This is a genomic window from Nocardioides sp. GXQ0305 (assembly GCF_050880345.1).
In the GTDB taxonomy this organism is placed as follows: Bacteria; Actinomycetota; Actinomycetes; order Propionibacteriales; family Nocardioidaceae; genus Nocardioides.
On record NZ_JBNYXG010000001.1, the window covers coordinates 278515 to 390961 of the forward strand.

The window sequence follows — 112447 nt, forward strand, 5'->3', positions numbered from 1 at the left end:
CCTGCTCGCGGAGCGCGGCTTCGACCCGGTCCTCGGTGCCCGCCCGCTCCGGCGGACGGTGCAGCGCGAGATCGAGGACGTCCTCGCCGAGAAGATGCTGTACGGCGAGGTCGGACCCGGTCAGATCGTGCTGGTCGACGTCGACGGCGAGGGACCCGACGCGGGCTTCTCGTTCCACGGCCAGAAGATGGGTGACCTGCCCGACCTGCCGCCGTTCGAGACCGCTGACGTCGACGCCGGGGCGTCCGGCGAGACGCCCGCCGACGGGCCGGACGACACCGACAGCGGGTCCGACGTGCCCAAGTCGGGCGGGTCCGACGAGTAGGACCTAGGGGAGCTCGAAGCCGTCGCCGGCGGGCACCAGCAGCCCGTCGGCGATCAGGCTCTCGAGGCAGCGCTCCCGCTGGACCGGCTCGTCCCACGCCTGCTCCAGCCGGCGGCGCGGTACCGCTCCCTCGGCGTCGCGGACGACCCCGAGGAGCCGGCCCCGGCACTGCCGGTCGGTGCCGGCCCAGGCCTGGCCGCGCCGCGGCGGACCGTCGTACGCCGGGTGGCCGGCCGCCCGCCAGGCGCACCGGGTCGCCAACGGGCAGGCCCCGCAGCGGGGCCGCTGGGCGGTGCACACGAGCGCGCCGAGCTCCATCACGGCGACCGACCAGGTCGCCGCGTCCGAGGCGTCCTCGGGGAGCAACGCCGCGGCTCGTTCCCGCTCGCTGCGGCTGACCGAGGCGGGCGGGTGCTCCACCCCGTCGAGGACCCGTGCGTGGACCCGGCGGACGTTGGTGTCGAGCACCGGGTGCCGCCGCCGGTGCGCGAACACCGCGACCGCGGACGCGGTGTAGTCGCCGACGCCCGGCAGCGCCAGCAGGTCCGCGTGGTCGGCCGGCACCTCGCCGCCGTGACGCTCCACGATGACCACGGCTGCGGCGTGCAGCCGGAGCGCGCGCCGCGGGTAGCCCAGGCGGTCCCACATCCGCACCGCCTCGCCGGCAGGCTCGGTCGCGAGGTCGACGGGACGCGGCCAGCGCTCCAGCCAGCGCTCGTGCACGGGCAGCACCCGCGCGACCGGCGTCTGCTGGAGCATGAACTCGCTGACCATGACCGACCACGGGGTCGCCGACGGCGAGCGCCACGGCAGGTCGCGCGCGTGCTCGTCGTACCACCGAAGCAGCGGTGCGTGCAGGTCGTCCATCGGTGACGATCGTAGGAGCGTCCGGGCGTGGCACCACCGTCCGGGCGCCCGCGCTCTCTAGCGTGGCCCTCATGACCGCGCTGACCCGCGGACCACTGCCCGCCCGCGTCTACTGGCGCCGCCGGCTGGTGCTCGTCCTCGTCGTGCTCGGGCTGGTCGTCGGTGCGGCACGGCTGATGGGGCTCGGCGCCGATGCTCCCCAGGCGGACCCGCCCCGGGCGACGCAGGTCGCCGCCGACCCCTCCGACGAGACCGACCAGCCCACCGTCACCGCGGACGACACCCCCAGCGAGACCCGGACGGCGGAGCCCGCGCCGCGCCAGGAGAAGCAGGAGAAGAACCAGCAGCGCGACCCCGAGCCGGTGCTCGCGGAGCCCGAGGGCGTCTGTGCCGACCGCGACGTGGCCGTCACGCCGACGGCGCGTGCGCCGGTGGCCGGCGGCCCGGTGACCTTCACCCTCGAGCTGCGCTCCATCACCAGCCCCGCCTGCACCTGGCAGGTGTCGCCGTCGACGGTGACGGTGAAGCTCACCTCGGGCGACGACGACATCTGGAGCAGCCAGGACTGCCCACGGGCGATCCCGACCGAGGACGTCGTCCTCCGCAGCACGGTCGGCACCGAGGTCGAGGTGACCTGGTCAGGTCGCCGGTCCGACGACGAGTGCTCGACGCTGACCGACTGGGCGCTGCCGGGCTGGTACTACATCGACGCGGCGGCGCTCGCCGGTGAGCCGTCCGACCTGCACTTCGAGCTGGAGAAGCCCGAGCCCGAGGTGGTCACGAAGAAGGCGAAGCCGCAGAAGAAGCAGGACGACGAGCAGCAGCGCGACGCGGGCGGGCAGGCGGAGGGACGACAGGGCGACCAGCGCGGGCAGCGGGACCGCGCGGACGGCTGAGGCTCACACGTATCGCTCGAGGATCGTCGACTCGGCCAGCCGGGACAGGCCCTCCCGGACGCTGCGTGCCCGCAGCTCGCCGACGCCGTCGACGCCCTGCAGGTCCTCGACGCCGGCGGAGAGCAGCTTCTGGAGGGTCCCGAAGTGCTCGACCATCCGGTCGACGACGCTGGGTGGGAGCCGCGGCACCTTGGCCAGCAGCCGGTAGCCGCGAGGGGCGACGGCGCCGTCGAGGTGCTCGCCGCTGCCGAGCCCGAGCGCGCGGGCCGCGGCGCCGGGGTCGACCAGCTCGGTGGGGGAGAGCGCCTCGAGCCGGGCCAGGCACTCCTCGGGGGTCCGGGCCCGCCGCCCGGTGGGCAGGTAGTCGCGGATGACCAGCTCGCGCTCGGCGTCGACGCCGGTGACCAGCTCCTCGAGCTGCAGCGAGAGCAGCCGGCCGTCGGTGCCGAGCTCGAGGACGTAGTCCTCGATCTCGCGGGCGATCCGGGTGACCATCTCGAGGCGCTGGGCGACGACGGCGACGTCGCGCACGGTGACCAGGTCCTCGATCTCGAGGGCCGACAGGGTGCTCGACACCTCGTCGAGGCGCAGCTTGTAGCGCTCGAGCGTCGCCAGCGCCTGGTTGGCGCGCGACAGGATCTGCCCGGAGTCCTCCAGGACGTGGCGGGTCTCGCCGACGTAGGCGGCGATGATCTGCATCGACTGCGACACCGAGATGACGGGGCACCCGGTCTGCCGGGCCGCCCGGTCGGCGGTCCGGTGTCGTGTGCCGGTCTCCTCCGAGGGGATGGTGTGGTCGGGCATCAGGTGGACGGCGGCGCGGATGATCCGGGTGACGTCGCGGTCGATGATGATGGCGCCGTCCATCTTGGCGAGCTCGCGCAGGCCGGTGGCGGTGAACGGGACGTCGAGGCTGAACCCGCCCGTGCAGATCGACTCGACGGTCTTGTCGTTGCCGAGCACGATCAGGCCGCCGGTGCGCCCGCGCAGGATCCGCTCGAGCCCGTCCCGCAGCGGGGTGCCGGGTGCGATGGTGGCCAGCGTAGCGCGCAGCCGCAGCTGCTCATCGGTGCGGTCCGTGGCGACCACGCCTGCCTCCCCTCGAGATGGCCCCGCTCCGCGGCGGGGGCGCCGTCAGTGTAGGAGATCACGGCCCGTCACGCGGGCGTCGACGCTGATCAGGCGCGGGTCAGGGACAGCATCCGGAGCGCCGAGGCGACGTCGGGGACCTCCAGGACTCGCATCCCGTCGACGCGCCGGTCGGCCTGGCCGGACCCGCCGTGCCCGCCGGGAACGACGGCGACCGAGAAGCCCAGCCGGGCGGCCTCGGCGATCCGCTGGGGGAGGTCGCGGACCCGGCGCAGCTCGCCCGCGAGTCCCAGCTCTCCCATCGCGACCACCCCGCGCGGTGCGGGCTGGCCGGTGGAGGCCGAGGCCAGCGCGACCGCCAGCGCCAGGTCGGTCGCCGGCTCCATCAGCCGGGCCCCACCGACGGTCGAGGCGAAGACGTCCTTCTGCTGGAGGTGGATGCCGCAGTGCTGGTGGAGCACCGCCAGCACCATCGCGGTGCGGGAGGAGTCGAGCCCGCTCGTCGTACGGCGCGGGCGCTCGGCGGCGGTGTGGGTCACCAGGGCCTGGACCTCGGCGAGGAGCGGGCGGCGGCCCTCCATGGTGACCGCGACGCAGGTGCCGGGGACCTGCTGGTGGTGCTGCTCGACGAACAGGCCGGTGGGGTCGGTGACCGCCGTGATCCCCTCGGCGGAGAGGTCGAAGCAGCCGACCTCGTCGACCGGGCCGAAGCGGTTCTTCATCGCCCGCACCATCCGGAACCGGGAGTTGCGGTCGCCCTCGAAGTGGAGCACCACGTCGACGACGTGCTCGAGCACGCGCGGACCGGCGATCGAGCCGTCCTTGGTGACGTGGCCGACGATGACGAGGGTGACGTTGCGGGTCTTGGCCACCCGGATCAGCGCGGCCGCGACCTCCTTGACCTGCGTCACCCCGCCCGGCACCCCGTCGGTGCCGGAGGCGGCGATGGTCTGGATCGAGTCGACGACCAGCAGCTCGGGGCGGACCTCCTCGATGTGGGTGAGCACCGCCCCGAGGTCGGTCTCGGCGGCCAGCATCAGCTGGTCGTGGATCCCGCCGGTCCGGTCGGCCCGCAGCCGCACCTGGGACGCCGACTCCTCGCCCGTGACGTAGAGGGTGCGGCGCTGGTAGCGCGCCGTCTGCGCCGCCACCTCGAGCAGCAGCGTGCTCTTGCCGACGCCGGGCTCGCCGGCCAGCAGGATCGCGGCACCGGGCACCAGGCCACCGCCCAGCACCCGGTCGAGCTCGGGGACCCCGCTGGAGCGGAACGCCGACTCCTCGACCGGCACCTCGCCGATCGGCACCGCGGGCCGGGTCACGGGTGCGGCCGCCGTACGGCCCGAGGGGACGGCCGCTGCCTCCGCGACCGACCCCCAGGCCTGGCACTCCCCGCACCGGCCCACCCACTTCGCGGTCTCCCAGCCGCACTCGCTGCAGCGGTAGGCGGGGCGGGCGGGACGGGTGGAGCTCCTCGGCATGAGGCTGACGCTAGGCCACGCCGCCGACAGTCCGCGGGGCGACACGACCAGCGGTCCTCCCCGGGAGGTATCGTGCCGGTTGGAACGATCAAGAGGGGGGCCACGATGTCGCGGATCTCGGGTCAGGCGCCGACCCTGCCGCCGACCCTCGCCGACGTGGCGGAGCTCGCGGGGGTGTCGCGGCAGACGGTGTCGAACGCCGTCAACAACCCGGACCTCCTGCGGCCCGACACGCTGCAGCGGGTCCAGGGGGCCATCGACCAGCTCGGCTACTCGCCGAACCGGGCCGCGCGCAACCTCCGGACCCGCACCAGCCACCTGATCGGGCTCCGGTTCACGCCCGTGCAGGAAGGCACGGCCAACGCGACGATGGACCGGTTCGTCCACTCGCTGGTGGAGACCTCGAGCGCGGCCGGCTACCACGTGCTGCTCTTCCCCGGGGACACCCAGGACCCCACCGCCGGGTACGACGCGCTGCTCCGCTCGACCGCCGTCGACGCCTTCGTCGCCACCGACACCTATCTCGGCAACCCGCAGGCCGCGTGGCTGCGGTCCCGGCGGGCGCCGTTCGTCGCCTTCGGCCGGCCCTGGGACAACCCGGACGCCGGGCACCCGTGGGTGGACGTCGACGGGGCCGCCGGCGCCGAGCTGGCCACCCAGCACCTGCTCGACCGCGGGCACGAGCGGATCGCCTGGATCGGCTGGCGCAAGGAGCAGGTGATCGGCGAGGACCGGCGCAGCGGCTGGACCCGCGCGATGCGCTCGCGCGGGCTGGCGACCACCGGGCTCGCCTCGCGCTCCGACGACACCGTCGGCAGCGGTCGCGAGGCGTCGGCGGTGCTCCTCGACGAGGCGGCGCCGACGGGGTTCGTGTGCGCCTCCGACACCCTGGCGCTCGGCGTGATGCACACCCTCGCCGACCGCGGCCTGGTCGCCGGCCGCGACGTGGCGGTCGTCGGCTTCGACGACTCCCAGGTCGCGCAGGTGGTCCCGCCCGGGCTCACCTCGGTCCGCCAGCCCCTCGAGGAGGTCGCCGTCGAGATCGTCCGCGCCCTCGAGGGCCTGCTCGGCCACCCTCCCGAGCGCGCCGGCGGCGTCCTGCTCGCCCCCGAGCTCGTGGTGCGCGGCTCGAGCTGAGGGTCTTGCGGGGTCGGCAGGCGGGTGTCGGTTTCCCCGCCTGAGCGGGGAAACCGGAGCCTGGCGCGGGAAGTTTCGCCCGCCAACCGCCAGTTTCCCCGCCTGAGCGGGGAAACCTGCACCCCGCGTTCAGAACCCGCGCCACCACAGGTTGACGGCGTAGTCGACCGTGGTGCCGGGGTGGGAGGCGAGGGCGTCCTCGGCGACGGGGGCGGGGAGCTCGATGCGGACGACGGCCTCGAGGTCGCCGCGGGACCCGAACTCCCAGCGGACGTCGAGCGGCTGGCGGGTCCAGCCACGGGAGGACCAGAAGGTCTCGACGGCGACCGGGTCGACCTCGGGGAAGCCGCGGGCGAACCAGCGGCCGAACGTCGACCGGGTCGGGTCGTTGTCGACCACGAACGCCGTCCCGCCCCGGCGTACGACGCGGTCGAGCTCGGCCAGCCCGGGCTCGCTGCCCGGGCCGAAGAAGTAGGCCCAGCGGGCATGGACCACGTCGACCGAGGCGTCGGCGACGGGGAGCGCCTGGGCCAGCCCCTCCCGGACCTCGACGTGCGGGAGCCGCTGCGTACGCCGACGCGCGAGCGCGGCCAGCGAGCCGTGCGGCTCGACGCCGATCACGGCGCTCGCCGTGGACGCGAACCGCGGCAGGTGGAAGCCCGTGCCGCAGCCGATGTCCAGGACCGTCCGACCGGCCCACGACGCCACCCCGGCCATGGCCGCCTCGATCACGCCGTGCGGGTCGACCGCCCGGTTCTCGATCTCGTACGTCGCGGTGTGGTGCCAGATGTTGGGGCTCGGCCGGGCCCCGGAGCGGACGCTCAGATCCGGACCAGCCCGGACGGCGTCTGGACCGCCGCGGCGACGATGCCGGGAGTGCCGTTGGGGGCGACCCACTCCACCTTGACGTCCTCGAGCGGCGCCTCGACGGTCTCGCCGAGCCACTGGGAGACCCGCTGTGGGTCGCCGGCGATCTCGAGCGACACCAGGGCGTAGTCACCGGTCGCGCCGGTGCTGGGGTGCAGCTCGTCGGGGCTCTCCCACTGCACGAAGAACGGCAGCTGCGGGTCGGAGATCAGGCCGTTGATGCCGATCTGCTTCCATCGCAGCTCGGTGCCGTCGGGCCTCTTGCGGTTGCCGTTGGCCGACTCGCGACCCAGCCGGTGCTCGACCTCGGCGATGTCGTCGACGGCCACCACCCAGCCGAGCCAGCCGCCCCCGAGCAGCGAGCGGGCGCGCACGGCCTGGCCGAAGGGCGCCTTGTCGGAGGCCGGGTGGTCGAGAACCTCGACGATCTCCAGGTAGGTCCCGCCGTTGAGCGGCAGGATCATGTTGCGCGTCCCGAAACGCGGGTGAACTCCGCCGTCGAGAAAGTCCGTGCCGAGCAGTCCCCCGATGCGCTGGGCAGTGCTGGCAAGGCCATCCGGTCCGGCTGCGAAAGAGAGATGGTCCAAGCGCATGCGGATCATTGTCGGCTTCCCGCGAACCGGCCCCGACAGCGGGGTCGACTTCTCTCGACGTCGAGCCAACACGACGGCTCCGACGCCGCCCGGTCAGTGCGGGTCGGCGGGGTGCAGCGCGAGCGCCGACCGGGAGCGCAGGTGCGCCTCGCAGTGCTCGGCCAGGGCGTCGTACGCCGGCTCGCCCATCAGCTCCACCAGCTCGGCGGCGCTGGTCACGTAGAGCGGCTCGACCGCCACGTGCGCCTCGGTGTTGCCCGAGCAGTACCAGTCGAGGTCGTGCCCGCCGGGACCCCAGCCGCGGCGGTCGTACTCGGTGATCGTGACCTCGGTGTACGACGTCTCGTCCGGCCGCTCGACGGTCCGGAAGGTGCGCCGGATGGGGAGCTGCCAGCAGACGTCGGGCTTGGTCTCGAGCGGCTCCCGGCCCTGGGCGAGCGCGAGCCCGTGCAACGCGCAGCCGGCACCGGTGGGGAAGTCGTCGCGGTTGTGGAAGATGCACGCCGACTGCCCGTCGTGCTCGACCACCTGTGTCTTGGCCTCGCCGTCCTCGTCGTGGCCGACCCAGTCGCCACGCCTGACCCGACGTCCGGGGTGGAACTGCCACTGCTCGGGGGTCAGCTCCTTGACGTGGGAGGCGACCCGCTTCAGGTCGTCGTTGTCGGAGAAGTGGGCGCCCAGAGTGCAGCACCCGGTGTCCGGTGAGGAGGCGTAGATCCCCGGGCAGCCCTGCCCGAAGATGCACATGTAGCTGGACGTGAGCCAGGTCAGGTCGCAGCGGAACACCTGGTCGTCGTCGGCGGGATCGACGAGCTCGACCCAGGCGCGGGGGAAGACGAGGTCGACTTCGGGCACCGGACAACTCTACGTGGGCGGTAGATTCCGACGCATGCGCCTGGGTGTGCTCGACATCGGCTCCAACACCGGCCACCTGCTGGTGGTCGACGCCTCGGTGGGTGCCGCGCCGCTCCCCGCGTCCTCGTTCAAGGAGCCGTTGCGGCTGGCGGAGCACCTCGACGACGGCGGTGCGGTGACCCCGGCCGGGATCGACGCGCTGGCCGGCTTCGTCGCCAACGCCCTGGAGGTGGCCGAGGACAAGGGGTGCGAGGACATGCTCCCGTTCGCCACCTCGGCGGTGCGCGACGCCACCAACTCCGACGAGGTGCTCCGCGCCGTCGAGGACCGGACCGGCGTGGCCATCGGGGTGCTCCCGGGCGAGGACGAGGCGCGGCTGACCTTCCTCGCCGTACGCCGGTGGTTCGGGTGGTCCTCGGGCCGGCTGGCGGTGTTCGACATCGGGGGCGGGTCGCTCGAGATCGCCGCGGGGAGCAACGAGTGGCCCGACATCGCCTGGTCGATGCCGCTGGGTGCCGCCCGGCTGGCGCGCGAGCACCTCGCCGGCGACCGCAGCGACGCCACCATCCGCGCGCTGCGCAAGAAGATCCGTGCCGACATCGCCCGCGACGCCGGCGACCTGCTCCGTTCGGGGGCGCCGGACCATCCGGTCGCGACGTCCAAGACGTTCCGGTCGCTGGCGCGGATCTGCGGCGCGGCGCCGTCCGACGACGGACCGCGCGTGGCGCGGAGCCTGCCCGCCGACGTGCTGTCCGACCGGCTGCCCAAGCTCGCGGAGATGTCCGACGAGGAGCTGGGCGACCTGCCCGGCGTCTCGCCGAGCCGGACCCACCAGATCCTCCCGGGCGCCCTGGTGGCGCTGGCGGTGATGGACATCTTCGACCTCCCGGCGCTCGAGATCTGCCCCTGGGCGCTGCGCGAGGGCGTGATCCTCGAACGCATCGACGCGATCCGCCGGTCGAACGGTGACTGAGGCGAGCCGTCCCCCGGGGCGCAGGATCGGGCTCTCGACCGCGTCGGTGTACCCGGAGTCGACCGCCCACGGGTTCGCGTACGCCGCGAGCCTGGGCTACGACGCGGTCGAGGTGATGGTCGGGATCGACGCGCTCTCCCAGCAGGTGGCTGCGGTCGCCCAGCTCGCCGATCACCACGCGATCCCCGTGTGCGCGGTGCACGCGCCCTGCCTGCTGTTCACCCAGCGGGTCTGGGGCACCGAGCCGTGGGGCAAGCTGGAGCGGTCGGCCGAGATGGCACAGGCGGTCGGTGCCGAGGTGGTCGTGGTGCACCCGCCGTTCCGCTGGCAGAAGGAGTACGCCGCCGGCTTCGTCAACGGCATCGCCGCCCTCGAGGCGTCGACCGGCATCGCGTTCGCGGTCGAGAACATGTACCCGTGGCGGGCCTCGTCGCGCCGCGGCATGGAGATGTACCTGCCCGGCTGGGACCCGTCGCAGGAGTCCTACGCCCACACCACCATCGACCTCTCACACGCCGCGATCGCCCGCTCCGACGTGGTCGAGATGGCGGTGCGGATGGGGTCGCGGCTGCGCCACGTCCACCTGACCGACGGCAGCGGGTCGGCCAAGGACGAGCACCTCGTGCCGGGCCGCGGGGTCATGGGGGCCGCTGAGTTCCTGCGTCACGTCGCCGACTCGGGGTTCGGCGGCGACGTCGTGCTGGAGATCAACACCCGCAAGGCCACCTCGCGGGAGCAGCGCGAGGCCGACCTGCGCGAGTCGCTGGAGTTCGCGCGCGCCCACTTCGCGGTCGGGACGCGTTCGTGAGCGCCTCCACCAGCTCCCCACGCGGCCGGCGGCCCGGGTCGCCCGACACCCGGGCCGCGATCCTCGACGCGGCCCGGGCGCGCTTCGCGGAGGGCGGGTTCCGGGCGACGACGATCCGGGCGGTGGCGGCCGATGCGGGGGTCGACGCCGCCCTCGTCCACCACTACTTCGGCACCAAGGACGACCTGTTCCTCGCCTCGCTCGCCCTGCCCGTCGACCCCCGCGCGCTGCTGGTGCCCGCGGTGACCGCGGGCGGCCCGGAGGGAGCGGCGGAACGGCTGCTGACGACGTTCCTCGGGGTGTGGGACGACCCGGAGCTCCAGCCGGCCCTGCTGACGATGGTGCGTGGACTCATGGACCCGGCCGCCACCCGGCTGGTGAGCGAGGGCTTCCTGCCCGTCGTGCTCGGGCCGGTGGGGCAGGCGCTCGGCATCGACCGTCCCGAGCACCGGATGCCGATCGTGGCCAGCCAGGTGCTCGGCGTGATCCTGCTGCGCTACCTGGTGCGGGTCGAGCCGTTGGCGTCGATGCCGGCCGAGCAGGTCGTGGCGACGTACGCCCCCACGATCCAGCGCTACCTCGTCGACCCCTTGCCGTGACGGGGCCCCGTGTGCATAATTCAACACATGATGAAAAACGCGATCGAGGTGTCCGACCTGGTCGTCGTGCGCTCGGGCCGGGAGGTGCTCCACGGCCTGGACGTGACGATCCCGCCGGGCCAGGTGACGGGGCTGCTCGGCCCCAGCGGCTGTGGCAAGTCCACGCTGATGCGCTCCATCGTCGGCGTCCAGCGCACCCGCTCCGGCGGCGTGACCGTGCTCGGGGAGCCGGCCGGGAGTCGGGTGCTGCGTGACCGGGTGGCCTACCAGACCCAGGCCGCCAGCGTGTACGACGACCTGACGGTCACGGAGAACCTGCGCTTCTTCGCCCGGGTGCTCGGCGTCGACCGGGCCGAGGTCGACCGCGCGATCGACGCGGTCGACCTCCGGGAGCACCGCGACCAGGTGGTCGGCAACATGTCCGGTGGCCAGCGCAGCCGGGCGAACCTCGCGGTGGCCCTGCTCGGCGAGGCCGAGGTGCTGGTGCTCGACGAGCCCACGGTCGGCCTCGACCCGGTGCTGCGGGAGGAGCTCTGGATCCTCTTCCACCGGATCGCCGACGCCGGCACCGCCGTGCTGGTGAGCAGCCACGTGATGGACGAGGCGGAGCGCTGCGACCGGCTGCTGCTGATGCGGGAGGGCCGGGTCATCGCCGACGGCACGCCGCAGGAGATCCGGGAGAAGGCCGGCGTCGACGACATCGAGGAGGCCTTCCTCGCGATCGTCAGGGGTGCCGCATGATTCACCCCATTCGAAGGGAGAGCTTCGTTCCGCACGTCTGTCTCGAGAAGGGACCCCGAAAATGAGTCCCCGCATCACCCTCGCCGTGACCGTCCGGGTCCTCAACCAGCTGCGGCGCGACCACCGCACGATGGGCATGCTGCTCGTGGTGCCGGCGCTGCTGCTCACCCTGCTGTGGTGGATGTTCGAGGAGATGCCCGGCGACTTCTTCGACGCGTTCGGGCCCGCGCTGCTCGCGCTCTTCCCGTTCATCATCATGTTCCTCGTCACCAGCGTCACCACGCTGCGCGAGCGCAGCAGCGGCACCCTGGAACGGCTGCTCAGCATGCCGATGGGCAAGCTCGACTTCCTGCTCGGCTACGCGCTCGCCTTCGGCCTGGTCGCCGCGCTCCAGAGCGGCATCGCGGTCGCCGTGTGCGTCGGCCTGCTGGGGCTCGACGTCCAGGGACCGGTGTGGCTGCTGACCGTGGTCGCGGTCGGCGACGCCCTGCTCGGCTCCACGCTCGGGCTGTTCGTCAGCGCCTTCGCGCAGACCGAGTTCCAGGCCGTGCAGTTCATGCCGGCGATCGTGCTGCCGCAGATCCTGCTGTGCGGGCTGTTCGTGCCCCGCGAGTCGCTCCCCGACGTGCTCGAGGCGATCAGCGACGTGCTGCCGCTGTCCTACGCCGTCGACGCGATGCAGGAGCTCACCGCGTCGACCGACCCCGCGGTCTGGGGCGACCTGGGGATCGTCATGGCGTTCGTGCTGGGCGCGCTGGTGCTCGGCGCGGCCACCCTCCGCCGGCGTACGGCCTGAGCGGGCCGGTCGATAGCCCCTGTGTTTCGACGCGCCGTCGCGACCTCGCAGGCTCGGTCGCGGGCTTGCTCAACCCGCCTCCCCACGCCGGGCACTCCTGCGTCGTGCCCGGCTAGCCTCGGCGAATGACCAAGAGCGACACCGAGGTCGCCGTCGCGGCTGCCCGGGCCGGCGCCGCTGTCGCCGCCTCGTCGTGGCGCACGCCGCTGGTGCGCCACGGCAAGGGCGGCATCGACTTCGCCACCGACGCCGACCTGGCCTCCGAGCGGGCGGTGCGCGAGGTGCTGCGGGAGCAGCGGCCCCACGACGCCGTCACCGGGGAGGAGTACGGCGCCGACGGGACCGCGGAGCGCACCTGGCTGGTCGACCCGATCTGCGGCACCCTCAACTACGCCGCCGGCACTCCGCTGTTCGCGGTCAACGTCGCCCTGCGCGAGGGTGACCGGGTGCGGGTCGCCGCCGTCGCCGAGCCGACCGGCGATGCGGTGTTCGTGACCGACGGCGACCGGGCGTGGCGCGACGGCAGCCCGGACCTCGAGCTCGCACCCGACCCGGCCAACCGGCTGGTGGAGGTCGACGTGGGGGTGGGCGCCGCGCGGTCGTGGGCGCTGGTCGGGGCCCCCGGCTTCCAGGAGCGCTACGCCCCGCGGGTGGTCTCGACGTCGCTCGGCCTGGCCTGGGTGGCGGTCGGCCGGTTCGCCGCCTACGTCGCGGAGGAGGACGTGAGCGACAGCGTCCACTACGCCGCCGGCCTCGCCCTGTGCCGGGGCGCGGGCTGCGTCGTCACCGACCTCGACGGCGGCGACGTGACGTCCGGCCGCGGCCTGCTGGCGGCGGCGGACGCGGCCACCCACCTCGACCTGCTGGGCCTGCTCGCCGGCGACTGACCACGAGGCCGGTGGTCGTCGTAGCCTTGGCCGCATGCCCCTGCTCCGCCAACCGCTCCTCCTCCTCGCGCGCAGCCGGCACGTCAAGGAGCTCGTCAGCACCATGCCGGTCTCGTCCGGGATCGTGCACAGCTACGTGCCCGGCGAGACCACGGCGTCCGCGGTCGACGCCAGCGCCGCGCTGGTCGACGACGGGCTGCAGGTCACCCTCGACTTTCTCGGCGAGGACACCGTCGACGCCGAGCACGCCGACGCCACCGTGGCGGCGTACGTCGAGCTGCTGGGGGAGCTGGCCCGACGCGGCCTGTCCCGCCGGGCCGAGGTGTCGGTGAAGCTGTCGGCGGTGGGCCAGGCGCTCCCGAGCAACGGCCACAAGATCGCGCTCGAGAACGCCCGCACCGTCTGCCGGGCCGCCCGCAACGCCGGCACCACGGTCACCCTCGACATGGAGGACCACACCACCACCGACTCGACGCTGGCGATCCTGCGCGAGCTGCGGCAGGACTTCCCCGAGACCGGCGCGGTGCTGCAGTCGGCCCTCCACCGGACCGAGGCCGACTGCCGGGCGCTCGCCCACGAGGGGTCGCGGGTGCGGCTGTGCAAGGGCGCCTACCTCGAGCCCGAGGAGGTGGCCTTCCAGGACCGCACCGACATCGACCGGTCCTACGTGCGGTGCCTCAAGGTGCTGCTGGCCGGGCAGGGCTACCCGATGATCGCGACCCACGACCCCCGGATGATCCAGATCGCGGGCACCCTGGCGAGCCGGTACGGCCGGCAGCGCGGGACCTACGAGTTCCAGATGCTCTACGGCATCCGCCCGCTGGAGCAGCAGCGGCTGGCCGAGTCGGGCGAGACGGTGCGGGTCTACCTGCCCTACGGGACCGAGTGGTACGGCTACCTCATGAGACGTCTCGCTGAGCGGCCGGCCAACCTGTCATTCTTCCTGAAGTCGCTGGTGTCGAAGAGCTAGGAAGGGGAGGCGAGCCCAGTGTCGACGAGGACCGAGGAGCGCCAGACCGCCATCCTGGGCGCCGGGGTGATGGGGGAGACCCTGCTCTCCGGGCTGGTCCGCGCCGGCCGGCGGGTCGACGACCTGCTGGTGGGCGAGAAGCGGCCCGACCGCGCGCGCGAGCTCGAGGAGCGGTACGGCGTCGCCGTGGTGTCCAACATCGACGCCGCCCGCAAGGCCGACACCGTCGCCGTGGTCGTCAAGCCGCAGGACATGGGTGACCTGCTCACCGAGATCGGCCCCGAGCTGCGCGCCGGCCAGCTCCTGGTCTCGCTCGCGGCCGGCATCACGACGTCGTTCATCGAGTCACGGGTGCCGGAGGGCGTCGCCGTCGTCCGGGTGATGCCCAACACCCCGGCCCTGGTCGACGAGGGGATGGCCGCGATCTCGCCGGGCCGGTTCTGCGACGACGAGCACCTCGCGGAGGCCGAGGCGCTGATGAGCTCGGTCGGCAAGGTGGTGCGGGTCCCCGAGCGCCAACAGGACGCCGTCACCGCGATCTCGGGGTCGGGTCCGGCCTACATCTACTTCGTCGTCGAGTCGATGATCGAGGCCGGCGTCCACCTCGGCCTCCCGCGCGCGACGGCCCACGAGCTGGTGCTGCAGACCGTCGTCGGGTCGGCCGCGATGATCCGCGAGACCGGGTCGCACCCCGTCGTCCTGCGCGAGCAGGTCACCTCGCCCGGCGGCACCACCGCCGCCGCGCTGCGCGAGCTCGAGATCCACAAGGTGCGGGCTGCGTTCCTCGCGGCCATCGAGGCCGCCCGCGACCGGTCGCGCGCACTCGCCGAGGGCTCCTGAACCACTCCTTCCGGCGCGCACGCAACCTCGTCCGCGTGTCGCGCGTGTCTGGGTCATGAAGGCGACGCAGAGTCGCGACCGACGTGAGCCCATGACCTCCGAGAGGACGACGAATGCCCTCCGACCGGCAGGACTTCACCGAGTTCTACTCGGCCACCTGGGGCAGGACGGTGTCCTGCGCGTACGCCGTGACCGGTGACCTGACGGCTGCGGAGGACGCCGCCCAGGACGCGTACGCGCGTGCCTGGCCCCGGTGGACGAAGCTGCGCACCTACGACGACGCGGGGGCCTGGGTGCGCCAGGTCGCCACCCGGCAGGCGATCAGCCGGTGGCGCAGGTCCCGCACCGCGGTCCGGCACCTGCTCCGTCAGCGCCCGCCCGAGCCGGTCGACCCTCCTGACGAGAGCTCGGTGCTGCTGGCGCGCGCCCTGCAGCAGCTGCCGGAGGCCCAGCGGCGCGCGCTGGTCCTGCACCACCTGGTCGGGCTGCCGGTCGCCGAGGTCGCGCGGCTCGAGGGCTGCCCCGAAGGCACCCTCAAGGCCCGGCTCTCCCGCGGCCGGGCGGCCCTCGCCGCGGTGCTCGGCCCCGAGGACAGGGAGCCCACACCCTCCGGAACCGACGAGGAGCGCAGCCGTGCCTGAGACCTTCGACCTCCAGGACCGCTTCGACGAGCTCGCACGCGACGTCGCCCGCGCCGCCGGGCCCGGCGACGCGACCGTCCCGGTGCGTCGCGCGCGGCGGCGGCGGGGGGTGGCCGGTGCTGTGGCGATGGCCGTGGCGGTGACCGTCGGCGTCGCGGCGCTCCAGGTCGTCGGGGACGAGCGTGACGCAGGCGTCGTCGACAGCCTCGGCCAGAGCTCCGGTCAGGAGCGGCGCGAACGGTTGCTCGCCCTGCTGCCGCCGGACAGCAACCAGGTGAACGTCGTGGACGTCGTCGGATTCACCGGCCGGCCCGGGTTGGACTACGTCCGGCCCGGAGACCGCCCCCTGTTCGGCTACCTGATCGCCTCGTTCATCAAGGTCCAGCGTGGTCCCTTCGGGCGGCTGCTGATCCCGCACCTGGTCACCTACGCCGGGAACGGGTCCACCAACGCCTACCTGGTCGATCGGCGACCTGACGAGATCGTCGACCGGCTCCTCCAGGCCGGGTGGGTGACCCGGGGCGACATCATGGTGCCGGGACCGCGCGTCTCGGAGGTCACCGCCTCGCTCGGCAACTACGTCAGGATCACCGACGAGGCCGGACAGGCACTGGTCCTGATCGCCCACGACCGCGGCGACCTCCCCGACCCGGGGAGCTCCTCGGAGCCTGGTCCTGTCGCGGCCCGGCTGGTCGACCTCGGCGGAGCAGTCGGGTACTCGATCGACCTCAACGCGAGCTGTGCCGCAGAGGCGGTCTCGCTCTCCTCCACCTCGCGGGGCTCGGCCCTGCTCACCCCGCCCGAAGGGGTCGCGCCCGGTGCCGTCGGGGTCGACACCCTCGAGGTCCCCGACGCCTTCTCCTCCATCGACACGGTCACCCCCGCCGGCGACGCGGTCCGGTTGGAGGTCACCGTTCCCGACGCCGAAGGTCCGCTGCGGTACCTCCGCCGGCTCGGGCTGCCGGGCACGGAGTTCTGCTGACCAGGGCCTACAACCCCACCGCCGACCGGGCGGCGGCCAGGACTGGCGCGGTGACCTCGCGGCAGCGCTCGGCGCCGGCGTCGTAGACCGAGGAGACGTACGTCGGGTCGGCCGCGAGCTCGGCGTAGCGGACCTGCAGCGGCTCCAGCACCGCGACCACCGCGTCGGTGACCGCGGCCTTGAGGCCGCCGTAGGTCGAGAGGCCGTCGGCCGAGCCGCCGCAGGCGACCAGCACGTCGAGCAGGTTGGTGACGCCCGGCTTGGCCGCCCGGTCGGCCCGGACCGCGTCCGGGCCGGTGTCGGAGTCGGTCACCGCCCGCGCCACCTTGCGACGTACGACGTCGGGCGGGTCGAGCAGCAGCACCGACCCAGCCCCCTCGACCGACTTGCTCATCTTGCGGGTCGGGTCGGCCAGGTCCATCACCCGGGCCCCGGCGGCCGGCGTCACGATCCGGGGCACCGTGAACACCTCGCCGTAGTTCCGGTTGAAGCGGATCGCCAGGTCACGGGTGAGCTCGACGTGCTGCCGCTGGTCGTCGCCGACGGGCACCTCGCCGGGGCGGTAGAGCAGGATGTCGGCGGCCATCAGCACGGGATAGGTGAAGAGCGACACCCGGGTCGCGTCACGACCACGGCCCTTCTCCTTGTACTGGACCATCCGGTTCAGCTCGCCGGTGCGGGCGGTGCACTCGAGAAGGTGGGCGAGTCCGGTGTGGGCCGGCACGTCGCTCTGGCGGAAGAGCGTGCTGCGGTCCAGTCCTGCCGCCAGCAGCAGGGTCGCCATCTCCCGGGTGCGGTCCCGGAGCCGGGACGGCTCGTGCGGGGTGGTCATCGCGTGCAGGTCCGAGATCCCGTAGTACGCGTCGTGCTGTCGCTCGGCCATCGGGCGCAGCGCGCCGAGCAGGTTGCCGAGGGTGAGCCGGCCCGACGGGGTGAGCAGGGAGAGGGTGGTCATCGGTGCGCTCCTGGTGGGAGGGGCGGCCGACGGGCGCACGAGAACGGCCGCCCGGAGGCGGCCGTGGTCGAAGAGGGTGTGCTCGAGCAGGGATCCGCCGTCAGGCGGGCCACCAGCAGGACGGAGTCGGCGTCGGCACGAGCCCAGTCTGGCACACCGCCGGGCGACGTCGTCCCGGCAGCGCACGGCGGTAGCGTGACCGCATGGTGCAGTGCCCCGGGCCGGCGACGGCGGTCTTCGACCCCAGCCTCACCGGCTACGACTTCGGTCCCGGACACCCCATGTCGCCGGTCCGCGTCGACCTGACCTTCCGGCTCGCCGAGGCGCTCGGCCTCCTCGACGGCCGGTTGCAGGTCGTCGGCGCGCCCGCCGCGACCGACGAGCAGCTGCTCACCGTCCACGACCAGGAGCTGGTCGACGCGGTGGTCCGGGCCGGCACCGACGGTCACCACGACGAGCGCCACGGCCTCGGCAGCGACGACAACCCCGTGTTCCGCGACATGCACGCCGCCACGGCCCGGGTGGTGGGCGCGACGATCGCCGCCTGCGACCGGGTGTGGCGCGGCGAGAGCCTCCACAGCGCGAACATCGCCGGCGGCCTGCACCACGGCATGCCCACCCGGGTCAGCGGGTTCTGCGTCTACAACGACGTCGCGGTGGGGATCCGGCACCTGCTCGACCAGGGCGCCACCAAGGTCGCGTACGTCGACGTCGACGTCCACCACGGCGACGGCGTCGAGCGGATCTTCTGGGACGACCCGCGGGTGCTCACCGTGTCGCTCCACGAGACCGGCCAGATGCTGTTCCCGGGGACCGGCTTCCCCCAGGACTCCGGCGGACCGGACGCGAAGGGGTCGGCCGTCAACGTCGCGCTTCCCCCGGGCACCTCCGACGCCGGGTGGCTCCGGGCCTTCCACGCCGTGGTGCCGCCGCTGCTGCGCGAGTGGGGCCCCGACGTCCTGGTCACCCAGCACGGCTGCGACTCCCACATCGAGGACCCGCTGGCCCACCTGATGCTGACCGTCGACGGCCAGCGCGCCGGCTACCTCGCCCTGCACGACCTGGCCCACGAGGTGTGCGACGGGCGCTGGGTGGCCACCGGGGGCGGTGGCTACTCCCTCGTCGACGTCGTCCCGCGGGCCTGGACCCACCTGCTCGCGATCGTGGGGGGCGAGCCGCTGGACCCGGGCACACCCACGCCCGAGGCGTGGCGTGAGCACGTCCGCACGGCCCTCGGGGCGACGCCGCCCACCCGGCTCACCGACGGACGTACGCCGGCGTACCGCGACTGGTCGGAGGGCTTCGACCCGGAGACGTGGCTCGACCGCGCGATCAACGCGACCCGCGCCGAGGTGTTCCCGTACCACGGGCTGGACCCCCTGCCCTGAGCTCCGCGGACGCTCCGATCGAGGGTCGCGACCGGCGAACCGGCAAGTCGACACGCCGGATCACATCAGTTTCATTGGTGAATTGCTTCCCCATCCATCACACAGGCCCTATCCTTCCCAAGCAGCGAGCACGTTGTGCGCATCGGCGGGGAAGCCGATGGCGTGCCGCCCAAGAAAGCCGGTGCACGATGGTGAACACATCCGGGGACCACGCGGACCCCAAGTTCCTGACCGTGGCTGAGGTCGCGGCGATGATGCGCGTCTCGAAGATGACCGTCTACCGGCTCGTGCACAGCGGCGAGCTGCCGGCGGTCCGGGTCGGTCGCTCGTTCCGGGTCACCGAGGACGACGTCGACGAGTACCTCCGCAAGAGCTTCTACAGCGCAGGCTGACACCGGCTGGCCGGGCGCCCACCGCCCGGGTGTTTCCCACGGTGGGCGCGGTTTCAGCGACCTCGGGTCAGGCCGATAGGCTGACAACCTCCCCCGCCCGTCGGCGGGACGTCAGCACGTGAAAGGTCTACCTGTGGGTTCTGTCATCAAGAAGCGGCGCAAGCGCATGGCGAAGAAGAAGCACCGCAAGCTGCTCAAGAAGACGCGCGTCCAGCGCCGCAAGCTCGGCAAGTAGGCCCGGCGCCACCCACGGCACCCATGGGCCACCCCGATCACGGCAGCACCGTCCTGGTCACGGGGGTCTCCCGCGACCTCGGTCAGCGCTGCGCCCGCACGCTCGCCGCGACCCCGGGCGTGGCACGGGTGATCGGGGTCGACGTGGTGCCGCCCCGCGGCGACCTGGGCGAGGTCTCCTTCGTCCGCGCCGACATCCGCAACCCGGTCATCGCCAAGGTGATCGCCAAGGAGGACGTCGACACCGTCGTCCACATGAGCGTCATCTCGACCCCCGGGTCGGCCGGCAGCCGCGCCACGATGAAGGAGCTCAACGTCATCGGGACGATGCAGCTCCTGGCCGCCGCCCAGAGCGCGCCCCGGTTGCAGCGGCTCGTGGTCAAGTCCACCACCACCGTCTACGGCGCCAGCAGCCGTGATCCCGCCATGTTCACCGAGGACATGGAGCCCCGCCGGCAGCCGCGGTCCGGCTACGCGAAGGACGTCGCCGAGATCGAGGGCTACGTCCGCGGCTTCGCCCGCCGCCGTCCCGACGTCACGGTCACCCAGCTGCGCTGCGCCAACGTGATCGGTCCGCGGGTCCAGAGCCCGATCACCTCCTACTTCCGGCTCCCGGTCCTGCCGACCGTGGTCGGGCACGACCCTCGCCTGCAGTTCCTCCACGAGGACGACCTGCTGGGCGTGGTGCGCCACGCCACGCTCCGGGGGCCCCACGGGACGTTCAACGTCGCAGGCGACGGGATCGTGATGCTGTCCCAGGCCGTACGCCGGCTGCAGCGTCCCCGGGTGCCGCTCCCCGCAGGCGCCGTCGGCAACCTCGGCTCGGTGCTCCGACAGGCCCGGGTCGCGGAGTTCTCGCCCGAGCAGCTGGGCCTGCTGACCTTCGGTCGCGGCGTCGACACCACCCGGATGCGCGAGGTGCTCGGGTTCCACCCGCGCTACACCACCGCCGAGGCGTTCGCCGACTTTGCGTCCTCGTTGACCCCCACGGGTGGGCACACGGTGCGGCTCATCGACCGGGCCACCCGGCTGGTGGAGAGCCGGCCCGCCGCCCTGGAGCCGACGGGAGCAGACCGTGGGTGACGCCGAGATCATCCCCATCGGCACCCGCGGCCGCCCCGGCCGCGGCAGCGGCACCGACCGCCCGTCCTCCGCCGCGCGGGGGCTGGCACCGGGTGCCCGGCCCCGACCCGCCCCGGACCAGGACCAGGACCAGGACGAGCGCCCCCCGGAGCCCGGCCCGGGCGACGGGTCGGCCGCCCCGCCGCCGGAGCCCGCCGCCGAACCGCCGGCAGCCCCCGCGACCACGCGTGAGCGGTCGCCGCTCGGCGGCGTGTCCACCACCGAGTGGCTGGCTGCCTTCCAGCACGCCGCCCGCGAGCTCTTCGGCGACGACTGGGAGCCCCAGCTGGCGCGCTTCCTGGCCTTCCTGCGGCGCCGGATCACCGGTGACTACGTCGTCGACGACTACGGCTTCGACCCCGAGGTCACCGAGCGGTTCCTGATGACCGCGCTGCGCCCGATCGCCCAGCGGTGGTTCCGGATCGAGCTGCGCGGCGCCGACAACATCCCCGACGAGGGTGGCGCACTCGTGGTGTCCAACCACTCGGGCACGGTCCCGATGGACGGGCTGATGACCATGCTCACCGTCCACGACGCCACCGGCCGCCACCTGCGGCCGCTCGGCGCCGACCTGGTCTTCGAGCTGCCGGTCGTGGGGTCGCTCGCCCGGCGCAGCGGGGCGACCCTCGCCTGCCAGGAGGACGCCGAGCGGATGCTCGCCGGCGGCGAGCTCGTCGGCGTCTGGCCGGAGGGGTTCAAGGGGATCGGCAAGCCCTACTCGGAGCGCTACAAGCTGCAGCGCTTCGGCCGCGGGGGCTTCGTCTCCGCCGCCCTCCGCACCGGCGTGCCGATCGTGCCGTTGGCCGTGGTCGGCGCCGAGGAGATCTACCCGCTCATCGGCAACGTCCCGGCGCTCGCCCGGCTGCTGGGGGCGCCGTACGTGCCGATCACGCCGTTCTTCCCTTGGCTGGGCCCGCTCGGGCTGGTGCCCCTGCCGTCGAAGTGGCTGCTCGAGCTCGGTGAGCCGATCCGCACCGACGAATACGAGGCCGGTGCCGCCGACGACCCGATGCTGGTCTTCAACGTCACCGACCAGGTGCGGGAGACGATCCAGCAGACGCTCTACCGGCTGCTGATGCAGCGGGAGTCGGTGTTCCGGGGGCGCCCGCGGCCGGAGTGAGCCGCCGCGGCTCAGTTGCCGCCGAGCAGCGAGTCGCCGAGCTCGTCGACGGTGTCCTCGAGCTGCTGGGTGGTGTCGTCGAGGGTGTCCTTGGTGCCCTTGACCGCACCCTTCACGCCCTTCACGGTGTCCTTGACCGTGTCGCCCGCGCCGCCGTTGGACGCCGTCGGGCCGTCGCCGGTCAGGCCGTCGGTCAGGTCGTCCAGCGGGTTGGTGGTGCCGTCGCCGGACCCGGCTGACCCGTCACCGGAGCCGTCGTCCGAGCCCAGGAGCGAGCCGGTGAGGGACCCGTCGCCCGTTCGTCCGTCGCCGTCGTCCCCACGCCGCCCGTCCCGGCCCTCACCTCCGGACTCCCCGGCCTCGACCGTGGCGCCCGGGATCACCACGACCGGAGCCTCGGAGGTGGCCGACGAGAGCAGCACGGGCGGGATCTGGTCGACCCCGGCACCACCACAGCTGGGGCAGGCCTGCCGGGCACGGGCGTCGATCTCGCTGACCACCTCGACCGCGGCGAGCAGCTCGTCGCGAGCCGAGGCCGGGACCTGGTCCTCGAGGGACAGCAGCGTGGCCATGCTGTCCCCGGTGAAGTCGCGCAGGTCGCGGACCAGGTCGCGGTCACCGGTCTCGGCGTACTCGTCGAGGATGATCCCGGCTGCCTGGTCCGCGTGGGTGCCGAAGTCGACGAAGTTGGACGAGACGGCGACCTCCTGGTCGGCCAGGTCGCCCTCGCGACCGAGCTCCTCGACCTCGCTCAGCCGGCTGGTCGCGCTGTCGAGCAGCGTGCGCCCCTGGGCGTCGGGGCTGGAGGCGACACCGGTCTCGGCGTCCTCGATCGCCCGCTTGAGCGGGTAGAGCATCTCGCCGGGAAGGGCGCTCTGGGCGGCGACCGCCATCGAGGTGCCGGCCCCGACCAGCGCGATGCCGCCGATGGCGACGGCGATCCGCCGGTCGCGGCGCGGGTTGCGGGCCGGCAGGGTCAGCCGGTCGTCGCCTGCGGGCACCAGCAGGGTGTCGGCCGCCGTCATCAGCTCGTCGCGGAGCGAGGTCACGAACTCCGGGCGCGGCTCGGCGTCGGGAACGGCGCGGAGCGACTCGACGATCGCGAGGAACTCCTGGAGGTGGTCGTCACGAGGCGCCCCGCCGGTGGGGGTCTCGACCAAGGAGTGGAACTCCTCGGCGCGTCGTCGTGACGCGAACACCGACGTCATCGGCGGGATCCTGTCTCTTCGCTCGGCTGCACGGGCGTCACGGGCGGCTCACCCTGCGACACCCGACCCAACGACCCGTCGACGGGGGAGGTTACGGGCTGGTTCCGCGTGGCACCGGGGAAGTCGGGGGAGAGTCGCATCAGCCTCGCACCCCCTCGGGGAGCAGCTTGGCGAGGTTGCGCACGCCGCGGAGCTGGAGCTGCTTCACGGCCCCGTCGGACCGCTCGAGCACGGCCGCGGTCTCGGCGATGCTCATGCCCTGCAGGAACCGCATCACCAGGCAGTCGCGCTGCTCGTCCGGGAGCCGGGTCAGGGCCTCCATCAGCGCCTCGTTGGTGAGCGACGCCAGCACCGCGTTCTCGGGACCCTCGGTGCTGTCGTCGTGGGCGCCCATGTCCTCGGTCGTGACCTCGAGGCGGGTGCGTCCTGCCTTGAAGTGGTCGGTGCACAGGTTGCGGGCGATGGTCATCAGCCACGCGCCGAAGTCCTTGCCCTGCCACCGGAAGCCGTTCATCGACCGCAGGGCGCGGAAGAACGTCTCGGACGTGAGGTCCTCGGCGAGCTGGGTGGAGCGGGTCCGGTAGAAGAGGAACCGGTAGACCGCCCCCTGGTAGTGGTCGTAGAGGAGCCCGAAGGCCTCCTTGTCGCCGGTGCGCGCGAGGTCGACGAGCGCGATCAGCCGGCTGCGATCGGCCTCGTCCTCCTCGGAGGAGGCGGCCAGGTCGGAGTCGTCGTACCCCCCGCTCCCGCGACCCGGACCGGAGGACACCGCGGCCTCGCTGAGCAGCCACCCGCCCACGGAGCCGGGGCTGGTGGACGACGACGGCACGGTCGCCCCAGCCACGGCCGGCCGGGCCTGCTCGATGAGCACGGACGCGACAGCGGCGCGCAGGGCGTCCAGCCCACGCGCACGGTCCCTCCGAGCCCAGCTCCAGTCGATGACGACCCCTCCCGATCGGCTCTCCCCCTGAGCCATCTTCATGCTAGGGAAGCCGCAACGCAGGGGGAACCCTTCGGTAACAAAAGGTGGCCCAGACCACAAACGGGCCACAACAGGCGTCAGCGCCTCCGGCGCGGTGCCCGATCAGCGCCTCCGGCGCGGTGCCCGATCAGCGCCTCCGGCGCGGTGCCCGATCAGCGCCTCCGGCGCAGGGCGACCCCCGCCGCGACCGCACCGGTCACCGCACCGGCCGCGGCGCCGACGACCAGCCCGGTCCGGGCAGCCTTGCGCCCGGTCCGGTAGTCCCGGATCCGCCAGCCGTGCGCCCGGGCGTGGCTCCGCAGCTTGTGGTCGGGGTTGATCGCGCACGGATCGCCGACCAGGGAGAGCATCGGCAGGTCGTTCCAGGAGTCGGAGTACGCCGAGCAGCGGGTGAGGTCGAGGCCCTCCCGGGCGGCGAGGGCCTTGATCGCCTCACCCTTGCCCGCGCCGTGCAGCAGGTCGCCGACGAGCCGGCCGGTGTAGACGCCGTCGACGTGCTCGGCGACCGTCCCCATGGCGCCGGTGAGGCCGAGCCGCCTGGCGATGATCTGCGCGATCTCGACGGGCGCCGCCGTGACCAGCCACACCCGCTGGCCCTGGTCGAGGTGGAGCTGCGCCAGCGCCCGGGTGCCGGGCCAGATCCGGTGGGCCATGGCCTCGTCGAAGATCGCCTCGCCGAGCTCCTCGAGCTCGGCGACCGTGTGCCCGGCGATGAACCCGAGGGCCGAGTTGCGCGCGTCGGCGACGTGCTGGGGGTCCTCGACGCCGACCACCCGGAAGTAGGCCTGCTTCCACGCCGCGCCGAGGATCTCCTTGGTCGTGAAGAACTGGCGGCGGTGCAGGCCACGCGCCAGGTGGAAGATGCTGGCGCCCTGCATCACGGTGTTGTCGACGTCGAAGAACGCCGCGGCGGACTGGTCGGCCGGGGTGGAGAGGGCCGTCTCGACCTCGGCAGCCGCCGCGGCGGCCTCGCCCGCGAGGACGGAGCGCTGCTGGAGGTCGGGCGCGCGCCGCTGCCGGTCGGGCGTCATGGGAGGGATCCTAGGAGACGCCCTCACGGCCTGTCGGTTCCCTGCTTCCAAGCCCCGCGCGTGTGCGAGGATCGCGGCCATGCCTGAGCTGCCCGACGTCGCCCGGCTGGTGTCGAGCGCGGCCGCGGAACGGCCCGACGCCGTAGCGCTGGTGGCGGCGGGCGAGCGCCTGACCTGGGCGGGTCTGGAGGACGAGGTGGCCCGGTTGGCCACGGGACTCGGTCGCGTCGGGGTCGTGGCCGGACAGCGGGTGCTGATCGCGCTCGGCAACCGGCCCGAGCTCGTGACGACGTACCTCGGTGTGCTCCGCGCCCAGGCGGTCGCGGTGCCGGTCAACCCGGCCTCCACGTCCGGCGAGCTGGCGCGGATGCTGGCCGACAGTGGTGCCCGGCTGGCCGTCGCCGACGCGACGACGCTCCCCGCCGTCCGTGCGGCGACGGACACGGTGGCGCAGGCGCGCGCCGGCCACTCGACCGAGCTCGACGACGACCTGGTCCGGCGCTCGGTGCCCGGCCGGGTGGTCGTCGTCGGCGAGGAGCCGGGGCCCGGCGAGCTGGGTCTCGCCGACCTGCGCGCCGACGACACGCAGCCCGTGCCCGCGCTGCCCGACCCGGACAAGCTGGCCGCGCTGCTCTACACCAGCGGCACCTCGGGCCGGCCCCGGGCGGCGATGCTGACCCACCGGGCGCTGTCCGCCAACCTCGAGCAGGTCGCGGCCGTGGAGCCGCCGATGATGCACGCCGACGACGTGGTCCTCGGCGTGCTGCCGCTGTTCCACGTCTACGGGCTCAACGCGGTGCTCGGTGGCGTGCTCCGCCACGGGTGCACGCTGGTGCTCGCGGAGCGGTTCGACCCGCAGCAGACCCTGGACCTCGTCGAGGACGAGGGTTGCACCGTGCTCCCGCTGGCCCCGGCCGTGTTCGCCCACTGGCGCGAGGAGCCGCGACTGCGGGAGCGGCTCGCCCCGGTCCGCCTGGTGCTGTCGGGCTCCGCGCCGCTCGCCGCCGACACGATCGACGACTTCACCGCCCGCACCGGCATCCCGCTCCACCAGGGGTACGGACTGACGGAGGCCGCCCCGGTCGTGACCAGCACCCTGTGCTCGGAGCGGCTGCAGCCGGGCTCGGTGGGGGCCGCCCTGCCGGGGATCGAGATCCGGCTGGTCGACACCGGCGGGGTGGCGCCCGAGGTCGAGGACGCCGGGGAGATCGAGGTCCGCGGACCGAACCTGTTCAGCGGCTACTGGCCCGACGGCAGCGGCGGCCCCGACGCCGACGGCTGGTGGGCGACCGGCGACGTCGGCTTCCTCGACGACAGCGGCGACCTGTTCCTGGTCGACCGGGTCAAGGAGCTCGTGGTCGTGTCCGGGTTCAACGTCTACCCCGTGGAGGTCGAGGAGGTCCTCGCCGAGGTCGACGGCGTCGCCGAGGTCGCGGTCATCGGCGTCCCCGACGAGCTCACGGGGGAGGCGGTGGTGGCGTACGTCCGCGCGCCCGGTGCCGACCCTGCGCTGATCGCCGACGCCGTGCGCGAGCGGTGCGTCGAGCGGCTGGCCCGGTTCAAGCAGCCGAGCCGGATCGAGGTCGTCGACGAGCTGCCGCTCACCGTCACCGGCAAGGTGCAGAAGGGTCGGCTGCGCGGGCTGGAGCGGCGCCGCGTCCTGGGGCTTCTCGAATGAGCGCCCGGGTCACCCTCTACACCCGGCAGGGCTGCCACCTGTGCGAGGCCGCGCGGGAGGTGGTCGCGCGCGTCTGCGACGACCTCGGCGAGACCTTCGACGAGGTCGACGTCGACGGCGACGAGGGGCTGCGGGAGCGGTTCACCGACGAGGTGCCGGTGACCTTCGTCGACGGCCGGCAGCACGACTTCTGGCGGGTGGACGAGCGGCGGCTGAGATCGGCCCTGGGCGGCTGACCTGCCCCGGTGGGTGTGCGAAACCTCACCTGTGCTAGCCGAGGCCTCCGCTCGATTTGTTCCCTCGTTCACAAACTCCTACTGTGAACGACGCCGCCGGGTCCTTCCCGGGTTCCCGAGGCCCGAATCCCAGCGGCTGGAAAGCGGAGCACGTTGACCGCCAGGACGTCCACCGAGACCGCCCGGGACATCCCCGAGGCCACCGTCGCACGTCTCCCCGTCTACCTGCGGGCCCTGGTCACGCTCGCCGACTCCGGCACCACCACCTGCTCCAGCGAGGAGCTCGCCCGGGCCGCCGGCGTCAACAGCGCCAAGCTCCGCAAGGACCTCTCCTACCTCGGCAGCTACGGGACCCGGGGTGTCGGCTACGACGTCGACTACCTGCGCTACCAGATCGCCCGCGAGATCGGGGTGACCCAGGACTGGCCCGTGGTCATCGTCGGCATCGGCAACCTCGGTCACGCCCTGGCCAACTTCTCCGGGTTCCGCAGCCGCGGCTTCCGGGTGGTCGCGCTGCTCGACGCCGACCCCGCCCGGCAGGGCGAGCTGGTCGCCGGCGTCGATGTACGCCCGTTCGACGAGCTCGACGAGATCGTCGGCGAGCAGAGCGTGGCCATCGGCGTGATCGCCACGCCGGCCGTCGCCGCGCAGGCCGTCGCCGACCGGATGGTCACCGCCGGCATCACCAGCATCCTCAACTTCGCGCCGACCGTGATCGAGGTCCCCGAGGGCGTCGACGTCCGCAAGGTCGACCTCTCGATCGAGCTGCAGATCCTCGCCTACCACGAGCAGCGCAAGTCCGGCGTCCACGTCGCACCCGACGCGCGGGAGCAGGTGTCGTGAGCGTCCTCGTGGTGGGCATCTCCCACAACTCCGCCCCCGTCCCGCTCCTGGAGCGGGTCGCCCTGGACGCCGACGGCGTCGGCAAGCTGATCACCGACGCCCAGGCCTGCCCCACCGTGTCCGAGACCGCGGTCATCGCCACCTGCAACCGGCTCGAGGTGTACGCCGAGGTCGACCGGTTCCACGGCAGCGTCGAGGAGCTGTCGCGGCTGCTCGTCGAGCGTGCCGGCGAGACGACCGAGTCGATGCTGCCGCACCTCTACGTCCACTACGAGGACGGAGCGGTGTCCCATCTCTTCCACGTGGCCGCCGGGCTGGACTCGATGGCCCTCGGTGAGGGCCAGATCCTGGGCCAGACCCGCGACGCGCTGCGCAGCGGCCAGGAGCAGGGCAGCGTCGGGCCGGCCCTCAACGTGCTGTTCCAGCAGGCGCTGCGCGTCGGCAAGCGGGCGAGGGCCGAGACCGGCATCGACCGGGCCGCCCCCACGCTGGTGTCCGCCGCCGTCGAGCGGGTGCTGCCCGAGGGCGTGGCCGGCCGCACGGTCGTCGTGCTGGGCGCGGGGGCGATGGCCTCCCTCGCCACCGCGACCGTGGCGCGCGCCGGCGCCGATGACGTGGTCGTGGTCAACCGGACGCCCGACAAGGCGGCACGCGTGGCCGCCGAGCACGGTGCCCGGTCCGCACCGCTGGAGCGGCTCGAGGCCGAGCTGGCCGGCGCCGACCTGCTGGTGACCTGCACCGGCGCCGCCGGCGTGCTGGTCGCCGCGGCCCAGCTGCACTCGGCGCGTCCCGACAACCGGCCCCTGGCCGTGGCCGACCTGGCCCTGCCCCACGACGTGGAGCCGGCCGCGGGCGAGCTGCCCGGCGTCCGGCTGATCGGGCTCGCCGACCTGGCCGACGAACTGCGCGAGACCGAGGCCGGCCGCGAGGTGGCCGACGTCCGCAGGATCGTCGGCGAGGAGATCACCGCCTTCCTCGCGGCCCGGCGCCGCGCCAGCGTCACGCCCACCGTGGTGGCGCTCCGCTCGATGGCGACCGACGTGGTCGAGGCCGAGATGGCGCGGCTGGTGGCCCGCCGCCCCGACCTCGACGACGAGGCCCGCGAGCAGGTCCTCCACACGCTCCGTCGGGTCGCCGACAAGCTGCTGCACCAGCCGACCGTGCGGGTCAAGGAGCTGGCCAACGAGACCGGCGCGGTCTCCTACGCCACCGCCCTCGCCGAGCTCTTCGCGCTCGACCCCGACGCGGTCGACGCGGTCACCCGGCCGTCGGGGGAGGCGGTCCAGTGACCACGCACCTGCGCCTCGGCACCCGAGCCTCCGCGCTCGCGACCGCCCAGTCCGCCGCCGTCGCCGACCTGCTGCGCCAGCGGCTCGGTCGCGACGTCGAGCTGGTCGAGATCACCACCGAGGGCGACACCAGCAGTGCCCCCCTGGCCCAGATCGGTGGCACCGGCGTGTTCGTGAGCGCGCTGCGCGAGGCGCTGCTCGACGGCCGGATCGACCTCGCCGTGCACTCGCTCAAGGACCTCCCGACCGCGCCGCCCGACGGCATCACGCTCGCGGCGGTCCCGCCGCGCGAGGACCCGCGCGACGTCGTCGTCGCCCGCGACGGCCTCACCCTGGGCGAGCTCCCGAACGGCTCCCGGATCGGGACCGGCTCACCGCGACGGGTGTCCCAGCTGCACGCGCTCGGGCTGGGGCTCGACGTGACCGACGTCCGCGGCAACGTCGACACCCGGATCGGCAAGGTCCGCACGGGGGAGTACGACGCCGTCGTGCTCGCTCGCGCCGGACTGGCCCGGCTGGCGCGGCTCGACGACGCCACCGAGGTGCTCGACCCGCTGCAGATGCTCCCGGCCCCCGGGCAGGGCGCGCTGGCGGTCGAGTGCTGCTCCGACGACCTCGGGCTCGCGGCCGACCTGGCCGCCCTCGAGGACTCCTCCTCGCGCGCGGCGGTCGACGCCGAGCGCGCCGTGCTCGCCACCCTCGAGGGTGGCTGCTCGGCCCCGATCGGGGCCCTCGCCGAGGTGGTCGAGGGCGACGACGGGGACGAGCTGTGGCTCAGGGCGGTCGCCCTGTCCCACGACGGGACCCTCTCGGTGCGGATGTCCGCGTCGGGGGACCCGGCCGACGCCGCCGGCGTCGGCACCCGCCTCGCCGGCGAGATGCTCGCCGACGGCGCGGCTGAACTCACCGCAGCACCGATGAAGAGGCGACACGCATGACGCGAGGCAAGACCACGTCCACGTCCACGTCCCCGACCGCAACCACCACCGGGTGGGTCTCGTTCGTGGGGAGCGGACCCGGAGACCCCGACCTGCTCACGGTCCGCGCCGTCGACCTGCTCCGGCAGGCCGAGGTCATCGTGACCGAGGTGCCCGAGCACGAGCCGATGGTGCGCTCGCTCCTCGGGCTGCCCCCGGTCGACCCGGGAACAGCGGAGGAGGACCCAGCACCCGAGGGCCCGCGGTTCGTCGACGGCGGCTTCGGCGAGGACGGCCAGCCGCTGACCCACGCCGCCCGCGGCAAGGTCGTCGTCCGGCACGCCAAGAAGCACCGGGTGGTGCGGCTGATGGTCGGCGACCCGTTCCTGTACGCCTCCGGTCCCGAGGAGGCGCAGGCCTGCGTCAAGGCGGGTGTCGGCTTCGAGATCGTCCCCGGCGTGTCCAGCGTCAGCGCGGTCCCGGCGTACGCCGGCATCCCGCTCACCACCAAGCAGAACCGCGACGTGACCGTGATCCGGTGCGGCGGCACCGCCGACTGCAAGCGCCTCGACTGGAGCCGCTACGCCGACGACCGGACCCTGGTGCTGCTCTCGGCGGTCGGCTCGATCGCCGAGATCGCCGAGGCCCTGGTCGCCGCCGGGCGGCCCGCCGAGACGCCGGTGTCGATGACCCGGGTCGGCACCACGACCGAGCAGTCCACGATCTGCTCGACCCTGGCCGACATCGCTGCCGACGCCCGCGCGGCCCGGATGGAGCCGCCCGCGGTGACGGTCGTGGGTGACGTGGTCGACCTGCGCGAGACGCTGTCGTGGTTCGAGACCAAGCCGCTGTTCGGCTGGCGGGTGCTGGTGCCCCGCACCAAGGAGCAGGCCGGCTCGCTGACCGCCCGCCTGCGCGGCTACGGCGCGGTGCCCGAGGAGGTCCCGACCATCTCGGTCGAGCCGCCCCGCAACCCGCAGCAGATGGACAAGGCCGTCCGTGGGCTCGTCGAGGGCCGCTACGAGTGGATCGCCTTCACCTCGGTGAACGCCGTCAAGGCGGTGCGCGAGAAGTTCGAGGAGTACGGCCTGGACGCCCGGGCCTTCTCGGGCCTCAAGATCGCCGCCGTGGGCGACAAGACCGCGCAGGCGATCGCTGCCTGGGGCCTGCGGGCCGACCTGGTGCCCTCGGGCGAGCAGTCGGCTGCCGGCCTGTTGGCCGACTGGCCGCCGTACGACGACGTGCTCGACCCCATCAACCGGGTCTTCCTGCCGCGGGCCGACATCGCCACCGAGAACCTGGTCGCCGGCCTGATCGACCTGGGCTGGGAGTGCGACGACGTGACGGCGTACCGCACGGTGCGCGCCACGCCGCCGCCCGCGCCGACGCGGGACGCGATCAAGACCGGCAGGTTCGACGCCGTGGTCTTCACCTCCTCCTCCACGGTGCGCAACCTGGTCGGCATCGCCGGCAAGCCGCACCCGTCGACGGTGATCGCCGTGATCGGGCCCGCGACCGCCAAGACCGCCGAGGAGCACGGCCTGCGGGTCGACGTGCTGGCGCCCAAGCCGGACGTCGAGCTGCTGGTCGACGCGCTGGCCGACTTCGGGGCCGCGCGGCGGGCAGCCCTGGTGGAGGCCGGCCAGCCGGTGACCAGGCCGTCGGAGCGCAAGCCCTCCGGCCGTCGCGCCCGGGCGAAGTGACCCGGTCATGACCGAGGGTCCGCTCGAGCCCGTCAGCCGGCCGCTGGTCCGGCCGCGGCGGCTGCGGACCACGCCGGCGCTGCGCCGGATGGTCGCCGAGACGGCCGTCCGGCCCGGCCAGCTGGTGCTGCCGGTGTTCGTGCGCGAGGGGCTCGACGAGCCTCGGCCGATCGCCTCCATGCCCGGTGTCGTGCAGCACACCCGCGACTCGCTGCTCAAGGCGGTCAGCGAGGCGGCCGAGCTCGGGCTCGGCGGGGTGATGCTGTTCGGGATCCCCGCCACCAAGGACGCCGTGGGCTCGGGGGCGCTCGACCCGGCCGGCGTGCTCAACCTGGCGATCACCGACGTGGTGGCCGAGGTGGGCGACGCGCTCACCGTCATGAGCGACCTCTGCCTCGACGAGTTCACCGACCACGGCCACTGCGGCCTGCTCGACGCGGACGGCCGGGTCGACAACGACAGGACGCTCGAGGCGTACGCCGAGATGGCCCGCGCCCACGCCCATGCCGGCGTCGACATGGTCGGTCCCAGCGGGATGATGGACGGCCAGGTGCGGGTGGTGCGTGAGGCGTTGGACGCCTCCGAGCACACCGACGTGTCGATCCTCGCCTACTCCGCGAAGTACGCCTCGGCGTTCTTCGGCCCGTTCCGCGAGGCGGTGGACTCCAGCCTCCAGGGCGATCGCCGGACCTACCAGCAGGACCCCGCCAACGGGCGGGAGGGCGTGCGCGAGGCGCTGCTCGACGTGGCCGAGGGCGCCGACGTGGTCATGGTGAAGCCGGCGCTGGCCTACCTCGACGTGGTGCGTGCGGTGCGCGAGGCGGTCGACGTCCCGGTGGCGGCGTACAACATCTCCGGTGAGTACGCCATGGTCGAGGCCGCGGCCGCGCAGGGCTGGATCGACCGCGAGGCCGCCATCCTCGAGGCGCTCACCTCGATCCGCCGTGCGGGCGCCGACGTGATCCTGACCTACTGGGCCGCCGAGGCCGCCCGGCTGCTGCGCTGAGCCCCGCCGGGGACGGTGCGCGGCGCCCCGGTCACTGCGGGAAGCCGCGTGCCGCCATGCAGGCGTTGTAGAGCTCGAGCTGCTCCGGCGGCAGGCCGGCCGGGTCGGCGTCGGCAGCGGCCCCCGCCTCGACCAGGCACTCCTGGCTCGCGAGCTCCTCGTCGGTGGGAGTCGGGCTGGGCTCCTGGCTGGGCTCCTGGCTGGGCTGCTCGCTGGGCTCGCCGCTGGGTTCCCCGCTCGGCTCCTGGCTGGGCTCGCCACTGGGCTCGCCGCTGGGTTCCCCGCTCGGTTCCTGGGCGGGCTCCTCGGTCGGCTGCTCGCTCGGCTGCCCGGTGGGCGTCCCGGTGCCACCGTCGGTGTCGGGCACCGGGGTCTCGCCGGCGTCGTCGTCGCCGGGGACCGGCGCGGGCTGTTCGCCCCCGGCGACCTCGTCGATGTCCGCGTCGCGGTCGTCGACGTCGGCGACCTCGGCGTGGAGGCGGTCACCGGGACGGCCGATCCTCGTCCGGAGGGCCGCCTTCTCGAGGTCCGGGCTGACCGACCACGTCGACGCGCCGGAGCCCGTACCCGCGTAGGCCGTGCCGTTGGGGACGCTGGTGAAGTCGCCTTCGAGGTAGGCGTCCATGAAGGAGAGGACGAGGTCGACGTAGTCGTGGGAGTGGTTGTAGCGGTAGATCGCGGCGCGGCGTCCGGGGTCGGTGGAGAGGTCGTCGTTGCCGGAGCAGAGGTAGACGGCGCTGGCGAGGGCGGCGTCGTCGATGTCCTGGGGGTTGCGCTTGCCGTCGTTGTCGCCGTCGACGCCGACGACCGACCAGGTGGAGGGGATGAACTGCATGGGTCCGACCGCGCGGTCCCAGCGGGCGTCGTCGTCGTACTGGCCGGCGTCGGTGTCGCGGATGACGGAGGTGTTGTTGCTGCCGTCGAGGGCGATGCCGTAGATGCCGGGGGTGGCCAGGCCCTGGTCGTCGAGGGTGTTGCCGTTGACGCGGCCGTGGTCGGACTCGACGCGGCCGATGGCGGCGATCAGCTGCCAGGAGATGTCGCAGGTCTTGTCGGCGGCGTTGATGACGGTCTCGGCGCGCTGGTAGGCGGAGAGGGCGGCGTCGGGGATGCCGGAGGCCGAGGCGGAGGCCACGGCGCCGTCGTCGAGGCGCTTGCGGGTGCCGGGGGCGACCACGCCGGGGCGGGACAGGCTGGCCGGCGCCTCGATCGCCTCCGTCGGCACCTCGGGCATCGGGGCAGCCGTGTCGGTGAGGGCGTTCGAGGTGGGAGCGGAGGCACCTTCCCACGGGGCACTCGCGACCAGCAGGAGCATGGTCGCCGGAAACATCACGATCGGGTGCCGACCGGGCATTCGTCGTGTCATCGCGCTGGTGGTGCCCCCGTGTCGCCCGTGCTTTCTCCCTCCGAGAGGGCTTACCGTCGGCAGGCTACCTGCGATGCGGGCCGATGGCCACGGATCCGTCCGAACTCACCCCATCGGGGGGACGTCGTCAGTCGAGCAGGTTTGTGATGCAGACGGCCAATTCGTCGATCGGAGTGAGCGGGAGGTCCTCGATGCCCTGTGCGGCGCACTCCGCCGCCGCCTGGGCCTCGGTCAGCGGTTGGTCGACCGGGCCGCTCCCGCCGCCGCCGCCTCCGCCGCCGCCTCCGCCGCCGGGCAGATCGGGAAGGCTGGGGAGACCGCCACCGCCGCCTCCGCCACCGTCACCGCCGCCGGAGGGCGGGGGCGTGACGGTGCCACCGTCGTCGCCGCTGTCGTCGCCGTCCCCGCCGCCGACCGTGGTGCCGCCGCCGCCGTCCCCGCCGTCACCGGCGGGCGAGCCCCCGCGGGGCCCCTGCTGGTCGTCCTTCTCCGGCCGGACCGGCTCGGGGGACGGCACGAAGTAGCCGGAGGAGCTGGTGCCGTTGGGGACGCTGGTGAAGTCGCCTTCGAGGTAGGCGTCCATGAAGGAGAGGACGAGGTCGACGTAGTCGTGGGAGTGGTTGTAGCGGTAGATCGCGGCGCGGCGTCCGGGGTCGGTGGAGAGGTCGTCGTTGCCGGAGCAGAGGTAGACGGCGCTGGCGAGGGCGGCGTCGTCGATGTCCTGGGGGTTGCGCTTGCCGTCGTTGTCGCCGTCGACGCCGACGACCGACCAGGTGGAGGGGATGAACTGCATGGGTCCGACCGCGCGGTCCCAGCGGGCGTCGTCGTCGTACTGGCCGGCGTCGGTGTCGCGGATGACGGAGGTGTTGTTGCTGCCGTCGAGGGCGATGCCGTAGATGCCGGGGGTGGCCAGGCCCTGGTCGTCGAGGGTGTTGCCGTTGACGCGGCCGTGGTCGGACTCGACGCGGCCGATGGCGGCGATCAGCTGCCAGGAGATGTCGCAGGTCTTGTCGGCGGCGTTGATGACGGTCTCGGCGCGCTGGTAGGCGGAGAGGGCGGCGTCGGGGATGCCGGAGGCCGAGGCGGAGGCCACGGCGCCGTCGTCGAGGCGCTTGCGGGTGCCGGGGGCGACCACGCCGGGGCGGGACAGGCTGGCCGGCGCCTCGATCGCCTCCGTCGGGACAGCGGTGCCGTCGGGGAGGGAGGACGCCGGGGTCTGGTCGGCGGACGCGCTGGTCGGGCCGACCCCGACCAGGGACGCGGTCACCGCCGTCGAGAGCAGCGCCAGCGGCACGAGTGCCGTGGCTCTCTGGAATCGAGATGCAGCCATCTGGTGGTCTCTCCCTCGCCTCAGCCGTCCCGCGCACCCTCCAGCACGAGGACTCAGGGATCAACGAGTGCTGGCCTGCGAGGTTACGCGGGGGTAGCCGCTGTGACCAAGGTCGCACACGGGAGCCCCGTCCGGGCGGGTTCAGGTGGACTCGGGGACAATGGCCGGGTGTCCGGCCCCACCCACCGATCCGAGGACCTGTTCCGGCGTGCCCGAGCGGTCACGCCCGGCGGCGTCAACTCACCCGTCCGCGCCTTCAACGCCGTCGGCGGGACCCCACGCTTCATCCGCTCCGCACGCGGGGCGTGGCTCACCGACGTCGACGGCCGCGACTACGTCGACCTGATCTGCTCGTGGGGGCCGATGCTGCTCGGCCACGCCCACCCCGAGGTGCAGGCCGCGGTCGCCGAGGCGGCCGCGCGCGGCACGTCGTACGGCGCCCCGACCGAGCAGGAGGTGGAGCTGGCCGAGGAGATCGTGGCGCGCACGCCCGTGGACACGGTCCGGCTCGTGTCGTCGGGCACCGAGGCGACCATGTCGGCGATCCGGCTGGCCCGCGGCTTCACCGGCCGCGACGTGGTCGTGAAGTTCGCCGGCTGCTACCACGGCCACGTCGACGCCCTGCTGGCCCAGGCGGGCTCCGGGCTCGCCACCCTGGCTGTGCCCGGCACCCCCGGAGTGCCCGAGTCGGCCACCGCGCTGACGATCGTGCTGCCCTACCACGACCGCGAGGCGGTCACCGCGGCGTTCGCGGAGCACGGCGACCGGATCGCCTGCCTGGTCACCGAGGCGGCGCCCGGCAACATGGGCGTGATCGCCCCCGAGCCGGGCTTCAACGAGTTCCTGGCCCGCACCTGCGCCGACCACGGCGCGCTCTTCGTGTCCGACGAGGTCATGACGGGGTTCCGGGCCAGCCGGACCGGCCAGTGGGGCCTCGACGGCGCGGTGGAGGGCTGGCGCCCCGACCTGATGACCTTCGGGAAGGTGATGGGTGGCGGGTTCCCCGCGGCGGCCTTCGGCGGGCGCGCCGACGTGATGGCCCGGCTCGCACCCGAGGGGCCCGTCTACCAGGCCGGGACGCTCTCCGGGAACCCGGTCGCGGCCACCGCGGGGCTGACCACGCTCCGGCTGGCCGACGACGGCGTCTACGAGCACCTCGACAAGATGGGCGAGACGATCAGGACGGCCGCCCACGAGGCGTTGACAGCGGCCGGGGTGCCCCACGTCGTCCAGTCGACCGGCACCATGTTCTCCGTGTTCTTCACCGACCGGCCGGTGCGCGACTTCGCGGGCGCCTCGCGCCAGGACACCGCGGGCTTCGCGGCGTTCTTCCACGCGATGCTCGACCGCGGCGTCCACCTCCCGCCGTCGGCGTACGAGGCCTGGTTCCTCTCGGCGGCCCACGACGACCGCGCCGTCGCGACGGTCGTCGACGCCCTGCCCGACGCGGCCCGGGCCGCCGCCGAGGCAGGTCGCGCATGAGCGACGACACGATCGTCCACCTGATGCGCCACGGGGAGGTCCACAACCCCGACGGCGTCCTCTACGGCCGGATGCCCGGCTTCCACCTCTCGCCGCTCGGCGTCCAGATGGCGCAGAAGGTGGCCGACACGGTGGGCGACCGCGACATCACCCACGTCGTCGCCTCGCCTCTGGAGCGGGCACAGGAGACGGCACGGCCGCTGGCGAGTGCCCGCAGCCTCGACGTCGAGGTCGACGACCGGGTCATCGAGTCGACCAACGTCTTCCAGGGAGAGGGGTTCGGCCAGGGTGCGCGGACCCTCCTGAAGCCCACCGCCTGGCGCCACCTCTGGAACCCGTTCCAGCCCTCCTGGGGGGAGCCCTACTCCCTCATCGTCGACCGGATGATGGCCGCGGTCCACGACGCGCGCGACGCCGCCCGGGGCCACGAGGCGGTCGTCGTCTCCCACCAGCTGCCGATCTGGGTCACCCGGCTGTACGCCGAGCAGCGATCGTTCCTCCACCACCCCCGCCGTCGGCAGTGCACGCTGTGCTCGCTCACCAGCCTCCACTACGAGGGCGACGAGCTGCGCCGGGTCACCTACTCCGAGCCGGCCGGTGACCTGATCCCGGCCCGGGCGCGGCAGGACCCCTTCTCGGCCGGTGGCTCCGCCGAGGAGCCGACCGCCTGACCATGCGCCACCCGATCCTGCTGCTCGTGTCCTGCGTGCTCGCCCTGGCCGGCTGCACGTCGCTGGACAGCACCGGCGACAAGGGCTTCGTGACCGGCGACGGCCAGGTGACCAGGCTGGCTGTCGCCGACCGCGACGGTCCGATCGACTACGAGGGCGAGGACCTCGAGGGCGAGGCGCTCGCGCTCGGCGACTACCGCGGGAAGCCGCTGGTGGTCGTGGTCTGGGGGTCGTGGTGTGCCCCGTGCAGGGAGGAGGCCCCCGACGTGGTGGCCGCCGCCGAGGAGCTCGACGGCGAGGCAGAGGTGGTGGGGCTCAACATCCGCGACCCCTCGACCGCGCAGGCGCAGGCGTTCGTCCGGTCCTTCGACGTCCCGTACCGGTCGTTCTACTCGCCCGACGGCAAGGCGATGCTGCCGTTCGGCGGGGTGCTCACCCCGAACTCGATCCCCAGCTTCGTGGTGCTCGACGCGGAGGGCCGGGTCGCCGCCAGCATCATCGGGCCGCTGCCCTCGACCGACACCCTGGTCGAGCTGACCCGCGACGTCGCCGGCGGGACGACCGATGGCTGACTGGTTCTCCTCCACGGCGGCTTCCGGCTCGCTGGCCCTCGCGATCCCGGTCGCCCTGGTCGCCGGGCTGGTGTCGTTCTTCTCCCCGTGCGTCATCCCGTTGCTGCCGGGCTACCTGTCCTACGCGACCGGGCTCTCCGGGGCGGACCTCGAGGACGCCCGCCGCGGCCGGATGCTGCTGGGGTCGGTGCTGTTCGTGCTGGGCTTCTCCACGGTGTTCGTGGCGCTCGGGACCCTCTCGGGGGCGCTCGGCGCGTGGCTGGTGACCTGGCAGCGCGAGATCACCCTCGTGATGGGCGTGCTGACGATCGTCCTGGGGCTGGTCTTCGCCGGGGTGGTGCCGTGGCTGCAGCGTGACTGGCGGGTCCACGCCGTCCCGGCGGTCGGCCTGGCCGCCGCCCCGCTGCTCGGGCTGCTGTTCGGCCTGGGCTGGACGCCGTGCATCGGGCCCACGCTGGCCGTCATCACCACGCTGTCGATCAACGAGGCGACGGCCGGTCGCGGTGCCCTGCTGTCCGCCTGCTACGCGCTCGGGCTGGGGCTGCCGTTCGTCGTCGCGGGGCTGGCCTACCGCCGTGCGCTCGGCGCCTTCGGGTGGGTACGCCGGCACCAGCAGTGGGTGGCCCGGCTCGGTGGCCTGATGCTGGTCGCCGTCGGCGTGCTCCTGGTCACCGGCTGGTGGGCCGAGCTGGTCACCTGGATCCAGCTGCGCCTCGTCAGCAGCTTCGAGACGAGCGTGTGATGGCCACCGACACCGACACCGAGCAGCGGCCCGTCGAGGGCCGCCGTTCCGGCGAGCTCACCTTCCGCGAGCTGCTGCGCTGGTCGTGGCGGCAGCTCACCTCGATGCGCACCGCGCTGGTGCTGCTGCTCCTGCTCGCGCTGGCCGCGATCCCGGGCTCGATCATCCCGCAGCAGGGCGTCGACTCGATCCGGACCGCCCGCTGGCAGGAGGACCACCCGAAGCTGACCCCGGTCTACGAGCGGCTCGGCCTGTTCGACGTCTACTCCTCGCCGTGGTTCGCCGCGATCTACCTCCTGCTGATGGTGTCCCTGGTCGGCTGCTTCGTCCCGCGGATCGCGGTCTACCTGAAGGCGCTGCGGGCCCGGCCACCGGTGACGCCGCACCGCCTGGACCGGTTGCCGGCGTACGCGACGTACACCACCGCCGAGGAGCCGGACGCCGTCCTGGCGCGCGCGAGGAGGGTGCTGCGCCGGCACCGGGTCGACACCCACGACGACTCGCTGGCCGCCGAGCGTGGCTACCTGCGGGAGGCCGGCAACCTGCTGTTCCACGTGTCGGTGCTGGTGGTGCTGGTCGGGTTCGCGGTCGGCAGCCTCCTCGGCTACCGCGGCGGGGTGATCCTCGTCGTCGGGAACGGGATGTCCAACAACCTCACCCAGTACGACGACTTCGACCCCGGCAGCCTGTTCACCCCCGACCAGCTCGACCCGTTCTACCTCGACGTCGACGACTTCGACGTCGAGTGGCTCCTCGAGGGGAACGCCCGCGGCCAGGCGCGCGCCTTCGTGTCGCACGTGACCTACCAGGAGGGGTCGGGCGAGCCGGAGGAGTACGACCTGCGGGTCAACCACCCGCTCGGCATCGGCGACACCGAGGTGTTCCTCATCGGCCACGGCTACGCGCCGGTGATCACCATCCGCGACGGCAACGGCGACGTCGCCTACAGCGGGCCGACGGTCTTCCTCCCCGAGGACCAGTCCTTCCAGTCGATCGGCGTGGTGAAGGCGCCCGACGCCCGGCCGACGCAGGTCGGCCTGGAGGGGTGGTTCTACCCGACGTACGCCTTCACCCGGGAGACCGGTCCGTTCTCGGTGCTCGGGCGGGCCGACAACCCGGCGATCTCGATGCTCGTCTACGCCGGGGACCTCGGCATGGACGACGCGTCGCCGCAGTCGGTCTACGCCCTCGACAAGTCGCGGGCCGACCTGGTCACCAAGGACGACGGGCAGCCGTTCCGCGTCGACCTGCCCGTGGGCGAGCAGGTGAAGCTGCCCGACGGCCTCGGCACCGTGAGCTTCGACGGCGTCGAGCGCTGGAACAAGATCCAGATCAGCCAGACGCCCGGCAAGTGGGTGGCGCTGTCCGGGGTGGTGCTCGCGCTGATCGGTCTGCTGGGGTCGCTGTTCATCCGGCCGCGGCGGGTGTGGGTTCGTGCCCGTCGCGGGGCGGAGGGCACACTGGTCGAGGTGGCCGTCCTCGACCGGTCGGCCGGCGCCGACGTGGACGCCGTGCTGGACGAGCTGGTGACCGCCCTGAGGGCCGACGAGAAGGAGCCGACGTGACCGACGCCGCGTGGGAAGCGCTGAGCAACCAGGCGGTCGCCGCAGCCGGGGTCGTCTACTTCCTGGCGATGATGTCCCACCTCGTCGAGCACGCGGCCGCGCGCCGGATCCTCGAGCCGGCGTCCGCGACCGCTGGCACCGACGATGCCGAGGGCGGCGTGGCGGTCGCGGTCGGCGACGCTCCCGACGTACGGCGCCGGCGCGACCTGTTCGGCCGCCTCGGCTACCTGCTCACGCTGATCGGCGCCGGGGTCCAGCTGCTCGCGCTGGTGGCCCGCGGTCTCGCGGCCGACCCGAACCGGGTGCCGTGGGGCAACATGTACGAGTTCACCCTGGCCGGCACCTTCGTCGTGGTCGTGATCTACCTCGTGCTCCACCGCCGGCTCGCGCTCGGCTGGATGGCGCCCATCGTCGTCGGGGTCGTGCTCAGCCTGCTGATGGTCGCGGTGATCTGGCTCTACGCCCCGATCGCCCCGCTCACCGAGGCGCTGTACTCGCCGTGGCTGGTGATCCACGTGGTGTCGGCGATCATCGCCACCGGAGCCTTCACCATCGGCGGGATCGCCTCGGTGCTGTTCCTCGTGAAGGACCGGCGCAGTGACCGCGCCGAGACCGGCTACCTCGCCCGGGTGCCCGGCACCGCCGAGCTGGACCGGCTGTCCTACCGGATGCACGCCTTCGGCTTCCCGGTGTGGACGTTCGCGGTGCTCATCACCGGCCCGATCTGGGCCCACCAGGCGTGGAGCAGCTACTGGAACTGGGACCCCAAGGAGGTCTGGGCGTTCATCACCTGGGTGGTCTACGCGGCCTACCTGCACGCGCGGGCGACCGCGGGCTGGCGCGGACGCAACGCGGCGATGCTGGCGCTGGTGGGGCTGGCGACGCTGTGGTTCAACTTCATCGGGATCAACTTCTTCTCCTCGACCAGCCAGCACTCCTACGCCGCGCCGGAGTCGACCGCGACGTCGGGGTCAGCGCTTGTCGTCCCCGAGGCCGCGCAGGAAGTCGGGGTCGTCGTCGGGGCCGCGGGGCCGTCGCTTCGGGGGTGAGCCCGGCGAGGTGAGTCCGCGCCGCTCGATGACCCGCACGGTGAGGTAGATCGCCAGCGCGACGAGAGCCACGAGCAGGAGCACCTTCACCTCCTCAGGATAGGCCGCCGGTGGTGACTGCACGGGAGATCCCTACGCTGGGCTCGTGAAGGAGTTCTGGGTCTACACCGGGCTGCGGGCCCTGCTGTTCGTGGCGACCTTCGCGCTGGTGGTCGGGGTGTGGCTGCTGTTGGCCGACGAGGTGCCGCTGCTGTGGGTGATCGTGATCGCGTTCGCGGTCTCGGGGGTGGCGTCGTACTTCCTGCTGCACCGGTCCCGCGAGGCGTTCGCCCTCAAGGTGCAGGGGCGCGCAGAGCAGGCGTCGACGGCCTTCGAGGAACGTCGGTCGCGGGAGGACGTGGACGACGACGCTTCCTAGCGCTTGCGGCGCTCGATCTGGCGCTGGATGCGTGCCTCGTCCTGCCCGGTGATCTTGGCGATCAGGGAGACGCGGTTCTTCCAGGCCAGGTAGCCGCCGACGACGAGCACGAGCAGGATCAGCCAGGTCATGCTGCCAGCGTACGTCGGCGTCAGAAGCCCAGGATGTTGTACGGCTCGTCGGGAAGGTCGGCCATCGCGGCGAGCCGCTCCACGGCACCGGGGTCGCCGATCACGCGACCGGACGCCCGGAGCGTGCCGACACTGACCCCGCCGAGCGACAGCGAGCCGAGGGTCTCGGCGTCGATCGTGACGTCGGGGTCGGTGTCGGTGCGGGCGACCGTCGCCGCGCCGCCGCACGTGGAGATCGCGTAGCTGCCGGTGGCGTGGCCCTGCGGGTCCTCGACCGCGAGCACCACCTCGCCGTCGGCCGTCCACGGCCGGGCCATGAGCGTGCGCGGCACGTCGAGGACCCGCACCCAGAGGAACTCGTAGCGGCCGGTGTACCTGACCGCGTTGAAGTCGCGCAGCGCCCACGGCAGCGGGTCGGCCGGCGGGAAGTCGCCGTACTCGACGTGGTTGACCAGGTCGATGCTGCCGACGAAGTCCCAGAGCGCCAGCCCGGCCGCGGCGTCGTCGGCCAGGTGGAGCAGCACCTTGGCCTTGCGCTTGTCGCCGTCGCGGCCTTCGGGCCGCCACACGACGACGCCGTCGACGGTCTCCTCGGCCGTGAGGTGGACCGCCGCGCGCAGCTTCTTGTCGGGCCCGCTGGCGAAGAAATTCCAGCGCCCGGTGAACAGCGGCTCGTAGAACTGGGGGGTCCCCACCGAGCCCCGGCTGGTGTGGTGGAAGCGGTCGAGCAGGTCGCGGGTCACGGGCCAGGTCCCGGCCGGGTCGACCTGCTCGACGCGGCCGGGGTCGGTGAAGTCGCGCAGCCCGAACCGGGGGCCGGTGTCCAGCTCGATCTCCTGGCCGAACGTGGCCACGCCGAAGCCGAACCGGCCGTAGATCGTCGCCTCCGAGGCGGTCAGCGCCACGAGCGGCAGGTCGTGGGTGACCGCGTCGGACAGGCAGCCCTCCATCAGCCGGCGCACCAGCCCGCGCCGGCGGTGGGCGGGGCTGGTGGTGACGTCGGTGATCATCCGGAGAGGGAGCAGCTCGCGGCCGACGTTCAGCGTCTTGTCGAACCAGGCCGTCGTGGCCACCGGTACCGGCCCGGCGCCGTACGCCCCCTCGGGCAGCCACACGCCCCGGCAGACGACGTCGTCGGTGGTGACGTGCTCGAGCCACATCCCCTCGAACTCGTCGTCGGGCTGCTCGTGGTTGAAGCCGCGGCGGAGGGCCTGCAGCCAGCCACGGCGCTGCTCCCGCGCGGCCTCGGAGTCGTCGGCGAAGTCGAGGGCGTCGAACCGGTAGTCCACGAGGGGCCACCGTAGTGGGCGACCGGACGACGTCGCACGGGGCAGGGTCGGTGGCGACCTGCCAGCGGACCATCACGGTACGGGCGGCCAGGCCGCCGCGTTCGTCGGGCGCCAGCGGCTCGGGGTGCGAGCCGGGTCCGGAGCACGACGCCGTCCGGCCCTCAAGTCATGCAGTCCGACGTGACGTCCGGGCGACCTCGAGGTGACGGTTGGTCGACGGGGACCGCGTGTCAGCCCACGAGGAGCGGCGCGGCGACCAGCACCGCCCACGCGAGCTCGGCCGCGCCGGTCTGCTGGAGCGCGGGCACCAGCGACGGCCCAGTGGCGCCGGACATGACGGCGCGGACGGCCGGGAAGGCAAGTCCGAGAAAGCCGAGGCCGAGCAACGCCCACCAGGTGGTGACGACCGCGACCGCGACCACCGCGGCCGCGGCCGCCACGACGAGCAGCAGGTAGAGGGCACGGGTGCGGTCCTCGCCGAGGCGCACGGCCAGCGTGCGTTTGCCGGCGACGGTGTCGGTGGGCACGTCGCGCAGGTTGTTGACCACCAGCAGCGCGCAGGCGAGGGCGCCGATGCCGACGGCGGCGTAGAGGGCGGCCTCCTCGAACGTCCCGGTCTGGACGTAGGTGGTGCCGACGACCGCGACCAGGCCGAAGAACACGAACACCATCACCTCACCCAGCCCGAGGTAGCCGTAGGGCCGGTCGCCCCCGGTGTAGAACCACGCGGCCAGGACGCACGCCGCGCCCACCGCGACCAGCCACCACGCCGAGGTCGCGGCCAGCACCAGCCCGGCCAGCGCCGCCACCCCGAACGCCGCGAACGCCGCGCGCTTGACCGCTGCCGGCTCGGCGACCCCCGACCCGACCAGCCGCATCGGACCGACCCGGTCTTCGTCGGTGCCGCGGACGCCGTCGGAGTAGTCGTTGGCGTAGTTGACCCCGACCTGCAGGGCGAGACTGACCACGAGCGCGAGCAGCGCCTTCCACCACACCGCCCCGCCGACGTACGCGGCGACTCCGGTGCCTGCCAGCACCGGCGCGACCGCCGCCGGCAGGGTGCGCGGGCGCGCGCCGGCGATCCAGTCGGAGGTGGTGGGCACGGGTGGGATTCAAGCAGGTGCGCCACCGTGCCGCGCCGGCGCCACCGTACCCGCAGGGACGTGGCCGAAGACGCCGTCGAGCGTGCCGATCGCCCCGCCGTCACGTGGTCGGCGGGGTCCGGGGCGGCGTCATCGTCGGCGGGGCGGGTCGGCGCCGGGCTCGGGGAGTGCCTCGGTGCCGGTGTGGTCGCGCAGGTAGTGGTGGCCCTGGGGTGATCGCCACACGGCGACCCCGGGCTCGGGCATGACGTAGCTCCAGCCGCCGTGGGTCTTCAGCCGGTGGTGGTGGACGCAGAGGGCGGCGAGGTTGGGGGACTCGGTCTTCCCGCCGGCGTCGGGGTCTGCGTGGTCGTAGGGCACCACGTGGTCGACCTGGCAGCGGCGCGCGGGGCGGCTGCACCAGGGGAAGAGGCAGGTCCGGTCGCGCTGGACGACCTGTTCGCGGAGCTCCTCGCCGGGCTCGTAGCCCGGAGCGGACAGATGGGCGGCGAGGTCGAGGACCGGTCGGACCACGACCTGGGTGTGGGTGTGGGCGCACCACTCCTTGACCTGGTCGAGCAGCACCTGCCGTTGCCCCTCCTCGAGCCGGGCGAGCGGGTCGAAGGTGACGGTGCCCGTGTCGGCCACGACGCTCGCTGCGAGGTGGACGTGGAGGTCGAGCCGGCGGGCCGCGGGCAGCCGGCCGCCCGCGGTGGCACCGCCGAGGTCGAGCGCGAGCTGCCGGCGGACCAGGTCGCCGAGGGCCTCGGCCCGCCGCGCGTCGAGCGAGGCGTCGGAACCCAGCGCCTGCAGTGACTCCGCCCCCCTCCGCACGGCGTGGTCGAGGTCGAGGGCGTCGGCGAGGTCGAGCTCGGCCTCGAGCAGGACGGTGCCGGCATAGGCGACGTCCTGATCGTGGATGGTGACGTGGCGGGTGTCGGGCACCGAGGGAGCCGGGTCGTCGGGGTGCTCCGCGAGGACTGGCCGGGTGGTACGGGCGATGGCCTCGGCCACCAGCCGGTCGACGACCGCGGGGCCGGTGCGGTGGGCGAACGGCGCCACCATCCGGTCGACGTACGCCGCTGCCTCGGGGGTCAGGTCGGCGTGGATGGTCGTCTCGGCCACCCGGCGGGCCCGCCACGCAGGCAGGTCACCGGCGTGGACCCGGCGCCACAGGCGCGGGAGCCGGTGGCGCAGCTCGAGGGCGTGGCCGATGAGCCGCTTGGCGGCGGTGGTCGAGGTGCCGAGCGCGGCGCCGAGCTCGGCGGCACAGAACTCGGCGACCAGCGGGCAGCCGTCTCCCGCGACCTGGTCCTCGGCCTCGAAGCCGCGGACCCAGAAGGTCGCCGCGTCGTGGATCGACTCCGGCGGGTGGAGGTCGGCCCACTCGGCCGCCGCCCCCAGCAGCCGCGCCTCCGCGGCGTCAGCCGCCGCCCGCTCCGCCCGCACCGTCGCCAGCACCGAGGCCGGCGTGGCACCCGGCTCGACGGTGGCGAGGTCTTCGATCATGTGTTCGATCCTAGGCGTGACCACTGACACCGGCACCCGCGATCCGCGGCGCTGTGGATGACCGTGCAGCCGAGGGATGCGTCATGAGCGGTTGGCCGTCCGCGCCCGGGTGGCCAGCCAGAGGTCGCGCCGGCACGTGCAATCGTCGACCACGCACACGTCCATGACGCGGTGGGAGATGGCGTCGTGGTGACAGTCAGGGCACGTGCTGTCCATGTCGTCAGTCTGCCTCAAGCTCGCGGATCGACTGGCCGTGTGCGAGCGAGCCGCACTGTCAGCGGCTGAAAGCGCGATTTTGCCTACGCCGAATGGTAAGAACCTCAGGTGCGGAACACCGACGAGGTCGCTGCCCTCGCCGCCGTGGACGACCTGGCAACTGCCTGCGCCAACGTCCTCGGGGAGTGTCTGGTGTCCGCGATCGTTCACGGGTCCCTGACGCAAGACGACTTCCGGGCTGGGAAGAGTGATCTTGACCTGCTCCTCGTTGTGGAGCGTGCATTGACGCGCGACCAGGCGGACGGGCTCATCACGGTTGTTCAGTCAACCGACCTCGGGCCAGCGGCTGGGGTCGATCTGCTGGTTGTGACACGGCACGCGGCGGCGGTCCGGTCTGCACAGGCCCCCGCACGGGAGCTACTGGTGGGGCGCTGGCTGAGTCCAGACGACGAGATGGAGGTAGAAAGGGCCGACGAGCACGCGTCGGACAATTGGCCGGAACTCTCGGAGGCCCGAGCGAACGGGCGCTCTCTCATCGGGCCCGAGCCGCAAGAGGTGATTGGCCAGGTGCCCCCCGAACGGGTGCGCGCAAACAGTCTCGGTCATCTTCGGCGATGGCTTGGACTCATCGGCGACACCCGAAATGCGGTCTTCATGGTGGTCACTGCATGCAGGATGTGGCGATTCGCGTTGATGGGTGACCACGTCTCCAAGACCGCTGCCGCACGCTGGGCGCTGGAACACGATCCGGCACTCACCGCGGTCGAATCCGCGCTCTCGGCACTCACCACATCCCAAGTCGTGACGATCGCTCCCGCCGAGGTCGAGAGCGTCTTGCTGCGTGTGCTGAGAGACCTTGATAGCGGAACCGGGTCTAAGTGACGCCCGCTAGCTCATCGGCATGACAGCGCCCCGGATCATGGTCACCAGGTGACTCGCATCCGGGGCACAGTGGCTTCCGGACACCGTGCACGCACCCGGTCAGAACATCCCGCTGTCGTTCGCGGAGGTCTGGGGGAGGCCGCTCGAAGTACTCGACGAAGGCGTCCTTGCCGACGGCGACGTGCGGGTTGTGCTGCCGTTAGTCGGCCCCGGCATACCTCTCGATCGTCTCGCGCGGCCGGCACTGGTTGAACACGAGGTCGTAGAACGCCTGCACGGTCTGCTTGTTCCGCTCGAGGTCCGCACCCACGTCATCGCCCCTCTCGTGCCGGTGGCCGATCACTAGTCTGCCGTCATGGACGTCGAGCCACTGTCCCTCGACCCCGACGAGACCGGCCTCGCCGACCTGCGGCGGCGGATCGCCGACACCCGCCTCCCCGAGCCGGCGCCCGGGGAGCCGTGGGAACAGGGCACCGACCTCGAGGCGCTGCGGGCGCTCCTGGACGACTGGTCGGCGTTCTCCTGGCCCCCGCCGGACGTCGCCGACCTCGCCCACTACCGCGCGGACGTGGACGGCCTCGGGGTCCACTTCGTCCACGTGCGGCGCGGCGGCGCACCGCTGATCCTCACCCACGGCTGGCCCAGCACCTTCTCCGAGATGCTGCCGCTGGTGCCGCTGCTCGACGGCTTCGACCTGGTGATCCCGTCGCTGCCCCGCTACGGCTTCTCCGACGCGCCGACCGGTGTGCACACGACGCGCGACACCGCCCGGCTGTGGCACCGCCTGATGCAGGGCCTCGGCTACGAGACGTACGGCGCGCACGGCACCGACTTCGGCGCCGCGGTGTCGACGTTCATGGCGATCCAGGAGCCGGACCGGATGACCGGGCTCCACCTGAGCAACCTCGACACCACACCCCACCTCGGAGGTCGGCCGCTGAGTGAGGCCGAGCGCCGCTACCAGCGCGACGTCGCGGCCTGGGATGCGGTCGAGCGCGGCTACAGCGCCATCCAGTCGACGCGGCCGCAGACCGTCGCCTACGGGCTCACCGACTCGCCGGCAGGTCTCGCGGCCTGGCTCGCCGAGAAGTGGGTGCGGTGGTCCGACTCGGGCGGCGACCTCGCGCGCGTCCCGCGGCACGTCCTGCTGACCGTGCTGACGACGTACTGGCTGACCGGCACCATCGGGTCGTCGATGCGCGACTACCTCGACAACCGGTGGTCGAACCGACCCATCGGCCCCGAGGAGTACGCCGCCGTCCCGACGGCCCTCGCCGTCTTCGACCACATGCACGCCTACGAGGGCACGCCGCCCCGCGAGTGGGCCGAGCGGCTGTGCGACCTGCGCCGCTACACGCCGATGCCCCGAGGCGGGCACTTCGCCGCTGCGGAGGAGCCGCTGCTGGTGGCCGACGACCTCCGGTCGTTCTTCACCGAGCTCGCCGGATAGCGTCCGGTCCATGGAGCCCCTCCGCCTCACCGGCCCGCCGCCGGCGGTCGTGACCGCGCTCCGGGGCTGGCTGGAGGCGACCGAGGCGCCGCCGCTGGTGGTGGAGACGTCGGGATCGACGGGCGCGCCGAAGCAGGTGCTGCTGTCGCGCCACGCGGTCCTGGCGAGCGTCGCCGCGACCGAGCGGAGGCTCGGCGGCCGGGGCCGCTGGGCCCTCGTGCTGCCGCCGACGTACGTCGCGGGGATCCAGGTCGTGGTCCGGTCGCTGGTGGCGGGGCACGAGCCGGTGCTCGGCGGGTTCGACGGCGCGGCGTACGCCTCCCTGGTCCCGACCCAGCTGCACCGGCTGCTCGACGCCGCAGCTGACACCGCCGCCCTCGCCGAGCTCGAGGCGGTGCTGCTCGGCGGCGGCCCGATCGACCCCGTGCTGCGGGCTCGGGCCGAGGCCGCGGGGATCCGGGTGGTGGCCACCTACGGCTCGGCGGAGACCGCGGGCGGCTGCGTGTACGACGGGTACGCGCTCGACGGGGTCGCGCTGGCCCTCGGGGAGGGCGGCCGGATCAGGATCGCGGGACCCACCCTCTTCGACGGGTACGCCGACGCCCCGGCCGCCACCAGCGAGGTCCTGGTCGACGGCTGGTTCCTCACCTCCGACGCCGGTCGGCTCGACGAGGACGGTCGGCTGCACGTGCTCGGCCGGGTCGACGACGTCGTGGTCAGCGGCGGCGTGAACGTGCCGACCCCGGCCGTGGCCGCGCGGCTGCGGGAGCACCCGGCCGTGAGCGATGCCGCCGTCGTCGGTGTCCCCGACGAGGAGTGGGGGCACCGGGTGGTGGCGTTCGTGGTCGGCGGCCTCGACGTCGCGGCGGCCCGCGACTGGGTGGCCGAGCTCCACCCGCGGTCCTGGGCGCCGCGCGAGGTGGTGGCCGTCGACGCGCTGCCGCTGCTGAGCAACGGCAAGGTCGACCGGATGTCGTTGCGGGCCAGGGCCTCGGCGGTCGAGCCGTGAGGCGCCGCCCCGCTGACCGGGAGTCCCGATGAGGGTGTGGTCGGTGCCGATGACCACCCGCTTCCGCGGCATCACCGTGCGTGAGGGCGTGCTCGTGGAGGGCGAGGCCGGGTGGGGTGAGTGGAGCCCGTTCGTCGAGTACCCGCCCGAGGTCGCCGAGCCGTGGCTGCGCTGCGCCGAGGAGGCCGCGGCCGGTGACTGGCCCGCGCCGGTCCGTGACCGCGTGCCGGTCAACGTCACCGTCCCCGCGGTCGACCCGCCGACGGCTCACCGGATCGTCCGCGAGGGCGGCTGCCGGACCGCCAAGGTCAAGGTCGCCGAGCCCGGCCAGGTGCTCGCGGACGACGAGGCCCGGCTCGAGGCGGTGCGCGACGCGCTCGGCCCCGCGGGCCTGGTGCGGGTCGACGCCAACGGCGGCTGGGACGTCGACACCGCGGTCCCCGCCATCGCCGCACTCGAGCGCGCCTCCGGAGGCCTGGAGTACGTCGAGCAGCCGTGCCCCACCGTCGAGGAGCTCGCGACGGTGCGCCGACGCGTCGGTGTCCGGATCGCGGCGGACGAGTCGATCCGCCGTGCCGCCGACCCCTACCTGGTGCGCGACCTCGGCGCCGCCGACGTCGCCGTCCTCAAGGTGCAGCCGCTGGGCGGCGTCCGCGCGTGCCTGCGAATCGCCGACGACATCGGGCTCCCGGTGGTGGTCTCCTCGGCGCTGGAGACCAGCGTCGGGATCGCGGCGGGTGTCGCCCTCGCCGCCGCCCTCCCCGAACTGCCGCACGCCTGCGGCCTCGCCACGGTCCGGTTGCTCGCCGACGACGTCGCCACCGAGCCGCTGCTCCCGGTCGACGGCTCGCTCCCCGTCCGTACGCCGAGCGTCGACCCCTCGGCCCTCGACCGCCTCGCCGCACCGCCGGACCGGGTGGCCGCGTGGGAGGCCCGGCTGGCCGAGGTCCGGGCACTGCGGCAGGATCACCGGTCGTGACGACCGACGCGACCAGCCTCGCCCGCGGCGTCGTCGCCGCCCTCGTCGAGGCGGGAGTGCGGGAGCTGGTGCTGGCTCCCGGCTCGCGCAACGCACCGCTGGCGTTCGCGGCCCACGACGCCGCCGGGGCCGGGCTGCTCCGGCTGCACACCCGGGTGGACGAGCGCACGGCCGGGTTCCTCGCGCTGGGCCTGGCCCGCAACCGTGGCGCGGCCGCCGTCGTCTGCACCTCCGGCACCGCGGTCGCCAACCTGCACCCCGCCGTCCTCGAGGCCGCGCACGCGGGCATCCCGCTCGTCGCCGTCACCGCCGACCGGCCGGCCCGGCTGCGGGGCACCGGCGCCAACCAGACGACCGACCAGGTCGGCGTCTTCGGTCCGCTGGTCACGACCGCCGACCTGGCCGACCTGCCCGTGCCCCTCTTGCTGGGGTTCGGCCCCGCCCACCTCAACGTGCAGCTCGACGAACCGCTGGTCCCGGCCGACCGCTGGCACCCGGACGTCGTCCCTGGCGACCCGCCGCAGCCGATGCGGCCCGCCGTCCACGAGACCGTCGCACTCGGTCCGCGCACGGTCGTGGTCGCCGGCGACGACGCGGGGCCGCCCGCGCGTGTGCTGGCCGAGGAGGCCGGCTGGCCGCTGCTTGCCGAGCCCAGCAGCGGCTCCCGCACCGGCACCCATCCGATCCGCTCATATCGGCTGCTGCTCGACGGCGACCTCGGGCAGCGGGTCGAGCGGGTCGTGGTGTTCGGCCACCCGACCCTCTCGCGGCCGGTCGGCCGGCTGCTCGGCCGCGACGACGTGACGGTCCTCGACGCCGGCACCTCGGGCGTGTGGCACGACCGGCCGTTCCCGGTCGCCGACCGGTTCTCCTCGGGACGGCCCACCGTCGAGGCGTCCGACGACCCGGCCTGGCTCGAGGCGTGGCGCGCCGCCGACGCCTCCGTGTCACGCCAGCTCGACCGGCTGCTCGCGGACGAGCCCGACCTGACCCCGCACGAGGTCGCGGGCGCGGTCAGCCGGGCCCTGCCGCCCCGGGGGCTGCTGGTCGTGGGTGCCTCCAGCCCGATCCGCGACCTCGACCTGATGGTGGCGCCGTACGCCGTGGGCGACCGCCGCAAGGTGCTCGCCAACCGCGGGCTCTCCGGCATCGACGGCACGGTCTCCACCGCGATCGGCGCCGCCCTCGGCCGTCCGCGCACCAGCCGCTCGTTCGCCCTCGTGGGTGACGTGACCTTCCTGCACGACGCGAACGGACTGGTCCTGGGACCCGACGAGGCGCGTCCCGACCTGACGATCGTCGTCGTCAACGACGACGGCGGCTCGATCTTCGCCACGCTCGAGCAGGGCGGCGCGGCGTACGCCGACCGCTACGACGCCCTCTTCGGCACCCCCCACGGCGTGGACCTGGCGGCGCTCTGCGCCGCGACCCGCACCCCGCACTGGCGGGTCGGGAGCCTGCCCGAGCTGGAGCAGGCACTGGCCTCGCCCAACGGCGGCATCGAGGTGGTGGAGGTCCCGGTCAGGCGCGACAACCGCCGCGACCTCGACGAGCGGATCCGGGCGCTGCGGCCCTAGTCGAACGAGACGACCAGCCTCGCCACGCGGCCTGCGCCGTCGAACCGCAACCGCAACGAGCCGGTGCCCCCGCTGTCGGCCCAGCGAAAGGGAGCGACCGCCTCGTCGCCGTCGGCCGTCACCGGACCGGTGAGCACCAGCGGCTCGGCCGGTGGGTCGGCGGCGTACGCCGCGGCGATGGCCGGACGGCCCGCGAACGGGCCGGCGGGCACCCCCACGAAGACCATCTCGGCGTCCTCGGCGAAACGCTGCGCGAAGCCGTCCCAGTCGCCCGCGGCGACCGCCTCGCCGAACGCGGCGACGTGGCGCGCCACCCGCTCGCTGCCCACCATGTGTGGAGTCTGGGAGCGGGCTTCCCCGCACCGGCAGAATGATCCCCGTGGACATCGCGATCCTCCTGGTCGCGCTCGCCGCGGTGGTCCTCGCCGGGACCGCGGTGGCGGAGCGGATCGGGTTCCCGCCGCCCCTGCTGATGGTCGGGGTCGGCGTAGCGGCCTCGATGCTGCCGTTCGTGCCGACCATCGAGCTCAGCGCGGAGGTGGCGCTGTTCGGGCTCCTGCCCCCGCTGCTCTACGCGGCCGCCCTGCAGACCTCGCTGGTCGACTTCGCGGCCAACCGCCGGCCGATCCTCCTGCTGTCGGTGGGCCTGGTGCTCTTCACCACCGCCGGCGTCGCCGCCGTGGTGCACGCGCTGCTCGCCGAGCTGGGCTGGCCGCTGGCCTTCGCCATCGGTGCGGTCGTGGCGCCGCCCGACGCGGTGGCGGCGACGGCGATCAGCCGGCGGATCGGGCTCCCCCGACGGCTGGTCACCATCCTCGAAGGGGAGTCCCTGCTCAACGACGCCACCGCGCTGGTCTCGTTGCGCACGGCGATCGCGGCCGCGGGCACCACCGTCGCGGCGGTCAGCGCCGCCGAGATCGCCGGCGACTTCGTGGTCGCGGCGGTCGGCGGAGCAGCGGTCGGCGTGCTCGCGTTCCTGCTCGTCGCGCGGGTGCGGCGCCGGGTCACCGACCCCGTCCTCGACACCGGGATCTCGATGGTCGTCCCGTTCGCCTCGTACGTCGCCGCGGAGCTGATCCACGCCTCCGGGGTCATCGGCGTCGTGGTGGCGGGGCTGCTGCTCGGGCACAAGGCGCCGGTCCTCCAGACCGCCCCGTCGCGGCTGGCCGAACGCACCAACTGGCGCACCATCGCGTTCGTCCTGGAGAGCGCGGTCTTCCTGCTGATCGGCCTGCAGGCGGAGTGGATCCTGGCGGGCATCGCCAAGAGCGAGGTCGCGCCGGGGATGGTGGCGCTGCTGTGCTTCGGCACCCTGCTCGCCGTCATCGTGCTGCGGATGGTGTGGGTACTCGTGACCAGCCAGCTGCTGGGGCGGCGGTCGCAGCAGCGGCTGTCGCTGGCACAGACGGTGATCGTCGGCTGGGCGGGCATGCGGGGCGTGGTCACGCTCGCCGCTGCGTTCGTCATCCCGGAGAGCGCGGCCCACCGCGAGATCCTGCTGCTCGTCGCCTTCACCGTCGTCGCCGGCACGTTACTGCTCCAGGGGCTCACCCTCCCGTGGCTGGCGCGCCGGCTGCGCGTCCCCTCGCCGGACCCGGCCGAGGACGCGCTGGCGCGGGCGACCCTGCTCCAGCAGGCCTCGAAGGCGGGCTTCAAGGCGCTCAAGCAGGCCGAGTACGACGACATCCACGGCGTGGTCGAGGCCGTCAAGCGCCGGGTGGAGCAGCGGAACTTCGCCGCGTGGGAACAGCTCGGGCCCAACCAGGAGGACGAGACGCCGAGCGAGCAGTACACCCGGCTGCGGCGGCTGATGATCGACGCCGAGCGCGACCGGGTGCTGCAGGTCCGCAGCGAGGGTGCCGTCGCCTCCGACGTGGTGGCCGAGGTGCTGGTCATGCTCGACGTCGAGGAGTCGATGCTGGACGCGGCGTCGCGGTCGCGGGAGGAGCTCCGCTCCGCGCTCGTCGGCGAGCACAGCCGCCGCGCCGACGAGTGCCCCGACCTGGAGGCGCACCCGCGGGTGGTGGTGGCCGAGGGTGCCGAGTGCCCCGACTGCCTCGCCGAGGGCCTGCGGTGGGTCCACTTGCGGCAGTGCCTGTCGTGCGGGCGGATCGGGTGCTGCGACTCCTCACCCGGCCGGCACGCGACCAAGCACTTCCGGGAGGAGACCCACCCGGTCGTGCAGTCCGCCGAGGTCGGCGAGACGTGGCGCTGGTGCTTCGTCCACCACCTCACCGCCTGAGGCGGTCGGCTCAGCCCAGCTCGGTGATCGAGGCGGCGCCGAACGGCGAGTCGGAGTCGGAGCCTTGCGACCCCTCCTGCACGAACGAGGCATCCACCTCGTGCTCCTCCAGCTCACCGGCCGCGATCTGCTCCGCCCAGTGGCAGGCCACCCGGTGACCCGGGGTCACGCCGGGGAGCTCGACGACGCGCAGCTCGGGTCGCTCGTCGTCGCACCGGGTCGGCTGCCGCCACGGGCAGCGGGTGTGGAACCGGCAGCCGCTGGGTGGGTTCGACGGCGAGGGCAGGTCACCGGTCAGCAGGATCTGCTCCCGGCGGTCCTCGACGGCGGGGTCGGGCACGGGCACCGCCGACATCAGCGCCCGGGTGTAGGGGTGCAGTGGCGTCTCGTAGAGCTCACCGGCCTCCGACTCCTCGACCAGCCCACCGAGGTACATCACGCCGATGCGGTCGCTGATGTGGCGGACCACGGCCAGGTCGTGGGCGACGACGAGGAAGGTGAGGCCGAACTCGTCCTGCAGCTCCTCGAGCAGGTTGATCACCTGGGCCTGCACCGACACGTCGAGCGCGCTGACCGGTTCGTCGGCCACGATCAGCTTCGGGTTCACCGACAGCGCCCGGGCGATGCCGATGCGCTGCCGCTGGCCGCCCGAGAACTCGTGGGGGTACTTCGTCAGCGCCGCCGGCGGCAGCCCGACCGCGCTCAACAGCTCCTTGAGCCGGGCCGAGGTCGTCGCCTGGTCCTGGTCGAGACCGTGGGCCCGCATCCCCTCGACGAGCAACGACTCCACCGACTGCCGGGGGTCGAGGCTGGACATCGGGTCCTGGAAGACCATCTGCATGTCCTGCCGCTTCCGGCGCAGCACCTCGCCCTTCAGGCTCGCGACGTCGACGCCGTCGATGAGCACGGTGCCCTCGGTCGGCGTCTCGAGGTGCAGCAGCGCGCGACCGAGCGTCGACTTGCCGCAGCCGGACTCGCCGACCAGGCCGTAGGTCTCGCCGCGGCGGATCTGCAGGTCGACGCCGTCGACGGCGTAGACGTGGCCCACCGTCTTGTCGAACACCACGCCCCGCCTGATCGGGAAGTGGACCTTGAGCCCCCGGACCTCGACGAGGACGTCGTCGTCGACCGGCGCGTCCCGCTCCACGGTCTCCTGCTCGGTCACGTCGTCACCTCCACCGGGTTGTGGCACCGCAGGCCGCGGCCGCCGTGCTCGATCTCCCACCGGGGGGTCTCCTCGGTGCAGGCGTCGACGCGGTGGGGGCAGCGCGGCGCGAATGCACACGCCGAGTGCCACGGCAGGTTGTCGGACACCGAGCCCGGGATCGGGGTCAGCTTCTCGCCCCGCGGGGCGTCGAGCCGCGGGATCGAGTGCAGCAGGCCCGCCGTGTAGGGGTGCCTCGGCTGGGAGAAGAGGGTGTGCCGGTCGCCGCGCTCGACGATGCGGCCCGCGTAGAGCACGTTGACCTCGTCGCAGAGGCCCGCCACCACGCCGAGGTCGTGGGTGATCATGATCAGGGCGGTGTCGGTGTCCTCGACCAGGTCCTTGAGCAGCGCCAGGATCTGGGCCTGGATCGTCACGTCGAGCGCGGTCGTGGGCTCGTCGGCGATCAGCAGTCGCGGGGCGCAGGCGAGCGCCATCGCGATCAGCGCACGCTGGCGCATCCCGCCGCTGAGCTGGTGGGGGTAGTTCTTGAGCCGCGCGTCGGGGTCGGGGATGCCGACCCGGTCCAGCAGGTCGCGTGCCTCGGGCATCGCGTCCTTGCGCTTCATGCCGCGGTGCCGCTCCATCACCTCGGTGACCTGGATCCCGATCGGGACGACCGGGTTCAGCGACGAGAGCGGGTCCTGGAAGATCATGGCGATGTCGCGACCGCGTCGGTCCCGCATCTCCTGCCGCGACAGGCCCAAGAGGTCGACACCCTCGTACGTCGCCGTGCCCTCGACCTGGTTGCCGCGCTCGGGGAGCAGGCCCATGATCGCCAGCGAGGTGACCGACTTGCCGCAGCCGGACTCGCCGACCAGGCCGACGGTCTGACCGGCCCGGACGTCGAAGGAGACCCCGTCGACGGCGGTGAACGGCTTCTCGCCGTGCCGGGTGAAGGTCACCCGCAGGTCCGCCACCGACAGCAGCGGGCCGTGTCCCTGTGCGGGGGACGGGTGGGTGGTGGTGGGCATGGTGGTCATCTGGTCACCTCCGGGCCTTCGGGTCCAGGGCCTCGCGCAGCGACTCGCCCATCAGCGTGAAGCCGAGCGCGACCACGATGATGCAGACCGCCGGGTAGACGGCCAGGTGGGGGAACGAGTTGAAGAACTCCTGCGACTTCCCGAGCATCTGGCCCCACTCCGGCTGCCGGTCGTCGGGGTTGCCGAGCCCGAGGAACGACAGGGCGGCGGCGTCGATGATCGCCACGGCGAGCACGAGGGTCGCCTGCACGATGACCGGGCCCAGCGAGTTGGGCAGCATGTGCCGGAAGACGATCGCCCGTTGCTTCACGCCCAGGGCTCGCGCGGCGAGGACGTGGTCGCTCGCGCGTTGGCCGAGCATCGAGCCGCGGAGCAGTCGGGCGAAGATCGGCACCTGGACCGTCGCGATGGCGATGATCAGCGTGAGCTGACTGGGCCGGGCCGCCAGGGCAGCGATCGTGAACGCCAGCAGGATCCCGGGGATCGACAGCATCACGTCGACGATCCGCATCACCAGTGAGTCGACCCAGCCTCCGAAGGTGCCGGCGAGGATGCCGAGCACCAGCCCGCCCAGCAGTCCGAGCAGGGTGGCGAAGACACCCACGATCAGCGTCTGCCGGCTGCCCACGAGCAGCCGGGAGAGCAGGTCGCGCCCTCGGTCGTCGCCGCCGAGGGGAAAACCGGGCTCGGGACCCGGGACCGGGTTGGACTGCGCACGCACCTTGTCGAGCAGCGGGGCAGCCGCAGGGTCGTGGGGTGCGATCCAGGGCGAGATGATCGCCAGCACGACGAAGCTGACGGTGATGAACAGCCCGATGAGGAAGATCGGGTTGCGGCGCAGCCGGCGCCAGGCGCTGGCGATCAGCGACACCCCCGGGGTGTCGTCGAAGGAGTGCGCGGCCAGCTCGTCGATGCGGGCCCTGCGGCGGTCGGCGTACGAGACGGGACCGGGCTGGTCGGTCATGCGGTCACCTCGTCCTGATCCGGGGGTCGATCACGGCGTACAGGATGTCCACGATCAGGTTGACCAGCACGAAGATGCCGGCGGCGGCCAGGATCAGCACCTGCAGGACGGCATAGTCCTTGTCCCTGAACGACTCGTAGAGGGCCAGTCCGATCCCGGGGTAGGAGAAGACCGTCTCGGTGAGCGTGGCTCCTGCGAGCAGGGCGCCGACCGAGAGGCCGACCACCGTGACCACCGGGAGCATCGCGTTGCGCAGCACGTGGCGGCCCCGGATGACCTTGGCGCTGAGGCCCTTGGCCTCCGCCGTGCGGACGAAGTCGGCGTCGAGGGTGTCGAGCACCGACGCGCGGGTGATCCGGAAGATGATCGCGAACGGGATGGTCGAGAGGGCCAGGGCCGGCATGAGCAGGTGCAGGAGGGCGTCCCACGAGGCGTCCCACTCGCGCGTGAGGATGCCGTCGAGGACGAAGAAGTTGGTGACGCGCGTCGCGTCGAGGCTGGCGTCCTGCCGTCCGGAGACCGGCAGCACGTGCCACTGCACGGCGAAGAAGTACTTGAGCAGGAACGCGGTGAAGAACACGGGGACGGCCACACCGACCAGCGAGAACACCACGGCACCGCTGTCCAGGAGCGAGCCACGCCGACGGGCGGCGAAGTAGCCGAGCGGGATGGCCAGCGAGACCGCGATCAGCATGGCGAGGAACGCGAGCTCGATGGTCGCCGGCAGCCGCACCAGGAACACGTCGAAGGCGTCCGCGCCGGGCAGCACCGCGGTCGAGGCTCCGAACTCACCCTGGGCCGCGCGGCTGACGAAGCGCCAGTACTGCACGTAGATCGGCTGGTCGAGACCGAGGGCCGCCTCGAGGGCCGCCCTCCGCGACGGTGTCGCGCGCTCCCCGAGGATCGCCGAGACCGTGCCGCCCGGCAGCGATCGGAGCCACACGAAGAGCAGGATGGACAGCGCCACCAGCACCAGGGCCATCTGCAACAGCCGGCGCACGATGAACTGGACCATGCGAAACGAACTCCTGTGGACAGTGGTGAGGGGGGTCACCCGTGGCGGGTGGCCCCCCTCAGCCGCTCAGTGGTCGGTCAGCGACAGTACTGGACTACTGGCCGCCGACACTGACCGTGTCGAACTCCTCCGCCGTCAGCGGGCTCGGGATGACGCCCTCCACGTCCGGACCGACCACCAGGGCCGGCGGGGAGTGGCTGATCGGCACGCCCGGCATGTACTCCTCCATGATCTGGGCGTTGACCTCCTCGAACGCCGCCGCGCGCTCGTCCTCGTCGACGATCTCGTCGGCTGCCTGGAGGTCGTCGGCCAGCTGCTTGCCCCAGGGGTAGGCGCTGGTGCCGAAGTCGTTCTCCTTCAGGTTGCCGAAGAAGGTGCCGATGAAGTTGTGCGCGGAGTCGTAGTCACCCGTCCAGCCCAGCAGGTAGGCGTCGTACTTGCCCGCCGTCACGTTGTCGAGGTAGCCGCCGTTCCAGGAGGCAGTCTCGACCTCGACCGTGATGCCCACGTCCTCGAGGTTGGTGCGGATGGCCTCGTAGAGCTCCTGCGGGTTCGGCATGTACGGCCGGCTGACCTCGGTCGGGTACGCGAAGGTGAGGGTCAGGTTCTCCTCGCCGGCGTCGGCCAGCAGCTGCTTGGCCTTGTCGGGGTCGTACGGGGTCGCCTGCAGGTCGGCGTTGTAGCCGCCCACCGTCGACGGCATGAACTGCGTCGCGACCTCGGCACCCTCGGGCAGCTGGGTCTGCACGAGCTGCTCGCGGTCGATGGCGTACTGGAGCGCCTCGCGCACCTCGTCCTTCTTCAGGGCCGGGTTGTTGGTCGGGTTCAGGCCGAAGTAGAAGATGTTGAACGGGTCGCGGATCTCGACCTGGTTGCCGGCGTCCTCGAGACCCTGCCAGTCGGTCGGGCTCGGCAGGTCGTAGCCGTCGATGCTGCCGGCCTCGAGCTCCTGGCGGCGGGTGCTCTCGTCGGGGATCACCCGGAAGACCAGCTCGCTGGACTTGGGGGCGTCGCCCCAGTAGTCGTCGTAGGCCTCGAGCGTGATGCTGCCGTTGGCCTCGTCGTACTCGACGAACTGGTAGGGCCCGGTGCCGACGGGGTTGTTGGCGTACTCCGGGAACTCGAAGCCCTCACCCGCGGTCTGGATGCCGTTGGCGTCGCCCTCCTCCATCGCCGTCGGCGACTGCATCGCCAGCGAGGACAGGGTGAGCATGGTCGGGAAGCCGGCGGTGGCGCGGGTGATGTTCACGACCACCTCGTAGTCGCCCGTCGCCTCGCAGCTCTCGAAGAGGGAGCTCTCGGGGTCGTTGGAGAAGCCGCCCATGACGTAGCCCCAGTACTCGGCCGCGACCTGTCCGGCCTTGTTCTGCTCGAACATCCGGTCGAAGTTGGCGCACACGGCCTCGGCGTTGAACTCCGTGCCGTCGTGGAAGGTCACGTCGTCGCGGAGCTGGAAGGTCCACTCGGTGCCGTCCTCGTTGGACTCCCACTCGGTGGCCAGCTCGGGCACGACCTCGGCGCTTCCGGGCTCGATGCCGAGCAGGCCCTGGAACATCTGCCGGGTGACCCGGAAGGTCTCGCCGTCGGTGGCGTAGAGCGGGTCGAACATCTCGGGAGCGCCCGCGGCTCCGAAGGTGAACGTGCCACCGCCGCCGGAGCTCTCACCGTCACCGTCGCCGCGCTCGGACTCGGCGCAGGAAGTCGCGGCCAGGGCGAGTGCGCCCACCACGGCCACCGACGCCATCTTCTTGATGGTTCTCATCAATGCAACCTCTTCGTCGGTCGTGGCCCGCCCTGTCGGCGGGCCCTTCGGCCCATGCGGCGTGACCCACGTCCCGCCCGGGCGTCCCGCGCACCCTAGCCCCCGATGCGCCGGGGTGGAACAGGCAAGCCCCTTGGTGCGCCAAGCCGTTACAACCCCGTGACCCGACGGCGACGGCGACTACGTTGGGGGCATGCGGCTGACCAAGTTCGGACACTCCTGCGTGCGGCTCGAGCACCACGGCGCCGTGCTCGTGATCGACCCGGGGGCGTGGACCGGACGCGAGGCGGTCGACGGTGCGACGGCCGTGCTGGTCACGCACGAGCACCCCGACCACTACCACCCCGACCACCTGCTGGCCACCGACGCCCCGGTGCTCACCATCGAGGCGGTCGCCGCCCGGATCCGCGAGGACGCCCCGGCGGTGGCGGAGCGGCTCCGGGTCGTCGTGCCGGGGGAGGACGTCGACGCCGGGCTCCCCGTGACGGTGGTCGGCGAGCGGCACGCGGTCATCCACCCCGACCTGCCGCGCTTCGACAACTCCGGCTACCTGGTGACCGCCGGTGACACGCGCGTCTTCCACCCCGGCGACGCGCTCACCGGGCCGGGTGTGCCCGTCGACGTGCTGTGCGCCCCCGTGTGCGCGCCCTGGATGAGGGCCGCCGAGGGCGTCGACTTCGCCCGTGAGGTGGGCGCGCCGCGCAACCTCGCCATCCACGACAAGGTGTACTCCGAGGCCGGGCTGAGGATCGTGGACGGCCACTTCGGCCTGCTCCTCGGCGACGACCAGGACTACGTCCGGCTCGCCGAGGGCGCCGACCTGTGATCGTCGTACCCCACATCCGTGTCGTGGATCGTCCGTTCCGACAGCGCCGATGCCGGGTACGACGGAGACCGGGTCAGGGGCCGGCGAGGGCGTCGCGGACGGGGACGAACTTCGCCTGCGACTCGGCCAGCTCGGCCTCCGGGTCGGAGTCGGCGACGATCCCGCAACCGGCGAACAGGCGCACCGTGTCCCCCCGCAGCTCGGCGGAGCGGAGGGCGATGCCCCACTCTCCGTCGCCGCCGGCGTCGATCCACCCGACCGGCCCGGCGTAGCGGCCACGGTCCATGCCCTCGACCTCGGAGATCAGCTCGCGCGCCGTGTCGGTCGGCGTACCGCCGACCGCGGCGGAGGGGTGCAGGGCCGCGGCCAGCTGCAGGGACGAGACGGTGGCCGCGTCGTGGACCACCCCCGCCAGGTCGGTGGCCAGGTGCATCACGTTGGGGAGGTGGAGGACGAACGGCGCCTCCGGGACGTTCATCGACGAGCAGTGGGGGTCGAGCGAGTCGGCGACCGAGCGGACGGCGTACTCGTGCTCCTCGAGGTCCTTCGACGACCGGGCCAGGGTCGCGGCCAGGGTCAGGTCGCGGTCGTCGTCGCCCGTCCGGCGGATGGTGCCCGCGAGGACGCGAGAGGTGACCAGCCCGCGCTCGCGCCGGACCAGCAGCTCGGGGGTGGCGCCGAAGAGACCGTCGACGTGGAAGGTCCAGCAGGTCGGGTAGCCCTCGGTGAGCCGGCGCAGCGGCCAGCGGACGTCGAGCGGCTCGACGGGGGAGGCCACGAGGTCGCGCGCGAGCACGACCTTCTCCAGCTCGCCGGCGTTGATCCGCTCGACCGCGTCGGCGACCACCGCCATCCACTGCTCTCCGTTGAGGGCGCCGTCGCCGAACAGGACCTCGCCCGGAGCCCGTGGTGGCTCGGTCGGTGTGATCGCGGCCCTCCGGTCGAGCAGGTCCAGCCCGCCGCGGGAGGCGGTCGTCAGCCAGGTGTGGCCGCCGCGGTGGCCGACGACCACCTCGGGGACGGTCAGCACCGAGTCGCCCGGGTCGTCGGCGAAGCCGAAGCTGCCGAAGGCGACCAGGCCCGTGCCGGGCTCGCGCACGTCGTCGCGGACGACCGCGCGGGCCGAGGTCTCGCGCCACCACAGGTCGGCGTCGTCGAACCGGTCGGGGCCGCGGGCGTGGAGCCGGGCGGCGACCCCCCAGCCCACGAGTCCCTCGCTGCGGCGCAGCCAGGTCACCGACTCCTCGCCGGCCGCGGGAGCGGGCAGCAGGTCGAGCAGGGAGCTACGGGCGTCGAGGTCGAGCCGGACCGTGCGGACGACCAGGGGGGCGGCCTGCTCGTCGGGGGTGGCGCTGGTCGTCACGGGGGGAGCCTACGCGGGTGACCGGGCCCACATGAGGCAGGCTCCGGCCCCGCTGCTGCGGGACCGGAGCCTGTCGGTGTCGCGGATCAGCCGTTGAAGCTCGGCTGGCTCTGCGGGTTGAACGCGTCGCGGTAGCGGTACCGCTCCGCCTTCGTGACCGCCTTGTCGGTGATCCTCAGGACGTCCAGGCCCTTCTGGATGTCGTTGGAGTAGACGTGGCCGTTGTAGTAGTACGCCGACCACGAGCCACCGAGGATCAGCTCGTCGGAGGACAGCTCGCCCCGGTCGAACCAGGCCAGCTCACGCGGCTTGCTGGAGTTGGTGAAGTCGAAGACCGAGATGCCGCCCTGGTACCAGGCCTGCACCATGATGTCCTTGCCCTTCACCGGGATCAGCGAGCCGTTGTGGGCCACGCAGTTCTCGTTGTTGGACTGGACCCGGTCGATCTTGTAGTAGCTGGCGAACTTCAGCCGGTCGCGCTTCGTGACGTCGTAGATGCCGTTGGCGCCCCGGGTGTCGCCGACCTCCTCGTTGCAGGTCGGTGCTCCGCCGCCACCGAGCTCGTCGGTGAAGACCACCTTGGTGCCCTTGTTGTTGAACGTGGCCGAGTGCCAGAACGCGAAGTTCTCGGTGTCGCGCACCGACTCGATCACCTCCGGCTGGGTCCGGTCGGAGATGTCCATCAGGACTCCGTCGCCCATGCAGGCCCCGGCCGCGATGTCCTTCTTCGGGTAGGCGGTGATGTCGTGGCAGCCGCTGGTGGTCGACGAGCCGTTGCCGCCCGGGTTGCCGCCCTCGGGGAAGACGACGGCCTCGTCGGCGAGGCTGGACGCAGCCGGGTTCGCCACCGGCACCCTCACGACGCTGATGATGTCGTGGGGCGGCTGGCAGTCGGGGTAGGCCGTGTTCGGGGAGTACGACGAGACGTAGACGTAGAGGTTCCGACCGCGCTGGTCGGGCGCCAGCGTGTGGGTGTGCGAGCCGCACTTGGTCTCGACGGCGGCGACGTACTCGGGACTGGTCGGGTCGGAGATGTCGAACACCTTGATGCCCTCCCACGAGTCCTCCATGGTGGCCGACTGCGAGGTGCTGGCGCAGCTGTCGTCGCTGCGGCTGGAGTCGGTGCTGAGGACCAGCAGGTCGCGGTAGACCGACACGTCGTTCTGCGAGCCCGGGCAGAGCACCTGGGCGACCTGCTTCGGCTGGGACGGCTTGCTGATGTCGTAGACCGTGAAGCCGTTGTAGTTGCCGCCGTAGGCGTACTTGCCCTGGAAGGCGAGGTCGCTGCTGAAGGAGTTGACGTCGGCGAACGCGCCGTTCTTGGGGATGTTGGCGATCAGCCCCATGTCCTCGCTGGCCATCTCGCCCGCCTCGAGCTCCGGCTCGGGCTCCGCGGCCTGGAGCCGCTCCTCCTGCCGCTCGGTGAGGCAGCCCTGCGCGAAGCGGTCACCCGCCCGGGCGAGCTCACGCTCCTCCGGCCCGCACGTGGGGTCACGCTTCTCGGAGACGGGACGCGGGGAGCCGTGGCCCTCGTGGGCCTGGGACGGGCTCATGGCGGAGAGGCCGGTGAGGGCCAGGCAGCTGGCAGCGATGACGCCGATGATCCGGGATTGCCGAGACATTGGGGGGCACCTTCCGAGATAGGGGTGCCGCTGATCCTACGTAGAGTGGGCCACCTCACACCACCCCCAGATCCCATGTCCCGGGAGGATCTCGTGCCCCTCACCCCCCGTCGGTCGGCTGTCGTGGCGGCGACCGCCGTCCTGCTGCTCGCCCCCGGATGCTCCGCCGACGAGCCGGCCGAGCGCGACGACTCCGAGGCCCAGAGCGAGATCCTCCAGCCGGGACGACCGGGGGAGGGCAACGAGACCCTCGGCCCGGACGCCTCTGTCGAGGCCGCGCCGACCGTCGAGGCCGACGTCCGGTTCATGCAGATGATGGTGCCCCACCACGCGCAGGCGCTGGAGATGACCGACCTCGCCGAGACCCGGGCCAGCGACGACCAGGTCGTCGCGCTCGCCCGCAGGATCGAGGGGGCGCAGGGCCCGGAGATCACGGCCATGACCGGGTGGCTGCAGGCCCGCGGGGTGTCGGTGCCCGACGACCACTCCCACCACGGTGACCACTCCGGCGCTCGCGGCGGCGAGACCCACGCCGAGCGGATGCCCGGGATGCTGAGCGAGGGGCAGATGGACCGGCTCGCGGCGGCCCGGGGGCCCGCGTTCGACCGCCTCTTCCTGGCGGGGATGATCCAGCACCACCAGGGCGCCGTCGACATGGCCGACGACGAGATGACGGACGGCTCGGACATCCTCGCCCTCGAGCTGGCCGCCGACATCGCGACCGGACAGCAGGCGGAGATCCAACGGATGGTCGCCATCCGCCGGCAGCTCTGAGGATCAGCTCCAGTAGACGACCACGGGCGTGCCGATGTCGATCTGGTCGAAGAGCCACGCCATGCCCTCGTAGTCGCGCACGTTCACGCACCCGTGGCTGGCGCCGCTGTAGCCGACGGCCGCGAAGTCCGGCGAGTAGTGCACGGCCTGCCCGCCGGAGAAGAACATCGCGAACGGCATCGAGGTGTCGTAGAGGGTCGACACGTGGTCGCGGGACTTGGCGAAGACCGAGAACACGCCCTCCCGCGTCGGCAGCTCGTCGGAGCCGAAGCGCACGTCGTAGGTCGCCTTCACCTTCCCGTCGACCACCCACCGCAGCGAGTTCGACGACTTGTCGATGCAGAGCACGCTGCCCTGCTTGCACCGCGGGTCCAGCGCCCCCAGCTTCGGCTCGATGTTGTGCATGGCCTCGTAGGTCGGCGCGTAGGTCATGCCGTGGAGGCGGTCGAGCGTGCGCCGGTCGACCTCGCCGGTCACCGGGATCTCGCGCTTGCGCTGGAAGCCGCGGACCGCCTCGACGGTCGCCGCGTCGTAGCTGCCGGTCACGTCGCCGAACAGCCACGCGATCGACACCAGCCGGGCCTGGAGGTCGCGGACGTCGCCGCCGGAGTCACCGCGTTCGAGGATCGCCGGGCCGGGGTGCAGGACGTTGAAGAGCTGGTCGTGCGTCGGTTCCTCGGTCATCCGTCCCAGACGGCGCCAGGTCTGCTGGTCGACCACACCGGAGGCCTCGAGCCCGCGCTTCTCCTGGAAGCCGCGGACGGCGATCCGCGTGCCGGGCCCGTAGACGGCGGTGGTCAGCTCGGGGAACCAGGCGAGCTGGAACAACCGGGACTGCAGCTCGCGGACCTTCACGCCCCGGTCCCCGGGCTCGAGCACCGGGCCCTGCGGCTCGGGCCGGGCGTCGCGCGCAGGGAGCGGCTCGTCCCGGTCGGCCTCGAGCTCGTCGGCGTCCGGGGTGCGGTCCTGCTGGCGCAGCTGGGCGGTCTCCGGCTCGTCGGCGGCCCGCCAGGACGGCTGGATCGAGAGCACGCCGGTGCCGTACGCCGCGGCGCCGGCCAGCCCGACGACGAGCAGGGTGACCAGCAGCGTCCTGAGCACGCGCATCGTGTTCCTCCGGGGAAGGTGAGGTTCGTCCAGTGTCTGCGAGGAGGACGCCCGAGCCCGGGATTTGGTTGCACCCCCGCGTGGCCGTCGGCGCGTCGCGGGTCCCCTAGGCTCCCCTCGTGGTCCGCGCAGCCCTCGACAAGCAGCCCGCCGACGTACGGCGCATGTTCGACGCGGTCGCGCGCCGCTACGACCTGACCAACGACGTGCTCTCCCTCGGGCAGGACCGTCGCTGGCGCGGGCAGGTCGTCGCTGCGGTCGACCCGCGCCCGGGCGACGTCGTCCTCGACCTGGCCGCCGGCACCGGCACCTCGAGCCAGCCTTTCGCCGACCGCGGCGCGACCGTGGTCCCGTGTGACTTCTCCCTCGGGATGCTGCAGGTGGGCAAGCAGGCGCGGCCCGACCTGCCGTTCACCGCCGGGGACGGCACCCGGTTGCCGTTCGCCGACGACACCTTCGACGCGGTGACCATCTCCTTCGGGCTCCGCAACATCGTGGATCCGCGGGCCGGGCTGGTCGAGATGCGTCGGGTCACCCGACCCGGTGGCCGGCTGGTGGTCTGCGAGTTCAGCCACCCCACCCTCCCGGCGTTCCGCACGATCTACCTGGAGTACCTGATGCGGGCGCTGCCGGCGATCGCCCGCACGGTCTCGTCCTCACCCGACGCCTACGTCTACCTCGCCGAGTCGATCCGGGCCTGGCCCGACCAGCGGGGCCTCGCCGACCTGGTCGCGGAGGCCGGGTGGACCGACCCGGAGTGGCGTGACCTGTCCGGCGGGATCGTCGCCCTCCACCGGGCCCGCGCACCTCAATAACGCAAGCCCTGCGTGCGCTAAATCAGCAGGTCAGCGGCGGTTTCCGGCCCCCGACCCCCCGGGGTGCACTCCCCGCCCCCGAGTCCTAGACTGACGGGCGCCACGGGTTGTGAAGAGGTTCACAAAGTCACAATCCACGTACGCCGGCGAGGGAAGGAACGCACCGATGGAGCTCTACACGCCGGTCCTGGCGTTGGGTCTCCTCGCGGCGGGATTCGCGGTCTTCTCCGTGGTCATCAGTGCCGTCGTGGGTCCCAAGCGCTACAACCGGGCCAAGCTGGACTCCTACGAGTGCGGCATCGAGCCGACGCCGCAGCCGCTCGGCGGTGGCCGTTTCCCGATCAAGTACTTCATCACGGCGATGCTCTTCATCGTCTTCGACATCGAGATCATCTTCCTCTACCCCTGGGCCGTCCACTTCGACGCGATGCGGCTCTTCGGCCTCGTGGAGATGGTGCTCTTCATCGTCACCGTGTTCGTCGCCTACGCCTATGTCTGGCGCAGGGGCGGCCTCGACTGGGACTGAGACTGACATGGGAATCGAAGAGAAGCTCCCGAGCGGCGTCCTGCTCACCACCGTGGAGGGCGTCGCCGGCTACATGCGCAAGGCCAGCTTCTGGCCCGCCACGTTCGGCCTCGCGTGCTGCGCCATCGAGATGATGACGTCGGGCGGCCCGAAGTACGACCTGGCGCGGTTCGGCATGGAGGTCTTCCGCGCCAGCCCCCGGCAGGCCGACCTGATGATCGTGGCCGGCCGGGTCAGCCAGAAGATGGCGCCGGTGCTGCGTCAGATCTACGACCAGATGGCCGAGCCCAAGTGGGTGCTCGCGATGGGTGTCTGCGCCAGCAGTGGCGGCATGTTCAACAACTACGCGATCGTCCAGGGCGTCGACCACGTCGTCCCCGTCGACATGTACCTCCCCGGCTGCCCGCCCCGGCCCGAGATGCTGATCGACGCGATCCTCAAGCTGCACGACCAGGTCCAGCACGCCAAGCTCGGCTCGAACCGCAAGGCCCAGATCGAGGAGCTCGAGACCGAGGCGCTCAGCGCCCTCCCGACCTCGGACATGAAGGGACTTCTCCGGTGACCGAGGAGCAGAACCAGCGCACCAACGTCCCCGCGCAGGAGGGCGAGGTCCGCGCCACCGGCGAGCGGCGCGGCATGTTCGGCGTCTCCGGCAGCGGCGACACCAGCGGGTACGGCGGCCTGGTGCAGCCCATCGTCTACCCCGGCGCCGCGCAGCGTCCCTACGGCGGGTGGTTCGACGAGGTCGCCGACGCCCTCGAGGCCAGGCTCGGCGACGCGGGCCTCGACCGCGCGGTCGAGCAGGTCGTGGTCCACCGCGGCGAGATCACCTTCCACGTGCGGCGCGAGGACCTGGTGGAGGTCGCGCGGCTGCTGCGCGACGACGAGCGGCTGCGCTTCGAGTTCTGCTCCGGGGTGAGCGGGGTCCACTACCCCGCCGACCGGGACCGTGAGCTGCACGCCGTCTACCACCTGCTCTCGATGACCCACAACCGCCGGGTCCGGCTCGAGGTCTCGGTGCCCGACGCCGATCCGCACGTCCCGAGCCTGGTGGGCGTCTACCCGACCAACGACTGGCACGAGCGCGAGACCTACGACATGTTCGGCATCGTCTTCCACGGCCACCCCGCGCTCACCCGGATCCTGATGCCCGACGACTGGCCGGACCATCCCCAGCGCAAGGATTACCCCCTCGGCGGCATCCCCGTGGAGTACAAGGGCGGGACCATCCCCCCGCCCGACGAGCGGAGGGCCTACAACTAGCGATGACGACCGAACAGGACTTCTACGCCCAGCCGAACGAGACCAGCCAGGGCCGGGTCTTCACCGTCACCGGCCAGGACTGGGACTCCCTCAGCGAGTCGATCGGCGACGTCCCCGAGGAACGGGTCGTCGTCAACATGGGCCCCCAGCACCCCTCGACCCACGGCGTGCTGCGGCTGATCCTCGAGCTGGAGGGCGAGACGGTCACCGAGGCCCGTTGCGGAATCGGCTACCTGCACACCGGCATCGAGAAGAACATGGAGTACCGCTCCTGGGTGCAGGGCACCACCTTCTGCACCCGGATGGACTACCTGTCGCCGTTCTACAACGAGGCGACGTACGCCCTCGGCGTGGAAAGACTCCTGGGCATCGAGGACGGGCCGGACGGGGTCCCCGAGAAGGCCCAGGTCATGCGGGTCCTGCTCATGGAGCTGAACCGGATCTCCTCCCACCTGGTCGCGATCGCGACGGGAGGCATGGAGATCGGCGCGCTGACGGTGATGACGATCGGGTTCCGCGAGCGGGAGCTGGTCCTCGACCTGTTCGAGCTGATCACCGGACTGCGGATGAACCACGCCTTCATCCGACCCGGTGGCGTCGCGCAGGACCTGCCGCCGGGAGCCCTCGACGAGATCCGCGACTTCGTGAAGCTGATGAAGAAGCGGCTCCCCGAGTACGCCTCGCTCTGCAACGCCAACCCGATCTTCAAGGCCCGGCTCGAGGGGGTCGGCCACCTCGACCTCGCCGGCTGCCTGGCGCTCGGGCTCTCGGGTCCGCCCCTGCGCTCCACCGGGTACCCGTGGGACCTCCGCAAGACCCAGCCCTACAGCGGCTACGAGGACTACGACTTCGAGGTCCAGACCTGGGACACCGCCGACTCCTACGGCCGGTTCCGGGTGCGGCTCGCCGAGATGTGGGAGTCGCTGCGGATCGTCGAGCAGGCCACCGACCGGCTGGCCGGGCTCGAGGGTGCGCCCGTCATGGTCGCTGACAAGAAGATCGCCTGGCCGAGCCAGCTGGCCATCGGCAGTGACGGCATGGGCAACAGCCTCGACCACATCCGCCACATCATGGGCGAGTCGATGGAGGCGCTGATCCACCACTTCAAGCTCGTGACCGAGGGCTTCCGGGTCCCCGCCGGGCAGGCCTACGTCCCCGTCGAGTCGCCCCGCGGCGAGCTCGGCGCCCACGTGGTGTCCGACGGCGGGACCCGCCCGTTCCGCGCGCACTTCCGCGACCCGTCGTTCACCAACCTGCAGGCGACCAGCGTGATGAGCGAAGGAGGCCAGGTGGCCGACGTCATCGTCGCGATCGCCTCGATCGACCCCGTGATGGGAGGCGTCGACAGGTGAGCGCAGCGAACGTCGGGCGGAGCACCGCCGGGATCGACGACAAGACCTGGACCGAGCTCGAGGAGATCGCGGCCCGCTACCCGGAGAAGCGCTCCGGGCTGCTGCCGATGCTGCACCTCGTGCAGTCGGTCGAGGGCCGGGTGACGCCGGAGGGGATCGAGGCCTGCGCCGACATCCTCGGCATCTCCGCGGCCGACGTCAGCGGAGTCGCGACCTTCTACACGATGTACAAGCGGCGGTCGGTGGGCGACTACCACGTCGGGGTCTGCACCAACACGCTGTGCGCGGTGATGGGCGGCGACGCCATCCTGGCCCGCCTCCGTGACCACCTCGGCGTGGGCAACGACGAGACCGCGGAGAAGCGGGACGGCGACGCCGCCACGGTGAGCCTCGAGCACGTCGAGTGCAACGCCGCGTGCGACTACGCACCGGTGATGATGGTCAACTGGGAGTTCATGGACAACATGACCCCCGAGTCCGCCGTCCAGCTCGTCGACGACCTGCGGGCGGGCCAGGAGGTCCACTCCACCCGTGGGCCACGGCTCTGCACGTGGCGGGAGGCCGAGCGGGTGCTCGCCGGCTACCCCGACGACCTCGCCGACGAGGGGCCGGCCGCCGGACCCGCCAGCCTGGTCGGGCTCCGCATCGCCCGCGAGCGCGGCTGGACCGCGCCGTCTGCCGAGGCGAGGAGCGGTGGCCACGACGTACCCGCCGAGCCCGGGCAGGAGCAGCAGGCTGCGGCCGAGGCCGGTAGCAAGGACTCCGAGTCCGCGGTCGTCGAGCAGCACAGCGACTCCGACGAGACCGCAGCCGAGAAGGAGGAAGGCCAGTGACCCTCACCCCCGTCCTCACCGACAACTGGGGCGACGAGCGCAGCTGGACGCTGCGCGCGTACGAGGAGCGCGGTGGCTACGGCGCGCTGAAGAAGGCGCTGGGCCAGGACCCCGCTGCGATCGTCGAGCAGGTCAAGGACTCCGGCCTCCGCGGACGAGGTGGCGCCGGGTTCCCGACGGGCATGAAGTGGGGGTTCATCCCGCAGGACAACCCCAACCCGAAGTACCTCGTGGTCAATGCCGACGAGTCCGAGCCGGGGACCTGCAAGGACATCCCGCTGATGATGGCCAACCCCCACGTGCTCGTCGAGGGCGTCGCCATCTCCTCGTACGCCATCCGCGCCCACACCGCCTTCATCTACATCCGTGGCGAGGTGCTCCACGTGATCCGCCGGGTGCAGCGGGCCGTCGAGGAGGCCTACCGCGCCGGCCACCTCGGCACGAACATCCACGGCTCCGGCTACGACCTCGACGTCATCGTCCACGCCGGTGCCGGCGCCTACATCTGTGGCGAGGAGACGGCGCTGCTCGAGGGCCTCGAGGGCCGCCGCGGCCAGCCGCGGCTGCGTCCGCCGTTCCCGGCGGTGGCCGGCCTCTACGCCAGCCCGACCGTGATCAACAACGTCGAGTCCATCGCCTCGGTGCCGTCCATCGTCGAGCACGGTGCTGAGTGGTTCGCGTCGATGGGGACCGAGAAGTCCAAGGGCTACGGCATCTTCTCGCTGTCGGGCCACGTGACGAACCCCGGCCAGTTCGAGGCGCCGCTCGGCATCACCCTGCGCGAGCTGATCGACCTCGCCGGCGGCATCCGTGCGGGCCACGAGCTGAAGTTCTGGACCCCGGGCGGCTCCAGCACGCCGCTGCTGACCGACGAGCACCTCGACGTGCCGCTCGACTTCGAGGCGGTCGGCGCGGCCGGCTCGATGCTCGGCACGCGTGCCCTGCAGATCTTCGACGAGACCACCTGCGTGGTCCGGGCGGTGCTGCGCTGGACCGAGTTCTACAAGCACGAGTCGTGCGGCAAGTGCACCCCGTGCCGTGAGGGCACGTGGTGGCTGGTGCAGGTGCTGTCCCGGCTCGAGCAGGGTCAGGGCGACGAGTCGGACCTCGACCTGCTGCTCGACCAGTGCGACAACATCCTGGGCCGGTCCTTCTGCGCGCTGGCCGACGGTGCCGTCTCGCCGATCTCCAGCTCCATCGAGTACTTCCGCGACGAGTACCTCGCCCACCTGACCGAGGGCGGCTGCCCGTTCGACCCGGCCGCCTCCACCGTGTTCGCCCCTGCCACCGCCGGAGCCAGCGCATGACGACCACCCCGGAGAAGCAGCAGCAGACCCTTCGAGACGGCGCTGACGCGCCTCCTCAGGACACCGCCGACCTGGTCAGCCTCACGATCGACGGCGTCCAGGTCAGCGTGCCGAAGGACACCCTGGTGATCCGCGCGGCCGAGCAGATCGGCACCCAGATCCCTCGGTTCTGCGACCACCCGCTGCTCGCGCCCGTCGGCGCCTGCCGGCAGTGCCTGGTCGAGGTCCCCGACGCCGGCAACGGCCGAGGCTTCCCCAAGCCGCAGGCGTCGTGCACGCTGCCCGTCGCCGAGGGCATGGTGGTCAACACCCAGGTCACCAGCGAGGTCGCCGACAAGGCCCAGCAGGGGATCATGGAGTTCCTGCTGGTCAACCACCCGCTCGACTGCCCGGTCTGCGACAAGGGCGGCGAGTGTCCGCTGCAGAACCAGGCGATGACCAACGGCCGCGGCGAGAGCCGGTTCGAGGGCGTCAAGCGGACCTTCCCGAAGCCGATCAACATCTCTGCGCAGGTGCTGCTCGACCGCGAGCGCTGCGTGCTCTGCGCGCGGTGCACCCGGTTCTCAGAGCAGATCGCCGGTGACCCCTTCATCGCCCTCGTCGAGCGCGGCGCGCTGCAGCAGGTCGGCATCTACGAGAAGGAGCCGTTCGAGTCCTACTTCTCGGGCAACACGATCCAGATCTGCCCGGTCGGGGCCCTCACCAGCGCCGACTACCGCTTCCGCTCCCGCCCCTTCGACCTGGTGTCGAGCCCGTCGGTCGCCGAGCACGACGCGTGCGGCGCCGCGATCCGCGTCGACCACCGCCGCGGCAAGGTGATGCGCCGACTGGCCGGCAACGACCCCGAGGTCAACGAGGAGTGGATCACCGACAAGGACCGGTTCGCGTTCCGCTACGCGCAGTCCGGCGACCGGATCACCTACCCCATGATCCGCGAGGACGGTGAGCTGCGGCCCGCCTCGTGGACCGAGGCGTTCGCCGTCGCCGCCCGGGGTCTCGCCGACGCGGGCGAGGTCGGCGTCCTGCCCGGTGGCCGGCTCACGGCCGAGGACGCCTACGCCTACGCCAAGTTCGCGCGGGTCGCGCTGGGGACCAACGACGTCGACTTCCGGGCGCGACCGCTCTCGGCCGAGGAGGCCGACTTCCTGGCCGCGGAGGTGGCGCTGAGCGGGTCGGTGTCGTACGCCGACCTCGAGGCGGCGCCGACGGTGGTGCTGGCTGGCCTCGACCCCGAGGACGAGGCCGGCACGATCTTCCTGCGGCTCCGCAAGGCCTCGCGGGGCCCGCGGCGTACCCGCGTGGTGGCCCTGGCCCCCTTCACCTCGCGCGGCCTGCGCAAGATGGAGGCCACGCTGGTGCCCACCCGGCCCGGCGACGAGGCCTCCGGCCTCGCCGACCTGCTCGGCCACGCCGACCACGGCATCGACCAGCACGCCGTGATCCTGGTGGGCGAGCGCCTCGCGACGGTCCCCGGTGCGCTGTCCGCGGCCGTCGACCTCGCCCGCAAGAGCGGGGCCCGCCTGGCCTGGGTGCCGCGTCGCGCCGGCGACCGTGGCGCCGTGGAGGCGGGCTGCCTCCCCGGCCTGCTGCCCGGTGGACGCCCGTGGGCCGATCCGGCGGCACGCGTCGACGCCGCCACCACCTGGGGTGTCGACTCGCTCCCCGAGGCTGCCGGCCGCGACGCCGACGCGATCGTCCGCGCCCTCGGTGCGGGCGAGCTCGGCGGACTGGTGATCGGCGGGGTCGACCCCGACGACACGGCCGACCCCGGCGCCACCCGCAAGGCGGTCGTGGCGGCACGCTTCGTCGTCGCGCTCGACCTGCGCGAGACCGAGGTGACCCGGGCGGCCGACGTCGTGTTCCCGGTCGCCGCCGCCGTCGAGAAGGGCGGCACCTTCGTCACCTGGGAGGGTCGTCCCCGCCCGTTCGACCCGGTGCTCACCGACACCAACGCGCTGCCCGACCTCCGGGTGCTGGCCGGGATCGCCGAGGAGCTCGGTCGCCCGCTGGGCTTCCGGACCGTCGCCGAGGTGCGCTCGGAGATGACCGAGATGGGGCCCTGGGACGGCGCGCGGGCCGACATGGTCGCCGTTCCGGCCGGGTCCGCACCCGACGGCGTCGCCCTGGCCACCTGGAAGCAGATGCTCGACAACGGCCGCATGCAGGACGGCGAGCGGCACCTGCGGGCCACCGCCCGAGCCGCGGTGGCCCGGCTCTCGCCCTCGCACGCCGAGCAGTACGGCGCCGCCGTGACCGTCACCGGTGACCGCGGGTCGGTCACGCTGCCCGTCGAGGTGGTCGCCGACATGGCCGACGACACCGTGTGGCTGCCCGCCAACTCCTCCGGCCGGGGGCTCCTGGCCGCACTCGCCTCGCCGGGGACCCCGGTCACCCTTTCTGGAGGCACGCTGTGACGACATCGATGGTCCCGGTGGCCGCCGACGACCTGTCCGCGTTCGGGCAGGACCCGTGGTGGCTGGTGCTGGTCAAGGCGGTCCTGATCTTCGTGGTCCTGGTGCTGCTCACCCTGTTCAACATCTGGTGGGAGCGGCGCGTGGTGGCCCGGATGCAGCACCGCATCGGCCCCAACGTCCACGGTCCGTTCGGCCTGCTCCAGTCGCTGGCCGACGGCGTCAAGCTCGCCCTCAAGGAGGACATCGTCCCCAAGGCCGCCGACAAGGTGGTCTACATCCTCGCGCCCGTGATCATCGTGATCCCGGCCTTCCTGACCTTCTCCGTGGTCCCCATGGGCCCGGTGGTCGACGTCCCGTTCTCCGACCTCCAGACCCCGCTGCAGCTCACCGACATGCCGGTGGCGGTGCTGTTCGTGCTGGCGATCGCCTCGATCGGCATCTACGGGATCGTGCTCGGTGGCTGGTCCAGCGGCTCGACGTACTCGCTGCTCGGCGGGCTGCGCTCCAGCGCGCAGATGATCTCCTACGAGGTCGCGATGGGCCTCTCGCTCGTCGCGGTCTTCCTGTACGCCGGCTCGATGTCGACCTCGCAGATCGTGGCCGCCCAGGACCAGCTCTGGTACGGGCTGATCCTCGCGCCGTCGTTCGTGATCTTCGTGATCTCCATGGTCGGCGAGACCAACCGGGCGCCGTTCGACCTCCCGGAGGCCGAGGGCGAGCTGGTCGGTGGGTTCCACACCGAGTACTCCAGCCTCAAGTTCGCACTGTTCTTCCTCGCCGAGTACGTCAGCATGGCCACCGTCTCGGCGATGGCCACCACGCTCTTCCTCGGGGGCTGGGCGGCGCCGTTCTGGATCGACGAGATCTGGCCGGGCGCGAACCAGGGCTACTGGCCGCTGCTGTGGTTCTTCGGCAAGGTGCTGTTCTTCATCTTCCTGTTCATCTGGCTGCGCGGCTCCCTGCCGCGGCTGCGCTACGACCAGTTCATGGCCCTCGGCTGGAAGCTGCTCATCCCGATCTCGCTCGGCTGGATCATCGCCGTGGCGACGGTGCGCTCGGTGCTGCTCGAGGGTGGCCTCGACCGTCAGTACTTCCTGATCGGCGTCGGGGTCCTCGCGGCCGTGTTCCTCGTCCTGATGTTCTTCGGGAGCGACGAGGTCAAGGGCAGCGCCGAGGGAGAGGCGTCCGCCGACGCGTTCGCCGGCGGCTACCCCGTGCCTCCGATGCCGTCCGGCGGCCCGGTCCGCGGGAACGCCCAGCCGCTCACCTTCGAGTCCGGCTCCTCCGTCCACCGGTCCACGCACGAAAGGGGCACCGATGGCTGACCAGGGCTCCCCCCCGAACTCCGGGCAGTCCCGCTCCCTCAAGGAGCAGTTCTGGGACCCCGTCGCGGGGTTCGGCGTCACCTTCCGCACGATGTTCAAGAAGGTCGTCACCGAGCAGTACCCGTTCGAGAAGAACCCCACCGCTCCGCGGTTCCACGGGCGGCACCAGCTCAACCGCTGGCCCGACGGCCTGGAGAAGTGCATCGGGTGCGAGCTGTGCGCCTGGGCGTGCCCGGCCGACGCGATCTACGTCGAGGGCGCGTCCAACGACGAGTCCGAGGGCGGCGAGGGGCGCTTCTCGCCCGGTGAGCGCTACGGCCGCGTCTACCAGATCAACTACCTGCGCTGCATCCTCTGCGGGCTGTGCATCGAGGCGTGCCCGACCCGGGCGCTCACGATGACCAACGAGTACGAGCTGGCCGACACCACCCGCGCCGACCTGATCTACGAGAAGTCCGACCTGCTCGCCCCGCTGCTGCCCGGCATGGAGCAGCCGCCGCACCCGATGATGCTCGGCGACGACGAGGGCGACTACTACCGGGGCACGTTCCAGGCCGCGGCCGGTGAGGAGTCCTCGCCATGACCTTCTGGATCCTCGCGCCCGTCATGGTCGCCGCTGCCCTCGGCATCCTGTTCGTCCGCAAGGCGGTGCACGCCGCGCTGCTGCTCGCGGTGGTGATGATCTCGCTGGCGGTGCTGTACGCCGTCCTCGAGGCGCCGTTCCTGTTCGCGGTGCAGATCATCGTCTACACCGGCGCGATCCTGATGCTGTTCCTGTTCGTGCTGATGCTGGTCGGCGTGGATGCGTCGGACTCCGTCGTCGAGACCATCAGGGGGCAGCGGCTGCTCGCCGCTGCCGCCGGCCTCCTGCTCGGCGTGCTGCTGGTCACCGGCATCTCCCAGGCCGCGCTGGGGTCGGCCGTCGGTCTGGCCGAGGCGAATGCCGACGGCAACATCCAGGGCATCGCGAACATCCTGTTCTCCAAGTGGGTGCTCGCCTTCGAGGTGACCAGCGCGCTGCTGATCACCGCGGCCGTCGGTGCCATGGTGCTGGCCCACCGTGAGCGACTGGCTCCGAAGGAGGGGCAGGCGGCCCTCGCCGCCCGCCGGATCCGTGACTTCGGGGAGCGGGGCTCCCACCCGGGCCCGCTGCCGCCGCCCGGTGTGTTCGCCCGCAGCAACGCCGTCGACACCGCCGCGCTGCTGCCCGACGGCACCCCGGCCGAGTCGTCGGTGTCCCGGGTGCTGGCGGCCCGCGGCACCGTCCGGTCGGCTCGTGCTGACGCGGTCGACGACGTCGTACGCCAGGTCGAGGGGCCGCCCTCGGCGCCCCGCTACGCCGACCGCTCCGACGCACCGGAGGAGGGTGAGCCGCAGTGACCGACTACATCGTCCTCTCGGCGATCCTGTTCACCATCGGGTGCGTCGGCGTCCTCGTCCGGCGCAACGCAATCGTGGTCTTCATGTGCGTGGAGCTCATGCTCAACGCCTGCAACCTGAGCCTCGTCGCGTTCTCCCGGCAGCACGGCAACCTCGACGGCCAGATCGCCGCCTTCTTCGTGATGGTGGTGGCCGCGGCCGAGGTCGTGGTCGGGCTGGCCATCATCATGACCATCTTCCGTACCCGTCGCTCGGCCTCGGTCGACGACGCGAGCCTGCTGAAGTACTGAGGACCCCCACGTGATCCACACGCTCATCCAGACCGCCGAGGGCGGCCACTCCGTGCCGGTGGTCGACCCAGGACCCGCCGACGGCGTGTTCGCGCTGCTGTGGCTGGTGATCGCGCTGCCGCTGCTCGGAGCCGCAATCCTGCTGATCGGCGGCCGGCTCACCGACCGGTGGGGGCACCTGCTCGGCTGCGCGCTCCCGATCGGCTCGTTCGTGCTCAGCGTCGCGCTGTTCGTCGCCCTCCTGGGCCGCGAGGAGGGCGAGCGCCAGGTCAGCCAGCACCTGTTCACCTGGTTCGAGGCGGGTGACTTCACCGTCGGCATGGACCTGCTCTACGACCCGCTCGCGGCTCTGTTCCTGCTCCTGATCACCGGCGTCGGCTCCCTGATCCACGTCTACTCCGTCGGCTACATGGAGCACGACCCGCGGCGACGCCGCTTCTTCGGCTACCTCAACCTGTTCGTCGCGGCGATGTTGATGCTGGTGCTCGCGGCCAACTACCTCGGGCTGTTCCTCGGCTGGGAGGGCGTGGGCCTGGCGTCGTACCTCCTCATCGGCTTCTGGCAGCACAAGCCGTCGGCCGCGGCCGCCGCCAAGAAGGCGTTCGTCATCAACCGGGTCGGTGACGTCGGGCTGTCCCTGGCCATCGCCCTCATGTTCGTCACCTTCGGCACCACCGACTTCAGCACGATCAGCGCCGTCGCCGGCGAGGCCTCCGAGGCGACGCTCACCGCCCTCGGGCTGCTGCTCCTGCTGGCCGCCTGCGGCAAGTCGGCCCAGGTGCCGCTCCAGGCGTGGCTGCTCGACGCGATGGAAGGCCCCACCCCGGTGTCGGCGCTGATCCACGCCGCGACCATGGTCACCGCCGGCGTCTACCTGATCACCCGCTCCAACTTCATCTTCGACCTCACCCCCACGGCCCAGACCGCCGTGGTGGTCGTGGCGACGGTGACCCTCCTGTGGGGGGCCGTGATCGGGTGCGCCAAGGACGACATCAAGAAGGCGCTCGCCGGGTCGACGATGAGCCAGATCGGCTACATGATGCTCGGCGCCGGCCTCGGGCCCGCGGGCTACGCGTTCGCGATCTTCCACCTGCTGACCCACGGCTTCTTCAAGGCCAACATGTTCCTCGGCGCCGGCTCGGTCATGCACGGCATGAACGACGACGTCGACATGCGCCACTACGGCGCCCTCTCGAAGGCGATGCCGGTCACCTACCTCACCTTCGCTATGGGCTACCTCGCGATCATCGGGTTCCCCGGCTTCTCCGGCTTCTGGTCCAAGGACAAGATCATCGAGACGGCGCTCGCCGAGAACCTGCTGGTCGGCACCTGCGCGCTCATCGGTGCCGGCATCACCGGCTTCTACATGACCCGGCTGATGCTGATGACCTTCTTCACCGAGAAGCGGTGGGAGCCCGGCGTCGAGCCGCACGAGTCGCCGCGGGTGATGACGGTCCCGCTGATCGTGCTCGCCGCGCTGTCGGTGGTCGGCGGCGTGCTCCTGTTCAACGACTGGATCGTCGACTTCCTCGCCCCCGTGGTCGGTACGGCGGAGGAGCACCACCTCGCCGTACCCCCGATCGTGATCACCCTGCTCATCACGGCGGTCGTGGCGGTCGGGGTGGCCGTGGCCTGGTTCCTGATCGGCAAGCGCGAGGTGCCGCGCGAGGCGCCGACGGAGGTGTCGTTCGTGACGCGGGCCGCGCGGGCCGACGTCTACGGCGACGCCATCAACGACGGGCTGGTGGTCAACCCGAGCCGCCACCTCGTCCACGGGCTCACCACCATGGACCGCGTCGGAGTCGACGGCGCGGTGATGGGCGGCTCGGCCGCCGTGGGCGGACTCGCCGGCGCGCTCCGCAAGGTGCAGAACGGCTTCGTCCGCTCCTACGCGCTCTCCCTCCTGGCCGGCGTGCTGCTGGTCGTCGCGACCCTGATGGCGGTGAACCTCGCGTGAACACCTTCCCCTGGCTCACCCTCCTGGTCGTGGTGCCGCTCGTCGGCGCCCTGGTGGTGCCGTTCGTGCCCCGCCGCGCTGCGCTCCCGCAGCAGGTCGGCCTCGGCTTCGCGGTGGTCACCCTCCTCGCCGCGGCCGTGATGGCGTCGGGCTACGACGTCGACGGAGGCGTGCAGTTCACCGAGGAGCACGAGTGGATCGCCGCGCTGGGGGTCCACTACGCCCTCGGCGTCGACGGCCTCGGCCTGCTGATGGTGCTGCTCACCGTCGTGCTGGTGCCGATCGTGATCGTCGCGTCCTGGAACGACCTTCGAGACGGCTCGTCCCTCGCCTCCTCAGGTACCGAAAGCGCCCATGGGGGCGCGGGTCGCTTCGTCGCGTGGACCCTGCTGCTCGAGGCGTTCTCGGTCGCCGTCTTCGCCGCCACCGACGTGTTCCTCTTCTACATCGTCTTCGAGGCGACGCTGATCCCGGCGTACTTCCTGATCGGCGGGTTCGGGCGCGAGGGCCGCAGCCGCGCCGCGGTGAAGTTCCTGATCTACCAGCTCGCCGGCGGTCTGATCATGCTCGCGTCGGTCATCGGCTTCTACGTCGTCTCCGCTCGCGCCGGGTCGCCCACCTACCTGGTGTCCGACCTCGCGGCGCTCGACATCGACCCGGTCACCCAGCGGTACCTGTTCCTCGGCTTCTTCATCGCGTTCGCGATCAAGGCCCCGATGTTCCCGGTGCACACCTGGCTGGCCGACACCACCGAGAAGGCCACCACCGGAACGTCGGTGCTGCTGGTCTGCATCCTCGACAAGATCGGGACCTACGGCATGCTCCGGTTCTGCCTCGAGCTGCTGCCCGACGCCTCGCGGTGGGCCACGCCGGTCGTCGTCGTCCTCGCCCTGATCTCCATCGTGTACGGCGCACTCGTGGCGATCGGCCAGGACGACGTGCTCCGGCTGATCGGCCTCACCTCGCTCAGCCACTTCGGCCTGATCGTGCTCGGCATCTTCGTGCTGACCGACCAGGGCGGGACCGGGGCGATCCTCTACATGGTCAACCACGGCATCGCGACCGCCGCCCTGTTCCTCATCGCCGGCATGCTGATCCGCCGCCGCGGGACCACGCTGATCAGCCAGATGAGCGGCGTCGAGAGGACCCAGCCGGTGCTGGCGGGCACGTTCCTGGTCGCAGGCCTGGCGGCGTGCGGCCTCCCGGGCCTGTCGCCGTTCGTGTCGGAGATGCTGGTCATCATCTCGGCCTTCGACTACGCGTGGTGGGCCGGCGCGGTCGCCGTGTCCGCCATCGTGCTGGCGGCGGTCTACATCCTGTGGATGTACCAGCGCACGATGACCGGGCCGGGGCGCCCCGACGTCGAGCCCGTCGTCGCCGCCGACCTCGACCGGCGCGAGCTGGGCGTGGTGGCCCCGCTGCTGGCGGCGCTGCTGCTGTTCGGCTTCTACCCGATGCCGGTGCTCGACGTGATCAACCCGACCGTCGACTCGACCCTCGCGGAGGTGGGCGTGACGCCCGACGGACCGACCGTGCCGACCACCGGGGAGGAGGGCCACTGATGGAGTTCACCAAGCCTGCTGTCGAGTACGCCCAGCTGTGGCCGCTCTTCGTCGTCTTCGGCGCCGCGTGCGTCGGCATCGTGCTGGAGGCCTTCCTCCCGCGCGCCAGCCGCTACCTCGCCCAGACCGTGCTGGCCCTCGTGTCGCTCCTCGTCGCGCTCGTCGGCACCGTGATGGTCGGCCGCGACCTGAGCCCGCTGGGTGACGGTGTGGCCCGCGGCAACCTGGCCATGGAGGGCACCCTCGCGCTCGACGGCCCCACGGTCTTCCTGTGGGGCATCGTGCTGGTCTTCGCGATCGGCGGCGTGCTGCTGTTCGCGGAGCGCCGGCTCGAGGGCGGGGTGTCGGCGTTCGCCGGCCAGGCCGCGGCGCTTCCCGGCACCGAGGCCGAGCGGCAGGCCTCGACGTCCGGCCTCGACCACACCGAGGTCTTCCCGCTGATGATGTTCGCCGTCGGCGGCATGATGCTGTTCCCGGCGTCCAACGACCTGCTGACGATGTTCGTGGCGCTCGAGGTGCTCTCGCTCCCGCTGTACCTGCTCTGCGGCCTGGCCCGCCGGCGCCGGCTGCTCAGCCAGGAGGCCGCGCTCAAGTACTTCCTGCTCGGCGCCTTCTCCTCCGGGTTCTTCCTCTACGGCGCCGCGCTGGTCTACGGCTTCGCCGGCACCATGGAGTTCGGCGGGATCAACGAGGCAGTTCGCAACGACCTCGGCAACCGCACCCTGCTGCTGGTCGGCATGGGGATGCTCGCGGTGGGGCTGTTCTTCAAGATCGGCGCCGCGCCGTTCCAGGCGTGGACCCCGGACGTCTACCAGGGTGCGCCGACCGCCGTCACGGCGTTCATGGCGGCGGGCACCAAGGTGGCGGCGTTCGGCGCGCTGCTGCGGCTGTTCTACGTCGCCTTCGGTGCCGACCGCTGGACCTGGCAGCCGATGATGTGGGTCGTCGCGATCCTCACCATGGTCGTCGGGGCGGTGCTCGCGATCGCGCAGACCGACGTGAAGCGGATGCTGGCCTACTCGGCGGTGGCGCACACGGGGTTCCTGCTGACCGGCGTGCTGGGCGCGCAGAGCGTCGCCGAGCTCGCCGACACCCAGATCAGCTCCACCCAGGCCGTGCTGTTCTACCTCGTCACCTACGGCTTCGCGACCATGGGCGCGTTCGCGATCGTCACCCTGGTGCGCGACGCCGGTGGCGAGCAGACCCACCTCGCGCGCTGGGCGGGCCTCGGCCGGGAGTCCCCGATCGTCGCCGGCGTGTTCGCGTTCTTCCTGCTGGCGATGGCCGGGATCCCGCTGACGTCCGGCTTCGTGGGCAAGTGGGCGGTCTTCGCGGCCGCGCTGTCGGCGGGTGCCTACCCGGTCGTGATCGTGGCGGTGCTGACCAGCATCGTGGCGGCGTTCTTCTACGTCCGGGTGATCCGGCTGATGTACTTCACCGAGCCCTCGGGCGACGGGCCCAGCGTGGCGACGCCCTCCGTGCTCACCGCCGCCACCATCGGCGTCGGAGTCATCGTCACGTTCGGCCTGGGCGTGCTGCCCGGTCCGGTGCTCGACCTCGCCGGGATGGCGGGGGAGTTCATCAGGTGACCATGAGTCCGTCCTCCGCGGGGCTCGCGCTGCCGGTCGCCGACCAGGCGCTCGCCGACCGCCTCGAGCGGCGCATGCTCCTGGTGGAGGAGGCGCTCGCCGGGCACGTCGTGAGCCGGACGCCGTACGTCACGGAGGCGGCCTCGCACCTGCTGGCGGCGGGCGGCAAGCGGTTCCGGCCGCTGCTCGTGCTGCTCGCGGCCGAGGCGGGCGACGCGCCCGACGCGCCGGAGGTCGTCGACGCCGCGTGCGTCGTCGAGCTCACCCACGTGGGCTCGCTCTACCACGACGACGTCATGGACGAGGCCGCGCTGCGGCGCGGGGCCGACTCGGCCAACGCCCGCTGGGACAACCATGTCGCGATCCTCACCGGCGACTTCCTGTTCGCGAAGTCCTCGGAGCTGACGGCCGGCCTCGGTCCGGACGCCGTCCGGATCCAGGCGGAGACCTTCGCGCGGCTGGTCGAGGGGCAGATCCTGGAGACGGTGCCGCCGGGTCCGGGCGAGGACCCGCTCGTCCACTACCTCGACGTGGTCGCCGGCAAGACCGGCTCGCTGATCGCCACGGCGGCGCGGTACGGCGCCCGCTTCGGCGGTGCCTCCCGCGAGGTCGAGGAGGCGCTGACCCGCTACGGCGAGATCGTCGGCTGCGCCTTCCAGCTCAGCGACGACATCCTCGACATCGCCTCCGAGAGCGGCGAGTCCGGCAAGACGCCCGGCACCGACCTGCGTGAGGGGGTGCCGACGCTGCCGGTGCTCATGGCCCGGGCGGCCGCCGACCCGGGCGACGCGCGGCTGCTCGAGCTGCTCGACTCCGACCTCACCGACGACGCCCACCACGCCGAGGCGCTGACGCTGCTCCGCGCGCACCCCGCCCTCGAGGAGGCCCGCCGCTACGTCGTCGCCCGCGCCCACGAGGCCAAGGGACTGCTCGCCGTCCTGCCCCCCGGCCCCGTCCGCGAGGCGCTCGAGGCCTTCGCCGAGGCCGTCGCCACCCGCACCGCCTGAGCGCGGGCACCTCGGTACTCCAGTGACGAATGGCCCTCCCTCACGGCGCAGCTGGGGCCACTTGTCACTGGAGTAGCCGATCTCCGAGGCGTCAGAGGGCCACGGCCTCCGCGGCGAGCCGCAGCTGCCGGCGCCGGTGGTGGGCCGCGTCGACGGTGAACACCACCAGGGCGATCCAGACCAGCACGAAACCGATCCACCGGCTGGCCGGCATGGCCTCCTGGTACAGCCACACGCCGATCAGGAACTGCAGGATCGGGGCGATGTACTGCAGCAGCCCGATGGTGACCATCGACACCCGGATCGCGGCGGCGCCGAAGCAGAGCAGCGGGATGACCGTGACCACGCCGGCCGTGGTGAGCAGCCAGGCGTGCGCCGCGCCGTGCTGCCCGAACTCACCGGTGCCCTGCCACGCCAGCCACCCGATGTACGCCGCCGCGAACGGGCCGATGAACAGCGTCTCGACGGTGAGGCTCTCGACGGCGTCGACGCCGGCCTGCTTCTTGGCCAGTCCGTACGTCGCGAACGAGAACGCGAGCAGCAACGCCACCCACGGCGGCCGGCCGTAGTCGACGGTCAGCACCACCACGGCGATGCTCGCCAGCCCGACCGCCACCCACTGGGGACGGCGCAGCCGCTCGCCGAGGATCAGCACGCCCATCAGCACCGTGACGAGGGGATTGATGAAGTAGCCGAGCGAGGTCTCCACGACCCGGCCGTTGTTGACGCCCCAGATGTAGCCGAACCAGTTGAGGCTGATGACCGCGGACGCGCCGAGCAGCAGCCAGCGGGTGCGGGGATCGGCGAGGACGGCCCGCACCGCAGCGGTGCGCCGCAGCACGACCACGACGATCGAGACGGTGACCAGCGACCAGAGCACGCGGTGAGCGAGGATCTCCAGCGCGCCGGCCGGTTCCAGCAGCGGCCAGTAGAGCGGGAATACGCCCCAGAGGCCGTACGCCGCGACGCCGTACAGGAACCCACGGCGCGACTCCGGCACCGGGCCAGCATAGGTCGACGGACTTCCGAGTCAGCGCGCGGCCCGCGACCCGGTCTGGCATGATGCGGCCATCGGTGTCACTCATGAGGGGAGACATGACAGTGACTCACACCCTGTCGCGCGTTCTCGGGGCGGCCGCTCTCGCGGCGTCGCTCGCGACGGCCGGGGCGGCGGAGGCCTCGGAGCGCAGGCCCGCGGAGATCCGGACGGAGCCCCGGCCCACCTATCGCGTCGTGGAGCCGGCGGAGGAGCAGGGGCCCCTCGGGCTGGTGGGCCGGTCGCCTCGCTCCATCAAGTCGGAGGTCGTGACACGCAGGGGCAAGCTCGTGCTCCGCGGCGACGTCGAGTCCTACTCCGGCCGCAACGTCGTCATCCAGCGCAGCCACTGCGACTCCTGCCGGTGGCGCCGCTACGACCGGGTGAAGACCAACTACCGAGGCTGGTTCCGCAGCGTCATCAAGGCCCCGCGGAACGGGTCGACCCTCTGGCGGGCCAAGGTCCGGGCCTACGGCGGCTACGCCCGGTCCTACTCCGCGACCTGGGAGACCTACTACCGGGCGAGCTGACCGGCTGCGTCAGGCGATGGTCCAGGTGTCGCCACCGTGGACCAGCGCGTCGAGCCGCGCTGCGGCGTCGTCGTCGGTCTGACCCCGCGCGGTCCGGACCTGGTCGCGCGCCTGGTCGTCGTACGTCGGCCGGTCCACCTGCCGGAAGATGCCGATCGGGGCCTGGTGGAGGTGGCCGGCGTCGGTGAGCCGGGACACCGCGAACGCCGTCGTCGGGTCGTCGGCGTGCGCGTCGTGGGTGATCAGGGCCTCGGCGGCGCCGGAGCCCAGGTCGGCCGTCTCGACGACCTTGACGCCGCCGCTGGACCGGTCCCGGATCAACCCCTTGCTGCCTCCCGCGCCGAACCGGATCGGCTCGCCGTGGACCAGCGGGATGATCGCCTCCTCCTTGGTGTCGCGGTCCTTGATCGCGTCGAACGCGCCGTCGTTGAAGATCGGGCAGTTCTGGTAGATCTCCACCAGTGACGTGCCGCGGTGGGCGGCGGCCGCTGCGAGCACCGACGTGAGGTGCTTGCGGTCGGAGTCGATGGTGCGGGCCACGAACGTGCCCTCGGCGCCGAGCGCCAGCGAGATCGGGTTGAACGGGTGGTCGACCGACCCCATCGGGGTCGACTTGGTGACCTTGCCGGGCTCGGAGGTGGGGGAGTACTGGCCCTTGGTGAGCCCGTAGATCCGGTTGTTGAACAGCAGGATCGTCATGTTCACGTTCCGGCGCATGGCGTGGATCAGGTGGTTGCCGCCGATCGAGAGCGCGTCGCCGTCGCCGGTGACGACCCACACCGACAGGTCCTCGCGCGAGGTGGCGATGCCGGTGGCGATCGCGGGGGCGCGGCCGTGGATCGAGTGCATGCCGTAGGTGTCGAGGTAGTAGGGGAACCGGCTGGAGCAGCCGATGCCCGACACGAAGACGATGTTCTCGCGGCGCAGCCCGAGGTCCGGCAGGAAGCCCTGCACCGCCTTGAGGACGGCGTAGTCGCCGCAGCCCGGGCACCAGCGGACCTCCTGGTCGGAGGTGAAGTCCTTGCCGGTCTGGGGCTGGTCGCCCTCGGCCAGGGCGGGGACGCCCTCGGTGCCGCTGCGCAGCCCGGGGAACGGCAGCCCCACGCTGTGGTCGGTCGACGTCATGAGCTCGCCTCCTCGGTCGCGATGGTCAGGTCGATCTCGACGCCCTCGGCGTGGCCGACGAGCTCGGCGATCGCCTCGGCGAGCTCGGCTGCCTTCAGCGGCAGGCCGCGGACGTGGTTGTAGCCGACGACGTCGACGAGGTAGCGGGCCCGCAGCAGCATCGACAGCTGGCCCAGGTTCATCTCGGGCACCAGCACGTGGTCGTAGCGCTTGAGCACCTCGCCGAGGTCGCGGGGGAAGGGGTTGAGGTGGCGCAGGTGGGTCTGCGCGACGTGGTGGCCCGCCCGGCGTACGCGGCGGACGGCGGCCCCGATGGGGCCGTACGTCGAACCCCAGCCGAGGACCAGCACCCGCGCCCGGCCGTCGGGGTCGTCGACCTCCAGCGGCGGGATCGAGTCGGCCACCCGGTCGACCTTGGCCTGGCGGGTGCGGACCATGAAGTCGTGGTTGGCGGGGTCGTAGGAGATGTTGCCGTGGCCGTCGCCCTTCTCCAGCCCGCCGATCCGGTGCTCCAGGCCCGGCGTGCCCGGGATCGCCCAGGGCCGCGCGAGCGTGGCCTCGTCGCGCTGGTAGGGCCAGAAGCCGTCGTCGTGGTTGGTGGCGGTCGCGAACCCGGGGTCGATCGCCGGGAGGTCGGCGACCTCCGGGATCCGCCAGGGCTCGGAGCCGTTGGCGAGGTAGCCGTCGGACAGCAGCATCACCGGGGTGCGGTAGGTGACCGCGATCCTGGCCGCCTCGAGGGCGGCGTCGAAGCAGTCACCGGGGGAGCGGGGCGCCACGATCGGGACCGGCGCCTCGCCGTTGCGGCCGAACATCGCCTGCAGCAGGTCGGCCTGCTCGGTCTTGGTCGGGAGGCCTGTCGAGGGCCCGCCGCGCTGCACGTCGATCACCAGCAGCGGCAGCTCGGTCATCACGGCCAGGCCGATCGACTCCGACTTCAGTGCGATGCCGGGGCCCGAGGTGGTGGTGACCCCGAGGCTGCCGGCGAAGGCCGCGCCGATCGCCGCCCCGATCCCGGCGATCTCGTCCTCGGCCTGGAAGGTGGTCACGCCGAAGGACTTGTGCTTGCTGAGCTCGTGCAGGATGTCGGACGCCGGGGTGATCGGGTAGGAGCCCAGGAACAGCGGGAGTCCCGACTGCACGCTGGCGGCGATCAGGCCGTAGGACAGCGCCAGGTTGCCGGTGATGTTGCGGTAGGTGCCGGTGGCGAGGCGGGCGGGCTTGACCTCGTAGGTCACCGCGAAGGTCTCGGTCGTCTCCCCGAAGTTCCAGCCGGCCCGGAACGCCGTGACGTTGGCGTCACGGATGTCGGGCACCCGAGCGAAACGCCTCTCGAGGAACGCGATCGTGGACTCCGTCGGCCGCCCGTAGAGCCAGGACAGCAGCCCGAGCGCGAACATGTTCTTGGCGCGCGAGGCGTCCTTGCGCGAGAGCCCGAACTCCTTGACCGCCGCGACGGTCATCCCCGTGAGGTCGACCAGGTGGACGGCGTACTCGGCGAGCGAGTCGTCCTCGAGCGGGTTGTCGGCGTAACCCGCCTTGCTCAGGTTGCGGGCGGTGAAGTCGGCGGTGTCGACGATGATGCTGGCGCCCTTCGGCAGGTCGCCGAGGTTGGCCCGCAGGGCCGCGGGGTTCATCGCCACCAGCACGTCGGGGGCGTCGCCGGGCGTGAGGATGTCGTGGTCGGCGAAGTGGACCTGGAAGGACGAGACTCCGGGGAGCGTGCCCTGCGGGGCCCGGATCTCGGCGGGGAAGTTGGGCAGCGTCGACAGGTCGTTGCCGAAGGACGCCGACTCCTGGGTGAAGCGGTCACCGGTCAGCTGCATGCCGTCGCCGGAGTCGCCGGCGAAACGGATGATGACGCGGTCGAGCTGCTTGACCTGCTTGGTCACTCGGTCGTCTCCTCCTCGTGCCCGTCGTGGGGGTGTGTCACGGTCGTCGGCGGGGTGACGGGCACCCTCCCCACGATAGTCGCGTGCCGCCCGAAACCAGCGTGATCTCCCCCACCGGACCCCTGTGACGACGCGCCGGTCTGGACGTGGGATGGTTCTCCTCCAGTAAGTCACGTAATCTAATCAACAATGATGTGCCGCGGCTCGGGCGGGGCGTCCACCACGGAGGGAAGAGATCCGCCATGAAGCTCCACCACAAGGCCGCGGCTGCCGCTGTCGCCGCTGCGCTCGCGCTGAGCGCCTGCTCCACCGCCGGCGGTGCGTCGGGTGACGCCGAGTCCGGCCCCACCATCAACGTCAACGGGTTCTCCGTGATGGAAGCCGCCAACGAGCCGGTCTTCGAGGACTTCAACGCGACGGCCGAGGGCGAGGGTGTCGGGTTCGAGACGTCGTACGGTGCCTCGGGCGACCAGAGCCGGGCCGTCGTGGCCGGCGCCGACGCGGACGTCGTCCACTACTCGCTGGAGGGCGACGTCACCCGCCTGGTCGACGAGGGCCTCGTCGCCGAGGACTGGAAGGACAACGAGACCAACGGCATCGCCACCTCCTCGGTGGTCGTCTTCGTGGTCCGCAGCGGCAACCCGGAGGGCATCGAGACCTGGGACGACCTGGTCGAGGAGGGCGTCGAGATCATCACGCCCAACCCGGGCTCCTCGGGATCGGCCCGCTGGAACATCCTCGCCGCGTGGGCGCACGTCACCGGCAACGGCGGGACGCCCCAGGAGGCCGAGGAGTACATGACCGAGCTCCTCGGCAACACCATCGCGCTGCCGGGAAGTGCGCGCGAGGCCACCACGGCCTTCACCGACGGCAGCGGCGACGTGCTGCTGTCCTACGAGAACGAGGCGATCCTGGCCAAGCAGAGCGGCGCCGACGTCGACTACATCGTCCCGGACGACACGTTGCTGATCGAGAACCCTGCCGCCGTGACCACCGAGGCGGGCCCGGAGGCCGAGGCGTTCCTGGAGTTCATGACCGGCCCGGAGGCGCAGGCCGACTACGCCAGCGCCGGGTTCCGTCCGGTGGTCGACGGCGTCGAGATCCCCGAGGTGGAGGGCGCCAACGACCCGTCCGACCCGTTCCCCACGCCGGAGACGCTGTTCACGGTCGACGAGGACTTCAACGGGTGGGGCGAGGCCGCGGACAAGTACTTCGGTGACGGCGAGGAGGGCAACCCGCTCGGCATCATCACCCGCCTCCAGCAGGAGACCGGGAAGGTCGGCGAGGAGTAGTGACCTCCGCCCAGCTCGTGGGGCCCGGCACCTCCGACCCGGCCGGTCCGGCGTCCCCCACGGGGCGACGCCGGACCGGCCGGTCGCGGCGCACGACCCCGCGCAACACGCTGACCCCGGGCGCGGGGCTCGGGCTGGGCATCGCGGTGCTCTGGTTCAGCCTGCTGGTGCTGATCCCGCTGACCGCCGTGGTCGCCGCCGCGGCCGCGGGCGGGTGGGACCGCTACTTCTCCGTGCTCGCCAACCCACAGACCTGGGCCGCGGTCCAGCTCACCGTGGTGCAGTCGCTGCTGGTCACCGGCGTCAACGTGGTCATGGGCACCGTGATCGCGTGGGTGCTGGTCCGCGACCGGTTCCCGGGCAAGAGCGTGCTCAACGTCATCATCGACGTCCCGTTCGCGCTGCCCACCATCGTCGCCGGGCTGGTGCTGCTCTCGCTGTACGGGCCGCAGAGCCCGCTCGGCGTGCACTGGGCGTTCACGCGGATGGCGGTCTTCCTGGCGCTGGCGTTCGTGACGCTGCCCTTCGTGGTGCGCACGGTGCAGCCGGTCCTCGAGGAGCTGGAGGCGGAGGTGGAGGAGGCCGCGGCGTCGCTGGGGGCCCGCCGCGGCACCATCGTGCGGCGGATCGTCCTGCCGGCCCTGGCCCCCGCGATCACCGCCGGTGCAGCGCTGTCGTTCGCCCGGGCCATCTCCGAGTACGGCTCGCTGGTGCTGCTGTCCGGCAACCGGCCCTACGAGACAGAGGTGGTGTCGGTGCGGGTGCTGTCGTTCATCGAGAACGGGAACACCGCCTCCGCGGCCGCGCTCGCGTCGGTGATGCTCGTCGTCGCCCTGGTGGTGATCGTGGCGCTCGACGTCGTCCAGAGGCGGGTGGCGAAGCGATGGTGAAGGTCTCCGCTCCGACGCGCTGGGCGCTGCGGCTGCTGGCGATCGGCTACGTCTTCTTCCTGGTCGCCTGGCCGGTCGCGATGGTCGTCCAGCAGACCTTCGCCGACGGCCTGGTGACGCTGAGCGAGACGCTCTCGGACCCGCAGGTGACCTACGCCCTGCGGCTCACCGCGATGGTGTCGTTCTGGGCGGTGCTGATCAACCTCGTCTTCGGGGTCACCATCTCCTTGCTGCTCGTGCGCTACGAGTTCCCGGGCAAGAGGGTGCTCTCCGCCCTCATCGACGTGCCGCTGTCGGTGTCGCCGGTCGTGGTCGGGCTGGCGATCCTGCTGGTCTACAACGGCCGGGACGGCTGGATCGGCAGGCCCGTCGAGGAAGCCGGGTGGCAGATCGTCTTCGACACCCCGGCCATGGTCATGGCGACCTGCTTCGTGGCGCTGCCCCTGGTCATCCGGGAGGTCGTGCCGGTGCTCCACGAGATCGGCGACGACCAGGAGCAGGCGGCGCGCAGCCTCGGCGCGAACGCTCGCCAGACGTTCCTCCGCATCACCCTGCCGAGCATCAAGTGGGCCGTGGTCTACGGCGTGGTGCTCAGCCTGGCGCGCTCCCTCGGGGAGTTCGGCGCCGTCAAGATCGTCTCGGGCAACATCACCGGGCGGACCCAGACCGCGACGCTCGTCGTCGAGGCGAAGTACCAGAACTTCGCCCAGGAGACGGCGTACGCGACCTCGTTCATGCTGATCTTCGCCAGCATCGTGAGCCTGGTCGTCGTCGCGATCCTCCGCCCCCAGCACCAGGACTGAAGGGGTCACCATGAGTATCGACGTCACCGGCGTCAGCAAGCGGTTCGGAGACTTCGTCGCGCTCGACGACGTCTCCGTGTCGTTGCCCACCGGCCAGCTCACCGCCCTGCTGGGCCCGAGCGGGGGTGGCAAGTCCACGCTGCTGCGGATCATCGCCGGCCTCGACAGCGCCGACGCCGGCACCATCGTCATCGAGGGAACCGAGGCCACCCACCTTCCTGCGCAGAAGCGCAACGTCGGTTTCGTGTTCCAGCACTACGCGGTGTTCAAGCACCTCACGGTGGCCCGCAACGTGGCCTTCGGTCTGGAGATCCGCAAGCGGTCCCGGGACGAGATCGCGCACCGGGTCGACGAGCTGCTCGAGCTGGTGCACCTGAAGCAGTTCGCGCACCGGCTGCCGGCCCAGCTCTCGGGCGGACAGCGGCAACGGATGGCACTGGCCCGGGCGCTCGCCGTCGAGCCCACCGTGCTGCTGCTCGACGAGCCGTTCGGGGCGCTGGACGCCAAGGTCCGCAAGGAGCTGCGCGACTGGCTGCGCCGGCTCCACGACGAGGTCGCGGTCACCACGGTGTTCGTGACCCACGACCAGGAGGAGGCGATGGAGGTCGCCGACGAGATCGTGGTGATCAACGACGGCCGGATCGAGCAGGTCGGTACGCCCGACCAGCTCTACGACGAGCCGGCCAACGACTTCGTGATGTCGTTCCTGGGCGAGGTGACGCAGCTCGGCGGCGTCCGGCTCCGGCCCCACGACGTCGAGGTCGCCTCGTCACCGCGCGCCGCCGGTGGCGTCGAGGGTGAGGTGCACCGGCTGCTGCGGGTCGGCTTCGAGGTCCGGCTCACCGTGCTGACCGTGGACGGCCAGGAGGTGTCGGTCGTGATGACCCGCACCCACGCCCGGTCACTCGACCTCACCGTGGGCAGCACCGTGTGGCTGACCCCCGCCACCGGCGCCACGATCATCCCGCGGATGGAACTCGCGGTCGGGTGAGGTCGCTCAGCGGTAGTTGGTGAACTGCACCGCGAAGTCGTAGTCCTGGGCCTTGACCAGCGCGATCACCGACTGCAGGTCGTCGCGCTTCTTGCTGGAGACGCGCAGCTCGTCGCCCTGGATCTGGCTCTTGACGCCCTTGGGGCCCTCGTCCCGGATCAGCTTGCTGATCTTCTTGGCGTCCTCCGAGGAGATCCCCTCCTTGAGGGTGATCCCGATCTTCGACTCCTGGCCGGACGGGCGCGGCTCGGAGGCGTCGAGCACCTTCAGCGACACGTTGCGCTTGACGAGCTTCTGCTTGAACACGTCGAGGACGGCGCTCGCGCGGTCGTCGGCGGAGGCCGAGATCTCGATCGCGTGCTCGCCCTTCCACTCGATCCCGGCGCCGGTGCCCTTGAAGTCGAACCGGGTCGCGACCTCGCGCGCCGTCTGCCCCAGTGCGTTGTCGACCTCCTGGCGGTCGATCTTGCTGACGATGTCGAACGAGGAGTCGGCCATGGGTGCCTCCGGTTGCGGGATTGCGACGTACGGACGCTATCCTTACCTCTCGTCGCGCCCCGGTCATCGCCGGGGCTCTGACATGGCAGGTTGCCCGAGCGGCCAATGGGAGCGGACTGTAAATCCGTCGGCTTATGCCTACCCAGGTTCGAATCCTGGACCTGCCACCATGTCGAGAACGGCCCGTGGCCGGCGGAAACGCCGGTCGGGGGCCGTTTCCCATTTCCGGGCAGGTCGTGCAACCCGGTCTGCCCTCGCGGTGTCCGGGTACTGCACTCATGGAGCACCGCCAGCCGGTGGCGCCAGGCGCCGTCGAGGGGCCACGGAAGGACGGCGCAGTGATGACCGCAGACCTGCTGTACGTCGCGGTCGGCCTGGCTCTGCTGCTCGCGGTGGTGCTGCCGGCGTTGCTCGGCCGCTGGGCGGTCTCGGCGCCGATGGTCCTCACCGGGCTCGGAGTGCTCCTGGGGTTCACACCCGTCGCGGACGGTCTGCCGCTCGATCCGGTCGCGGACCGGGTCGTGGTCGAGCACGTGACAGAGCTGACCATCCTGGTCGCCCTGATGGGCGTAGGGCTCGCGATCGACCGGCCACTGCAGCCCTGGCGCCGCCGGTCGTGGCAGGTCTGGTCGCCTACCTGGCGCTTGCTCGTCGTCGCGATGCCGCTCTCGATCGCCGGCACGGCGCTGCTCGGTTGGTGGGCCGGGGTCGCGCCGGCGACAGCGCTGCTGCTCGGCGCGGCGCTGGCGCCCACCGATCCGGTCCTCGCCTCGGACGTGCAGGTGGCAGGACCGCAGACCGGGGAGCACGAGGTGGAGGAGACCGACGAGGTGCGCTTCACCCTGACGTCCGAGGCCGGCCTCAACGACGGGCTCGCGTTCCCGTTCGTGTACGCCGCAGTGCTGGTGGCCACGGCCGGCCCGGTCACCGGGTGGGGCCTCGAGTGGGTGGGCGTCTACCTCGTGGGAAAGGTCGCGATCGGCACGCTCGTCGGGGTCGCCTGCGGGTGGGCGCTGTCCCGGGTGGCCTTCCGTTCCCGCAGCAGGGCTCTGCGCACCGCGGAGCGCGGTGAGTCACTGCTGGCGGTGGCGGCGCTGGTCACCTCCTACGGCCTCGGCGAGGTGGCGGGGGGCTACGGGTTCCTGTCCGTGTTCGCCTGTGCGATGACCTTCCGCTCCGCCGAACGCGCCCACGACTACCACGCCGCGATGCACCAGGTCGTGGAGCGGCTGGAGCGGCTGCTCACGCTCGTCGTACTCCTCGGACTCGGCACGGCGTTGAGCAGGGGTGTCCTCGAGGCGCTGGACTGGCGTGGGATCGTGGTGGGCGCGGCGCTGTTGTTGGTCGTGCGACCCCTCGCCGGTCGCCTCTCGCTCGTCGGTCGGCCTCGGTCGGGGCACGAGGTGGGGAGGATGACCACGCGGGAACGCTGGGCTGTGGCGTTCTTCGGTGTGCGGGGTGTCGGATCCCTCTACTACGCGGCGTACGCCACCGGTCAAGCGACCTTCGTCGACACCGACTGGCTGTGGTCGTGCCTGGCGTTCACCGTCGTTGCATCCGTCGTGCTGCACGGCGTGCTGGCAACGCCCGTGATGGCACGGCTGGGGCGCTGAGAGGCCCGGACGGCTCCCCCGACGTCAGGAGACCGGTCGCTGCTCGTACGAGCATGGGGGTGTGCACGTCGTGGCGCTCGTGTCCAGCGCCGGAGGCCTGAAGGCCACCGCCCAGGTCCTGGCCGCGCCGCCGGGCTGTCACACCCTCTTCACCCCCGACGGGAGGGTGTCGCTCATCGTGTCCGGCGCCTTCCCGCCGTCGCGGCCGTCAGCGGACCTGCTGCTGACCACGTTGGCCATGGCCGTGGGCCCCCGCGCGATCGCGGTGGTCCTCTCGGGCAGCGGGCACGACGCCGCGACGGGTGCAACCGCGGTCTACAAGCACGGCGGGGTCGTGATCACGACCGACAAGGAGACCTCCGCCCACTTCTCCATGCCGGCAGCCACGATCGCCCGGGACGAGATCGTCGATGCCGTGGTTACGGTTCCCGAGCTGGGAGCACGTCTCGTCCAGCTGGTCACTGCGCCGCGGCTCGACGGCTGAGCGCTACAGGAATGCGTCGGCGGTCGCCGGCAGCTCGCGCACCCGGACGCCGGTCGCGTGGTGAGTGGCGTTGACCACCGCCGCCGCCGTGCCCACGATGCCGATCTCCCCGATCCCGTGATGGCGTGGTCCATGTCGGAGTAGTGCCCACCCGGGGTACGGATCATGCCTGGGGGCCGCGGCCCGCGACGCGAGGGCGGTCGGGGGAGCACAATGGCCGGGTGAGCGTCACCGCGAGCCGGGCGACCGCCCGGGCGGGGCTGGGGGCCGCGCTCCTGACGGGGGCGGGGATCGCCGTCGTGCTGGGCGTGTACGCCGGCCTGCACGACCCGGCCGGAAGGCCGCTGTCGACGTTCGGCTTCTCGGGCATGCTGCAGATGAAGGCGTGGTTCACCACGGCCGCGGCGGCGCTGCTCGTCGTCCAGGTGCTGACGGCGCTGCGGATGTGGGGCCGGCTGGGGGCCGGGGCCGTGGCCGTGTGGGTCGGCCCGGTGCACCGGTGGAGCGGCGCGGTCGCGTTCGTGCTGACCCTGCCGCCGGCGGTGCACTGCCTGTGGGCCCTCGGGTTCGCCGGCGACAGCCCGCGCGCCCTCGTCCACTCGGTGGTCGGCTGCCTCTTCTACGGCGCGTACGCCGCGAAGATGCTCGGCCTGCGGCTGCCGGGCCTCCCGCGCTGGGCGCTGCCGGTGCTGGGCGGCCTGGTGCTGACCCTGCTGACCCTGGTCTGGCTGACGTCGTCGCTGTGGTTCTTCACGCGCAGCGGCCTGCCACTGACGTGAGGAGCTGACATGGCCCTGCCTCCGCTCACCCGTGCCTCGGCCCTCCGCGGCGGGCTGTGGGCGCTCGGTGCCGCGGCCGTGGGGTTCGCCGCAGCGCGTGCCGCCGGTCTCGGCACCAGCGAGGGCGGGTCCGCGGCGGCCAACGCGTACGGCGCCGAGCCCACGGGCGGGCGGCCGCTGGCGGCGGTGGCCGACGTACCGGCCGGCGGCGGGCTGGTGCTGGCCGACGAGGGCGTGGTCCTGGTTCGCGGCGACGGCGAGGACGTCCACGCGTTCTCGGCCACCTGCACCCACCAGGGCTGCCCGGTCTCCGAGGTGACCGGTGGCCGGATCATCTGCCCGTGCCACGGCAGCGCGTTCGACGCCCAGACCGGCGAGGTCGTCGCAGGCCCGGCGCCGTCGGCGCTGCCGCCCGTCGAGGTCACGGTCCAGGACGGCGACGTGCTGGCCGGGTGAGGAGAGGAGCGCGATGACGACACGACGCAGTCTGGGGGCGGTGCTGCCCACCCTGCTGTGGCTGCTCGCCGCCGGTTTCGCGGTGGGGGTGCTGGTCGCGGTCCGCTGACCACCCTCAGCGCCCGACGGCGTACCCCTGCATGCCGCGCGGGTTGGCGCCCGCGCGCAGGGTGCCGTCGGGGTCGCGGCTCACGCCGCTCAGCCGGCCGAGCGACCACGGGTCCTGCACGGCCACGTCGTGGCCGCGTCGGCGCAGCTCGGCGATGGTGCGGTCGCCGAGCCGGCCCTCGACGTGGACCCGTCCCGGCTCGGCCTCGCGCGGCCAGAACGACGACGGGGCGTGGGTGGTGTGCCAGGCGGGCGCGTCGATCGCCTCCTGCAGGTTCATCCCCTGGTGGAGGTGGCGGACGAGGAACAGCAGCTGCCACTGGTCCTGCATGTCCCCGCCGGGCGTGCCGAAGGCGAGGTACGGCGAGCCGTCGTCGCGCAGCGCCAGCGACGGGGACAGGGTGGTCCGCGGTCGCTTCCGGGGGCCGACCGAGTTGGGCAGGCCGGGCTCCACCCAGAACATCTGGGCGCGGGTCGAGATCGGGAAGCCCAGGCCGGGCACGACCGGTGAGCTCTGCAGCCACCCCCCGCTCGGGGTCGCGGACACCAGGTTGCCGAACCGGTCGGCCACGTCGAGGTGGCAGGTGTCGCCGCGCGTCTCGCCGTCGAGGGTGACGGTGGGCTCGCCCGTGCCGGCACCGGCAGGCACCGGCGCAGGATCGCCCAGCACGCGTGGCAGGCGCGGGCTCCGGCCGCCCGGCGAGCCCGGGTGGAGCCCGTGGGTGACGGCGCGGTCCTCGGCGAGCAGCCGCCGCCGCTCGTCGGCGTACGCCGGGGAGAGCAGGTCGGCCAGCGGGACCTCGACGTGGTCGGGGTCGCCGTACCACGCCTCCCGGTCGGCGAGCGCCAGCTTGGCCGCCTCGACCGTGAGGTGCACGAGGTCGGGCGAGGTCGGGTCGAGCCCGGCGAGGTCGTGGCCCTCGAGGAGGGCGAGCTGCTGGAGCAGCGCCGGACCCTGGCTCCACGGCCCCGCCTTGAGCACCCGGTGGCCGTGGTGGTCGAGACCCACGGGCTCCTCCTCGGTCGCCCGCCACGACGCGAGGTCGTCGAAGGAGAGCAGACCGCGGTGCGGGGTGCCGGTGACGTCCATGGCCTCGCCGGCGTACAGCTCGGCGATCGCCTCGGCGACGAAGCCCTCGTAGAAGCAGCGTCGTGCCGCCTCGACCTGCTCGTCGCGGTCGGAGGTCGTGGCCTCGGCATGCTCGACGATGCGCTCGAGGGTGCGCGCCAGGTCGGGGTTGGTCATCCGGCTCCCGACCTCGGGCACCCGGCCCCCGGGCAGCCACACGTCGCGGGAGCTCGGCCAGTGGTCGGTGAGCAGGCCCTCGACGCGGCCGATGGTGGCCGCGATGTTGCCGAGCACCGGGAACCCGTGGCGGGCGTAGCCGACGGCGTACCGGAGCGCGTCGCGGAGGCGCAGCGTCCCGTGGTCGCGCAGCAGCAGCATCCAGGCGCCGAAGGTGCCGGGAACGCAGGCAGCCAGCAGCCCGGTGCCGGGCACCCGGTCGAGGCCCAGGTCGGCGAACGCGTCCGGGGTGGCCGCCGCCGGCGCCACCCCCTGCCCGCACACCACGAACGGCGCGCGGCGGGCCGCGCTCCACGCGAGCAGCGGCATGTCGCCGCCCGGCCCGTTGAGGTGGGGCTCGACGACGTGCAGCACGAACCCTGCCGCGACCGCCGCGTCGAAGGCGTTGCCACCGGCCTCGAGGACGGCCATGCCGCTCTGCGAGGCCAGCCAGTGGGTGGAGGCGACCATGCCGTGGTCGCCGGTGAGCTCCGGCCGGGTGGTGAACGCCGTCATCCGGGCGCCAGCTCCCCACGGTTGAAGGCGGAGTCCTTGCGGGAGATGATCTCGCGCCGCTCGTCGGTGCCCAGGGCCTCCAGCAGCGACACCAGGTCGGCCGGGTAGCCGTCGACCTCGGGCGCCTCGGCGAGCGGCACGACGGTGTGGACGACGCGGTCGTCGTACAGGTGCAGCATCGTGATCGCCTGGTGGCCGTCGACCGCGGAGATCAGCCGGGCCTGGGGAGCCGGGTCGACGGTGTAGCAGCTCGCCGCGGCGACCGACACCGGAACGCCGGCGAAGGTCGACCACGAGGTGTAGTGGAAGTGGCCGCCGAGGATGGCGCGCACGTCGCTGCCGGCGACGATCCCGGCCAGCGGCTGCTGGTCGAGGAGCTCGATGATCTCGGCCGCGGGCAGCATCGGGACCGGGATCGGCGGGTGGTGCATCGCGAGCACCGTGCCGTGCTCGGCCGGGTCGGCCAGATGGTCGGCCAGCCAGGCGAGCTGGTCGGGGGTCAGGCTGCCGTGGTGGTAGCCCGGCACGCTGGTGTCGAGCGCCAGCACCCGCAGCCCGCCGACGTCGTACGCCCGGTCCTGCGGGCCGTCGTCGTCGGAGCCGAACAGGCCACGGGCGTACGGCGCCCGCTCGTCGTGGTTGCCCATCGTCCAGACGACCTGCGCGCCGAGCCGGTCCGCGACCGGCTCCACGAGCTCGAGCAGCCGGGCGTACGCCGCCGGCTCGGCCTTGTCGGCGAGGTCGCCGGTGAGCACGAGGACGTCCGGCGCGGGATCGAGCCGGCCCAGCCGCTCCAGGGCGAGCCGCAGGCCGGGCTCGGGGTCGACGACGCCGTACTGCCTCGCCCCGTCCGCGAGCAGGTGCGGGTCGCTCAGGTGGGCGATCGTGAAGCGTGGGGCGGGGTACTGACCGAACTGGACCACGCCCCCGACCCTAGGGGGTGACCTCAGGCTCAGTCGCCCGGCGACGAGGGAGTGGCGCCCACGGGTGTCGAGTATCCGGAGACGTTCTGGTCACGATCCACGGCCCTCACGGTGAACTCGTACGTGACACCGTTGGTCAGGCCGGCCACGGTGAAGGCAGGGGAAGGACCGCTGCCGGCGTTGACCCAGCTGGAGGTCGGGCTCGAGCGCCAGTAGACGCGGTAGGACGACAGGTCGCGTTCGGTCCCACGAGACCAGCTCAGCTGGACCTCGCCGTCGCCGGCGACCGGGGTGAGGTCCGCAGGGACGGCGGGGGCGATCGTGTCGACGACCCGCAGGCGTCGGACAGTGGACACTGCCCGGATCGCGCCGCCCTTGGACCGCTGGGCGACGATGCGCACGTCGAACGCCCCTGAGTCCGCGGTCGGGAGCCTGAAGGTGACGCGGCCGTTGCGGTTCAGGGTCTTCACGTCCTCCAGACCCCATCCGTTGCCGGCCCGGATCTGGAGCGACAGGTCCCGGCCGGGTCGGACCGGCCACATCGAGACCGTGGTCGTGACCCGACGGCCGCGCTCGAGATCGGCGTCCGGCAGACCGAAGCGGATGCGCTGCTGCTGGACGGTCAGCCGGCGGTGGTTGCTGGTGTCGGCGGCGAAGGTCTTGTTGCCGTTCTTCCGCTTGACCAGCACGACACGGTAGTCGGCGGTGGAGCGTGGCGCTCGGATCACCAGGGAGTCCTTGCCCCGGCGGTTGGTCCGGTCGCGGTCGAGGGTCCGCCAGCGGCGACCGGCCTGGCGCTGGAACACCACGGTGCGCACACCCCGGGGCTTCACGGTCGCCGTGAGCCGGACCTTCTCCCCGGTGATCGCCTTCGCCCTGCTCGTGGCCAGGGTGACGGTGGAGCGAACGGTGACCTGCTTGGGCGCCGGCTTCGACCCGGGCAGGGTGCGGCCGTAGTAGTAGGGCGCCGAGTTGGACTCGCAGGCGCGCTCGTCGTTGTCGTCGTCCAGGCGGTGCGGGTCCGACTGCGGACCGCCGTGCCGCAGGAAGAAGAGCTGGGCTGCGCGCTGACTACCGAAGTCTGCGCAGTCCCTGTCAACGATGGCGTGGGCCGAGGGCGCGGCGACAAGCAGGGCGCCCAGACCGGTGGAGAGGGCCGCGACGAGCGACGCGCGACGGTGGTGCCGAGGGTGGCGCATGGAGTACTCCCGGGATCAATGAGGTGCTCGTCGGAGACCCAACGGCACCGGGAGGGTAAGCAGGTGATCGTTCTGGTGTCCTCGAAATGGCCCAAGTGGACCAGGCGCCGCCAGGGGAGTCTGCGGCTGGGATGATCGGGCGGTGCGCGAGCAGGTCCACGACATCGGCAGGCGCCGGGCGTGGGTGATCTGGCTGGTCGCGCTGTCGGTCTACGTGCTCGCCGTGTTCCACCGCAGCTCGCTCGGCGTGGCCGGGATCCTCGCCTCCGAGCGGTTCGACATCGACGCGACGTCGCTGGCGACGTTCACCGTGCTGCAGCTCGCCGTGTACGCCGCGATGCAGGTGCCCGTCGGGGTGCTGCTGGACCGCTACGGGTCGCGCGCCCTGCTGCTCACGGGGCTGGTGCTGATGACCGGCGGGCAGCTGATGTTCGCGTTCGTCGAGTCCTACCCGCTCGCCGTGCTCGCCCGGGTCGTGATCGGCGCGGGCGACGCGATGATCTTCGTCAGCGTGATCCGGTTGGTGGCAGCGTGGTTCCTGGTCCGGCAGGCGCCGCTGGTGACCCAGCTGACGGGGCAGGTGGGCCAGGTCGGCGCGATCATCGCGGCGGCGCCGCTCTCGTGGGCTCTGGTCCGCCTCGGCTGGACCGGTGCGTTCGCGCTGGCGTCCTCGGCCGGGGTGGTGCTGATGGTCGCGGTCGCGCTGGTGGTCAAGGACTCGCCGTACCGGGACGACGGCCCGACCCGGATCAAGCTGCGCACGCTGGCGCGGCAGCTCCAGTTCGTCTGGGGCAACCCCGGGACCCGGCTCGGGATGTGGACCCACTTCACCTCGCAGTTCGCGATGACCGTCTTCGCGATGCTGTGGGGCTTCCCGTTCCTGGTCCAGGGTCAGGGCCTCTCGACCGCGGTCGCGAGCACGCTGCTGATGCTGATGACCGGCTGGGTGATCCTCAGCGGCTTGGTGCTGAGCTGGATGGTGAGCCGGTTTCCCTACTATCGCTCGTGGATCGTGATCGGCGTGGTCGGCCTGATGATCGTGCCGTGGACCGCCGTGCTGGCACGCGACACCCCTGCGCCGCTCTGGCTGCTGGTGGTGCTGGTCTGCCTCACCGCCACCGGCGGGCCGGCCTCGATGGTCGGCTTCGACCTGGCTCGCTCGTTCAGCCCGCAGGAGACCATGGGGCGGGCCAGCGGGCTGGTCAACGTCGGAGGGTTCTCGGCCTCGCTGCTGACGGTCGCGCTGGTCGGGGTCGTGCTCGACCTGCGCCAGCCGGGCGGCATGGCGGCGTACGACCTCGACGACTACCGGGCCGCGTTCTCGGTGCAGTACCTCTTCTGGGCGCTCGGCATCACCCAGGTGCTCCGCTACCGACGCCGCGGGCTGGACCACCTGCGCCGCGAGCACCCCGGCGCGGTGGAGTCGATGAAGCGCGGCGAGCCCTTCGTCCACCCCGGGTTCAGCGACCGCGAGGGCGTGTAGGGATTTCGGTAGTCCAGTGACAAGTGGCCCCTGATCCGGGCTTCGGAGGGGCCATTTGTCACTGGACTACCCCCAGTTTCAGACCGCAGGGACGACGGTGCCGGTGACCTCGCCGAGGGCGAGGCGGCCGCCGGAGGCGGAGGGGGCGGTGTAGCGCAGGGTCACGGTGTCGCCGTCCTCGAGGAAGGTGCGGCCGTCGGCGAGCGGCTCCCGCCCACCCCACGACAGCTCCAGCAGCGAGCCGCGCTGCTCCCGTTCCGCACCCGAGATCGTGCCGGAGGCGAACAGGTCGCCGGTGCGCAGGGACGCACCGTTCACGGTCATGTGGGCGAGCATCTGGGCGGGCGACCAGTACATCGAGGAGTACGGCGGCCGGCTGACCACCTGGCCGCCGATCTCGACCTCGACGGCGATGTCGAGCCCGCGTGGCGACCCGTCGGCCAGGTAGGGGAGCGGGGTCGGGTCCTGGCCGGGGAGGTCGACCCAGGCGGCGGCGAGCGCCTCCAGCGGCGTCACCCAGTGGGAGACCGACGTCGCGAACGACTTGCCGAGGAACGGGCCGAGCGGCACGTACTCCCACGCCTGGAGGTCGCGCGCCGACCAGTCGTTGAGGCCCACCAGCCCGAACACGTGGTCGGCGAAGTCGGCGACCGCCACCCGCGAGCCGAGTGCCGAGGGGGTGCCGACCACGAAGCCGAGCTCGGCCTCGATGTCCAGCCGCTGCGAGGGCCCGTACGTCGGAGCGTCCTCGCTCGGCGCCTTCCGCTGCCCGGCAGGGCGGACCACGTCGGTGCCGCTGGCCACCACGGTGCCGGCGCGCCCGTGGTAGCCGACCGGCAGGTGACGCCAGTTGGGCAGGAGCGCCTCGGCGTCGGGCCGGAAGATCCGGCCGACGTTGGTCGCGTGCTCGAGCGAGGCGTAGAAGTCGACGTAGTCGGCGACCTCGACCGGGAGGTGGAGCGTGACGTCGGCGACCGGGACCAGGTGCGGCTCGACCAGGTCGCGCTCGGTCTCGTCGGTCAGCAGGCCGGTGAGCCAGGTCCGGAGCGAGCCCCACACCTGCCGGCCCTCGGCCATAAGGGGGTTGAGCGAGGGCTCCTGGAAGACGTGGTGGACGTCCAGCATCTCCGCCGCGGCGACGGGGGCGACGTCGAGCACCAGGTCGCCGACCCGCACCCCGACCCGCGGCTCCTCACCGGCCCGAGAGAACACGCCGTACGGCAGGTTGTCGACGTCGAAGAGGGAGCCGGCGGCCTCCTCCACCCAGGTGTCGGTCATGGCTTCTCCAGGAGTCCGAGGGCGAGCAGGTCGTCGAGGGGCTCGGAGACCGAGCAGGAGCCGAAGGAGGTGAACCAGCGCCGGCCGCGGGCGAGGTCGACGTCACCGGCGACGCCCCGGAGCACGTCGGCGTCCCGCTGCTCCAGCAGCGCGACCACCTCGTCGCGGGCGCTGCCGTCGAAGGCATAGAGCGTGGCCAGCAGCACGTTGAGGAACCCGTGGTGGGTGAAGCCGTCAGCGTTGTCGTGGCGGACGGCGTTGTGCAGGCCGGCCGTGCACTTGAACGGCGTCTCGCGGTCGAGCGCCGCGTCGATCCAGCCCGCGAGCTCGTCGACGGACGGGAACAGGTGGGCCTCGAGCCCGCCGGTGCGGAACTTCAGCCGGTGTCCGGCCTCGGCGACCGCGTCGGCCGCCCGCAGCCAGCTCCCGGTGTCGGGGACCGGGGGGAGCTCGACGTGGACCCGCTCCGGGTCGAGGTCGCAGGCGGCAGCGGAGGCGGCGACGCGGCGCGCGTTTCCGGCGAGGTCGTCGAGGTCGCGCAGCGCGACCTCGATCCCGGCGAGCTCGTGCCCGCCCCGTTCGGCGAGCCGGACGGCGCCGGGGATCGCGCCGGCACCGCCCGTGACGACGACGGCCAGGGCCAGCGGCGTGGAGACGTCCGGGACGGCGGTGTCGGTGACCACGAACGACCCGACCAGGTCGGCCCACCACTCCTCGCGGTGGGCGACGTGCGCGGTCAGCGCGTCAGGGAGCGGGGCGTCGCCCGGCGGGAACACCGCCGCGTCGTCGACGAGGCCGCGCCAGGCCGGTGGGGGGAGGCTCACGGTTCCAGCCAACCACAGCCGCGCTCACAGCAGGCGGGCCCGGCCCCGCTTGCCCAGCTGGTCGGCGATGATCGCGCGCTGCACCTCGCTGGCGCCCTCCCAGATCCGCTCGACCCGCAGCTCGCGGAAGAACCGCTCGGCCACGTTCTCGCGCATGTAGCCGCGTCCCCCGAAGACCTGCACCGCCCGGTCGGCCACCCGTCCGGCCATCTCGCTGCTGAACAGCTTGGCCATCGAGCACTGCGCGTGGGCGACCTTGACGTCGACCCCCGCGTCGAGTCCGCGGGCCACCTCGTAGACCAGCGTGCGGGCGGCGAAGAGCTCGGTGAGGCTGTCCGCCAGCATCCCCTGCACCAGCTGCTTGTCGGCGAGCCGCTCGCCCCCGATCTGCCGGCCGGCGGCGAAGGCGCTCATCTCGTCGACCAGCCGCTCCGCCGCCCCCAGGCAGCGCGCGGCCACCATCAGCCGCTCGAACCGGAACCACTCGTAGGCGAAGGACATCCCGTCGCCCTCCGACCCCACCAGCTGCGTCGCCGGGACGCGCACGTCCTCGAAGGCGACCACGGGGTGGTGGTGGGCGATGGTGTGCGTGTACGCCGGGGTGCGGACCACGCTGATCCCCGGCGCGTCCTTGTCGACCACGAACAGCGCCTGCTCGCCGGCGTGCTCGCCGCCCGCCAGCACCGCCTGGAAGAACACGTAGTCCGCGACGTTGTACGACGTCACGTGCCACTTCACGCCGTTGAGCACGTAGTCGTCGCCGTCGCGGACCGCCGTCGCCTGCAGGTCGGCCAGGTCGGAGCCGGCGTTCTCCTCGGTGATCGCGTAGCACTCCTCGCGCTCACCGCGCACCGTGGGGAGCAGGAACGTCTCGCGCTGGTGGTCGTTGGCGACCGCCGGCCACCAGGCCGGTGGCGTGGTCAGCAGCCACGCGAGCGCGTTGGTGACGCGCCCGCCCTGCTCCTGCACCAGCACCACCTGCAGCGTGGTGCAGCCGCGACCCCCGACCGACGTCGGCATGTTGGTGGCGGTCAGCCCGAGGTCGCGCGCCTGCGCAGCGAGCTTCGCCTCGACCCCGTCGGGCAGCTCGCCGTCGTGGGCCTCGGCGTGCTCCTCGTGGGGGATCAGCTCGTCGGTGAGAGCGCGGGCCCGAGCCTGGAGGTCGCGGTCGGTCTCGCTCAGTCCGTACATCCGGCCTCACTCTTCGTCGCCGTTGACTGACTGTTCAGTCTATGCGACGCTCGAGCGCATGACCAGCGTGCCGCGAGCGGCCGACGCCGTGGTCGTCGGTGGCGGCACGATCGGCGCGTGGACCGCCTGGTTCCTGCGGCGGGCCGGGCTCGTCGACGTGGTGGTGCTCGAGGCCGGCACCCTCGGCCAGGGGGCCAGCTCGCGGGCGGCCGGCATGGTGCGCGCCCAGGGCGGCACCGAGGTCGCGGTCCGCCTCGGCCTGTTCAGCCGGGCCTTCTACCTCGGCCAGCGCGACGAGCTGGGTCTCGACTCCGGGTTCGTCCCCCAGGGCTACTCCATGCCGTGCTTCTCGACCGCGGAGGTCGAGCAGGCGCACGCCCGGATCGCGATGCAGCAGGGCCTCGGCCTCGACGTGCGGTGGCTCGGCCCCGACGAGTTCGACGAGCTCAACCCGTCGGTGCGGCCGGGCCAGACCCTCGGGGCGTCGTACGCCGAGGAGGACGGCTACCTCGACCCGCCGCGCAACGTGCTCGCCTACACCGCGGCGCTGGTCACCGCGGGAGTCCGGGTCTGCGAGGGGACGGCGTTCACCGGCCTCCGCCGGGACGGCGACGCGGTGGCGGGCGTGGAGACGACTGGCGGCGTGATCGCCACCGACCGGGTGGTGCTGACCGGGGGCCCGACGCTGGCCGCCGTCGGACGTGCCGCCGGGGCCCGGATCCCGTCCGGCGGGGCGCGGCACCAGGTCGTGGTCACCGGACCGCACCCCGACTTCGCCCCCGACCGGCTGCCGATGGTCTTCGACGTGGCGTCCGGGATCTACTGGCGCCCCTGCGAGGGCGGGGTGCTCTGGGGGATGAGCAACCCCGAGGAACCACCCGGCGAGGCCGTCGCCTTCGACCACGACTACCACCGGCTGATGGCCGAGCGCATCGCGACCCTGCTGCCGGCGACGGCCGAGGTCGGCGTACGGAAGACCTGGGCGGCGACGATCGACTACACGCCGGACCACCTGCCGATCCTCGGCCCGCTGCTCACCGGCAGCGGCCCGGTGGCGGGCGCCGTCGTGGCGGCGGCGGGTGGCCACGGGATGATGTGGGGGCCGGGCGTCGCGAGGGCCGCGGCCGACCTCGCCACCACCGGCCGGACCGACGTCGTCGACGTCACCGACCTGGGGCTGGACCGCTTCGACGAGCAGGGTCGCAGCCGGCTCGCGGCCGACCCGATCGCCCTGCCCTTCCCGGAGGTCGCGGATCCCGCGCCCGCCTGAGGGGCGGTGGCGTGAGGTGGTCCCTTCAGGCCATCCTGCTGCCGTGTTTCGCCGACGAGTGCACGTGGCGGCACGGCCCGTGGCCGTCCTGCGTGCGCTGCGGGGCCGCCCCGGCCTGGTCGCGCTCGTGGGCGCGTGGTGCGGGGGAGGCACCGTGGTCGCCTGCGAACCGGTCGAGGTGCTGGGCGACGACGCGGACCCGTTCGACGCCGTCGGGTCGGGGGACCCGGTCCCGGACGAGGGGGACACGGGTTTCGGCGGCGGCTGGATCGGGCTCTGGGGCTACCAGCTCGGGCGTCGGCTCGAACCCGTTCCGTCACCGCCGCCGCGGCCGGTGCCCCAGCCGGACCACTGGCTCGCGCGCTACTCCTGGGTGCTCCGCCAGGACGCCGACGCCGCGTGGTGGTTCGAGTCGCTGCTCCCGGCCGACGAGGCGGAGCCGGTGCTGGCCGGCCTGGAGCGGGCACTGGACGGGGTCGGGGACGGGCCGCGCCCCTACCGGTTCGCCCCGTTCACGATGACCCCGGAGCCCGCCGGCCACGTGCGTGCGGTCGCCCGGACGGTGGAGCACATCGTGGCGGGAGACATCTTCCAGGCCAACCTGTGTGCCCGTCTCGAGGCCGGTTTCGAGGGCGACCCGCTGGACGTGTTCTGCGCGGGCGTCGAGGCGCTCGCGCCGGCGTACGCCGCCTTCCTGGACACCGGGGACCGCGCGGTGGTGAGCCTCTCCCCGGAGCTGTTCCTGCGGCGGCGCGGGCGCGCCGTGCTGACGGCCCCGATCAAGGGCACCGCGCCGGCGGGGGACGGCGCGCACGCGCTCGCGGCCTCGTCGAAGAACCGGGCCGAGAACCTGATGATCGTCGACCTCATGCGCAACGACCTGGGCCGCGTCTGCGTCCCCGGCACCGTGACCGTGCCGAGCCTGACCAGCGTGGAGGCGCGAGCGGGGGTCTGGCACCTCGTCTCCGAGGTGACGGGGCGGCTGGGCGACGGCGTCACCGACGCCGACCTGCTGCGGGCGACCTTTCCTCCCGGCTCGGTCACGGGCGCGCCGAAGGTGCGCGCCATGGAGGTCATCAACGAGCTCGAGAGCACCGGCCGGGAGCTCTACACCGGTGCCATCGGCTACGTGAGCCCCAGGATGGGCCTGGAGGCCAGCGTCGTCATCCGCACGCTGGAGTTCGCCGACGGCGTCGCCTGGCTGGGCGTGGGGGGCGGGGTGGTGGCCGACTCCGAGCCCGAGGCGGAGCTGGCCGAGTGCTACGCGAAGGCCGAACCGGTGCTGGCGGCCGTCGGCGCCTCGCTCGCCGGCGCGCCGCGCGCGGCGGCATCCGCGGAGCCCCGGCGGACGACGGCGCCGGTCGAGACGGCGCGCGTACGACGACCCGACCCCGCGCTCGGGATCTTCACCACCCTGGCGGTGCACGACCGGGTGCCGGTGCTCGCCGCGGCCCACGTCGAGCGCCTGGCCGACAGCGCGGCCGCCGTGTACGGGCACCGGCTCGACCGGGACGCCCTCGTGCGGCGGGTGGAGGAGCTGGCTGCGACCGCGACCGGCGACGCGCGGCTCCGGATGACCGTCACTCCCGACCGGCGCGTCGAGGTCGACCTCCGCCCGGCGCCGGCCCCGGCTGCGTCCTGGGAGCTCCTGCCGGTCGTCCTGCCCGGCGGCTGGGGCGCCCACAAGTGGACGGACCGCGACCCACTCGCCGAGCTGGTGCCGGTCGAGGCGGCGCACGCGGACGCACTGCTGCTCGACACCGACGGCACTCTGCTCGAGACCAGCCGCGCCAACGTGTTCCTGGTGCTCGACGACGGGGTGCACACCCCCCGCGCCGACGGTCGGATCCTGCCGGGTGTCGCCCGGGCCTCGGTGCTGGCGGCCCTGCGCCGGCACCGCCTTCCCGTGCACGAGCGCGACCTGGACCTCACCGACCTGGCCGACGCCGTGGAGGTGTTCGTGACCAACGCCGTGCGTGGCGTGGTGCCAGTCACCGGGTGTCCCGGCGTGGCCCGCTGGCCGGTCGGCCGCACCACCCGGTGGCTCCGCGCGGCCCTGGCCGAGGAGTGGCAGGCCCGCGGGCCACGGCCCCTCGCCGAGCAGCGCACCGCCCTGCCCGCGGCCGCTCCGGACGCGAGGGCCCTGCTGGTCGACAACTACGACTCCTTCGTCTACAACCTCGCGCAGTACGCCCAGGAGCTGGGCGCCGAGGTGAGCGTGGTCCGCAACGACGCCCGCTCCGCGGCGGACCTGGCCGCGGCGTTCGCCCGCGGGGAGCACACCCACCTCGTGGTGTCGCCCGGTCCGGGCAGACCCGAGGACGCCGGGGTGAGCACCGAGCTGATCCGCCGGCTGGACGGCAGCGTCCCCGTGCTCGGCGTGTGCCTGGGCCACCAGTGCATCGGCGCGGCGTACGGCGCGCGGGTGGGCCTCGCCCGTCGCCCGGTGCACGGCAAGCCGGCCATCGTCCACCACGACGGCCGTGGCATCTTCGGGAGCCTCGACGGTCCCCTCGCCGCGGCGCGCTACCACTCCCTCGTCGTGGAGGACCTGCCCCCGACCCTGGTGCCCACCGCGTGGACCGCGGACGGCACCCTCATGGGGCTGCGCCACGTCAGCCACCCCGTCGAGGGCATCCAGGTGCACCCGGAGTCGATCCTCACGCCGCTCGGCCACACCCTGCTCGGCACCTTCCTGCGCGGACCGGTGGGGAGCGGGCCGCCGGTCAGCGCAGCAGCGCGTCGACGCCCACGACCCCGTCGGGCGTGACGAGCAGCGGGTTCACCTCGAGCACCTCGAGGTGGTCGCCGAGCTCGTGGGCGACCAGCGACAGGCCCGACACCGCCGCGGCGGCTGCCTCCTCGGCCCGCCGCCCCACGGCCGGCCGGCCGCGCCACCCGGCCAGCAGGTCCGCCACCCGGGTGCCGACCAGCAGGGCGGCAGCGCCCGACGGGTCGACCGGGGCCAGCGCGACCGCACTGTCGTCGACCAGCTCGACGAGGGTCCCGCCGACACCGACCACGACCAGCCAGCCGAACAGCGGGTCCCGGACCAGCCCGACCGACAGCTCGACCTCGGCGTCCACCTGGTGCTGCACCTGCACCTCGGGCCCCAGCCGGCCGGCCAGGTCGTCGTACGCCGCCGCGACGGCGGCCGGGTCGTCGAGTCCCAGCCGGACGCCGTCGACGTCGACCTTGTGGGCCGCCCCCGACGCGGTCTTGAGGACCACCCGGCCGCCCAGCTCCTCGGCGGCCGCGACCGCGGCCTCCCGGTCGGCCACGAAGCGGGACGGGGCCGTCGGGACGCCGTAGTCGGCGAGCAGCTCCTCGGCCAGCCCGGGATCGCCGGTCCCGACGGACAGCCGGTCCACCCACCGCGCGCGTCGCGCCGGGTCGACGGGCGGCTCCCAGCGCGGGGGAGCGTCCGGGGCGAGCAGGTGGCGCAGCGCCACCAGCCCCGACCCGGTGCCCTCGAGCACCGGGATGCCCAGCCCGCGCAGCCGGGCGGCGGCGTCCTGGTCGACCGCCGACCCCAGGTTGGCCAGGACCACGACCGGCTTCGGCGTCAGGCCGGCGAGCCGAACCATCGCGTTGGGGAACGCGACGTCGCCGTCGTACTCCGGGACCAGGTCGACCGCGAGCGCCACCACGTCGACCTCGGGGTCGTCGGCCAGGGCCGAGAGGCACTCGGTGAACAGGTCCTCGGTGCGGCGGCCGCCGCCCCACACGTCCAGCGGGTTCGCCGGCGTGAGCCCCGGGTCGAGCGCCTCGGCGAGCCGGGTCGTGGTCGCCTCGGACAGCGGGGCGAACGGCACGCCCACGCGTTGCGCGACGTCGGCGAGCAGCACCCGCTCGGCGCCGGAGTCGTGGACGGTGGCGATGCCGGAGCCCTTCCCGACCCGCCGCCGGCCGACCGCGAAGAGCTCCAGCGTGTCGACCATCTCGGCGAGGTCGCCCACCCGGTGCACGCCGTACGCGGAGAAGAGCGCCTGCCAGCCGCCGTCGGAGCCCGCCAGGGCTCCGGAGTGCGCGTCGACCATCGCGCCGCCGAGCGGTGAGGACCCGACCGTGAGCGCCACCACCGGGATGTCTCGCGCGGCTGCCTCCGCCAGCCCGGCGGTCAGCGCGGGCAGGTCGCGGACCGTCTCGAGGACCAGCCCCACCACGCGCGTCTCCGGTGTGGCGAGGGCGTGCGCGAGGTAGTCGGCCGTGGTGGTCACCAGCTCCCGCCCCGACGAGACGACCGTGGTGAACCCGAGGGCGCGGTGGGTGCGCAGCAGCGTGGAGAAGACCGACCCGCTGTGGGTGACCAGCGCGATCGGGCCGGCGGGCAGCGGGGCCCGCTCGAGGTAGCCGATGGCGCGGACGCCGTCGGTGACGTTGACGAAGCCCATGCAGCCGCTGCCGACGACCTCGAGCCCGTCGCCGGCGGCGGCGAGCTCGGCGTCCAGGCCGTGCGCCGACCCGAACACGACCGCACCCGCGTCGCCGCGCGTCGAGGCGAGCCGCACCTGCTCCACCAGGGCCGCGTCGGGGACACCGAGCAGCACCAGGTCGACGGGGTCCGGTACGTCGGCGAGCGACGGGACGCACGGCTGGTCGAGCACCGTCGACCGGGAGGGGTGGACCAGGTGCACCTCGGAGAACCCCGGGCTGCGCAGCACCTCGGTGGCCATCCGCCACCCGAGCGAGTCGGGGCGCTCGCTGGCGCCGACGACCGCGACCGACCTCGCGGAGAGCATCCGCCGCAGCCGGGGTCGTACGGCGGGCGCCGCCCGGGTCACCGGGCGCCGGTGCCGAGCAGTCGGCGTCGTGACCAGCGGCTGCCCCGGGCATCGTTCAGGGCAGCCTTCGCCGCCTGCATCCCGGGGATCCCGCAGACCCCGCCGCCGGCGTGGGTCGCGGACGAGGCGTAGTAGAGCCCCGCGACCGGCGTTCGGTAGTCGGCGTACCCCGGCGCCGGGCGGAGGTGGAAGAGCTGCTCGACCGAGAGCTCGCCGTGGAAGATGTTCCCGCCGACCAGGCCGTACTCGGTCTCCATCTCGTGGGGCCCGACCACGTCGCGGGCGATCACCGAGTCCCGGAAGCCCGGGGCCACCTCGTCGTAGAGGTCGATGACGCGGTCGGCGTAGGCGTCGAGCTCCTCGGTGTGCGGCTCGGCCGCCCAGTCGGCCGGCACCCACTGGGTGAACAGCGAGAAGATGTGGGGACCGTCGGGGTTGAGGGTCGTGTCGAGGGTGGTCGGGATGACCCCGTCGCTGAACGGCGCCGCGGCCGGTAGGCCCTCCCGGGCGTCGAGGAACGCCCGCTCGATGAACTCCATCGTCGGCGCCATCTCCACCGAGCCGGTGTGGTGCTCGGCCTGGCCGTCGGTCGGGTCGGCGGTGAACGACGGCAGCCGGTCGATCGCCAGGTTGACCTTGACCACGCCGCTGCGGGTGCGCCAGCGCTCGATGTCCCGCACGAAGTCGTCGGGCAGGTGGGCGGGACCGACCTGCTCCAGGAACGCGGTCCGCGGGTGCAGGCTGGTCACCACGAGGGGCGCGCGCAGCTCCTCGCCGCTGGCGAGCACGGCGCCCTCGACCCGGCCGTTGGTCACCAGCAGCGACTCGACCGGTGTCGACACCCGCACCTCGACGCCGAACGACTCGGCGCTGCGGCGGCAGGCGTCGGCGACCGCGCCCATCCCGCCCTCGGGGTAGCCCCAGCTGCCCAGCTGGCCGTCACCCACGTCGCCGATCGAGTGGTGCGCCATCACGTACGCCGTCCCCGGCTCGAAGGGCCCGGCCCAGGTGCCGATGACGCCGTTCACCGCGAGGGCCCCCTTGACCTGGGGGGACTCGAACCAGTCGTCGAGCAGGTCGGCGATGCTCATCGTCATCAGCCGGGCGATGTCGGCGGCCGTGCGGGAGTCGACCCCGCGGTTGCGCCAGACCAGCTTCGCCAGGGCGGCCACGTCGGCGGGGGAGTGTGACCCGATGTCGGGCGGCACCGTGAGCAGCAGCGGGGACATGACGGCGGCGAGCCGCTCCAGCCAGGCGTTCCACCCGTCCCAGGCGCGGGCGTCCTTGCTGGACCACTTGCGGATCTGGTCGCGGGTGCGCTCCGGGTCGTCCTCGAAGATCGTCAGCGAGCCGCCTTCGGGGAAGGCCTGGTAGTAGGGGCCCATGGGGTGGACCCGGTAGCCGTGCCGCTCGAGCTGCAGGTCGCGCAGGATCGTGGGCGGCATCAGGCTCATCACGTAGGACAGCCGCGTCACCGACACCCCCGGCAGGTCGGGCCACGGCTGCTCGGTGGTGGCCGCGCCGCCGGTGGTCGCGCGCCGCTCCAGCACCACCGTCCGCAGCCCGGCCCGGGCCAGGTAGGCCGCGGACACCAGCCCGTTGTGACCGCCGCCGACGACGATGGCGTCGTAGGTGTTCGTCATGTGCACCGCCCGGGTGGGAAATCCTGACTGACTGTTCAGTCTAGGCGCGTGCTAGCGTGCCCCACAAGGCTCGGGAGACCGCGAGGAGGGCCCGTGGCGACCGCCGACAAGCCCACGACCGTGGCCGACGTACGTCGTGACCAGATGCTGGCTGCGGCGGCGACGCAGATCGCCGAGCGCGGCTTCAGCGACACCCGCATCGCCGACGTGGCCAAGCGGGTCGGGGCCAGCCCGGCCCTGGTCATCTACTACTTCGGCACCCGCGAGACGCTCCTGATCGAGGCGCTGCGCTGGTCGGAGGCGTC

General features: G+C 72.7%; 106 protein-coding genes and 1 tRNA gene (2 of these 107 running past the window's edge). 70 read left to right on the forward strand and 37 right to left on the reverse strand.

All coding sequences use genetic code 11. From position 1 onward, the window contains the following. Positions 1-325: the final stretch of an ATP-dependent Clp protease ATP-binding subunit gene (locus ACQ1X7_RS01370; RefSeq protein WP_432476349.1), read on the forward strand. Its footprint begins 2270 nt before the window's first position; 325 of the gene's 2595 nt are visible here — the last part of the coding sequence; its start codon lies beyond the left edge, outside the window; the stop codon is at positions 323-325. A 3-nt stretch (positions 326-328) separates the two neighbouring features. Here the strand turns inward: ACQ1X7_RS01370 and ACQ1X7_RS01375 are convergent, their stop codons facing one another. Further along, positions 329-1192 carry an A/G-specific adenine glycosylase gene (locus tag ACQ1X7_RS01375; RefSeq protein ID WP_432476350.1) on the reverse strand — a complete coding sequence of 288 codons (864 nt, stop codon included), beginning with the start codon at positions 1190-1192 and terminating at the stop codon, positions 329-331. 71 nt (positions 1193-1263) lie between these two features. Between ACQ1X7_RS01375 and ACQ1X7_RS01380 the strand changes: the two genes are divergently transcribed. Continuing rightward, complete coding sequence (locus ACQ1X7_RS01380; RefSeq protein ID WP_432476351.1) at positions 1264-2088, forward strand: hypothetical protein; 825 nt, start codon at positions 1264-1266, stop codon at positions 2086-2088. Between the two features lie 3 nt (positions 2089-2091). On the opposite strand, the gene disA is transcribed toward ACQ1X7_RS01380, so the two are convergent. Both disA and radA read right to left on the reverse strand, forming a co-directional pair. Continuing rightward, positions 2092-3177 (reverse strand): DNA integrity scanning diadenylate cyclase DisA, encoded by a 1086-nt coding sequence (gene disA / locus ACQ1X7_RS01385; protein WP_432476352.1) that lies wholly within the window; start codon positions 3175-3177, stop codon positions 2092-2094. Positions 3178-3266: 89 nt separating this feature from the next. Next, positions 3267-4655 carry a DNA repair protein RadA gene (radA, locus tag ACQ1X7_RS01390; protein ID WP_432476353.1) on the reverse strand — a complete coding sequence of 463 codons (1389 nt, stop codon included), beginning with the start codon at positions 4653-4655 and terminating at the stop codon, positions 3267-3269. A 105-nt stretch (positions 4656-4760) separates the two neighbouring features. On the opposite strand from radA, the gene ACQ1X7_RS01395 reads away from it, so the two are divergent. Beyond that, entirely contained in the window at positions 4761-5792 is a 1032-nt protein-coding gene (locus ACQ1X7_RS01395; RefSeq protein ID WP_432476354.1) for a LacI family DNA-binding transcriptional regulator, read from the forward strand. A gap of 129 nt (positions 5793-5921) precedes the next feature. On the opposite strand, the gene ACQ1X7_RS01400 is transcribed toward ACQ1X7_RS01395, so the two are convergent. From ACQ1X7_RS01400 to ACQ1X7_RS01410, 3 genes are all read right to left on the reverse strand, one after another. Further along, positions 5922-6524, reverse strand: a complete 603-nt coding sequence (locus tag ACQ1X7_RS01400; protein ID WP_432476355.1) for a class I SAM-dependent methyltransferase — start codon at positions 6522-6524, stop codon at positions 5922-5924. A gap of 89 nt (positions 6525-6613) precedes the next feature. Beyond that, the gene (locus tag ACQ1X7_RS01405) at positions 6614-7252 is read right to left on the reverse strand and encodes a VOC family protein (protein ID WP_432476356.1); all 639 of its coding nucleotides are present in this window, start codon (positions 7250-7252) and stop codon (positions 6614-6616) included. 93 nt (positions 7253-7345) lie between these two features. Next, positions 7346-8107 carry a hypothetical protein gene (locus ACQ1X7_RS01410; RefSeq protein ID WP_432476357.1) on the reverse strand — a complete coding sequence of 254 codons (762 nt, stop codon included), beginning with the start codon at positions 8105-8107 and terminating at the stop codon, positions 7346-7348. Between the two features lie 34 nt (positions 8108-8141). On the opposite strand from ACQ1X7_RS01410, the gene ACQ1X7_RS01415 reads away from it, so the two are divergent. From ACQ1X7_RS01415 to ACQ1X7_RS01460, 10 genes are all read left to right on the forward strand, one after another. After that, positions 8142-9080, forward strand: coding sequence for a Ppx/GppA family phosphatase (locus ACQ1X7_RS01415; protein WP_432476358.1), 939 nt, complete (start codon positions 8142-8144; stop codon positions 9078-9080). Next, on the forward strand, positions 9073-9888 hold the full coding sequence (locus tag ACQ1X7_RS01420; protein WP_432476359.1) for a sugar phosphate isomerase/epimerase family protein: 816 nt from the start codon (positions 9073-9075) through the stop codon (positions 9886-9888). Before ACQ1X7_RS01415 ends, ACQ1X7_RS01420 begins: the two co-directional genes overlap by 8 nt. Then, positions 9885-10487, forward strand: coding sequence for a TetR family transcriptional regulator (locus ACQ1X7_RS01425; protein ID WP_432476360.1), 603 nt, complete (start codon positions 9885-9887; stop codon positions 10485-10487). The genes ACQ1X7_RS01420 and ACQ1X7_RS01425 overlap by 4 nt, the downstream gene beginning before the upstream one ends. Before the next feature lie 27 nt (positions 10488-10514). Then, a complete protein-coding gene (locus ACQ1X7_RS01430; RefSeq protein ID WP_432476361.1) occupies positions 10515-11228 on the forward strand; it encodes an ABC transporter ATP-binding protein in 714 nt (237 codons plus the stop codon). Between the two features lie 61 nt (positions 11229-11289). Next, positions 11290-12024 carry an ABC transporter permease gene (locus tag ACQ1X7_RS01435; RefSeq protein ID WP_432476362.1) on the forward strand — a complete coding sequence of 245 codons (735 nt, stop codon included), beginning with the start codon at positions 11290-11292 and terminating at the stop codon, positions 12022-12024. A gap of 125 nt (positions 12025-12149) precedes the next feature. After that, entirely contained in the window at positions 12150-12911 is a 762-nt protein-coding gene (locus tag ACQ1X7_RS01440; RefSeq protein ID WP_432476363.1) for an inositol monophosphatase family protein, read from the forward strand. 34 nt (positions 12912-12945) lie between these two features. Beyond that, positions 12946-13881, forward strand: coding sequence for a proline dehydrogenase family protein (locus ACQ1X7_RS01445; RefSeq protein WP_432476364.1), 936 nt, complete (start codon positions 12946-12948; stop codon positions 13879-13881). A gap of 18 nt (positions 13882-13899) precedes the next feature. Next, positions 13900-14721 carry a pyrroline-5-carboxylate reductase gene (gene proC, locus ACQ1X7_RS01450; RefSeq protein ID WP_432476365.1) on the forward strand — a complete coding sequence of 274 codons (822 nt, stop codon included), beginning with the start codon at positions 13900-13902 and terminating at the stop codon, positions 14719-14721. A gap of 113 nt (positions 14722-14834) precedes the next feature. Continuing rightward, entirely contained in the window at positions 14835-15362 is a 528-nt protein-coding gene (locus ACQ1X7_RS01455) for a SigE family RNA polymerase sigma factor (protein ID WP_432476366.1), read from the forward strand. After that, on the forward strand, positions 15355-16344 hold the full coding sequence (locus ACQ1X7_RS01460; RefSeq protein WP_432476367.1) for a hypothetical protein: 990 nt from the start codon (positions 15355-15357) through the stop codon (positions 16342-16344). The genes ACQ1X7_RS01455 and ACQ1X7_RS01460 overlap by 8 nt, the downstream gene beginning before the upstream one ends. Before the next feature lie 7 nt (positions 16345-16351). Here ACQ1X7_RS01460 and trpS read toward each other — a convergent pair whose 3' ends face one another. Then, positions 16352-17299, reverse strand: coding sequence for a tryptophan--tRNA ligase (gene trpS / locus ACQ1X7_RS01465; RefSeq protein WP_432476368.1), 948 nt, complete (start codon positions 17297-17299; stop codon positions 16352-16354). A gap of 203 nt (positions 17300-17502) precedes the next feature. On the opposite strand from trpS, the gene ACQ1X7_RS01470 reads away from it, so the two are divergent. The 5 genes from ACQ1X7_RS01470 to ACQ1X7_RS01490 all read left to right on the forward strand — a co-directional run bounded on the left by ACQ1X7_RS01470 (position 17503) and on the right by ACQ1X7_RS01490 (position 21555). After that, positions 17503-18687 carry an acetoin utilization protein AcuC gene (locus tag ACQ1X7_RS01470; RefSeq protein ID WP_432476369.1) on the forward strand — a complete coding sequence of 395 codons (1185 nt, stop codon included), beginning with the start codon at positions 17503-17505 and terminating at the stop codon, positions 18685-18687. Positions 18688-18920: 233 nt separating this feature from the next. Then, on the forward strand, positions 18921-19079 hold the full coding sequence (locus tag ACQ1X7_RS01475) for a helix-turn-helix domain-containing protein (RefSeq protein ID WP_425271682.1): 159 nt from the start codon (positions 18921-18923) through the stop codon (positions 19077-19079). A 133-nt stretch (positions 19080-19212) separates the two neighbouring features. After that, complete coding sequence (locus ACQ1X7_RS01480; RefSeq protein WP_008356322.1) at positions 19213-19314, forward strand: 30S ribosomal protein bS22; 102 nt, start codon at positions 19213-19215, stop codon at positions 19312-19314. A 23-nt stretch (positions 19315-19337) separates the two neighbouring features. After that, positions 19338-20396 (forward strand): NAD-dependent epimerase/dehydratase family protein, encoded by a 1059-nt coding sequence (locus ACQ1X7_RS01485; RefSeq protein ID WP_432476370.1) that lies wholly within the window; start codon positions 19338-19340, stop codon positions 20394-20396. After that, a complete protein-coding gene (locus tag ACQ1X7_RS01490) occupies positions 20389-21555 on the forward strand; it encodes a lysophospholipid acyltransferase family protein (protein WP_432476371.1) in 1167 nt (388 codons plus the stop codon). Before ACQ1X7_RS01485 ends, ACQ1X7_RS01490 begins: the two co-directional genes overlap by 8 nt. Before the next feature lie 11 nt (positions 21556-21566). Here ACQ1X7_RS01490 and ACQ1X7_RS01495 read toward each other — a convergent pair whose 3' ends face one another. The 3 genes from ACQ1X7_RS01495 to ACQ1X7_RS01505 form a co-directional block, all read right to left on the reverse strand. Then, a complete protein-coding gene (locus ACQ1X7_RS01495; protein WP_432476372.1) occupies positions 21567-22763 on the reverse strand; it encodes a DUF5667 domain-containing protein in 1197 nt (398 codons plus the stop codon). A 139-nt stretch (positions 22764-22902) separates the two neighbouring features. Then, complete coding sequence (locus ACQ1X7_RS01500; RefSeq protein ID WP_432476373.1) at positions 22903-23745, reverse strand: sigma-70 family RNA polymerase sigma factor; 843 nt, start codon at positions 23743-23745, stop codon at positions 22903-22905. Between the two features lie 152 nt (positions 23746-23897). After that, a complete protein-coding gene (locus ACQ1X7_RS01505) occupies positions 23898-24776 on the reverse strand; it encodes an HAD family hydrolase (protein WP_432476374.1) in 879 nt (292 codons plus the stop codon). Positions 24777-24855: 79 nt separating this feature from the next. Between ACQ1X7_RS01505 and ACQ1X7_RS01510 the strand changes: the two genes are divergently transcribed. The 7 genes from ACQ1X7_RS01510 (at position 24856) to hemB (ending at position 32448) form a co-directional block, all read left to right on the forward strand. Further along, complete coding sequence (locus ACQ1X7_RS01510; protein ID WP_432476375.1) at positions 24856-26454, forward strand: class I adenylate-forming enzyme family protein; 1599 nt, start codon at positions 24856-24858, stop codon at positions 26452-26454. After that, positions 26451-26690, forward strand: coding sequence for a glutaredoxin family protein (locus ACQ1X7_RS01515; protein ID WP_432476376.1), 240 nt, complete (start codon positions 26451-26453; stop codon positions 26688-26690). Before ACQ1X7_RS01510 ends, ACQ1X7_RS01515 begins: the two co-directional genes overlap by 4 nt. A gap of 153 nt (positions 26691-26843) precedes the next feature. Next, a complete protein-coding gene (locus ACQ1X7_RS01520) occupies positions 26844-27533 on the forward strand; it encodes a redox-sensing transcriptional repressor Rex (RefSeq protein WP_432476377.1) in 690 nt (229 codons plus the stop codon). Then, positions 27530-28822, forward strand: coding sequence for a glutamyl-tRNA reductase (locus tag ACQ1X7_RS01525; protein WP_432476378.1), 1293 nt, complete (start codon positions 27530-27532; stop codon positions 28820-28822). Before ACQ1X7_RS01520 ends, ACQ1X7_RS01525 begins: the two co-directional genes overlap by 4 nt. Next, on the forward strand, positions 28819-29760 hold the full coding sequence (gene hemC / locus ACQ1X7_RS01530; RefSeq protein ID WP_432476379.1) for a hydroxymethylbilane synthase: 942 nt from the start codon (positions 28819-28821) through the stop codon (positions 29758-29760). Before ACQ1X7_RS01525 ends, hemC begins: the two co-directional genes overlap by 4 nt. Then, positions 29757-31442 (forward strand): uroporphyrinogen-III synthase, encoded by a 1686-nt coding sequence (locus ACQ1X7_RS01535; RefSeq protein ID WP_432476380.1) that lies wholly within the window; start codon positions 29757-29759, stop codon positions 31440-31442. Before hemC ends, ACQ1X7_RS01535 begins: the two co-directional genes overlap by 4 nt. A gap of 7 nt (positions 31443-31449) precedes the next feature. Continuing rightward, complete coding sequence (gene hemB / locus ACQ1X7_RS01540) at positions 31450-32448, forward strand: porphobilinogen synthase (protein ID WP_432476381.1); 999 nt, start codon at positions 31450-31452, stop codon at positions 32446-32448. Between the two features lie 31 nt (positions 32449-32479). On the opposite strand, the gene ACQ1X7_RS01545 is transcribed toward hemB, so the two are convergent. Together ACQ1X7_RS01545 and ACQ1X7_RS01550 are read right to left on the reverse strand one after the other, a co-directional pair. Continuing rightward, positions 32480-33778: a lytic murein transglycosylase gene (locus ACQ1X7_RS01545; protein ID WP_432476382.1), complete on the reverse strand. Its 1299-nt coding sequence runs from the start codon at positions 33776-33778 to the stop codon at positions 32480-32482. A 163-nt stretch (positions 33779-33941) separates the two neighbouring features. Then, positions 33942-35144, reverse strand: a complete 1203-nt coding sequence (locus ACQ1X7_RS01550) for a lytic murein transglycosylase (protein WP_432476383.1) — start codon at positions 35142-35144, stop codon at positions 33942-33944. A gap of 168 nt (positions 35145-35312) precedes the next feature. Between ACQ1X7_RS01550 and hemL the strand changes: the two genes are divergently transcribed. The 7 genes from hemL (at position 35313) to ACQ1X7_RS01585 (ending at position 41643) form a co-directional block, all read left to right on the forward strand. Further along, positions 35313-36626 carry a glutamate-1-semialdehyde 2,1-aminomutase gene (gene hemL, locus ACQ1X7_RS01555; RefSeq protein WP_432476384.1) on the forward strand — a complete coding sequence of 438 codons (1314 nt, stop codon included), beginning with the start codon at positions 35313-35315 and terminating at the stop codon, positions 36624-36626. Beyond that, entirely contained in the window at positions 36623-37297 is a 675-nt protein-coding gene (locus ACQ1X7_RS01560) for a histidine phosphatase family protein (RefSeq protein WP_432476385.1), read from the forward strand. The genes hemL and ACQ1X7_RS01560 overlap by 4 nt, the downstream gene beginning before the upstream one ends. A 2-nt stretch (positions 37298-37299) precedes the next feature. After that, complete coding sequence (locus tag ACQ1X7_RS01565) at positions 37300-37869, forward strand: TlpA family protein disulfide reductase (RefSeq protein ID WP_432476386.1); 570 nt, start codon at positions 37300-37302, stop codon at positions 37867-37869. After that, positions 37862-38611 (forward strand): cytochrome c biogenesis CcdA family protein, encoded by a 750-nt coding sequence (locus tag ACQ1X7_RS01570; RefSeq protein WP_432476387.1) that lies wholly within the window; start codon positions 37862-37864, stop codon positions 38609-38611. Before ACQ1X7_RS01565 ends, ACQ1X7_RS01570 begins: the two co-directional genes overlap by 8 nt. Then, entirely contained in the window at positions 38611-40176 is a 1566-nt protein-coding gene (resB, locus tag ACQ1X7_RS01575) for a cytochrome c biogenesis protein ResB (protein ID WP_432476388.1), read from the forward strand. The genes ACQ1X7_RS01570 and resB overlap by 1 nt, the downstream gene beginning before the upstream one ends. After that, positions 40173-41225: a c-type cytochrome biogenesis protein CcsB gene (gene ccsB / locus ACQ1X7_RS01580; protein WP_432476389.1), complete on the forward strand. Its 1053-nt coding sequence runs from the start codon at positions 40173-40175 to the stop codon at positions 41223-41225. Before resB ends, ccsB begins: the two co-directional genes overlap by 4 nt. A 145-nt stretch (positions 41226-41370) precedes the next feature. Beyond that, the gene (locus tag ACQ1X7_RS01585; RefSeq protein ID WP_432476390.1) at positions 41371-41643 is read left to right on the forward strand and encodes a DUF4229 domain-containing protein; all 273 of its coding nucleotides are present in this window, start codon (positions 41371-41373) and stop codon (positions 41641-41643) included. Here ACQ1X7_RS01585 and ACQ1X7_RS01590 read toward each other — a convergent pair. The 4 genes from ACQ1X7_RS01590 to ACQ1X7_RS01605 all read right to left on the reverse strand — a co-directional run bounded on the left by ACQ1X7_RS01590 (position 41640) and on the right by ACQ1X7_RS01605 (position 45654). Beyond that, positions 41640-41774, reverse strand: a complete 135-nt coding sequence (locus ACQ1X7_RS01590; RefSeq protein WP_432476391.1) for a hypothetical protein — start codon at positions 41772-41774, stop codon at positions 41640-41642. The two genes, ACQ1X7_RS01585 and ACQ1X7_RS01590, sit on opposite strands and share 4 nt — an antisense overlap. Positions 41775-41794: 20 nt before the next feature. Beyond that, on the reverse strand, positions 41795-43063 hold the full coding sequence (locus ACQ1X7_RS01595; RefSeq protein WP_432476392.1) for a GNAT family N-acetyltransferase: 1269 nt from the start codon (positions 43061-43063) through the stop codon (positions 41795-41797). A 230-nt stretch (positions 43064-43293) separates the two neighbouring features. Beyond that, a complete protein-coding gene (locus ACQ1X7_RS01600) occupies positions 43294-44166 on the reverse strand; it encodes a 1,4-dihydroxy-2-naphthoate polyprenyltransferase (protein WP_432476393.1) in 873 nt (290 codons plus the stop codon). 129 nt (positions 44167-44295) lie between these two features. Further along, entirely contained in the window at positions 44296-45654 is a 1359-nt protein-coding gene (locus ACQ1X7_RS01605) for a DUF222 domain-containing protein (protein WP_432476394.1), read from the reverse strand. 324 nt (positions 45655-45978) lie between these two features. Here ACQ1X7_RS01605 and ACQ1X7_RS01610 point away from each other — a divergent pair, with 324 nt between their 5' ends. From ACQ1X7_RS01610 to menD, 5 genes are all read left to right on the forward strand, one after another. After that, the gene (locus tag ACQ1X7_RS01610; RefSeq protein WP_432476395.1) at positions 45979-46752 is read left to right on the forward strand and encodes an aminoglycoside adenylyltransferase domain-containing protein; all 774 of its coding nucleotides are present in this window, start codon (positions 45979-45981) and stop codon (positions 46750-46752) included. A gap of 355 nt (positions 46753-47107) precedes the next feature. Then, positions 47108-48202: an epoxide hydrolase family protein gene (locus ACQ1X7_RS01615; protein ID WP_432476396.1), complete on the forward strand. Its 1095-nt coding sequence runs from the start codon at positions 47108-47110 to the stop codon at positions 48200-48202. Between the two features lie 10 nt (positions 48203-48212). Beyond that, on the forward strand, positions 48213-49211 hold the full coding sequence (locus ACQ1X7_RS01620) for an AMP-binding protein (RefSeq protein WP_432476397.1): 999 nt from the start codon (positions 48213-48215) through the stop codon (positions 49209-49211). Positions 49212-49239: 28 nt separating this feature from the next. After that, a complete protein-coding gene (locus ACQ1X7_RS01625) occupies positions 49240-50190 on the forward strand; it encodes an o-succinylbenzoate synthase (protein WP_432476398.1) in 951 nt (316 codons plus the stop codon). After that, positions 50187-51767, forward strand: a complete 1581-nt coding sequence (menD, locus tag ACQ1X7_RS01630) for a 2-succinyl-5-enolpyruvyl-6-hydroxy-3-cyclohexene-1-carboxylic-acid synthase (RefSeq protein ID WP_432476399.1) — start codon at positions 50187-50189, stop codon at positions 51765-51767. The genes ACQ1X7_RS01625 and menD overlap by 4 nt, the downstream gene beginning before the upstream one ends. Here the strand turns inward: menD and ACQ1X7_RS01635 are convergent. Beyond that, the gene (locus ACQ1X7_RS01635) at positions 51764-52099 is read right to left on the reverse strand and encodes a nuclear transport factor 2 family protein (protein WP_432476400.1); all 336 of its coding nucleotides are present in this window, start codon (positions 52097-52099) and stop codon (positions 51764-51766) included. The genes menD and ACQ1X7_RS01635 overlap by 4 nt on opposite strands. 38 nt (positions 52100-52137) lie before the next feature. Here ACQ1X7_RS01635 and ACQ1X7_RS01640 point away from each other — a divergent pair, with 38 nt between their 5' ends. Then, positions 52138-54009, forward strand: a complete 1872-nt coding sequence (locus tag ACQ1X7_RS01640) for a Na+/H+ antiporter (protein WP_432476401.1) — start codon at positions 52138-52140, stop codon at positions 54007-54009. Between the two features lie 10 nt (positions 54010-54019). On the opposite strand, the gene ACQ1X7_RS01645 is transcribed toward ACQ1X7_RS01640, so the two are convergent. The 5 genes from ACQ1X7_RS01645 to ACQ1X7_RS01665 all read right to left on the reverse strand — a co-directional run bounded on the left by ACQ1X7_RS01645 (position 54020) and on the right by ACQ1X7_RS01665 (position 59937). Then, positions 54020-55174: an ABC transporter ATP-binding protein gene (locus tag ACQ1X7_RS01645; RefSeq protein WP_432476402.1), complete on the reverse strand. Its 1155-nt coding sequence runs from the start codon at positions 55172-55174 to the stop codon at positions 54020-54022. Beyond that, positions 55171-56196: an ABC transporter ATP-binding protein gene (locus ACQ1X7_RS01650; protein WP_432476403.1), complete on the reverse strand. Its 1026-nt coding sequence runs from the start codon at positions 56194-56196 to the stop codon at positions 55171-55173. Before ACQ1X7_RS01650 ends, ACQ1X7_RS01645 begins: the two co-directional genes overlap by 4 nt. A gap of 4 nt (positions 56197-56200) precedes the next feature. Beyond that, the gene (locus ACQ1X7_RS01655) at positions 56201-57160 is read right to left on the reverse strand and encodes an ABC transporter permease (RefSeq protein WP_432476404.1); all 960 of its coding nucleotides are present in this window, start codon (positions 57158-57160) and stop codon (positions 56201-56203) included. Positions 57161-57164: 4 nt separating this feature from the next. Beyond that, the gene (locus ACQ1X7_RS01660) at positions 57165-58175 is read right to left on the reverse strand and encodes an ABC transporter permease (protein ID WP_432476405.1); all 1011 of its coding nucleotides are present in this window, start codon (positions 58173-58175) and stop codon (positions 57165-57167) included. A 94-nt stretch (positions 58176-58269) separates the two neighbouring features. Continuing rightward, positions 58270-59937, reverse strand: coding sequence for an ABC transporter substrate-binding protein (locus tag ACQ1X7_RS01665; protein ID WP_432476406.1), 1668 nt, complete (start codon positions 59935-59937; stop codon positions 58270-58272). 193 nt (positions 59938-60130) lie between these two features. Between ACQ1X7_RS01665 and ACQ1X7_RS01670 the strand changes: the two genes are divergently transcribed. Beyond that, a complete protein-coding gene (locus tag ACQ1X7_RS01670; RefSeq protein ID WP_432476407.1) occupies positions 60131-60763 on the forward strand; it encodes an MBL fold metallo-hydrolase in 633 nt (210 codons plus the stop codon). 73 nt (positions 60764-60836) lie between these two features. Here the strand turns inward: ACQ1X7_RS01670 and ACQ1X7_RS01675 are convergent, their stop codons facing one another. Both ACQ1X7_RS01675 and ACQ1X7_RS01680 read right to left on the reverse strand, forming a co-directional pair. Next, complete coding sequence (locus ACQ1X7_RS01675; RefSeq protein ID WP_432476408.1) at positions 60837-62126, reverse strand: isochorismate synthase; 1290 nt, start codon at positions 62124-62126, stop codon at positions 60837-60839. 86 nt (positions 62127-62212) lie between these two features. Next, positions 62213-63748 carry an LVIVD repeat-containing protein gene (locus tag ACQ1X7_RS01680; RefSeq protein ID WP_432476409.1) on the reverse strand — a complete coding sequence of 512 codons (1536 nt, stop codon included), beginning with the start codon at positions 63746-63748 and terminating at the stop codon, positions 62213-62215. 93 nt (positions 63749-63841) lie between these two features. On the opposite strand from ACQ1X7_RS01680, the gene ACQ1X7_RS01685 reads away from it, so the two are divergent. After that, positions 63842-64522 carry a DUF305 domain-containing protein gene (locus tag ACQ1X7_RS01685; protein WP_432476410.1) on the forward strand — a complete coding sequence of 227 codons (681 nt, stop codon included), beginning with the start codon at positions 63842-63844 and terminating at the stop codon, positions 64520-64522. 3 nt (positions 64523-64525) lie between these two features. Here the strand turns inward: ACQ1X7_RS01685 and ACQ1X7_RS01690 are convergent, their stop codons facing one another. Further along, on the reverse strand, positions 64526-65629 hold the full coding sequence (locus tag ACQ1X7_RS01690; protein WP_432476411.1) for a L,D-transpeptidase family protein: 1104 nt from the start codon (positions 65627-65629) through the stop codon (positions 64526-64528). A 119-nt stretch (positions 65630-65748) separates the two neighbouring features. On the opposite strand from ACQ1X7_RS01690, the gene ACQ1X7_RS01695 reads away from it, so the two are divergent. From ACQ1X7_RS01695 to ACQ1X7_RS01770, 16 genes are all read left to right on the forward strand, one after another. Further along, positions 65749-66444: a demethylmenaquinone methyltransferase gene (locus tag ACQ1X7_RS01695; protein ID WP_432476412.1), complete on the forward strand. Its 696-nt coding sequence runs from the start codon at positions 65749-65751 to the stop codon at positions 66442-66444. Positions 66445-66610: 166 nt separating this feature from the next. Then, positions 66611-66970: an NADH-quinone oxidoreductase subunit A gene (locus tag ACQ1X7_RS01700; protein ID WP_432476413.1), complete on the forward strand. Its 360-nt coding sequence runs from the start codon at positions 66611-66613 to the stop codon at positions 66968-66970. A gap of 7 nt (positions 66971-66977) precedes the next feature. Next, positions 66978-67532 (forward strand): NuoB/complex I 20 kDa subunit family protein, encoded by a 555-nt coding sequence (locus ACQ1X7_RS01705; RefSeq protein WP_432476414.1) that lies wholly within the window; start codon positions 66978-66980, stop codon positions 67530-67532. Then, on the forward strand, positions 67529-68233 hold the full coding sequence (locus ACQ1X7_RS01710) for an NADH-quinone oxidoreductase subunit C (protein ID WP_432476415.1): 705 nt from the start codon (positions 67529-67531) through the stop codon (positions 68231-68233). Before ACQ1X7_RS01705 ends, ACQ1X7_RS01710 begins: the two co-directional genes overlap by 4 nt. A gap of 2 nt (positions 68234-68235) precedes the next feature. Next, complete coding sequence (locus ACQ1X7_RS01715) at positions 68236-69585, forward strand: NADH-quinone oxidoreductase subunit D (RefSeq protein WP_432476416.1); 1350 nt, start codon at positions 68236-68238, stop codon at positions 69583-69585. Then, positions 69582-70418: an NADH-quinone oxidoreductase subunit NuoE gene (gene nuoE, locus ACQ1X7_RS01720; RefSeq protein ID WP_432476417.1), complete on the forward strand. Its 837-nt coding sequence runs from the start codon at positions 69582-69584 to the stop codon at positions 70416-70418. Before ACQ1X7_RS01715 ends, nuoE begins: the two co-directional genes overlap by 4 nt. Beyond that, positions 70415-71725 carry an NADH-quinone oxidoreductase subunit NuoF gene (gene nuoF / locus ACQ1X7_RS01725; protein WP_432476418.1) on the forward strand — a complete coding sequence of 437 codons (1311 nt, stop codon included), beginning with the start codon at positions 70415-70417 and terminating at the stop codon, positions 71723-71725. The genes nuoE and nuoF overlap by 4 nt, the downstream gene beginning before the upstream one ends. Next, complete coding sequence (locus ACQ1X7_RS01730) at positions 71722-74139, forward strand: NADH-quinone oxidoreductase subunit G (protein WP_432476419.1); 2418 nt, start codon at positions 71722-71724, stop codon at positions 74137-74139. The genes nuoF and ACQ1X7_RS01730 overlap by 4 nt, the downstream gene beginning before the upstream one ends. Positions 74140-74147: 8 nt before the next feature. Further along, positions 74148-75464 carry an NADH-quinone oxidoreductase subunit NuoH gene (nuoH, locus tag ACQ1X7_RS01735; RefSeq protein WP_432477013.1) on the forward strand — a complete coding sequence of 439 codons (1317 nt, stop codon included), beginning with the start codon at positions 74148-74150 and terminating at the stop codon, positions 75462-75464. Next, complete coding sequence (gene nuoI, locus ACQ1X7_RS01740) at positions 75457-76047, forward strand: NADH-quinone oxidoreductase subunit NuoI (protein ID WP_432476420.1); 591 nt, start codon at positions 75457-75459, stop codon at positions 76045-76047. Before nuoH ends, nuoI begins: the two co-directional genes overlap by 8 nt. After that, positions 76044-76844 carry an NADH-quinone oxidoreductase subunit J gene (locus ACQ1X7_RS01745; RefSeq protein ID WP_432476421.1) on the forward strand — a complete coding sequence of 267 codons (801 nt, stop codon included), beginning with the start codon at positions 76044-76046 and terminating at the stop codon, positions 76842-76844. The genes nuoI and ACQ1X7_RS01745 overlap by 4 nt, the downstream gene beginning before the upstream one ends. Then, positions 76841-77134, forward strand: a complete 294-nt coding sequence (nuoK, locus tag ACQ1X7_RS01750) for an NADH-quinone oxidoreductase subunit NuoK (protein ID WP_432476422.1) — start codon at positions 76841-76843, stop codon at positions 77132-77134. Before ACQ1X7_RS01745 ends, nuoK begins: the two co-directional genes overlap by 4 nt. Before the next feature lie 58 nt (positions 77135-77192). Beyond that, positions 77193-79091, forward strand: coding sequence for an NADH-quinone oxidoreductase subunit L (gene nuoL / locus ACQ1X7_RS01755; protein ID WP_432477014.1), 1899 nt, complete (start codon positions 77193-77195; stop codon positions 79089-79091). Then, the gene (locus tag ACQ1X7_RS01760; RefSeq protein ID WP_432476423.1) at positions 79088-80653 is read left to right on the forward strand and encodes an NADH-quinone oxidoreductase subunit M; all 1566 of its coding nucleotides are present in this window, start codon (positions 79088-79090) and stop codon (positions 80651-80653) included. Before nuoL ends, ACQ1X7_RS01760 begins: the two co-directional genes overlap by 4 nt. Next, positions 80653-82242, forward strand: a complete 1590-nt coding sequence (gene nuoN, locus ACQ1X7_RS01765; protein ID WP_432476424.1) for an NADH-quinone oxidoreductase subunit NuoN — start codon at positions 80653-80655, stop codon at positions 82240-82242. Before ACQ1X7_RS01760 ends, nuoN begins: the two co-directional genes overlap by 1 nt. Positions 82243-82244: 2 nt before the next feature. Next, entirely contained in the window at positions 82245-83249 is a 1005-nt protein-coding gene (locus ACQ1X7_RS01770) for a polyprenyl synthetase family protein (protein WP_432476425.1), read from the forward strand. A 91-nt stretch (positions 83250-83340) separates the two neighbouring features. Here the strand turns inward: ACQ1X7_RS01770 and rarD are convergent, their stop codons facing one another. Beyond that, a complete protein-coding gene (gene rarD, locus ACQ1X7_RS01775; protein ID WP_432476426.1) occupies positions 83341-84249 on the reverse strand; it encodes an EamA family transporter RarD in 909 nt (302 codons plus the stop codon). Positions 84250-84344: 95 nt separating this feature from the next. On the opposite strand from rarD, the gene ACQ1X7_RS01780 reads away from it, so the two are divergent. Then, positions 84345-84815, forward strand: a complete 471-nt coding sequence (locus tag ACQ1X7_RS01780) for a hypothetical protein (protein WP_432476427.1) — start codon at positions 84345-84347, stop codon at positions 84813-84815. 9 nt (positions 84816-84824) lie between these two features. Here the strand turns inward: ACQ1X7_RS01780 and ACQ1X7_RS01785 are convergent, their stop codons facing one another. Continuing rightward, positions 84825-85940 (reverse strand): 2-oxoacid:ferredoxin oxidoreductase subunit beta, encoded by a 1116-nt coding sequence (locus ACQ1X7_RS01785; RefSeq protein WP_432476428.1) that lies wholly within the window; start codon positions 85938-85940, stop codon positions 84825-84827. Next, on the reverse strand, positions 85937-87832 hold the full coding sequence (locus tag ACQ1X7_RS01790; protein WP_432476429.1) for a 2-oxoacid:acceptor oxidoreductase subunit alpha: 1896 nt from the start codon (positions 87830-87832) through the stop codon (positions 85937-85939). Before ACQ1X7_RS01790 ends, ACQ1X7_RS01785 begins: the two co-directional genes overlap by 4 nt. A 242-nt stretch (positions 87833-88074) precedes the next feature. On the opposite strand from ACQ1X7_RS01790, the gene ACQ1X7_RS01795 reads away from it, so the two are divergent. Genes ACQ1X7_RS01795 through ACQ1X7_RS01810 form a run of 4 tightly spaced genes read left to right on the forward strand, consistent with a single transcriptional unit; the run spans position 88075 to position 91808 of the window. Continuing rightward, on the forward strand, positions 88075-89124 hold the full coding sequence (locus ACQ1X7_RS01795; RefSeq protein ID WP_432476430.1) for a sulfate ABC transporter substrate-binding protein: 1050 nt from the start codon (positions 88075-88077) through the stop codon (positions 89122-89124). Beyond that, the gene (gene cysT, locus ACQ1X7_RS01800) at positions 89124-90014 is read left to right on the forward strand and encodes a sulfate ABC transporter permease subunit CysT (protein ID WP_432476431.1); all 891 of its coding nucleotides are present in this window, start codon (positions 89124-89126) and stop codon (positions 90012-90014) included. The genes ACQ1X7_RS01795 and cysT overlap by 1 nt, the downstream gene beginning before the upstream one ends. After that, entirely contained in the window at positions 90008-90817 is an 810-nt protein-coding gene (locus ACQ1X7_RS01805) for a sulfate ABC transporter permease subunit (protein ID WP_432476432.1), read from the forward strand. The genes cysT and ACQ1X7_RS01805 overlap by 7 nt, the downstream gene beginning before the upstream one ends. A 10-nt stretch (positions 90818-90827) precedes the next feature. Next, on the forward strand, positions 90828-91808 hold the full coding sequence (locus ACQ1X7_RS01810) for a sulfate/molybdate ABC transporter ATP-binding protein (protein WP_432476433.1): 981 nt from the start codon (positions 90828-90830) through the stop codon (positions 91806-91808). Positions 91809-91814: 6 nt separating this feature from the next. On the opposite strand, the gene ACQ1X7_RS01815 is transcribed toward ACQ1X7_RS01810, so the two are convergent. Beyond that, complete coding sequence (locus ACQ1X7_RS01815; protein WP_432476434.1) at positions 91815-92306, reverse strand: YajQ family cyclic di-GMP-binding protein; 492 nt, start codon at positions 92304-92306, stop codon at positions 91815-91817. Positions 92307-92390: 84 nt separating this feature from the next. On the opposite strand from ACQ1X7_RS01815, the gene ACQ1X7_RS01820 reads away from it, so the two are divergent. The 5 genes from ACQ1X7_RS01820 to ACQ1X7_RS01840 all read left to right on the forward strand — a co-directional run bounded on the left by ACQ1X7_RS01820 (position 92391) and on the right by ACQ1X7_RS01840 (position 95638). Further along, positions 92391-92476 (forward strand) — tRNA-Tyr (locus tag ACQ1X7_RS01820). A 171-nt stretch (positions 92477-92647) separates the two neighbouring features. Then, the gene (locus ACQ1X7_RS01825; protein WP_432476435.1) at positions 92648-93919 is read left to right on the forward strand and encodes a cation:proton antiporter; all 1272 of its coding nucleotides are present in this window, start codon (positions 92648-92650) and stop codon (positions 93917-93919) included. A 61-nt stretch (positions 93920-93980) separates the two neighbouring features. Continuing rightward, complete coding sequence (locus ACQ1X7_RS01830) at positions 93981-94403, forward strand: chemotaxis protein CheB (RefSeq protein ID WP_432476436.1); 423 nt, start codon at positions 93981-93983, stop codon at positions 94401-94403. A gap of 221 nt (positions 94404-94624) precedes the next feature. After that, positions 94625-95182 carry a DUF6529 family protein gene (locus ACQ1X7_RS01835; protein WP_432476437.1) on the forward strand — a complete coding sequence of 186 codons (558 nt, stop codon included), beginning with the start codon at positions 94625-94627 and terminating at the stop codon, positions 95180-95182. Between the two features lie 9 nt (positions 95183-95191). After that, entirely contained in the window at positions 95192-95638 is a 447-nt protein-coding gene (locus ACQ1X7_RS01840) for a Rieske (2Fe-2S) protein (protein WP_432476438.1), read from the forward strand. Between the two features lie 115 nt (positions 95639-95753). Here the strand turns inward: ACQ1X7_RS01840 and ACQ1X7_RS01845 are convergent, their stop codons facing one another. Genes ACQ1X7_RS01845 through ACQ1X7_RS01855 form a run of 3 tightly spaced genes read right to left on the reverse strand, consistent with a single transcriptional unit; the run spans position 95754 to position 99669 of the window. Beyond that, positions 95754-97547: a gamma-glutamyltransferase family protein gene (locus tag ACQ1X7_RS01845; protein WP_432476439.1), complete on the reverse strand. Its 1794-nt coding sequence runs from the start codon at positions 97545-97547 to the stop codon at positions 95754-95756. Continuing rightward, on the reverse strand, positions 97544-98470 hold the full coding sequence (locus tag ACQ1X7_RS01850) for a phosphodiesterase (protein WP_432476440.1): 927 nt from the start codon (positions 98468-98470) through the stop codon (positions 97544-97546). The genes ACQ1X7_RS01845 and ACQ1X7_RS01850 overlap by 4 nt, the downstream gene beginning before the upstream one ends. Before the next feature lie 29 nt (positions 98471-98499). Then, positions 98500-99669, reverse strand: a complete 1170-nt coding sequence (locus tag ACQ1X7_RS01855; RefSeq protein WP_432476441.1) for a fibronectin type III domain-containing protein — start codon at positions 99667-99669, stop codon at positions 98500-98502. A gap of 142 nt (positions 99670-99811) precedes the next feature. Between ACQ1X7_RS01855 and ACQ1X7_RS01860 the strand changes: the two genes are divergently transcribed. After that, the gene (locus ACQ1X7_RS01860) at positions 99812-101152 is read left to right on the forward strand and encodes an MFS transporter (protein ID WP_432476442.1); all 1341 of its coding nucleotides are present in this window, start codon (positions 99812-99814) and stop codon (positions 101150-101152) included. Between the two features lie 78 nt (positions 101153-101230). On the opposite strand, the gene fahA is transcribed toward ACQ1X7_RS01860, so the two are convergent. From fahA to ACQ1X7_RS01875, 3 genes are read right to left on the reverse strand one after another with little or no spacing between them, the layout of a single operon-like run. Further along, complete coding sequence (gene fahA / locus ACQ1X7_RS01865) at positions 101231-102430, reverse strand: fumarylacetoacetase (RefSeq protein WP_432476443.1); 1200 nt, start codon at positions 102428-102430, stop codon at positions 101231-101233. Beyond that, positions 102427-103254, reverse strand: coding sequence for a hypothetical protein (locus ACQ1X7_RS01870; protein WP_432476444.1), 828 nt, complete (start codon positions 103252-103254; stop codon positions 102427-102429). Before ACQ1X7_RS01870 ends, fahA begins: the two co-directional genes overlap by 4 nt. A gap of 24 nt (positions 103255-103278) precedes the next feature. Then, the gene (locus tag ACQ1X7_RS01875; protein WP_432476445.1) at positions 103279-104445 is read right to left on the reverse strand and encodes an acyl-CoA dehydrogenase family protein; all 1167 of its coding nucleotides are present in this window, start codon (positions 104443-104445) and stop codon (positions 103279-103281) included. A 58-nt stretch (positions 104446-104503) separates the two neighbouring features. Between ACQ1X7_RS01875 and ACQ1X7_RS01880 the strand changes: the two genes are divergently transcribed. Next, complete coding sequence (locus ACQ1X7_RS01880; RefSeq protein ID WP_432476446.1) at positions 104504-105715, forward strand: NAD(P)/FAD-dependent oxidoreductase; 1212 nt, start codon at positions 104504-104506, stop codon at positions 105713-105715. A gap of 64 nt (positions 105716-105779) precedes the next feature. Continuing rightward, positions 105780-108485 carry a chorismate-binding protein gene (locus tag ACQ1X7_RS01885; protein ID WP_432476447.1) on the forward strand — a complete coding sequence of 902 codons (2706 nt, stop codon included), beginning with the start codon at positions 105780-105782 and terminating at the stop codon, positions 108483-108485. Here the strand turns inward: ACQ1X7_RS01885 and ACQ1X7_RS01890 are convergent. Both ACQ1X7_RS01890 and ACQ1X7_RS01895 read right to left on the reverse strand, forming a co-directional pair. Further along, on the reverse strand, positions 108442-110499 hold the full coding sequence (locus ACQ1X7_RS01890; protein ID WP_432476448.1) for an acetate--CoA ligase family protein: 2058 nt from the start codon (positions 110497-110499) through the stop codon (positions 108442-108444). The two genes, ACQ1X7_RS01885 and ACQ1X7_RS01890, sit on opposite strands and share 44 nt — an antisense overlap. After that, positions 110496-112142 carry a phytoene desaturase family protein gene (locus ACQ1X7_RS01895; protein WP_432476449.1) on the reverse strand — a complete coding sequence of 549 codons (1647 nt, stop codon included), beginning with the start codon at positions 112140-112142 and terminating at the stop codon, positions 110496-110498. The genes ACQ1X7_RS01890 and ACQ1X7_RS01895 overlap by 4 nt, the downstream gene beginning before the upstream one ends. A gap of 93 nt (positions 112143-112235) precedes the next feature. On the opposite strand from ACQ1X7_RS01895, the gene ACQ1X7_RS01900 reads away from it, so the two are divergent. Continuing rightward, on the forward strand, positions 112236-112447 hold the start of the coding sequence (locus tag ACQ1X7_RS01900) for a TetR/AcrR family transcriptional regulator (RefSeq protein WP_432476450.1). It continues 427 nt past the right edge of the window; the window shows 212 of its 639 coding nt (coding positions 1-212); its start codon is at positions 112236-112238; its stop codon lies beyond the right edge, outside the window.

Excerpts from the sequence above, each read along its gene's own strand:
- ACQ1X7_RS01375 (WP_432476350.1), bottom strand. The coding sequence starts at position 1,192 with ATGGACGACCTGCACGCACCGCTGCTTCGGTGGTACGACGAGCACGCG.
- ACQ1X7_RS01380 (WP_432476351.1), top strand. The coding sequence starts at position 1,264 with ATGACCGCGCTGACCCGCGGACCACTGCCCGCCCGCGTCTACTGGCGC.
- radA (WP_432476353.1), bottom strand. The coding sequence starts at position 4,655 with ATGCCGAGGAGCTCCACCCGTCCCGCCCGCCCCGCCTACCGCTGCAGC.
- ACQ1X7_RS01395 (WP_432476354.1), top strand. The coding sequence starts at position 4,761 with ATGTCGCGGATCTCGGGTCAGGCGCCGACCCTGCCGCCGACCCTCGCC.
- ACQ1X7_RS01405 (WP_432476356.1), bottom strand. The coding sequence starts at position 7,252 with ATGCGCTTGGACCATCTCTCTTTCGCAGCCGGACCGGATGGCCTTGCC.
- ACQ1X7_RS01415 (WP_432476358.1), top strand. The coding sequence starts at position 8,142 with ATGCGCCTGGGTGTGCTCGACATCGGCTCCAACACCGGCCACCTGCTG.
- ACQ1X7_RS01430 (WP_432476361.1), top strand. The coding sequence starts at position 10,515 with ATGATGAAAAACGCGATCGAGGTGTCCGACCTGGTCGTCGTGCGCTCG.
- ACQ1X7_RS01435 (WP_432476362.1), top strand. The coding sequence starts at position 11,290 with ATGAGTCCCCGCATCACCCTCGCCGTGACCGTCCGGGTCCTCAACCAG.
- ACQ1X7_RS01440 (WP_432476363.1), top strand. The coding sequence starts at position 12,150 with ATGACCAAGAGCGACACCGAGGTCGCCGTCGCGGCTGCCCGGGCCGGC.
- ACQ1X7_RS01445 (WP_432476364.1), top strand. The coding sequence starts at position 12,946 with ATGCCCCTGCTCCGCCAACCGCTCCTCCTCCTCGCGCGCAGCCGGCAC.
- ACQ1X7_RS01455 (WP_432476366.1), top strand. The coding sequence starts at position 14,835 with ATGCCCTCCGACCGGCAGGACTTCACCGAGTTCTACTCGGCCACCTGG.
- trpS (WP_432476368.1), bottom strand. The coding sequence starts at position 17,299 with ATGACCACCCTCTCCCTGCTCACCCCGTCGGGCCGGCTCACCCTCGGC.
- ACQ1X7_RS01470 (WP_432476369.1), top strand. The coding sequence starts at position 17,503 with ATGGTGCAGTGCCCCGGGCCGGCGACGGCGGTCTTCGACCCCAGCCTC.
- ACQ1X7_RS01485 (WP_432476370.1), top strand. The coding sequence starts at position 19,338 with ATGGGCCACCCCGATCACGGCAGCACCGTCCTGGTCACGGGGGTCTCC.
- ACQ1X7_RS01495 (WP_432476372.1), bottom strand. The coding sequence starts at position 22,763 with ATGACGTCGGTGTTCGCGTCACGACGACGCGCCGAGGAGTTCCACTCC.
- ACQ1X7_RS01500 (WP_432476373.1), bottom strand. The coding sequence starts at position 23,745 with ATGAAGATGGCTCAGGGGGAGAGCCGATCGGGAGGGGTCGTCATCGAC.
- ACQ1X7_RS01505 (WP_432476374.1), bottom strand. The coding sequence starts at position 24,776 with ATGACGCCCGACCGGCAGCGGCGCGCGCCCGACCTCCAGCAGCGCTCC.
- ACQ1X7_RS01510 (WP_432476375.1), top strand. The coding sequence starts at position 24,856 with ATGCCTGAGCTGCCCGACGTCGCCCGGCTGGTGTCGAGCGCGGCCGCG.
- ACQ1X7_RS01515 (WP_432476376.1), top strand. The coding sequence starts at position 26,451 with ATGAGCGCCCGGGTCACCCTCTACACCCGGCAGGGCTGCCACCTGTGC.
- ACQ1X7_RS01535 (WP_432476380.1), top strand. The coding sequence starts at position 29,757 with ATGACGCGAGGCAAGACCACGTCCACGTCCACGTCCCCGACCGCAACC.
- hemB (WP_432476381.1), top strand. The coding sequence starts at position 31,450 with ATGACCGAGGGTCCGCTCGAGCCCGTCAGCCGGCCGCTGGTCCGGCCG.
- ACQ1X7_RS01545 (WP_432476382.1), bottom strand. The coding sequence starts at position 33,778 with ATGTTTCCGGCGACCATGCTCCTGCTGGTCGCGAGTGCCCCGTGGGAA.
- ACQ1X7_RS01550 (WP_432476383.1), bottom strand. The coding sequence starts at position 35,144 with ATGGCTGCATCTCGATTCCAGAGAGCCACGGCACTCGTGCCGCTGGCG.
- ACQ1X7_RS01560 (WP_432476385.1), top strand. The coding sequence starts at position 36,623 with ATGAGCGACGACACGATCGTCCACCTGATGCGCCACGGGGAGGTCCAC.
- ACQ1X7_RS01565 (WP_432476386.1), top strand. The coding sequence starts at position 37,300 with ATGCGCCACCCGATCCTGCTGCTCGTGTCCTGCGTGCTCGCCCTGGCC.
- ACQ1X7_RS01570 (WP_432476387.1), top strand. The coding sequence starts at position 37,862 with ATGGCTGACTGGTTCTCCTCCACGGCGGCTTCCGGCTCGCTGGCCCTC.
- resB (WP_432476388.1), top strand. The coding sequence starts at position 38,611 with ATGGCCACCGACACCGACACCGAGCAGCGGCCCGTCGAGGGCCGCCGT.
- ACQ1X7_RS01590 (WP_432476391.1), bottom strand. The coding sequence starts at position 41,774 with ATGACCTGGCTGATCCTGCTCGTGCTCGTCGTCGGCGGCTACCTGGCC.
- ACQ1X7_RS01605 (WP_432476394.1), bottom strand. The coding sequence starts at position 45,654 with ATGATCGAAGACCTCGCCACCGTCGAGCCGGGTGCCACGCCGGCCTCG.
- ACQ1X7_RS01615 (WP_432476396.1), top strand. The coding sequence starts at position 47,108 with ATGGACGTCGAGCCACTGTCCCTCGACCCCGACGAGACCGGCCTCGCC.
- ACQ1X7_RS01620 (WP_432476397.1), top strand. The coding sequence starts at position 48,213 with ATGGAGCCCCTCCGCCTCACCGGCCCGCCGCCGGCGGTCGTGACCGCG.
- ACQ1X7_RS01625 (WP_432476398.1), top strand. The coding sequence starts at position 49,240 with ATGAGGGTGTGGTCGGTGCCGATGACCACCCGCTTCCGCGGCATCACC.
- ACQ1X7_RS01635 (WP_432476400.1), bottom strand. The coding sequence starts at position 52,099 with ATGGTGGGCAGCGAGCGGGTGGCGCGCCACGTCGCCGCGTTCGGCGAG.
- ACQ1X7_RS01640 (WP_432476401.1), top strand. The coding sequence starts at position 52,138 with ATGATCCCCGTGGACATCGCGATCCTCCTGGTCGCGCTCGCCGCGGTG.
- ACQ1X7_RS01650 (WP_432476403.1), bottom strand. The coding sequence starts at position 56,196 with ATGACCACCATGCCCACCACCACCCACCCGTCCCCCGCACAGGGACAC.
- ACQ1X7_RS01655 (WP_432476404.1), bottom strand. The coding sequence starts at position 57,160 with ATGACCGACCAGCCCGGTCCCGTCTCGTACGCCGACCGCCGCAGGGCC.
- ACQ1X7_RS01660 (WP_432476405.1), bottom strand. The coding sequence starts at position 58,175 with ATGGTCCAGTTCATCGTGCGCCGGCTGTTGCAGATGGCCCTGGTGCTG.
- ACQ1X7_RS01665 (WP_432476406.1), bottom strand. The coding sequence starts at position 59,937 with ATGAGAACCATCAAGAAGATGGCGTCGGTGGCCGTGGTGGGCGCACTC.
- ACQ1X7_RS01670 (WP_432476407.1), top strand. The coding sequence starts at position 60,131 with ATGCGGCTGACCAAGTTCGGACACTCCTGCGTGCGGCTCGAGCACCAC.
- ACQ1X7_RS01680 (WP_432476409.1), bottom strand. The coding sequence starts at position 63,748 with ATGTCTCGGCAATCCCGGATCATCGGCGTCATCGCTGCCAGCTGCCTG.
- ACQ1X7_RS01690 (WP_432476411.1), bottom strand. The coding sequence starts at position 65,629 with ATGCGCGTGCTCAGGACGCTGCTGGTCACCCTGCTCGTCGTCGGGCTG.
- ACQ1X7_RS01700 (WP_432476413.1), top strand. The coding sequence starts at position 66,611 with ATGGAGCTCTACACGCCGGTCCTGGCGTTGGGTCTCCTCGCGGCGGGA.
- ACQ1X7_RS01705 (WP_432476414.1), top strand. The coding sequence starts at position 66,978 with ATGGGAATCGAAGAGAAGCTCCCGAGCGGCGTCCTGCTCACCACCGTG.
- ACQ1X7_RS01715 (WP_432476416.1), top strand. The coding sequence starts at position 68,236 with ATGACGACCGAACAGGACTTCTACGCCCAGCCGAACGAGACCAGCCAG.
- ACQ1X7_RS01730 (WP_432476419.1), top strand. The coding sequence starts at position 71,722 with ATGACGACCACCCCGGAGAAGCAGCAGCAGACCCTTCGAGACGGCGCT.
- nuoH (WP_432477013.1), top strand. The coding sequence starts at position 74,148 with ATGGTCCCGGTGGCCGCCGACGACCTGTCCGCGTTCGGGCAGGACCCG.
- nuoI (WP_432476420.1), top strand. The coding sequence starts at position 75,457 with ATGGCTGACCAGGGCTCCCCCCCGAACTCCGGGCAGTCCCGCTCCCTC.
- ACQ1X7_RS01745 (WP_432476421.1), top strand. The coding sequence starts at position 76,044 with ATGACCTTCTGGATCCTCGCGCCCGTCATGGTCGCCGCTGCCCTCGGC.
- nuoN (WP_432476424.1), top strand. The coding sequence starts at position 80,653 with ATGGAGTTCACCAAGCCTGCTGTCGAGTACGCCCAGCTGTGGCCGCTC.
- ACQ1X7_RS01770 (WP_432476425.1), top strand. The coding sequence starts at position 82,245 with ATGAGTCCGTCCTCCGCGGGGCTCGCGCTGCCGGTCGCCGACCAGGCG.
- ACQ1X7_RS01780 (WP_432476427.1), top strand. The coding sequence starts at position 84,345 with ATGACAGTGACTCACACCCTGTCGCGCGTTCTCGGGGCGGCCGCTCTC.
- ACQ1X7_RS01785 (WP_432476428.1), bottom strand. The coding sequence starts at position 85,940 with ATGACGTCGACCGACCACAGCGTGGGGCTGCCGTTCCCCGGGCTGCGC.
- ACQ1X7_RS01795 (WP_432476430.1), top strand. The coding sequence starts at position 88,075 with ATGAAGCTCCACCACAAGGCCGCGGCTGCCGCTGTCGCCGCTGCGCTC.
- ACQ1X7_RS01805 (WP_432476432.1), top strand. The coding sequence starts at position 90,008 with ATGGTGAAGGTCTCCGCTCCGACGCGCTGGGCGCTGCGGCTGCTGGCG.
- ACQ1X7_RS01810 (WP_432476433.1), top strand. The coding sequence starts at position 90,828 with ATGAGTATCGACGTCACCGGCGTCAGCAAGCGGTTCGGAGACTTCGTC.
- ACQ1X7_RS01815 (WP_432476434.1), bottom strand. The coding sequence starts at position 92,306 with ATGGCCGACTCCTCGTTCGACATCGTCAGCAAGATCGACCGCCAGGAG.
- ACQ1X7_RS01825 (WP_432476435.1), top strand. The coding sequence starts at position 92,648 with ATGACCGCAGACCTGCTGTACGTCGCGGTCGGCCTGGCTCTGCTGCTC.
- ACQ1X7_RS01840 (WP_432476438.1), top strand. The coding sequence starts at position 95,192 with ATGGCCCTGCCTCCGCTCACCCGTGCCTCGGCCCTCCGCGGCGGGCTG.
- ACQ1X7_RS01845 (WP_432476439.1), bottom strand. The coding sequence starts at position 97,547 with ATGACGGCGTTCACCACCCGGCCGGAGCTCACCGGCGACCACGGCATG.
- ACQ1X7_RS01855 (WP_432476441.1), bottom strand. The coding sequence starts at position 99,669 with ATGCGCCACCCTCGGCACCACCGTCGCGCGTCGCTCGTCGCGGCCCTC.
- fahA (WP_432476443.1), bottom strand. The coding sequence starts at position 102,430 with ATGACCGACACCTGGGTGGAGGAGGCCGCCGGCTCCCTCTTCGACGTC.
- ACQ1X7_RS01875 (WP_432476445.1), bottom strand. The coding sequence starts at position 104,445 with ATGTACGGACTGAGCGAGACCGACCGCGACCTCCAGGCTCGGGCCCGC.
- ACQ1X7_RS01880 (WP_432476446.1), top strand. The coding sequence starts at position 104,504 with ATGACCAGCGTGCCGCGAGCGGCCGACGCCGTGGTCGTCGGTGGCGGC.
- ACQ1X7_RS01895 (WP_432476449.1), bottom strand. The coding sequence starts at position 112,142 with ATGACGAACACCTACGACGCCATCGTCGTCGGCGGCGGTCACAACGGG.